A 113,302-nucleotide genomic window follows, 5' to 3' on the forward strand; every position below is an offset into this window, starting at 1 on the left:
ATCAGGGCGTTCCAACACAGGATCAGGTGACTGCTCGCCTTTTTGCGCTTCCTCTGAAGAAATTGGACGCGGAACTTTGTCGCCGGTGTGGGTGTGAGTATCTTTCATAAGCATCTCCAACGTGAACAGGGTGTCTTTATGAGCAGAGCGCAACGCCGGGGAAAAGTTTGATCCGCTTCGCTCAGCCAAGGTAACTGCGCATCGACAACGCATCGCCGACCGCGGCGCCACTGGCGGTGTTGTCAAAGATGCACCAGGGGATCGTCCCTTGGTCATGGGCGCGTTTCAATTGGGCGGCAAGCTCCCGTAGGTATTGATCGGTATAAGCGCTCCGATACACCACAGGTACGCCGTGCAGCCGCCAATACGCTATGCCTGACCAGCCAGAGGGCTGGCCGTCTAGCTCGAATCTGGAGGGGCTTGCCCCCACCTGCCCTACCTGAAAGTCGATCAGCAGCGGTTGCGCTGAGCGCCATGTCTCATGCCGAGGTTCGACGACTACTGGCTTGTCGAACCTGCACCGCAGTGCTTCGAAAAAGCGCCTGACGACAGCTTCGTCAAACCCAAGCGACGGTGGTAACTGGACGAGCAAGCAGCCCAACTTCTCCCCCAACTCCCCGCATTGGGCCAGAAAGCTGTCCAGCGCCGTTTCACACCCTTGCAGACGCATTTCATGGGTGATCGCCTTGGGCACCTTGACCGAGAAGCGAAAGCCCTCAGGCGTCGATGCGGCCCAGCGCGCATAGGTCTGCGGGCGATGGGGCCGGTAGAACGAACTGTTGATTTCCACAGCACCCAGGCGCGCGGCGTAGCGCTCCAGATGGCTGCCCGCTTCGGGAAAAGCCGGAGCACGCTCCTTGGGCAGGCTCCAGCCTGCACAGCCTAGGTAGATCATCTCAGTAGCCCCTTGACCTCACTCGATGGTGGAGTCGCTTGAGTGTCCAGGCGTTCCACTTGGCAGATTCGATGGAACACCCGGCAACGGGCTGGGCACTAACGCAGCACATCCCAAGAGGAATCCACCATGACCGCCCCCACTCAACCAGACCCCTATGTGGACAACGTACCGCACAATCCGGGTGATCCCATTGAAGCACCTGAGCAGGAACCCACCGAACCGGCTCCCGAATGGCCGGAAGGCCAGGTACCACCCGAAGAGCAATCTGACGGCTGACCCTTACACATTTGGCGGCGCCCACTGCGTCGCCTCAAACGCTGCAATCACCAGGAGGGATCCGATGAAGTTCGCGCAGTTCTGTCAGTGGCTATCCAACCAAGCCGGCCGCCCCAGCACGTTCTTGATGGCCATCGTGCTCATCATCATGTGGGCGGTTTCCGGCCCATGGTTCCACTACAACGATACCTGGCAGCTGATCATCAACACCTCGACCACCATCATTACCTTCCTGATGGTGTTTCTGATCCAGAACACCCAGAACCGAGACAACGACATCATTCACGTCAAGCTCGACGAGCTGATCCGCGCCACTCAATCGGCGCAACGTTCGGTGCTGGACCTGGAGGCCATGGACAGCAAGACCCTGCGCGAGCTGCGCAAGGAATACCGTGCACTGGCCGCACGTACCGGCACACCGCTTGAAGACGACGCGCCGCAGCCATGATGTGCCGCATCAGCGCATCGCTGGACCGGGCCCCACTTGATGTCCATCGTGGACCAATCAGTGGCCTCCACGCGCACGGGCCCCTACCCGACCCGCACAGTTCATCTCTGACCGACGTGCACGGATCTGATCGACGTGCACGGATCATCTGATAACCATTCGCAGGGCAATTGTTTTGCTCGACGCCTGACACCTCGAAATCTTTGCTAGAGGAGGCAAGCCTTCATGAGCGATCGCATCATCACACTGTTCACCGATACCACGTTCTTCGGTATCTCCATTCTCAACCTGTTACTCGCAGTCACTGTGGCCGTACTGACGTTCCTGGTCGCCAGGGCAGCCATCAGTTTCGTACAGCGGCGCGTCAAGCACTGGTCCTCGCATTCCGGGGCCTTGAGCCATGTGGTGGAGAAGGTCCTGTCAGGCACCAGCAACTCGCTGCTGTTCCTGGCTTCGCTGCTGGTGGGGTTGAGCATGCTCGACCTGCCGGAGCGTTGGTTGAGCCGGGTCGGCAGCCTTTGGTTCGTCGTCGCAGCGCTGCAGATCGGCCTGTGGGCCAACCGTGCCATCGGCCTGGGCCTGGATCGCTACTTCACCCGCCACAACCCGGACGGTTCCCAGCAGAGCAGTGCCCTGGCCACGTTGTCGGCCTGGGGTGCGCGGGTACTGTTGTGGTCGATCGTGCTACTGGCCATGCTGTCGAACCTGGGCGTGAACATCACCGCCTTCGTCGCTAGCTTGGGTGTGGGCGGTATTGCGGTCGCTCTAGCTGTGCAGAACATTCTGGGTGACCTGTTCGCCTCGCTGTCCATCGCCGTGGACAAACCGTTCGAGGTAGGTGACTTCATCGTCATTGGCCCCCTGGCCGGCACCGTCGAGCATGTTGGCCTGAAAACCACGCGCATCCGCAGCCTGGGCGGCGAGCAGATCGTCATGGCCAATGCCAGCATGATCAGTAGCACCATCCAGAACTACAAGCGCCTGCAAGAACGTCGCATCGTGTTCGAGTTTGGTCTGTCCTACGACACGCCTACCGAGGCGGTGAAGAAGGCGCCCGGGATCGTCGAGGAAGCGATCAAGGCCCAAGCCCAAGCACGCTTCGACCGGGCACACTTGCGTGGCTTCGGCAAGGAGGCGCTGGAGTTCGAGTGCGTCTACATCGTGCAGGACCCAGGCTACAACTTGTACATGGACATCCAGCAGGCCATCAACTTCAAGCTGCTTGAACGGTTCTCGAAAATCGGCGCCAAGTTTGCTGTACCGGTGCGGGCCATCAAGGTCACGGCGCTGCCGCAGGAGGCTAACGTGCATGCGCAAGGGCGAGACAACATGGGTATGCGGGGAGCGTGAACGCGTGACGTGTAACGCTTGAACGTAGCAGCGGACCCGACGGTCCGCTGCCCTGCCGGTTCATATAGGCTCATCACCATTGACCTTGCCCAGTTCGGCACCGGTCATTGGCTGCAGGTCGGGATCGGACTGGGTTCTCAGCTTCATGGCATCCACTGCGTCCGCACTGGCCCCATCGAGCTCCACCGACGCCATACCATCACCGCCATCGACGGCCGGTTGCGGCTGATCCACGTAGACCCAATCCTGGCCTTCGTTCCATGAGCCGCGCACCTCCCCGCCGTGGGACATGTTGAAGTAGGTACGGTTGAACTCGGGATCACCCGGCATTTTGCCTTGCGGGAAGTTGGGCTGGATGGAATGCAGCGCCTTCTCGAAAGACATCTGATGGGCAATTTCTCGGCTCATCAAAAAACCGAGCGCATCCTTGATGCCGGGGTCATCGGTCACGTTGATCAAACGCTCGTACACGATCTTGGCGCGGGCCTCGGCGGCGATGTTCGAACGCAGGTCTGCCGTCGGCTCTCCAATGGTGTCGATGTAGGCAGCGGTCCAGGGAATGCCACCAGAGTTCACCAGCGCGGCGCCACCCCCATACAAAAGGCTGGTGATATGTGAATCGTTACCCGCCCCGGTAAGTGATCGATACAGTTCACCCTCGGCTTCCACCCCTTCGGCCAAACGGCCTTTGGCACCTTTGTTGAGCATCACCACGATCGATCCGATGATCTCGAGGTGGCTGAGCTCTTCGGTGGCGATATCGAACAACATGTCCTTGCGCCCTGGGTCATCCTCGGTCACGGCCTGGGTGAAATAGCGCATTGCGGCGGCAAGCTCACCCTGGGGCCCGCCAAACTGTTCGAGCAACAGGTTCGCAAGGCCAGGGTTGGGCTGGGAGACACGGACGGTGTACTGCAGTCGTTTGTTGTGCATGAACATCGGTAAATCCTCATCATCGTGCCGAGGCAGCGGGCGCTACACCGGTCGGTTCAACGTTGATCAACGATTCTCATCGCTAGGCCGGCCTGCCGTTTGGCGTGGTTGATTGCCCCTCTCGGGGTCACACAAGTAAACCCTGTGTTTACAAGGGACCGGCGCCAAACGGCTTATCGTGCAAGTAATTCACCCAAGGCTGACGAAACGCGCCAAGCAATGGCGTGCAAACAGTTGATGGGGAAAAGCCCATGGCGGCAATAACCAAGGGCGCCTTCAACGGTGCGCCAATGTGCCAGACGCAAGTTGTCCGTGATTTGGCTTAATGGCGAGAGCCGCGGCAGATACCTTACGCATGTGCCGTTACCCCGTGAGCTGCACTGCTCACCGGGCATAGTTCAAAGCGTCTGCGAGGAGCGACAGAGCGATTCAATGGCGCCTACCAGATCGTCGTAGTGCACGGGTTTGGTCAATTGCAGGTCGAAGTGCGCAATCTGACCCTCCCGGCTTGGCGGGCTGACCCCATAGCCACTCAACGCGATTGCAGGCGTTGCCTGATACTGAGATCGTTCACGAACCGCCGTGATGAATGCGTGTCCGTCCATTTCGGGCATGCCGATATCGGTCAGTATCACATCGAACCGATCCCCCATTTTCTCTAGAGCCTCAACCGGATTGAGGAACGATGTCACGTGGGCATCTTCCATTTCCAGCAGCATGCGCATGACGTCGACAACGTCCGCAGAATCGTCTACCAGCAACACATGAACACCCTTGAGCCTGCCTTCGCTGGACGCAGCCTCGGGGTTTGCTCGGCTCTTCTCAGGGGTGCGCTGCGACAGCGGTAGCTGGACACTGAATGTCGAACCATGCCCCAGCCCTGCCGAGTGTGCGCTCACAGTACCGCCATGGGCCTGCACCAGTTGCTTGACCAGTGACAAGCCGATGCCCAGGCCGTCACCCTGATGACGGGTGTGGTGGGACTGGCGGAACAGCTCGAAGATCTCTGCAACATCATCGCCAGACAGACCAGGGCCATTGTCGATGACAGCCAAGCACACGCTTTTTTCGGTGCACGAGAGTTCGACCGTGACCCGTGCCTGCGGGCCGCTGAACTTCAGGGCATTGTTGATCAGGTTCCAGATAATCTGCTCAAGACGCGTTGGATCACCCTCGATCGCCACCGAACCGCCCTGGTCGGGCAGGACAAGAAGGATACGAGCCATGGGGTACTCCTCCATGGCCATGGCATGTATCGATTTGAGAATATCGACCAGATCCAGAAGCTCTTTCTTGAGCATGAGCTTTCCGGTGCGCAGGCGAGCGACGTCCAGCAAATCATCGATGATGCGGGCCTGGCTGGACACTGCGTCGTTGATCACAGCCAGCGCCTTGCCACCCTTGGCCGTATTTTGCACGGCAGGCAGTCGACGCAATATCTCGGCATTGAGTTGAATGAGATTCAGCGGGTGCTTGAGCTCGTGTGACATGACGGCGAAGAACTCGTCCTTGAGCAAACTGCTGGTGCGTGTCTCGGCCAGGCGCTGGCGCTGCTCGTCCTGCAGGCGCTTGTGTCCCGTCACATCACGGGCAATCTTCACGAACCCTGGGGTATCACCGCGCAAGCGCGCCGTTTCACCGCTGCAATAGAAGCGGCTGCCGTCGCGACGCAGGTGCCAACGCTCGTCCTCGGCACGCCCGTTGGCCTGGGCTTTGCGCAATTCGGCTTCAGGTACACCCGCAGCTCGATCCTGGTCTGTGAACAGCACGTCGAAATGGCTGCCGGCTATCTGCTCGGCACTGTGGCCAAAGATATACTCCGCGCCGCGGTTCCACTCACAGATTACCCCGCTGCCATCGAGGATGATGATGGCGAAGTCCTGGGTGCTCTGCGCTACCAATCGCATACGCTCTTGCCCCAGGCGCAGATCCTGTTCGGCTTCACGCCGCTTGGTGATGTCGATGAAAGTCAGCACCGTACCGTCGATGTGGTCCTCGCTAGAGCGATAAGGCAACAGGCGAGCGATATACCAGCGCCGGTCACTGCTACTGACCTCTCGTTCCCTGATGGTCAGCGATTGATGAACCGCAGCAGCGTCCTCGGCCATTTTCGGATAATCGAGCCGATGGGTGATATCCAGCAGCGAACGGCCTGTGTCCGTCTGGCGCATGCTGAAGAGGTCTTGCGCTCGCGGCGTGAACCACCGGATGTGCATGTTGCGATCCACAAACACCGTGGCGATGTCGGTAGAAGCGATCAGGTTGGCCAGGTAGTCGTTGATCTTGTCGGTTTCCTCGACCTTGCTCTTGAGCTCGAAATTGACCGTGAGCAATTCTTCGTTGATTGACTGAAGCTCCTCCTTGCTGGTTTCCAGTTCTTCAGTAGCCGAGCGCAGCTCTTGGTTGATGGCCTGCATTTCTTCATTGGACGCTTTGAGCTCTTCGCTGGAGACTTCCGACTGTTCGATGGTTTCCTGCAAGTGCAGCTTGGTGCGCTGCAGCTCGCTCTCCAGGCTCGTCATCACCTGATTTTCATTTTGCTCGACAGGTAGGCCGGTCGGGTGCGTGGCGTCGTGCGGCTGCACAGTGAATACGATGGCGTAGACCGTTTGCCCGGTGATGTCGTCCTTGAACGGACGCACCGCCACGTCCAGCTCCAGTTCACCGCCCGCCTCTACCAGCCGTACCTTACGCGATGCCATGGCCTGGCCGCTCTGTTGCGCCCGAAAGAGTGTGGTACGTAGCTCGACGCGTAGCTCAGGAAGGATCAGCACCATCACATTACGGCCGACTTCACCGGTCACATAACGCAGGAAACGGCCGGCGCCCTCGTTCATGTGCAGAATGTTGGCCTGCTGGTCGACGATCATGCTCGGGGGCATCTGCTGGGCCATGGCGCGATGATGGAGGTCGGCGTACGAGACCTTGCGTTGGGCTGGAACGGGCGCCGGCATCGCCGTACTTGCCATGTTGAAGCCTCGTTCAGAAATGCCCAGCCCACGGCGACTGATGTTGGCTGCGATATTGGCGCGGAAAATCCGGTTGCGTTTATCGACCGCCGTAAACAGCTCCGGGCACAGGTCGGCAGACTCTGAGGACCCCATGAACAGGTAACCGCCAGGACGCAGCGCGAAATGGAACATCTGCAGCATTTGTTTCTGGATCTCGCGATCCAGATAGATCAGCAGGTTGCGACACACGATCAGGTCCACCTGCGAGAAAGGCGGGTCGCAGAGCAGGCTGTGCTTGGCGAACAGGACCTTCTCACGGATTTCCTTTCTTATCCGGTAATGATCGTTCTCCTTGACGAAATACTGGCGCAGGCGCGTGGGCGGCACATCGGCGACGATCGCTTCGGGGTAGATCCCCACACGACCTACGGCAATCGCACGCTCGTCGATGTCAGTGGCGAATACCTGTAGCTTGAGCGGAGCAGGCTCAAGCTTGCGGTGTTCGGCACACAGTATCGCCAGGCTGTAGGCCTCTTCTCCCGTTGAGCAGCCAGCGGACCAGATTCGCACTTCTTCACGCTTGTCCTCAGGGCCGCCTGCGCTCAAGACATCGCTCAACACCAAACGCTCGAGCGCCTCGAAAGCTTCCCGGTCACGAAAATAGTTCGTCACACCGATTAGCATGTCTTGGAGCAACTTCTTCGCCTCATCAGGGCTCTGCTCAAGATGACGCAGGTAGCTCGGCAGGTCGGACCGGCCAGTGATCTGCAAGCGGCGTTCGATGCGCCGTATGACCGTCGCGCGCTTGTAGTGCTGAAAATCGTGTCCGGTACGTTTGCGCAGGGTCATCAGGATATCCTGCAGCGCCTGCTCGTTACTGTCTGTCCCTTGCGGTGCGTGGGCCTGGGCTCCGGCCTCTGCATCGGCCACACGCATGCTACGCAGGCTTTTCCAGAAGCCGAGCAGGTTTTGCGGTATGTCTGCCACCGGCAGTACCGCATCGACAAGCCCGGTGGCAATGGCGGCCAGCGGCATGCCATCGAATTGGGCATCGGCCGGGCTTTGCACCAAGGTGATGCCGCCTTGCTCCTTGATACGCGACAAGCCCACTGCACCATCACTGCCCGCACCGGACAGCACCACACAGAAGCTTCGCTGCTTGTGCACATCGGCCAGATCACGGAAGAACAAATCGATGGCGACATGCTTTCCCAATGGCCGCGACGAGGGCACGACCTTGAGGTGGTCGTCAGTCATGGTCAGTTGGCAAGCAGGTGAAATGACATAGACGTGATTGGGCTCGATGGGCACGGAGCTGGTGACCTGTACGACCGGCATGGAAGTCGAGGCCTGGATGATCCTGTCCGCCACGCTCTCATGATCGGGCGAGAGGTGCAGCACGATCACGAAGGCCATGCCGTTCTGAGCCGGCATGTGTTCGAAGAAGACCTTGAGCGCGGCGATACCGCCTGCCGAGGCACCAATGCCTACCACCGGGAACCCGAGCTGGCTGAATACGGTTTGATCTGCGCCGGAAACGGTGCTGGACGGGCTGCTCATTTTTGATTCCTGCCTGAAGGCATCCATGAAGTCACGTGGTTTGCCTGTATGACCCACGTGAAGCGCCGGATCACCCGTACAAAACGGCTTGCCCTGCCAGGCGGTCGATTGACACTTCATCGCTCTGGGAAAAACGGCCCGTTCGTCGCCTACAGGGCACGGCATGGTAATGCAACCTGACGAACACTACGAGGACACCTCATAAAAGGAGCTTCATCATGACAATGCTAAAACCTTCCTCCCTGCTGCTTGCGCTCTGCCTGGGCGCATCCGCGCCGGTGGTCATGGCAGCAACCAACATGAATGATCAACACACCCCCAGCATGCAATCGGGTGATCACGGCACCATGAATGGCACCAGCGGCGCCACCGGTTCTGGCACCCCAGGCGATGGCATGGGCACCGGAAGCGGAACTGGGAGCAACGGCACCGACGCTACGGGTGGCGATGGCACTGCACCAGGCTCGGGTACCGGTAATGGGGCGAACACGGGTGCGGGCGGCACAGGCAGCGGCTCTGGCATGGGCGGCACCGGGAGCGGCGACATGGGCGGTAGAGGCGACATGGGCGGCAGCGGCGGTACCGGCATGGGCAGCGGTACCGGCAGCGGCGGTTCAGGTAGCGGTGCCGGCGGCGCGGGCGGTTCGGGTGGTGGTAGTTGACCACCCGGGATACTTGATTAGCGCAACGGCTAATCGAGCCTGACACCTGGAATACAAGGGCTGCATTGCAGCCCTTCCTGTAAACGGCAGCGATAATGGACTCGGGGCTGGCGTGACGACTGAACCTACACACGGCACATCTGCCGGCACATGCGATCAGCGTTTCTACAGCACGGATATCCCTGCGCGCCTTGATCGACTGCCATGGACCCGATTTCACACGTTGCTGGTGGTAGCCCTTGGTATTACCTGGCTACTGGACGGCCTGGAAGTCACCCTTGCCGGGTCATTGGCCGGCGCCCTGAAAGACAGCCCTGCCCTGGCCATGAGCAACCGCGACGTCGGCCTGGCTGGCGCCATCTACATCGCCGGGGCGGTACTCGGCGCACTTTTTTTCGGCTGGCTGACTGATCGCCTGGGTCGGCGCAAGCTATTTTTCATCACCCTGGCGCTCTACATCGGCGCCACCGCTGCCACGGCATTTTCCTGGAACCTGTGGAGCTTCATGGTCTTTCGCTTTCTCACAGGCGCGGGCATTGGGGGGGAATATACCGCCATCAATTCAACCATCCAGGAGTTCACCCCAGCGCGCTACCGTGGCTGGGTCGACCTGACCATCAACGGTACGTTCTGGCTAGGCGCTGCGCTGGGTGCAGTGGGTGCCATCGTGCTGCTGGACCCCTCGATGGCGCACGGCGATCTTGGATGGCGCCTATGCTTTGGCATTGGTGCCGGGTTGGGCCTGCTGATCATGCTGATGCGGCTGTGGGTGCCGGAAAGCCCGCGCTGGCTGATGATCCACAATCAACCCGAGGCGGCTGAACACATTGTGGCCGACATCGAGCGCAGGTGCCGCGATCAAGGCTTGACACTGCCTGCACTTGACAGCCCGCCCCTGCAATTGCGAGCCAGGCACCACACGCCTTTACCCGAGGTATTTCACAGCCTGTTCGTCGTCCACAGGCGCCGGGCCATGGTAGGCCTGACGCTGCTCACGGCGCAGGCTTTTTTCTACAACGCCATCTTCTTCACCTATGCCCTGGTACTGACCGATTTCTACGATGTTCCCTCCTCCAGCGTTGGCTGGTATGTCCTGCCGTTCGCGCTCGGCAACTTCTGTGGCCCCTTGTTGCTCGGGCGGCTGTTCGATGTGTTAGGGCGGCGCATCATGATCAGCACCACCTATGCCCTGTCGGGCGTACTGCTGACCCTGAGCGGCTATCTGTTCGAGCAGGGCATGATCAATGCCGTCGAGCAAACGATCGCGTGGATGGTCATCTTCTTCTTTGCCTCGGCCGCGGCCAGCTCTGCTTACCTCACGGTGGCAGAAACATTCCCGCTGGAGATCCGTGCTCTGGCCATTGCCGTGTTCTATGCATTCGGCACGGGGCTGGGTGGCATGGTGGGGCCGACATTGTTCGGTGCCTTGATCGAATCGGGCGAGCGTACCCAAGTCTGGTATGGGTACCTGCTCGGCGCTGCGCTCATGCTGGCAGCGGCAGTCGTCCAGGCCGTTTACGGGGTAGCCGCAGAGCGCCGGTCGCTGGAGCACGTCGCCCGCCCCCTATCTCAGGTTGAATCCGACGACTAATGGGCCCGCCGTCCGTCCGCCCATCGGCACTTGAGCGTGTGCTGGCCTTCAACCCTAATACCCATCCAATGAGGAGCGACCACCATGGCACGCGGCGACAAGGACAAGTACACCCAAGAGCAAAAGCGCAAAGCCGAGCACATCGAGCAAAGCTATGAGGACAAGGGTTTGCCCAAGGACAAGGCCGAGGCGCGTGCTTGGGCCACGGTGAACAAGCAATCGGGCGGGGGCGACAAGCAAGGTGGCTCTGGCAGCAAGACCAGCAGCACCGACAAGAAAGCCGCACGTTCCGATTCTGCCAAACGGGCTGCCAAGACCCGCGAGGGACACCCGCGCAACAGCTCGGCCTCCCTGGAATCGCAGACCAAGGAGAGCCTGCTCAAGGAGGCGCGCAGCAAGGATATCAAGGGCCGCTCGACCATGACCAAGGCCGAGTTGATCGAAGCGCTGCGCAAGCACGGCTGATGTGCAAGAACGGGCTATCCCGGTCAGCTGAACCGCTTCAAGTCCGTTGAAACTTTAGTCTTCCCTGCCAAGTCCAGAACTTATCCGAGACGCGGCAGGAGAAGACGATGAGCGGCACTGTAGGCGACTTTCTGGTCGAACGGCTGTACCAATGGGGCGTACGCCGCATCTTTGGTTACCCAGGCGACGGAATCAATGGTGTTTTCGGCGCCCTGAACCGCGCGGGCGGCAAGATCCAGTTCATCCAGGCCCGGCACGAAGAGATGGCCGCCTTCATGGCCAGTGCCCACGCCAAGTTCACCGGCGAGTTGGGCGTGTGCATCGCCACATCCGGGCCGGGTGCCTCGCACCTGCTCACCGGCCTGTACGACGCGCGCATGGACCATCAGCCGGTCCTGGCCATCGTGGGCCAGCAAGCGCGTGCCGCCTTAGGCGGTCATTATCAGCAGGAGCTGGACCTGGTCTCGATGTTCAAGGACGTCGCCGGCGCATTTGTGCAGCAGGCATCCACGCCGCAACAGGTACGTCATCTGGTGGACCGCGCCGTGCGCACAGCCGTTGGAGAGCGACGCGTGACGGCCGTAATCCTGCCCAACGACCTGCAGGACCTGCCCTATGAAGACCCGCCCCGTGCCCATGGCACCGTGCACTCGGGCATTGGCTATAGCAAACCCAAGGTAATCCCCTTCGATGCCGACTTGCAGCGCGCCGCCGATGTGCTCAATGCAGGACGCAAGGTCGCCATTCTGGTCGGGGCCGGCGCGCTGGGGGCCAGTGAAGAGGTAGCCGCCGTGGCTGAGCAACTGGGTGCTGGCGTTGCCAAGGCCCTGCTTGGCAAAGGCGTTCTGCCCGATGAAATGCCGTGGGTAACGGGCGCCATCGGCCTGCTGGGGACCGAGCCGAGTTATAAACTGATGGCCGAATGCGACACGCTGCTGATGATTGGTTCTGGCTTCCCGTATTCCGAATTTCTGCCCAAGGAAGGTCAGGCGCGCGGCGTTCAAATCGACCTGCAGCCAGACATGCTCAGCCTGCGCTATCCCATGGAGGTGAACCTGGTCGGTGACGCCGCGCAGACGTTGCAGGCATTACTTCCATTGCTGCACACGCGCCCAGACCACAGCTGGCGCAAGAAAATCGAGAAATGGCGCGCAAGCTGGGACAAGACATTGACCAAACGCGCGCTGGTCAAGGCCGACCCGATCAACCCGCAGCGAGTGGTGCACGAGCTATCCCCGCGCCTGCCAGATCTGGCGATCATATCCAGTGATTCGGGTTCGTGCGCCAACTGGTACGCCCGCGACCTGATGATCCGTGAGGGGATGCAGTGCTCCTTGTCGGGCGGTCTGGCCTGCATGGGCGCGGCCGTACCTTACGCCATTGCTGCCAAGTTCGCCCACCCGACCCGGCCAGTGATCGCCTTGGTGGGCGACGGCGCCATGCAGATGAACAACCTCGCCGAACTGATCACCGTGGCCAAATATTGGCAGCAGTGGGAAAGCCCCACGTGGATCTGCGCGGTGTTCAACAACGAAGACCTCAACCAGGTGACCTGGGAGCAGCGCGTGATGGAGGGCGATCCGAAGTTCGAAGCCTCTCAATCGATACCCGACGTGCCTTATCACTTGTTCGCCATCTCAATCGGTCTTGAGGGCATCTACGTCGAGCGCGAGGAAGATGTCGCCTCCGCCTGGGAGCGTGCACTGGCGGCTGACCGTCCTGTGCTGATCGAGTTCAAGACTGACCCCAACGTCGCGCCACTGCCGCCGCACCTGAAACTCGAGCAGGCCAGGAAGTTTGCGACCACCTTGCTCAAGGGCGACCCGGATGAGGCCGGCGTGATCGTGCAGACCGCCAAGCAGGTGCTGAGCGCGGTACTGCCTGCCAAGAAATGACAAGGGCCTGGCGCTCGGGATGAACGTTCCGGGCGCCTGACCAGTCGCACTCCATAGACACAGCCCACTGTGCGCAATCGAACCGTGAGGACCTACCATGACAGCACTCCCTGAACAGGGCGCTGCACAGCAGACCCTGAACTTCACCCTCAATGGCCAACCCCAGGCCCTGACGGTACAACCCTGGACCACCCTGCTCGACTTGCTGCGTGAGCAGCTGGACCTGGTGGGCACCAAGAAAGGTTGCGACCATGGCCAATGCGGGGCCTGTACCGTGCTGCGCGATGGCCGCCGGGTGAACGCTTGCCTGACCCTGGCGGTGATGTGCGAAGGTGCCGACCTCGTCACCATCGAAGGCTTGGCCGAGGGTGACCAACTGCACCCTATGCAGCAGGCATTCATCAGTCAGGATGCCTTCCAGTGCGGTTACTGCACACCTGGCCAGATCTGCTCGGCCGTAGGCCTGGCCAATGAAGGACACGCCCATACCCGTGCCGACATCCGTGAACAGATGAGCGGCAACCTGTGCCGCTGCGGCGCCTACAGCAACATCGTGGCCGCCGTCGAACAGGCCCTGCCGCTGATCAAGAGGGCGCGCACATGACCCCTTTCAGCTACCACAAGCCGGCCTCGGTGGACGAGGCGCTGCGCCTGACCGATGGGTCCTCGCGCTTCATTGCAGGCGGGACCAACCTGGTCGACTTGATGAAGGAAAATGTCGAGCGGCCCGAGCGACTGATTGACATCACAGGGCTGGAACTCAACCGCATAGAACCCAGCGACACGGGCGGTGTGTTGATCGGCGCATTGGTCAGCAACGCGGACCTGGCGTGGGACCCGCTCATCCGCCAGCGCTACCCATTGCTGTCGCAAGCGATCCTGGCCGGTGCATCGCCGCAGCTGCGCAACATGGCAAGCACCGGCGGCAACCTGTTGCAACGTACGCGCTGCTACTACTTCTATGACACCGGTACGCCTTGCAACAAACGTGAACCCGGCAGCGGTTGCCCAGCACGCAGCGGCTTGAATCGCATTCATGCGATTCTCGGCGCCAGCGAGGCGTGCGTGGCGACTCATCCTTCGGACATGTGCGTGGCACTGGCTGCCCTTAAGGCCGTGGTGCATGTGCAAGGGCCTGCCGCCAAACGCCAGATTCCGTTCGGCGAGTTCCATCGTCTGCCCGGCGATACGCCGCAGCAGGACAACCACCTGGCGCCTGATGAACTGATTACCGCCATCGAGCTGCCCGACCAAGGCTTTGCCGAACATTTCCGCTATGTGAAGGTGCGTGATCGAGCCTCCTACGCCTTCGCGCTGGTCTCGGTTGCCGCTGCCCTGCGCATCGAAAACGGGGTAATTCAAGAGGCCCGCATCGCCCTGGGTGGCGTGGCCCACAAGCCATGGCGCAACGAAGCTGTCGAAGCCATTCTGCAAGGCCAGGCGCCCAGCACCGAGCTGTTCACCCAAGCGGCCACTGCCCTGCTGCAAGGGGCACAGCCCCTGAGCCAGAACGGCTTCAAGGTGCAGCTGGCTCAACAAGCCATCGTTCGGGCATTGACCGAGGCCGCCGCCGGCGGCAGCCTCGAGGGGGACGCACAATGAGCAAGGTAGTAGGAACCCCAGCGAACCGCGTCGACGGCGCGGCCAAGGTCACCGGGCAGGCGCGCTATGCCGCCGATTACCCGGAAGAAGGCCTGCTGCACGGCAGCGTCGTTTCCAGCACCATCGCCCGTGGCCGTGTGGTCAAGGTCAACAGCGAGAAAGCGCTGCAGGTACCAGGCGTGGTGGCGGTGCTGGACCACATCAACCGTCCGCGTATTTCCAGCTACGACGATGACTACAGCGACGATGATGCAGCCGAGGGCTCGCCCTTCAGACCGTTGTTCAACGACCGCGTATTCTACAGCGGCCAGCCCATTGCACTGGTCGTAGCACAGACGCTGGAAATCGCCCGTCATGCAGGTTCGCTGGTCGAGATCCACTACAGCCAGGAAAGCCATGAGTCCGATCTTGAGAAGGTGCTGGGTCAAGCGCACGATGCGCCGGCTGAAACACCTGAGCCCCGTGGTGACTTCCCTGGCCAGTACGCCAGTGCCCCTACCCGCGTGGATGCCACCTACTGGACGGCCAACGAGCACCACAACCCGATGGAGCCCCACGCCTCCACCGTGTGCTACCAACTCGATGGTAGCCTGGTCATCCACGATAAGACCCAGGGCACGCAGAATTGCCAGGAATACGTGCACAACGTCTTTGGCCTGCCCAAGGAAAAAGTGCGCGTCAAGGCAGCCTTCGTCGGTGGCGCCTTCGGTTCGGGCCTGCGTCCGCAGTATCAGCTGCCCCTGGCGGTCATGGCTGCCCTGCACCTGATGCGCTCGGTTCGCGTGACCTTGACCCGCCAGCAGATGTTCACCTTTGGCTACCGCCCACGCACACAGCAGCGCCTGCGCCTGGCGGCCGATGCGCAAGGCCGCCTGTCTGCCATTGGTCATGACGCTATCGGCCAGACGTCCCGGTTTGAAGACTTTGCCGAACACGTGGTCGAGTGGAGCGGCATGCTGTACCAGTGCGATAACGTTGCGCTGAGTTACCGCCTGGCGCCATTGGACGTCTACACCCCATTGGATATGCGCGCGCCGGGTGCAGGTTCAGGCGTGCTGGCGCTGGAGTGCGCCATGGACGAGTTGGCCTGCGCAGCCGGGCTGGACCCGGTCGAGTTGCGCCGACGTAACTTTGCCAGCCACAACGGCAACGAGGGCAAGCCTTATTCGAGCAAAGAACTACTGGCCTGTTACGCGCAAGGGGCCGAGCGTTTCGGTTGGCACAAGCGTCAGGCTACGCCCGGCTCGATGCGTGACGGCAACCAGCGCATAGGCTGGGGCATGGCCGGTGGTGTATGGGAAGCCATGCAAATGCAAGCCAGCGCCAAGGCGCGTCTGGGCTGCGACGGGCACCTGACCGTCAGCAGTGCCACAACCGACATTGGCACTGGCACCTATACCGTCATGACGCAGATCGCTGCCGACGCCGCGGGCCTCGACATGGCCGATGTGACGTTCCTGCTGGGCGATTCCTCCTTGCCCAAGGCGCCTTTGCAAGGCGGGTCATTCACCGTGTCCTCCGTCGGCTCTGCCGTACGCAAAGCCTGCCTGGAGCTGCGCAAGCAGGTTGTCGAGCAGGCCAGGCAACAGCTCCCGAGCCTGGCCAGCCTGGACGATTCCGCGTTCGTGATTGCAGGTGGCCAGGTGAGCGCCGGTGAGCATTCCTTCGCCCTCGCCGACCTACTACCCAGTACCCAGCAGGTCTGCTTCGAGGTACAGGTCGAGGCAGGGCCTGACGACAAGCGCAAGCCCTACTCCACGGCAACCCATTCGGCGGTGTTCGTCGAGGTATCGGTGGACGAAGACCTGGGCACCGTGCGCGTCAACCGTGTGGTCAGTGCGGTGGCGGCAGGCAGGGTCGTCAACCCCAAGACAGCGCGCAGCCAGATTCTGGGGGGCGTGGTGTGGGGCATCGGCATGGCACTACACGAAGAAACCCAGACCGACCACGCACTGGGCCGCATTCTCAACCACAATCTGGCCGAGTACCACGTACCGGTGAACGCCGACATTGGCGATATCGAGGTGGTCTTCGTCGAAGAGCATGATGATGTCGTCAACGAACTGGGTTCCAAAGGGGTAGGCGAGATTGGCGTGGTGGGGGTAGCGGCGGCCGTGGCCAATGCCATTTACCATGCCACGGGCAAGCGGGTACGCGAGTTCCCGATCACCTTGGACAAACTGCTGTAAACGGGCCCAGCCCTCTGGAGTCATTGCATGCCACGCCTGGGTTTCGCCTGCATGTACCGGCACCCCCACCGCAGCTTGTCGGTCAAGGAGCTGGAGACCATCGAGCGGACGTTCAACCCGCGCAGCACGACGCTGCGCTGGGTCTCGGGCGCCTCCCGCGAGGCGGCCCGGAACAAGTTGCTGGAACTGGTTGAACACAATCTCCAGGCCCAGCTGCGCTTGCTCGACTACGTGGCCCAGCTGCCCCAGGCGCTGCGCATGCTGCGCCTGAGCAGCGACCTGCTACCGCTGTACAGCCACCCTAGCGTGGCCCACGTGTACCGCGAGGCGGATTTCCAAGCGCTGATGACTGAACGTTTCTCCGCCATCGGCGCTTTCGCACGCGCCAGGGAGATACGCCTGTCGTTTCACCCTGGGCAGTATTGCGTGCTGGGCTCAGACCGCCCCGATGTGGTGGAGAACAGCTTGGCCGAGTTCGAATACCATGCCGACATGATCCGCATGATGGGCTACGGGCAGGTATTCCAGGACTTCAAATGCAATGTGCACATTGCCGGCCGGCTGGGCGGTGCGGGTATTCGCACCGTATGGCCGCGCCTGTCCGATGTGGCCCGCAACGTGATTACCTTCGAGAACGACGAGAAGACCTATGGGCTCGACGACTGTCTAGCGCTGGCGGACCTGGCGCCGGTGGTGCTGGATATCCACCATTGCTGGATCCATGAGGGTGACTACATCGACCCAAACGATGGGCGAGTGGAGCGGGTGATCGAGAGCTGGCGCGGCGTACGCCCGACCATGCACTATTCTCAGCCCCCGGAACATCTGCAGGCGCTGGGTTTCGACCCTGATCGCAAGCTGGTGATCGATGAGTTGCTGGAACAGGTGAACAAACGCGACCTGTATGCCCACAGCGCTCGCATGTGGAACTGCTGGACGAACCGCTACGCACTGCAGTTTCTGGACAGGTTCGACATCATGTTCGAATGCAAGGACAAGAACCTGGCCACGCTGGAGTTCTTCGACGACTACCTGGCTTGATCGGGCTGGGGTTGCCCTTAGCCGCTTCCGGTCAGGTCATCGGCCACTTCGCAGCCGTTACGACAGCTGCACTCGTATTCTGCTTGTGCGCGAGTAGGCAGGTTTAGACTCAGCCTGACCTTGTCCTGGGTGTCGTACAGGTCGTAGCCCTCCCCCAACGATGATGGAAAGCCGAGTCGCCGTGGCCGCCATTCTTTTGTTTGCGGTACAGCTGGAACCACAACGAAGCGCATCTGCATGATCATCCCTCATCGGCCGTTCCTTAGTATTAGTCATGCTAAGAGAAAGCATCAAGTAGACTCATGCGTGTTTACGTCGTTCATTAAGTCGAACACGCAGATGATGTGATTGCGCCAGCAGGCTAGCAATCTCCTTCTGGGAGCGGACCTTGCGCCGCGACGGGCCGCGTAGCGGCCCCGGCAACGTCAGCGGCGAAGCTGAAATCCTGGGGCCGCTTCGCGCCCCATCGCGGCACAAGGACCGCTCCCACACGGAACCTCATAGCCCAGAGATAGGTACAGCATCCATCTGAATAACTGGCTCAAGCTGACTTGCGGCTACGCCGACTCCCCAGCTCGATCCAGGTAGGGGCATGGTCACTGGCCTTGGGCTCATTGCGCACCCAGGCATCGACACCCGCACGCTTGAGGTATGGCGCCAAATCCCGGTTGAGCAGCAAGTGGTCTATGCGCAGGCCCGCATTACGTGCCCAGTGGTTGCGGAAGTAGTCCCAGAACGTAAATACCTGTTGTTGCGGATGCAGGTGCCGGATGGCGTCGATCCAGCCGCTGGCCAGCAAGCGCTCGAAGCAATCGCGCGATTCGGGTTGCAGCAGTGCATCCTTGCGCCAGGACTTGGGGTCGTAGATATCAAGGTCCGTGGGCACGACATTGAAGTCCCCAGCCAGGACGGTGGGGTGACCACTGTCCTGCAACTGCCGGGCATGCTCGATCAGGCACTCGAACCAACGCAGCTTGTAGTCGAACTTCGGCCCTGGTTGCGGGTTGCCATTGGGCAGGTACAAACACCCGACCAACACACCATGTACCGCGGCCTCCAAGTAGCGGCTCTGGGTGTCGTCCTCCATGCCCGGCAAGCCTCGCCGTACCTCGAGCGGCTCGCTGTCGCGCGCCAGGATCGCTACCCCGTTCCAGGCAGGCTGGCCCAGGTGCAGGCAACCGTAGCCAGCGGCCTCCAGGGCCTCACCCGGGAACTGTTGGTCGGGTGCCTTGAGCTCCTGAAGGCAGACCACATCGGGCTTTTCACGTTCGAGCCAGGCCAGCAGTGCTGGCAGTCGGCTGCGAATGCCGTTGATGTTGAACGTGGCGATCCTCAGCGCTTTCATGTGTCAGGGTCGATCACATGGGCGCGCACGGCATCTTCCAGGGCATGCACATGCGCCTGGTCGGCCAATGCCTTGAGCGCCAGCCAATCGTCCCAATCGATGATGCCATCGTCACGCAACGCTTCAGCGGTACGCACCAGTTCGTGGTGGTAGGCATCGGGTGACTCACGGCGGTAGCTGATGTCGTCGTACTGGGCATACCAGGCCGCAAGTTCAGGGATACTGCGTTCGATACTCATCACACTGCTCCTGAGAAACCCTTTGGGGTTGTGAGCCTGGCTTGAGCGCATCGTTCAACTCAGACGCTTCGCGTCAGGCCGCCGTCGACCCGGATATTCTGCCCGGTGATGTAGGCGGCGCCATCACTGGCCAGAAACGCGACCGTGGCGGCGATTTCGTCGCTGCTGCCATAGCGCTTGAGCGGCACGCTTTCGCGACGCTGCTCGGTGGCCGGCAAGCTGTCGATCCAGCCCGGCAGCACGTTGTTCATGCGCACATTGTCACGTGCGTAAGTGTCCGCGAAGAGTTTGCTGAACGCCGCCAGCCCTGCACGCATCACGGCGGAAGTGGGAAACAAATCGCTGGGTTCGAAGGCCCAGGCACTGGAAATATTCACGATGACCCCGCCGCCCTGGCGCTGCATCACTGGCGTGACCAGGCGTGTGGGCCGGATGACGTTGAGCAGGTAGGTGTCCATGCCGGCATGCCAGTCGGCGTCGCTCAGCTCCAGCACCGGCCCCCGAGGTCCGTGGCCCGCGCTGTTGACCAGCACGTCGATGCGGCCCCACCGCTGCATGACCTCGTCGACCAACCGCTCAAGGTCCTCCGTGCACTGGTTGCTACCCGTCACGCCCAGCCCGCCCAGCGTCTTGGCCAAGGCCTCGCCCTTGCCAGAGGAGGAAAGAATCGCGACCTTGTAGCCATCGGCGGCCAGGCGCTTGGCTGCCGCCGCGCCCATGCCGCTGCCGCCTGCGGTGATGATTGCAACCTTTTCGATTGTCATGCTGCCTCCTGTGATGGTCATCGAGTGGGTACAGGGCTCAGGCTACCAAGGGGCAGAGAAGTGAGGGAGACAGCTGCCAATGCGTCAGCCAGTAGTTTTTCTATCACCGGCATCAGACCTGAGCCAGTCGATGACCTCCTGCAGCAGCTGCGTCTCTCGACCTTTGCGGGGCCATACCAGGTAGAACGCCTTGTCTGGGCGCAGGTGCGACTCGGCGACCTGGACCAGGCGCCCGGCGTCGATGTCCTGCGCAACGAAGGCGCGTTCCGCCAGCGCAATCCCCTGCCCGCCAATGGCCGCGTCGATGGCAAGCGACGTCTGGTTGAACTGGACAGACCTTGCACAGACGACGGGGTGACCGGGATAGACCTGTGCACGGTAAGACGGCCACAAATCATGGGCATCACTCAGGGCCACATAGCGCTCCAGGCTTGCGAAGTCTTCAGGCGGGCCAAGTGCCGCTACCAGGGTGGGGCTCCCCACCGCGATGATTTCCGAGGCCATCAACAGTGCCTGCTCAAGCCCTGGCCCAAAAGGCGGGCGCCCGTAGCGCACGGCAAGGTCGACGCCGTCGGTATGAAAATGCGACAGCCGATCGGTGGCCAGTATCCGCACGTCCAATGTCGGGTAGCGCTCGGCCAGTGCACCGAGTCTGGGTATCAGCCACTTGGCGGCGAAGGTAGGAGTCACGCTGACGGTGATATGGGAAGGTGCAGGTCGCAGCCGGCGCGTCGCCTCATCGAGCATGCCCATCGCAGTGCGCACGGTTTCGCTATACCCCCGGCCAGCGTCGGTCAATGCCAGGCCTCGAGGCAGGCGTTCGAACAAGCGTACCTCCAAGGCGCGCTCCAACCCACGAATCTGCTGAGCCACGGCAGCCTGGGTAACTCCCAGCTCTGCAGCGGCCAGGCGAAAATTGAGGTGCCGTGCCACGACCTCGAATACCCGTAGGGCGGCAAGGGACGGCAAGTCGGAAAAAACGGCAGGCATAGGACGTTGTTCGATCCAGGCTGGGCAGATTGGCACGAGGCTATCCCCATCCATGCAGGAAGTCGATGAGCGTCCAGGCCAGCGTATCCGTTTGGCCGAGCAGGACTAACCGGCAACTCCCTCGCTGCACGCTCAGGCGGGCACGAATACATTCCTTTGCAATTGCCAGAAACAAGCGCTGGTACTATGGCCTCACCGCTTGCCCACACGGACCGTCAGCATGCAGATACGCCCTCTCTCTCGTCATGAACTCGATCAGGCCAGTGCGCTGTGCATGGCTTCGTTTGCACACTCGGTAGCGCCACTTTTGCCTGCGCAGGGGATTACGACATTCGGCGAAGTGGCGAGTGCAAACGCCTTTGCAGAGCGAATGCAAGGCGACAACCTCATGCTGGTCTGCGAGGCAGAAGGAAGGCTTGCGGGGCTGGTCGAACTCAAACAAGGCCGTCATGTGGCGATGCTCTTCGTCAGCCCCGCTTATCAGCGCCAGGGCATCGGCCGCCGCTTGATCGAGGCCGCCCTGAGCCACGCCCGCAGCCAGACGGTCACGGTGAGCGCGTCGCTACCATCGGTGACGGCCTATCAGCGTTATGGCTTCAGCCAAGCAGGTGAAGTCGGTGAGCACGCGGGGCTGATCTATCAGCCAATGGAAAAGGTCTTTAGCCTGTGACGCCTCACGCAGGCCAATGACGCTGAGATTTTTGATCAGATGGACACTCGTTGTGTCTATGTAAAGGCGGGCACTGCTGGTGCAGTACCAGCGCTGCCACGCCATTCGTTTTTCCCGGAGACACTGCATGCTTCGTATCTTTGAGCGTAGGCTCGACCCATTCCCTCCTGATGAGGTACCGCCGCCTCCCGTTGGCCTCGTACCGTTCCTGTGGGCGTGCACCCGTGGGGCGCGCGGATACATTCTGGCGCTGGCCCTGCTCAGTGCCGGCGTGTCCCTGTACGAAGCCTGGTTGTTCAGCTTCCTTGGCCAGGTGGTGGACCTGCTGTCGGCCTGGCAGGCCGGCGACACCGCTGCCGCCCAGGAAAGTCACGTATTGTGGGGAATTGGCATCGTCCTGGTGATCAGCATAGGCCTGGTGGCGCTACGCACCATGGTCCAGCACCAGATACTGGCCATCAACCTGCCGCTGCGCCTGCGCTGGGATTTTCACCGGCTGATGCTGCGCCAGAGCCTGTCTTTCTTCTCCGATGAGTTTTCCGGGCGGGTCACCACCAAGGTGATGCAGACTGCATTGGCCGTGCGCGAGGTGCTGTTCACGGTCATCGAGATCCTGCCTGGCATTGGCGTCTATTTCATCGCCATCATCGCCCTGGCCGGCGGCTTTGCCTTGAAACTGATGCTGCCGTTCATTGCCTGGCTGGTGCTGTTCGGGCTGGCAATGGTCTATTTCGTTCCACGCCTGGGCGCAGTAGGTGAAGAGCAGGCCCATGCGCGCTCGTCGATGACTGGGCGCATTTCCGACGCCTATACCAACATCACCACGGTCAAGTTGTTCTCGCACTCCAAGCGCGAAGCCCATTTTGCCCGGGCGGCCATGGAGGACTTCAAGCAGACCGGTTTCCGGCAGATGCGCCTGGTGAGCCAGTTCGAAATCGTCAACCAGGCGTTGGTGGTAGGGCTGATTCTCGGTGCAGGCGGTTATGCGCTGTGGCTATGGCACCAGGGCCAGGTGGGCACCGGCGCTGTGGCGGCCATCACCGCCATGGCCCTGCGCATCAATGGCATGTCGCACTGGATCATGTGGCAGATGACCTCACTGTTCGAAAACATCGGCACACTCCAGGACGGCATGGCCACCCTGACACGCGGCCCGAAAGTGCAGGACGCCCCGGACGCCACTGCGCTGGTGACCCGTGGTGGCGCGGTGACATTCGACAAGGTCAGTTTCAACTACAACGGTGAACGCCAGGTACTGACCGACCTCAGCCTGGACATCAAGCCGGGTGAAAAAGTGGGTTTAGTCGGCCGTTCCGGTGCAGGCAAGTCCACGCTGATCAACCTGCTGCTGCGCTTTTACGACGTGGACAGTGGCCAGATCCGTATCGATGGTCAGGACGTTGCCAAGGTCACCCAGGACAGCCTGCGCAGCGCCATCGGCATGGTGACCCAGGATACGTCACTGCTGCACCGCACCATTGGCGAGAACATCGCCTATGGACGGCCAGATGCCACAGAGGCGCAAATCCGGGCGGCTGCCCGTGACGCGCAAGCTGACGGGTTCATCAGTCAGCTCAGCGACCAACAGGGCCGCACCGGCTACGACACCATGGTGGGTGAGCGTGGCATCAAGCTGTCCGGTGGGCAGCGCCAGCGCATCGCTATCGCCCGGGTGATGCTCAAGAACGCACCCATCCTGCTGCTCGACGAGGCGACCAGTGCACTGGATTCTGAGGTGGAGGTCGCCATCCAGGAAAGCCTGGACGAGATGATGGAGGGCAAGACCGTGATTGCGATCGCCCATCGCCTGTCCACGATCGCCGCCATGGACCGCCTGATCGTGATGGATGAAGGGCGCATCATCGAGCAAGGCACGCACGCCCAGCTGCTGGAAAAGAATGGCACTTACGCACGGCTGTGGCAGCACCAGAGCGGTGGTTTCCTGGGTGAAGACCAGGGTATGGCCCATGCGCTCAACTGAGTCATGCGCACGCTGAGCCGTTACCTGAACAGATGATGTTCGAGACCCGCCCCATCGCCCCTGTGTCGCTGACCCAGGGGTGACGCTCCAAACACAAAGGCGCCCTCGCCCCTTCCTATGCGCCACTGACACGAATGGCTTGGTTCAGGTCCCCCGAGGCGGTATCCTGCCCGGTAGCTTAAAGCCACCAGTAGGCTTTCATTGTCTGCCCTCAAGGACGAGCCTTTGCCCAGTCAGTCATCGCGTCATACCATCGCCCGCCAGTGGGAACTCCTCAAGCTACTGCCGGGCCGCCATCCCGGCATGAGCTGCACGCAGTTACAGGCGGCGCTATCGAGCGCAGGTCATGCCACGACCAAACGTACGGTCGAGCGTGACCTGGTGGAGCTGGCAGGCCTGTTTCCTTTGCAGTGCAACAGCGCGTGCATGCCCTATAGCTGGCACTGGCAGCCCGGACGCAAGTTGCGCGATAGCCCCTCGCCCGCGCCAGGTGAGGCCCCTGTCCAAGTGGAATTGCACGCCTGGGTCGACGAGTCGCTCTATCATCATCTGGAGATGCATCCGCTGGGTACGGGCATGCGCCTCACAGTCCTGCCCAACGGCGGTGCCATCTTGGTGACGACGGTAGCGGATGATCGAGCGTTGATGGGCTGGCTGCTGTCCCAGGCCGGGGCGATCCGCGTTCAGGGACCGCAATCGGTGCGCCTGGCCTTGCTGGAACACCTGCGTCAGAGCCTGGCATTGCACGACACAGGCGCTTGAGTAACGCCTAGGACGGCCGCCGGCGGGACAGGCAGGCGTAACCCAGCCCCAGCACGCTCAACCCCAGAACAGTCAACAGCACCATCAGCTCTGTGCTGTAGCGGGCAACCCAGGCCGGGAAGCCGGTGACCGACTGATACACCTGAATATCCGCCGTGCCCTCGGCGTAGCTGATACCGACCCCACTCTGGCGTATCTGCGAATAATCAGCATCGAAATACACCCAGACCTTGCTGGCGCCACCGGCCTCTATCGCCGGGATCTCAAGCTGAGCAGTGGCAGCTTCAAGCAAGGTGTCATTGCCGGCCGAATCGCGGATTTGCACCAGGCCTTTGGACGGCAAGCGAATCCTCACCTGGTCCACGGGTGCATTGCCGGTGTTCTGCAACTCGATGAGCAAGCCAGTCCGGTGGTCGACCAGGCCGGCCTCGAAAGGTTTTGCAAACAGCTGGGCATAAGGCGCCTGGGCTATCTCCACCAGCCGGTCGACCTGATCGCGGCTCAGTTGCCCTTGGCCGATCGTGTTTATGCGTGCACTCAACTGCTCGTACTTGAGCTGCTCGCTGGCTTTGCTGATGCGCTCGCTGAACTGCCCTGGATAGGTCAGGTAGGCGTAGGTCAGCGACGCTTCCAGGCGCGGGCTGCCCACCACTGCCTTGTAGACGAACAACAGGGCCGCCAGCCCGATCAGAACGGCTACGAGGAGTTTCCCCACCTTGTCCCAGCTCAATGCACTCTTCCTTTTGTCGAGTTACAGGCGATACGCGCCGCCAAGGGTGCCAAGTTCGCAGCCCCCAGGCAAGCGCCTGACCGCTATCGTTCGACATCGTCCTCACGAACATTGCGCAACGCCTGCAATTGTCCGTCGATAAGGGCCTTGGCCATGGCGGCCAGATAGCAGGTGGCAAGCATCGCGTTCTTGCGGTCTGCAGGCTTGTCGATGGCCTTGCGGGTAAGCTCGGTGATGCAACCCATGATGGAGGATGCTTCCATCAAGGCAGTACGCAAGGGCAACGCTGGCTTCATCTGGACCAGGTCGGAACCGGCGCTTGCGAAACGTCGGGCTGCGTTAACCACGGTGGGGCCTTGGGTTGGTCGGGTGGGGTCGTTGTCCATGCTGTTTGCTCCCTGTCTGGAGACCCGAGACTAGGCAGGTGCTTCCCTGAGCACAACGACCAGCAAGTGCATGCGCGCATTTTCAGAAAGAGCCTACATGATCGCTGCCTCTTGACCGTTTGCCCTCGGTCACCGAGGATCGGTACCCCGCCTACAAGGATGTCAACATGCTGCGCATACTGGGCAAAGCCTCATCGATCAACGTTCGCAAAGTGCTGTGGGCGTGCGCGGAGTTCCAGGTCCCGTTCGTGCGGGAGGACTGGGGATCGGGCTTCCAGGCAACCGACAGCGAAGCGTTTCTTGCGCTCAACCCAAACGCCATGATCCCCGTCATCCAGGACGGCGACTTCACCTTGTGGGAGTCCAACAGCATCATTCGCTACTTGGCCAACTGCTATGGCGCAGCAGCGTTCTACCCAGTGGAGGCCCGCACCCGGGCCAGGATCGACCAGTGGATCGACTGGCAGGCTTCGGACCTGAACGCCTCCTGGCGCTATGCGTTCCTGTCGCTGGTTCGGCATTCACCTGCCCATCAGGACCCGCATGCCCTGGCTAACGGCTGCGCCGAATGGGGGCGTAACATGCTCATTCTCGAGCGCCAGCTGGCCCGCACCGGCGCCTTTGTAGCCGGGCGCGACTTCACACTGGCCGACATTCCCATTGGCCTGTCGGTCAACCGCTGGTTCGAAACGCCGCTCGAACACCCTCAGCTGCCTGCATTACGCGATTATTACGAGCGCCTGAGCGAGCGCCCGGCCTATCACGAACATGGGCGTAACGGCACGCCCTGACCGCTAGCAGAGGCCTTGGCGCAGGCCCATGCCTCAGACCGCGACCTGGGTAACCTGGTGACGACCCCGCCAGGCGAACGTCAGCACCATTATCAAGCCCAGCGCCGCAGTGCCAGCGCCCGCCAACGCGATGGCCGAGTAACCGAGGCCGCCATTGATCACGGCGCCCCCCAAGGCAGCGCCAATGGCGTTGCCCAGGTTGAAAGCACCGATGTTCACAGCCGATGCCAGGTTCGGTGCGTCCTTGGCGGCCTCCATCACGCGCATCTGCAGGGGCGGCACGAGGGCGAAGCTGGCTGCGCCCCAAATCAGGATTGCGCCAGCGGTCAGCAGGGACGAGCCCAGTACAAGTGGAAACACCAGCAGCACTGCGATCAGCACGGCGAGCGAGACGATCAGGGTTCGATCTACGGAACGGTCCGCCGCTTTACCGCCCCACACGTTACCCAGGGTCAGGCCAACACCAAACAGCACCAGCATGGACGTGACGAATGCTGTAGAGGCCCCGGCTTCGTTTTGCAGGATGGGCGCGATGTAGGTGAACACCGTGAACATCGCGCTGGAACCCACCACGGTCAGGAGCAAGGCAGCCAACACGGGTCCACGGGTCAGCACACGTATCTCGGCCAGTGCACCGTCACCCTTGGGCGATGGGACATTGGGCAAGGCATACCACAGCGTAGTCATCGCCACCAGGCCGAGCCCGGCTATGCCCCAGAACGCCGTGCGCCAGCCGAGCAACTCGCCAAACCAGGTCGCCAGGGGGACACCGCCGATGGTGGCCAGCGTCAGGCCCATGAACATTGCAGCCACGGCGCCGGCACGTTTCTCAGCGGGCACCACGCTGGCCGCGACGATGGCACCTATGCCGAAGAAGGCGCCATGGTTGAGCGAGGTCACCACCCGTGCGACCAACAGGCTGGCGTAGTCACTGGCCAGGGCCGACATCAGGTTGCCCAAGGTGAAGATGGCCATCAGGCCGATCAGCAGGTATCGGCGCGGTATGCGTACGGTTGCCAGGGTCATGAGCGGGGCGCCGATCAGTACACCCAGTGCATAGGCGCTGACCAACAGACCAGCGGCCGGAATGGAAACGCCCAGGTCAGTGGCGATGCTGGGCAGCATACCCATGGGGGCGAACTCGGTAACCCCGATACCGAATGCGCCCATGGCGAGCGCTACAAGGGGTGGGTTGATACGCATGGCTAAACTCCTTATCTGTGCCGTAAATGCTACGATCTGTTTCACCGAGGCACTAGATAGCGATTGTGCGAACCACCTTTGCGTACGAGGCACAAATGGATCTGACAGGACGATCAGGCGAGATGGAAGTGTTCACCAAAGTAGCGCAAGCAGGCAGCCTGTCCGCCGCCGCCCGTGCACTGGGCCTGACCCCCTCTGCCGTCAGCCGCATATTGGCGCGTACCGAGCAGCGTCTGGGTACACGGCTGATGCTGCGCACCACCCGCGCGATTACCCTCACGCCCGAAGGCGAGGCCTATCTGCGAGGGGCACGCCGTGTACTGACCGACCTTCAGGAAGTAGAGCAGGCCATTACCGACCAGGGCGTTCCGCGTGGTCGGGTTCGCGTCAGCGCTGCACTTGGGCATGGCCGGCTGCGCATCGTCCCCTTGGTGGCGGCGTTCAGCGTGCAGTATCCGCAGGTACTGGTTGATCTCACCCTCAGTGACGAAGTTGTCGACGTACTCGGTGGGCAGGCCGATGTGGCCGTGCGCTTCGGAGCGCTGCCAGACAGTTCGCTGAATGCTCGGCAAATCGATGAAACGGGCCAAGTGATCGTGGCCTCGCCGGACTATCTGAGCCGGCGGGGCAGCCCTTTGCTGCCCGAAGACTTGGCCAAGCACAACTGCTTGCGGTTCAACTTCAGGCGCGCCACGTCGGACTGGCCGTTCGTACGTGACGGGCGCGAGTTCGCATTGAAAGTAAGCGGCAACATCGAATGCAGCAGCGGCGAGGCTCTGGCCCAGTTGGCCAGGCTGGGCGCAGGCATCGCCCGGATAGGCACCTTCACCGTCGCCGATGACCTGGCCAGCGGGCGCCTAGTGTCACTGCTCGAGGCCTTCAACCCAGGCGACCGTGAACCGATTCACGCCGTCTTTGCCGGTGGACCGAACATGCCCGCACGCGTGCGGGTGTTCGTGGACTTTCTGGTCGCCAACCATCAGGGGATGTGCACACTCCCCTCGTGACCGCTCTCGCGATAACGCGCTTGCAAAACGCCAGCCAGGCACTGCTTGGCCTCAGGCTCTCCGTGTATCAGGCGGATATGCGACGGCCAGGCCTGCATGCGTGTGACGAAACCGACCAGATCTGCCTGATCGGCATGGGCTGAATAGCCCTCCACGCGCTCTATTGCGGCACGGATGTATATGCGCTCGCCGTCCAGCATGACGTAGCCGCCTTCCGGGCCATGGGTCAGGATGTCCCGGCCAGGTGTGCCATGGGCCTGGTAACCGACGAACACCACATCGTGCCGGGCATCACCCAGCATCGCCTTGAGGTAGTTGACGATACGCCCACCCGAGCACATGCCATTGCCCGCGATGACGATGGCCGGCCGGGCCGTCTCGGCCAGGTGCTGAACGATGCGCTGGTGCTCCTCATGGCTGTCGATGGTAATCAGTTGCTTGAAGGACAGGGGCTTGCGTCCCTCCTTGATGCGGTCCTGGGCTGATTCGTCCCAATACCCTTGCAGGCCCCTGTAAACCTGCGTGAAACGGCTGGCCAAAGGTGAATCGAGGATGATCGGCAAATGTGGCCAATCCACCTCGGGGCCGGTGTTGGTCTGGTCCTGCCCCGCCAGTTCATGCTCGTGGAGGATTTCCTCCAGCTCGTAAAGCAAATCCTGGGTGCGGCCAATACAGAAAGACGGGATAAGCACCGTGCCCTGATCTTGCAAGGCGCGCTCGATGACGGCCTGCAAGCGTTCACGCCGGTGCTCCCGATCGGCGTGGCGGCGGTCGCCGTAGGTGCTTTCCAGAATCAGCAGGTCAGCGCGCTCGGGAGGGGTCAGGTCTGGCAAGAGTGGGGAATGCGGCGCCCCCAGGTCACCACTGAAGACCACGCGCTGGGCAGTGGCATCCGGCCCTGTCATTTCGAGTTCCACATACGCCGAACCCAGCACATGGCCGGCCGGTTGCAGCCTGACTTTGCAATGGGCACCCTCGGTTTCGTGGAGCGTGAACCAGTTGCCGTAGGGCAAGGCGATGGTGCGCTGCTCCACCACCTTGAGATAGCGTTCCAGTTGCTCCGGATCGTCGCTGATACCTAGACGGAACGCGTCTTCGAGTACGATGGGCAACAGTTGGGCTGACGGTTCGCTACACAGGATCGGCCCCTCGAAACCCGCAGCCAGCAAATGTGGGATTCGCCCGACGTGATCCAGATGCACATGGGTCACGATCAGGGCCTTGACGCCATCGATGGTGAAGTCGAGGGTCAAGCCCTCCCCGCCTTGCCCCTGATCCTCGCCTTGGAAGGCGCCGCAGTCGATCAGCAAGCTGGCCGTCTGGTCCATCCAGACTTGATGGCAGGAACCGGTCACGCCCTCGCGGGCGCCGTGGTGAATGATTTCAGGGTGATCCATGATGGCTAGCCTGCGTGAGCCTGGAGATACGTTGGGCACTGCCCGCTTGAGGAGGGTTCAGAAAAGCTCGGGCGTCATGCTTGCCAGGGCCGCATTGCTGCCCGCTGCCGGCAAGCCCAGGCGCCGGGTTCAGGCATCCAGAGCCCGAGCCAGTACCTCATAGATTTTGCCGTCGGCTGACTGCGCGACGTTGAAACGCACATAGTCCCCCGCCGTCTGGGACTGGCTGAAAGCGTTCCCAGGCGCCAGCACCACACCATCGTTCAAACACACCTTGGCCAACGCGGCGGCGTCCTTGCCCTGCGGCAGACGGCACCACAGGTACAGCCCTGCCTGTGGCATCAGCCAGGGGATGATGCCGAGCGCTTTGAGCTTTTCAGCCGTCCTGTCCCGTTCGATGGCAAGGCGCATCCTCACGTTCTCCATATGCTTGCGGTAGCCGCTGCCGGTGATCGCATGGTGAATGATGTCCGCTGCCAGGCGACCGCCCCCGAAGGTGGTGGCGATCTTCAGGTCGACCAGGCTCTGGATCCAGTCGTGACGCGTGGCGATATACCCACACCTGACCGAAGCGGAGACGGTCTTGGAAAAACTGCCAATCTGGATGACCCGCGCCAGGCCATCGAAGGCCGCGAGCCTAGGGGCTGGCGTATGCTCGAAATCGGCAAAAACGTCGTCCTCGACGATCAACAAGCCCGCGGCCTCGGCGAGCTTGAGCAGCCGGTGTGCAGTGCCGGGTGACAGGGAGGCACCCGTTGGGTTGTGAATACCGGAATTGGTGATGTAGAGCCGTGGCGAATGCGCCGCCAGGGCAGCACCAAATGCATCGATGTCGGGGCCAGTAGGGGTCTGACGTACACCGACGACGTTGACGCTATGGGCCCTGAGCAAGGCATGGAAGTTGAAATAACAGGGATCGTCGAGCAGTACGGTGTCACCGGGTTGGAGCAGAAAACGGCAGATCAGGTCGATGGCGTGCGTGCCAGACTCGGTGAGCATGATCTGCTCTGCCGACACGTCGATGCCAAAGCCTGCCAGTCGCCGCGACAGAAAATGACGCAGCGGCGGATGGCCCTGCGGCGATGCATACTCGACCACCTGCTCGGCTTGCGAGCGCGCAGTAGCCCTGAGCGCCTGGCGCACCCCCGCCTCGAACATCCATTGCGCAGGAAGCCAGCCGCACCCAGGTTTCAGCGTGGCGCCAGCGGGTTCGAGCGCCTGGCGAGAGATCCACAGCGGGTCGACTTCATGCTCGAGCTTGGGCCCCACCTCGGTCAGCACCAAGGGCGCCGCGACCCCTGCCACATAAAACCCGGCGCCACGGCGCGCATGGACTACGCCTTCGGCCACCAGTCGTTCGTAGGCCTCGACCACAGTCGACACCGAAACCTGCATGCTTTGCGCCATTGCCCGTACTGAAGGTATTCGTGCACCGGGCAAATAGGTACGGGCCGCGATGCGCGCATGGACTTCAGTCATGACTTTTCGAATGCGTGTGCTGTGCTCTTTCACAGAAATCCTCTCACCTGTACTGCCCACCGATACCTAACAGTTCCGCCAAACTGTACTGGATTGTACATGGCATCAAAGCGCACGTTGGTGCTGTACTGGCGTCATCGATGACAAGGAGTGCGAGATGCAGAGAACAGCAAGCGGCTGGATCAACGGTTTCATCGGCGTGGTAATTTTCGCAGGTTCCTTGCCCGCAACACGCGTTGCCGTGACGGCGTTCGAGCCGACGTTCCTGACCTGCGCGAGGGCAACCATTGCCGCGTTGGTGGGTGCTTGTTGCCTGATCTTGCTGCGTCAGCCCCGGCCTGGGCGAGGCGATTGGTCATCCCTGGCCGTGACGGCGCTCGGCGTCGTGGTCGGGTTTCCGCTACTGACTGCGTTGGCCTTGCAGCACGTCAGCTCGGCCCACTCCATTGTGTTTGTGGGGTTGCTGCCGCTGTGCACCGCTGGCTTTGCCGTGCTGCGAGGTGGCGAGCGTCCCAGGCCGTTATTCTGGGCATTTTCGTTGGCAGGTGCCGGGTTGGTGGCGGGGTATGCATCAACTTCCGTAGGGCAGGGTTCGCTACTGGGTGATGGATTGATGGTCGCGGCAGTGGTGGTGTGCGGATTGGGGTACGCAGAAGGTGCACGCCTGTCCCGCACACTGGGCGGCTGGCAAGTGATCAGCTGGTCGTTGCTGCTTGCCCTGCCAGCGATGCTGGTGTTGGCGATCATCACCATGCCCACCCTGGCAAACCTGACGCAAGTCGGCGCCTCTGCCTGGTTCAGCTTCGGTTATGTAGCGTTGTTCAGCATGTTCATTGGATTCGTGTTCTGGTATCGCGGGCTCGTCCAGGGCGGGATTGCAGCGGTAGGCCAATTGCAGTTGGTCCAGCCCTTCATAGGGTTGGGGTTGGCGGCGCTGTTGTTGCATGAGCAGGTGAGCTGGGCCATGGTGTCGGTGACGGTGGGTGCGGTGTTGTGTGTTGCCGGGGCCAAGCGGTTCGCCCATTGACGCGCAATCCTGCTTTGGAACTGGAACCAGGCCACTGATCGCTCGACCAGTGGCCAGCCGCTTTGCTGCAACTTACCGCTGTCAGCGCAGCAGGGTCTGGATCTTGTCGTGCAACGTATCGAGGTCGAACGGCTTGGCCAGGATGGGCGCCTTGCGGGTGATCGGGCTGCCGGACTCCAGGATCTCCGCTGGATAGCCGCTGATGAAGATCACCTTGAGGTCCGGCCGCAACTTGACAGCGGGCTCAGCGATTTCCACCCCCGAAATGCCACCGGGCAAGCGAAAGTCGGTCACCATCAGGTCCAGGTGCGGCTTGCTGGCCAGGATGGCAAACGCCTGCTCGCCATCTTCGGCAACCAGCACGTGGTAGCCCTCCCCGGCCAGGTAGTCCCGCAAAATCATGCGAATGGCCGGCTCGTCCTCGACGACCAACACCACATCTTGTGCATCTTCACTCATATCGAAACCTTGGAAATTCTTGCAGTTTGCCATCAGACCCCGGGCTCACGCAGAGGTTGCCCGCGCCTGATCGTTTTGTTGTTCGCACACGCCAAGCGGCAGTTGCAGGGTGAACGTGGCACCTTGGCCCTCTTCGCTTTCGACCAGAATGCGCCCGCGATGGGCCTGGACGATCTGCTCGGAGATATAAAGCCCAAGCCCCAGGCCACCAGTAGCCTGATGGTTCGACACCCGCTCGAACTGCTGGAAGATGCGCTGCTGGTTGGCCGCACCAATGCCAATGCCGTTGTCTTGCACCTGCACGCATGCCATGCCGTCGAGCTCGAACACCCGCACGTGCACAGGTTTGCGCTCCCCGTAGCGCAGGGCGTTGGACAAAAGGTTGGCCAGCACTTGCTCGATGCGGAACTCGTCCCATTCGCCAGCCAGGCGCCCGTCACAATGCAGGTCGATTCGGGTATCCAGCGCGATCGCTTGCGCCGTGAAGTTCTCCACCAACCCCCGTACCAGCTGAGTGAGGTCAAACAGCTTCGGGCGCAGTGACAGTTTACCGGTGCGGATGCGTGACACGTCGAGCATGTCTTCGATCAGCCGTATCAGGCTGTTGATCTGACGCTCGTCGCGCTCGACCATGGCCTTGAGCTTTTCCTCACTGAAGGCCTCCAGATTGCCCCTGGCCAGGTTCAGCTTGCGCAGCTGCGTTTCCAGGATCAAACCGTTTAGCGGCGTCCTCACCTCATGGGAGACGATGGACATGAAATCATCACGCATCCGCACGGCGTGCTCCAGCTCGCAGCGTGCGCTTTGCAGCTTGTCCAGCAAGGCTTCCTGCTCCTGCCGGCTGCGTTCGAGCGCTTGCAGTTGCTGGTCGAGCACTTTGCGCTGACGGTAGAGATCGACGAAAACCGAGACTTTGCTTTTGACCGCCATGGTATCGAGCGGCTTGTAGAGAAAATCCACGGCACCGCTTTCGTAGCCCTTGAAGGCATAGTTCATCTCGCGCCCGGCCGCGGTCACGAACACGATAGGGATGTTGCGGGTTTTTTCGGTGCCGCGCATCAGCTCAGCCAGCTCGAACCCGTTCATGCCAGGCATCTGCACGTCCAGGATGGCCAAGGCGAATTCGTGCTCAAGCAGCAGGGACAGCGCCGCTTCGGCGGACTGGGCTTGGTGCACCTCGCGATGGTCACCCTGGATGAGGGCATCAAGGGCCAGGAGGTTTTCTGGCAGATCGTCGACGATCAGCAGTTTAGCGATGGTCTGGCTTAACATGCGCTGGATTCCAGAGTACCAAGCAACTGCTCGATACCACTCAAAGGAAGAATATGGTCGGGCCGGTGCAGGGCCAAGGCGGCCTCCGGCATTAGCGCGACCTGTGCATCGCGGGGGTCCTGGACGATGGTCCGGCCGCCGCTGTTCTTGATGTAGGCAAGCCCTTGGGCGCCATCTTCGTTTGCGCCAGTGAGCAATATGCCGAGCAGTGCCTTGCCATAGGCATCGGCTGCCGACATGAACAGGTAGTCGATCGAAGGCCTGGAAAAATGCTGCGGCGGTTCCTGGCTCAAAGACAGGGTGAAGTCGCATTCTACCGAAAGGTGATAACCAGGGCCCGCCACAAAAATGCCGCCGTCTTGCAAAGACTGCTTGTCACGCGCTTCGAGCACCGGCCGGCCCAGGCGACGTTGCAGCACTTCAGCCAGATGGCTATGCCGGTCCTCAGGCAGATGCAACAGGCACACCACCGGAACCCTGCACGTCCCTGGCAACCCGCCGAGCACCTTGAACAGAGCAGTCACACCGCCCGCCGAAGCACCGATCACCACAGCCTGTATGCCCTTCATGACTTGCGGTAGATCCGTTCAGGCTTGACCCAGGGCTCGAAGCGCTGGCTATAAGCCGAGAAATCGACCGACTCCTTGCTGCCCAGCACCAGGAAACCCCGGTGGCAGAGGGACTCGTGGAACAGGCCCAGGGCCCGGTCCTGCAAGACCTTGTCGAAATAGATGAGCACGTTGCGGCACGAGACGAGCTGGGTTTCCGAGAACACGCTGTCGGTGGCCAGGCTGTGGTCGGCGAAGGTCACCTGCTCACGCAAGGTGCTGTCCATGATGGCATTGCCGTAGGCAGCGGTGTAGTACTCCGAAAAGTCACGACGCCCACCGGCCAACCTGTAGTTCTCTTCGTACTCGCGCATGCTCGGCATCGAATAGATGCCTTGCTTGGCCTTTTCCAGAGAGTGCGGGTTGATGTCAGTGGCGTAGATGATGGTGCGCTCCAGCAGACCTTCCTCGCGCAGCAAGATGGCCATCGAATACACCTCTTCGCCTGTACTGCAGCCGGCAATCCAGATCTTTATCGATGGCCATGTGCGCAGCAATGGGACCACTTCATTGCGCAGGGCAAGGAAGTGGCCAGGGTCGCGGAACATCTCGCTGACCGGAATCGTCAGGTACTGCAACAGCTGCATGAACATGCCAGGGTCATGCAGTACCCGCTCCTGAAGCGCAGACACGGTCTGGCAGTCGAACTGGCGCAGGGCATGCAGGATCCGGCGCTTGATCGAGGCGCCGGAGTAATTGCGAAAATCGTAGCTGTACTTGAGGTAGATGGCCTCGATGAGCAAGCGGATCTCGATGTCGGTATTGCGTTCGCTAATCAAATTCGCTCCAGTTGCGGCAACCACACACGTATCAGCGAGAACAGGCGGTCCAGGTCGATGGGCTTTGCCAGGTAATCATTGGCGCCGGCCTGCAGGCAGCGGTGCTGGTCGTCCTTCATCGCCTTGGCGGTCACGGCGATGATCGGCAGCTTGCGCCAGCGAGGCTGCTGGCGGATCAGCCGGGTCGCTTCGAAACCGTCCATTTCCGGCATCATCACGTCCATCAGCACCAGGTCGATATCTTCATGCTGTTCCAGGCGTTCGATGGCTTCGCGGCCATTGCGGCCGATTTCGACGATGGCCCCCTTGTGCTCCAAAGCACTGGTCAGGGCGAAGATGTTGCGCACATCGTCGTCTACCAACAGGATCTTGCGCCCTTCGAATACCTTGTCGCGGCTTCGTGCGGTCTTGAGCATGCGCTGACGTTCGTGGGACAGCTGCGACTCCACCTTGTGCAGGAACAGGGTGACCTCATCGAGCAGACGCTCGGGCGAGCGTGCGCCCTTGATGATGATCGAGCGCGAATACTTGAGCAGGTCGGCCTCCTCTTCGCGCGTCAGGTTACGGCCTGTATAGACGATCACAGGTGGGAAGGCGCGGATGTCTTCGGCCGTCATGCGCTTGAGCAACTCGTTACCGAGCATGTCGGGTAACTTGAGGTCGATGATCATGCAGTCGTAGACGTGCTCGCGCAGCAGTGCCAAGGCCTCCTGGGCCAGGCCCACGGCGGTGATCTCGACGTCCTCGTCGCCAATCAACCGGGCAATGCTCTCGCGCTGCAGGTCATCGTCTTCGACCAGCAGGATGCGCTTGAGCTTCTGGGTCAGCTTGGCTTCCAGGCGCCCGAAGACTTCCTTGAGCTCCTCGCGACTGGTGGGTTTGACCGCGTAACCGACCGCGCCCATGTGCATGGCCGCCTCGACCCGGTCCTCGACCGAAATGATATGCACAGGGATGTGCCGCGTCTCCGCCCGCTCCTTCAGGCGCTGCAGTACGGTCAGGCCGGAATGGTCCGGCAGCCGCATGTCAAGAAGCACGGCATCGGGCAGGAACCGAGCGGCCAGCTCGAAACCTTCGTCCGCGCCATGGGCCACCAGGCAGCTGTAGCCCAGTTCATGGGCCAGATCGAAGAGAATACGGGCAAAGTTAGGCTCGTCCTCAATGACCAGAATGCAGCGGTTGGTAAACGGCGACCGCTCGCGGTCATCGGTGAAAGCCAGGATCGGGGGCTTGGCCGCCGCTGCTGGCGGCTGGATGACCGCTGGCATTGAAGTCACCGCAGGGCGCAGGGTAAGCGGCGCGACGGGCTGTTCGTCGACATCATGGCGCTCTGGCAGTACCAGGCTGAATACGCTGCCTTGGCCCGGCGTGCTCTGTACGGTGATCTGCCCGCCCAACAGGCGGGCCAGGTCGCGCGAGATGGACAGGCCCAGCCCGGTGCCTCCGTAGCGGCGGTTACTGGTGCCATCGACTTGGTGAAAGGCTCCGAAAATGGCTTGCTGCTGATCAGGCGCGATACCAATCCCGGTGTCGTGGACCGCGAACACGATACCGGCCTCGGGCTGGTAGCCGATATTCAGGCTGACCTGGCCACGCTCGGTGAACTTGATGGCGTTGGACAACAGGTTCTTGAGGATCTGTTCAAGGCGCTGGCGATCGGTGAACAGGGTCGCAGGCACGTGGTCCTCAGCTGTGACCTCGAAGCCCAGCCCCTTCTGGGAGGCCAGTGGCGTGAACATGTCGCGCAAGCCCTCGACCAGCCGATCGACATGGGTCGTTTCGGGGCGCACCTCAAGCTTGCCGGCTTCGACCTTGGCGATGTCCAGGATGTCGTTGATGAGGTTGAGCAGGTCATTGCCTGCCGAGTAGATGGACTCGGCGAATTTGACCTGCTCCTGGCTCAGGTTGCCCTCGCCGTTCTCGGCAAGCAGCTTGGCCAGGATCAGCGAGCTGTTGAGCGGCGTGCGCAGCTCGTGGGACATGTTGGCAAGGAATTCGGACTTGTACTTGCTCGAACGCTGCAGCTCATCGGCACGAGCCTGAAGCTCGGCCTGGGCACGGCTGAGCTCTTCGTTCTTGAGGTCCAGTGCATCGGTGCGTTCGGACAGTTGCTCGTTGGTCTGCTCAAGCTCCGCCTGTTGGGTCTCCAGATAAGCCTGGGACTCCTTGAGCACTCGGGACTGCTCTTCGAGTTCTTCGTTGGCGGTCTTGAGCTCTTCCTGCTGGACCTGTAGCTCTTCGTTGAGCTGCTGGGTTTCGGCCAGCACCTCCTGCAGGCGTTGGCGGTAGCGGGCGCTTTCGATCGACATACCCAGGTTGCCCGCCACGCGCTCGAGCATCTCCGCGTCGCGCTCCTGCAAAGGGCGCAGCAACCCCAGCTCGATGACGCCGTTGACCTGGCCGTCCTCGGTGGCCGGCACAATCAGGCCGCTGCGGGGTAAACCCTTGCCCAGGCCCGACGCCAAACGGTAATAGTCCTCCGGCAAGGCATCGAGGCGGATCAGCCGTTCTTCACGCACTGCTTGTGCCAGCAAGCCGTGATGATCACCCAGCACCTGCTCGCGGGCCTGCTCCTGGGCTTCGAGCCCATAACTGGCCACGCGCACCAGGCGGCCATGTTCATCCCGCACATACACGGCGCCCACCACGCTGCCCAGGTAGGCAGCGAAGAAGCGCAGGATCTTGTCACCCAGCATGGGCAGGGACAGTTGACCCAGCACCTGCTGGGCCAGTTGGGTCTGGCCGTTGCGCAGCCAGGCCTGATGCTCCAGGCGCTCAGCAGCGCGCTGCTGGGCCTGCAAGTTCTTGGTGTAGCTGTCGGACAAGGCCAGCAGGTCGCGGCGCCCGAGATAAGCGAGCAATGCGCTGAGCCCGACCAGCAACACAACGAACGTGATGATGCCAGCGACGGTGACACTGCTGACCGTCTCATTACGGGTCATGCGCAGCTGTTGCTCGGCCCCGATCAGGTCCTCGAACTCCTTGCGGATTTCGTCGGTCAGGCGTTTGCCACGGCCATTACCGATCAGCTCGCGGTATCCCCCTTCCACGCGGCGCAGGTCGATCATCTGGCTGCCGAAATCGTTCCACGCGCCCTGCAGCGCGATCAGCCGGTCGATGCGTTCGACCTGCTGGGGATTGTCCTCGACCATGCTGCGCAGGCTTTGCAGGCTGTTGAAGATCCTGGGCTTGGCCACCTCGTAAGGGTCCAGGAAGCGCTCATCGCCCGTGATCAGAAACCCGCGCATGCCCGTTTCCATGTCGATCGAGAGCTTGAGCGTCTCGTTGGCATTGCCAATGACCTGGTCGGTATGTTCCACCCACTGCATGGCAGACAGCAGGTAGTTGATAACGGCGACGAATGCCACGGCACCGAGCAGGCCGAGCCCCAGGGGCAGGCCAATGTTGCGGCTCAGCAGCTTGCGAAAGCTACGTTGATCCATCGAGGCAGCTTGTATCATCTGAAAACGCCCGAGCAAATGAAGTCCATGAACAGCATGGTCAATCTTTCCTTATGGTGAGGTGCAGCCCCTGGCCTGGCGCAAGCCCTGATCAGTTGGCCCGGCATTTAGCCAGCATTTGAAACATACCTGTCCCAATCGTTCCATCGGATCGATCAGATCGGTATCCTTCGGGAACTTCTGGGCCTTGGCGAGGCACAGAGCAAAGACATTCATCAAGACAGGATCTGAACCATGTCCCTTCTGGTAGTCGAGGACGACGACATCGTACGCATGCTCATGGTCGAGGTCCTCGAAGATCTGAGCTACGCCGTGATCGAGGCGCATGACGCTGCGACCGCACTGAAAGTACTCGAAAATCCTGACCAAACGCTCGAACTCATGATAACCGATGTTGGCTTGCCGGACATGGATGGCCATGACCTGGCCATGAGCGCACGCGGGCTGCGCCCTATGCTCCCTGTGCTGTTCGCCAGTGGGTATGGAGAAAACGTCGAAGTGCCGGAAGGCATGTATAGAATTGGCAAGCCTTACTCCATCGATCAGTTGCGAGACACGGTGGCCTCCATCCTTGGCGCCCGCTCGGCGCAGTAGCCGGTCAGGTTGGTCAATCCGTAGTCGCGAACACTTCACGACGCAGCAAGTAGATGTCCATTATCCAACCCTTGCGCCGACGTTGACTTGCCCGGGCCTCCAGGATGCGTGCCTTGACCGCTTCCAGGGGCCCGGCGATCAGCATTTCGTCCGCGGTTCCCAGGTAAGCGCCCCAGAAGATCGTGAGCGCTGGATCCGACAATGCAGCGAAGGCGCAGTGACTGTCGAGCATCACCACAACATTATCGATGCGCTCAAGACTCGCCAGCCGCCGCCCCGGCACCACGATCAACGGCTCACCGACACGCGTGAGCGCGATCTGATGACGGGCGGCCAACAGCTGCATGCTGCTTATTCCGGGTAGCACCTTCAAAGCAAGCGACACCCCCCGTTCACGCACCAGCTCCATCACACGCAGCGTGCTGTCGTACAAGCCAGGTTCACCCCACAGCAAAAATGCGCCGGTCTGCCCTGGCTGCAGTTCCGTTTGCAGCGCGGCGGCATAGGCTGCCGCCCTCTGTTGGTGCCAGACTTCAATGGACGTTGCATACCCTGAGGACTGTCTGGCGCGTGGCGGGTCGGTGATCTGCACGATGCGATAGCTGTCGTCGGGCAGGTAATGTTGCAGAATCGCCTTGCGCAACCCCAGAAGGTCTTGCACCTCGGGACCTTTGTCCATGACAAAAAACACGTCCACACCGCGCAGTGCATCGACCGCCTCGTAGGTCAGCTGACGAGGATCACCAGCGCCGATGCCGATCAGCAGTACCTGTTTCATCTACCCTCCTCGTACGCTTTCGTCCAGTTGCCACAAAGCAACCGGCCAAGAGCTTGATCGCGTCAGCGCCATGATGAAACCTCAACACTGGCTTCACACTTTTTTCACAGCACCGTAGGCACCATGAACACAGCTAACGGACTAGCGACCCCATCACGCGCCCGCACACGCGGGCCTCTAATTCCAGCGCCCTGCCTTGAGCAGGGCGCTTTCATTTGCGCAATCGTTTCACTTCCGTATCATGAGCAGCCTGTCCGTTTCGCCGGGTCCTGGCACCCGGCCCCGTCTCAGGAGTTTCCATGAGCTTGCACGATCTGCAAACCGTTCCGGGTGTCACCGCACAGCCTGACGTTGCCACTGCCCAATTCGTCTTCAACCACACCATGCTGCGGGTCAAGGACATCCAGAAGTCGCTGGATTTCTATACGCGCGTGCTGGGTTTCCGCCTGGTGGACAAGCGTGATTTCCCAGAGGCTGCTTTCAGCCTGTACTTCCTGGCCCTGGTCGACCCCGCCCAGATTCCAGAGGACGACCATGCCCGCCATCAGTGGATGAAGTCGATCCCAGGCGTGCTTGAGCTTACGCACAACCATGGCACCGAACAGGATGCCGACTTCGCCTACCACGATGGCAATACCGATCCACGCGGCTTCGGCCACATCTGTGTATCGGTGCCGGACGTGCGTGAAGCCTGCGCACGTTTCGAAGCCTTGGGCGTGCCGTTCCAGAAACGCCTGCAAGACGGGCGCATGAACCACTTGGCCTTCATCAAGGACCCAGATGGTTACTGGGTCGAGGTCATCCAGCCTGGTGAGCTCAAAGCTTAAGGCTCACAGGCCACGCTCGTCGGGCGTCCGCCTGCATGCCCTTTGCTGTGGTATATGAAGTAAAGGATTCATTGCCACAGCGAGGTACCGATCATGCAATCGCTCCAGTGTGAATACCGCAAGCACCTCATCACCGCCAGCGTGATGCCTCACCCTGACTCGCCTTTACCTTTTGCGGCAGGCTGCCTGATCACGGCGCCCGACGGCCATGTCAGCCGGCGGCTATCGATGCCCATGAAGTTCTTCAGCGACTTGGACAATGCTCAGCATGTGTCGCTGGCGTACGGTCGTGCGCTGGTTGACGAGCAATTGGATAAGGCCAGGCAAGCGTTCTAATCGCTGCAGCGACCAGCTCAACTTGCTGGTCGCCGAATAGTGCAGGATCTGCCCCTGGCTCAACCTTGGCGCGCGTAGGCCACGGCAGCCTGTACCTGCTCAGGGGTTGGCCTGATACCGGTGTACAGGACAAATTGCTCCAACGCCTGCAATGCGATGACCTCAAGCCCGGTGATCACCTGCTTGCCAAGCTTCTCTGCATGCTCGATCAGAGGTGTTTGCACTGGCATGGCCACGACATCGAATACGCGCTCGGACGCAGCAATGGCCATCTCGCTGAACGCGAGCTGCTGCGCCTCTGGCCCACCGGCCATGCCCACCGGGGTGACGTTGATCAGCATCGGCGGGCAAAGGTCGTCAAGCTCAGGCAGCCAGCGGTAGCCGCACACATCGGCCAGCTCCCGCCCGGCCTGCTCGTTACGGGCGACAATGATGCCTTCGCCAAACCCTGCGTCCCGCAACGCGCTGGCCACCGCCTTGGCCATGCCACCGCTGCCACGCAAGGCGAACGCCGTAGCCGGGTCGACCTTGTGCTGCGTCAACAATTGCCGGACTGCCAGGTAGTCCGTGTTATAGGCTTTGAGGTGGCCCTCGGTATTGACCAGGGTGTTGACTGAATCGATGGCCGCAGCCGACGGGTCGATTTCATCGACCAACGCCATGCACGCTTCCTTGTACGGCATCGAGACACCACAACCACGAATCCCAAGCGCCCGGATACCTGCTACGGCTGCCGGCAAGTCATCGGTGCGCATGGCCTTGTAATAGAAATCAAGGCCAAGCTGCTCGTAGAGGTGATTGTGGAAGCGAACACCGAAGGTGCCTGGGCGGCCTGCCAGGGAAATGCACAGCACGGTATCCCTGCTGGGGGTAAGGGGCATACGCGATCCTTCTACGGTGTACAGACGGTATGTGAGCCTAGCAGAGCGGATGGCCCAAGCCTACCGACTCGACACTGCACGCAACGCTGTACTCATCGCCCACTGCACAGTGGCGCCAGCACGTTAGGCAAAACTGATAAGCACTATTGAGCACATTGATTTCAGTCCCGCCTGCAGCGTCGGTACAGTAGCCCCATGTCTTAGCGGAGGGTTGCAGATGGCCACTATCGAGATCATGTCCGTTATCGGCTCGGCAGTACCGGCCAATTTGCGCGATCAGGGCCTGCTGGCTTGCTGGTATCTGGTCAGCAATGGCGAGCCGGTCAGCGGACCAATGCCAAGCCTGGCCAGTGCCCGCGCGCTGATTGAAAAGTTGCAACCCGGCACCCTCCTCGCCTGACACGAATTTAGCGCTGCTCCCTGTTGCCCGCCACTGTGCGGGCTTTTTTTTGTGTTGAATCACTGGCCGGCTGCGAGCATCCACGAAAAGCTGTAACCTTGCCGTTCCAAAAAATCCGAGACACCTCGTCCAAGGAGACATCTTTGCCCCTCCCTGCAAGGCTCCCTGGCTTATGACGGCACTTGTCGACAGCTTTCGGGACGAAGCCATCGAAATAATGGCCAACGGTGAGTCCATCCTCCCGTTGCTGGGCGCCTTCGTAACTGCACTGGCTGGGGAAATGCCTGGCAGTCACGTCGGCATCAATATCCTGGATAACCCAGGCAGAACCTTCAGGCACTCTGTTTTTCCGAGCCTGCCCGAAGCTTTCAGCAGCAAGCTGACTGGCAATCCCATTTCGACAAACCGCGGCTCATGCGGCCTGGCCATTTTCAGCGGCAAGGCCATCGATGTGCCTGACGTGGCCAGCGATCACCGTTTCGCAGCTGGGTGGAAGAGCCTGTTTCGTGAGTATGGGCTCAAAGCGTTGACGTCGTTCCCGGCTCCGGACAAGGACGGCGCCGTACAAGGCACGATCGCCCTGATCTACGACCCGCAACGCCCGCTTACCGAAGCCTTTCGCGCACATATGCCCAGCGCTTTGCGTTTGTGCGCGCAGCTCTGCGCCTACAGCCGCACCCAAGAAGCGACTGAGATACTCGTGACCGAACTTGATCATCGTATGCGTAACCTGTTCAGTACCATTGGCGCTGTCGCAGTCCTGACTGCGAAGCATCATCCAGAAATCACCGAGTTTCGCCGTGTTCTGCAAAACCGCCTAGTGATGATGCAGAAGGCTCATACGCTGGCGCTTGCAAAAGCCCCGACCAGCTTGAATACCTTGGTAACTGAAACGTTGGCACCCTATGTGACGGGCACGCACGACGACAAAGGCGGGCCGCACATACTCCTTGCGCCTGAGGCGGCCTCTGCATTGGCGTTAGTCCTGCATGAGTTGGCGACTAACGCCGCAAAATATGGAGCCCTTTCCCAATGCGGCGGCGTTGTGGCCTTCAGCTGGCAGATTGAAGAGCAAATGGATTCACCTCCCCATTTCACCTTCAATTGGCATGAAAGCGGCGGCCCAGTGGTCACGCCGCCCTTCAGGCGTGGCTATGGCACTCTGATGATGCAAGGCAGCTTACGCAACGCGTTCAACGGCAAGGTGACGTTCAACTATGAGCCTGCTGGGTTCAGCTGCCAGATCAGCGCCCCGTTTACCCAAAAATTGGGCCAATACCTCTGCTGAACGGCAGGGATGAGCAGCTGAAATCGGTGATGGCATACATGCCACTGTTGTACAGCCGTCGAGTATCAAGCCAATAGTTGTACAAACTGCACCGCTTATCCATTCGAAGCAACAGGCTGCTGACCAAGCCCTCGGAAGCACATGATGGAAACAATGGTCTGCGGTCATGAAGGGTAAACGGATTTTAGTGGTCGAGGACGAGCCTGCCCTGAGGGAGTTTTTGGTCACGATCATAGAAGATACAGGCGCGACGGTTGTCTCAGTGGATACCGCCGAGGAGGGTATCCGTCAACTTGATAAGCAGCCTTGGGCGGCAGTGGTAACCGACGTGCGTACACCGGGGCTTTGCGATGGCTGGGATCTTGCCTGGACGGCTTACAACAAATGGCCACGCCTACCCGTGATTGTAACCAGTGGCGGGCACAGCAGGCTCGATGTGCCGTTACCGCCAACCGCAGCGTTCATTGGCAAGCCGTGGTCGATCGAGACAATGATCAGGATGCTAATGGAGTGCACCGGTACGGACCACTCATCCGATAACTAGCCAGCAAGGTGCTGCCAATCGGGCAATTGCCAGTGGGCGGGCAAAGCTTTATCTTTGCGTTTTTAGGTACCGCTGACAGACATTTCTCGGTAAGGCATTCGGTATAAATGCCTGCCCAAGGATTTGTCATGTCGAAAAATACCCTGTGGTCAATTTCGCTTCTGGCTGTCACGGCGGTGTGGGGCTGGAGCTTCGTGGCCAAACACGACACGCTGACCATCATGCCTGCCTCCACATTGAATGCGTGGATGTTCAGCCTGGCGGCAGCGGCCTTGCTCCCCTTCTCGATTCGCTCGTTTCGACTGATGAACCTAGGCACGTTGTTGAATGCGGGCTTGGCCGGGGTCGTGTTGTTCATGGCTTTTTCGCTGCAGACCTCCGGGACCGCGCTGACTACGCCCTCCAATGCTGGTTTCATCACGGGCTTGTGCACTGTTTTCACACCGGTGCTGCTTTACCTCATGGGCAAGGGTCGCCCGAGCCTCAAGCAAGGGATCGGAACGGGGATCGCGGTATTCGGACTTGGCCTGCTGAGCCTGGACGGGTTCACCCTGCACTACGGTGACTTGCTGGTGCTGGGGTGTGCCGTGTGCTTCGCCTTGCATATCGTGATGATATCGACGTTCACCACGCCTGCGCTCGCCATGGCATCGGCTTCGATTCAACTGGGCGTCGTCGGCGCGCTTTCGCTGATATGGAGTGTGGCGAACAACGCGTTCTCCGTGCCCACCACGCTGCCTGTCACCGCCACCCTACTGGCATTGGCGCTGCTGGCAACAGCCTTGGCTTACGCGATCCAGAACCGCGCTCAGGCGGTGTTGGCCCCGGAAAAGGTGGCGTTGATATTGATATGCGAGCCAATTTTCGGTGGCCTGTTCGGCTACTTCCTTGCCGGTGATCGCTTACCTGCCGAGCGCCTGGCCGGCGCAGGCTTGATCCTGGTCGGGCTGGCCGTGACAGAGCTTCGACTCACAGGCATTGCCTGGCTTGCCTGGCGCAGGTCCTAACGCCGTTGCGATGCGCAAGTAACGCCAGGCCCGCGGATGCTGGACCCGCTGCGAGGCATCATCTGCTTCCCATCACTCAGGCTTGGGCGCCTCTTCATCTTCATAGGTGAGGTCTACGACGAGCTTCACTGCATCCTCGTCATCTTCGAGCAATTGCACATCCCCCTGCTGGTCCTCGACCTCGTAGAGCTCATCGAGATCGTCACGCTGGTACCACTCCGGTATGTCGTCTCCGCGATACGTCCTCAACTTCACAACCATGCCTGGATCCTCCGTGTGTTCAAAGGTGACAGGGCTGGTTCCCATGGAGTTCACCTCAAATCAGTAAAACAGCCCAAGCGGCTCCATGAGACGGGCGACCAAGGGCCATGGGGGCGGACAGAGTCGGGGCAGTCAAATGGCTGTAGCCCTACACGCAGGATTAAATTCTCTTCACCTTGCGCCCATTGGTGATAAGGCAATCGACACGGCTTGAGCCATACTCCAGAATGCGCCGGCTTGGGGAAAACCCTCGCAATGCCAACGACATAGCCCCCTTTAGTGAGCCTCAACGTGAAAACGATCCTGTCTACCCTCAGCCTTTTGTTGTTGCTCACAGGTACCGTGACCCCCATCAGCGCCGCTGTCGCTGCACAGCCCGCCGCCCAGTTGCAACGTGACCCTGCCAAGCTGCACCTGGCCTCCGGCAGCGCCCTGTTGATCGACCTCAACAGCAACAAGGAGCTGTACGCCAGTCACCCAGACCGCGTGCTGCCCATCGCGTCGGTGACCAAACTGATGACGGCCATGGTCGTGCTCGACGCCAAGCTGCCCATGGACGAAATGCTGACCATGACCATCGCCAACAACCCGGACATGAAAGGCGTCTACTCCAGGGTTCGGCTCGGCAGCCAGCTGAATAGACGCGAGACGCTGCTGATCACCCTGATGTCCTCGGAAAACCGCGCCGCGACCACCCTGGCCAACCATTACCCTGGCGGTTACCCGGCGTTCATCAAGGCAATGAACGCCAAGGCACGCAGCCTGGGCATGAGCCATACCCGCTACATCGAACCCACCGGTCTTTCGACTCAGAACGTCTCCACTGCACGCGACCTGACCAAACTATTGATGGCGTCGCGCAAGTACCCCCTGTTGAGTACGCTGTCGACAACCCGTGAGAAAACCGTAGCGTTCAGCAAACCCAACTACACACTCGGGTTTCGCAACACCGACCACCTGGTGAACAAGAGCAACTGGGACATCAAGCTGACCAAGACCGGTTTCACCAACGAGGCTGGGCACTGCCTGGTGCTGTTGACCCGCATGGACAACCGGCCGGTCGCCATGGTCATTCTCGATGCATTCGGCAAGTACACCCACTTCGCCGACGCCAGCCGTATGCGCCAGTGGCTGGAAACGGGCGCGACCAAGCCGGCCCCGGCGGTGGCCATGCAGTACAAGGCCGATCGGCACAAGGCGCGACTGGCCGCCGACTGACCCCCAAGGTTTGGTCGGTGCCTGCTAGGCACGGGTGCTGACCAGGCCACCGGCACTGCCGCCACCGCTTTGCTGCAATAGCTCCAGTAACTTTGCCGAGGCCGCGATGATCTGGCTGCTGAGCGTGGCAATGCTGCTCTGCTTGGTGCTGATGGCAGCCATCTTTGCGGTCTCTTCCATGTCGCTGTTCATCAGCGCTGCCAGTTGTTTCTGCTCCTCTGCCAGCTGTTTCTGCAACGCCTTGATCAACTCGCGCAACTGCTTGACCGCCTCTGGCTCGTCGCTGTCCTCGCCCTGTGCCGCCTGTGCCTGGCCTGTAGCCGTGGCTTTGATGCTGTCACCGGCGATGCTCAGCGGACCAGGCGCCTCGCCCGCCTGCACGCGCCGTTCGCGCTCGGCGGCAGCATCAAGGCTCAGCGTCTGGGCTGAGACGCCGTTGATCAACAGATTGCTGGAGGTGATTGCGACCATGATGATTCCCTGCTCCAAAACCGGTCCGTGCCCCTTTTATCGGCTACAACGGCCTGGTCTTGAGCCCTGCTAAATTCCCTCTCGGTTGGCTCGTTCCAGAAGATGTACCAGCGCGGTAGCCGGATCACCGGTGAGCGTCCACATCGACCTTATGGAATCGCGGCCATGACCCAAGCCCCACAGCAGGAAACCATCAAAGATCTGATCGGCGTAGGCTTCGGCCCGTCCAACCTGGCGCTGGCAATCGCCCTGCAAGAGCTGGCCGAAAGCCAAGGGCGTGCCCTGGACGCGCTATTTATCGAAAAGCAGCGAGACTATCGCTGGCACGGTGAAACCCTGGCCACCCAAAGCGAGTTGCAGATCTCCTTCCTCAAGGACCTGGTATCCCTGCGCAACCCCACCAGCCCCTACAGCTTCGTCAATTACCTGCACCAGAAACAGCGCCTGGCCGACTTCATCAACCTGGGCACCTTCTACCCGTGCCGACTGGAATACAACGACTACCTGCGCTGGGCTGCCGAACACTTCGCGACCCAGGCGGTATACGGTGAAGAAGTGCTGCGCATCGAACCTGAACTCACCCAGGGCCGCGTCGAGCATCTGCGCCTGGTGTCCCGTGATGCCGAAGGCCGGGAATACAGCCGCAGGGCCCGTTCGGTCGTAGTGGGTAGCGGCGGTACACCGAAGATTCCGGAAACGTTCGCGGCCTTCAAGAACGACCCGCGCGTGTTCCACCATTCCCGCTACCTCAGCAGCCTCAGCCAGCTGCCCTGCAACGCCGGCAAACCGATGCGCATCGCGGTCATCGGCTCAGGCCAGAGCGCAGCCGAGGCGTTCATCGACCTCAACGACAGCTACCCGTCGGTAAAGGTGGACATGATCCTGCGCGCCTCGGCACTCAAGCCGGCCGACGACAGCCCGTTCGTCAACGAGATCTTCGCACCCGACTACACTGACTTGGTCTATAACGAACCGGCCGATCAACGCAGCAAGTTGCTCGATGAATACCACAACACCAATTACTCGGTGGTCGACCTGAACCTGATCGAGCGCATTTACGCCATTCTCTATCGGCAAAAAGTCGCCCATCAGTTCCGCCACAACGTGCTTTGCCGGCGTCAGGTAGAAGCGGTAGTGGGCAGCGCAGAAGGCATCGAGTTGACGCTCAGCGACTTGGCCACCGGCCAACAACAGACCCACCGCTACGATGCCGTCATCCTGGCCACCGGCTATGAGCGCCGTTCGCACCGGGACTTGCTGGCCCCGCTGGCTGGCTACCTCGAGGATTTCAACGTTGACCGCAACTACCGCGTACTGACCAGCCCCGACCTCAAGGCGTCGGTGTACCTGCAAGGCTTCTGCGAGAACAGCCATGGCCTGAGCGACACCCTGTTGTCAGTTCTGCCCTCGCGGGCCGCCGAGATTGGCCGTGCGCTTTATCAAGACCTGCCTTCGTTGCGCACCCTGCCCCTGCCAGAAGCGGTCCTGTCCCGCGCCTGACAGACGCTTTGCCACCGGCCCCCAGCTTCAGGCGCAGGGGCCGGCTCCCCAGCCTGAAACATTTCCTTGCATTTAAATCGACGGAATTTCGATTCTCATTCGTCCTTATCAATACAGCTCTCCAGGGTTGGGCTTAAGCTCGGCCCCTTATTGTGAAGATCGTCTGATGGCCAAAACTCCAAAGAAATCCAAGTCCAGGCTCTGGTTCCTGGTCCACAGCTGGCTCGCGCTGCCGATCTGGTTCTTTGTTCTCATCGTCTGTTTCACCGGCATGCTCGCGGTGGTCAGCCAGGAGATCGTATGGCTGGCCGACCCTGCGGTGCGCGCCAACAAGCCCGATGCCGACGTGGACCGCCTGAGTTTCCAGCAAGTGCTCGATGCGCTGCACAAGGCTGAGCCCGACATGATCGTGGACATGCTTCGCCAGCCCGACGGTTCTCACTTCGCGGTCGTTGCCAACGTTACCCTGCCCGACGGCACCAGCCCTACGCTGTATGTAAACCCCTACACCGGGGCCATCCAGGGCAAGACCCCCGACTTCGATTTCGAAGCCTTCACCCGTGCCTTGCATGGGTGGTGGCTGGTGCCGTTCACCAACGGTTACAGTTGGGGCTGGTACCTTGTTTCACTACTGGGCCTGCCCATGCTGGCGTCCCTGGTCACGGGGCTTGTGGTGTACAAGAAATTCTGGAGAGGGTTCTTCAAGCCGGTGCGCACCGGTCACGGCTCGCGGATTTTCTGGGGGGACGTGCACCGCCTGGCCGGCGTCTGGTCCATCTGGTTCATTGCCGTCATTTCCATTACCGGTACCTGGTTCCTGATCCAAGCCATTCTGGGCGATAACCACGTCACGATTTCCACACGGCCCATCGTGCCGGTGATTGCACGCGAAGACGTGCCGCAGACCACCGACGGCACCCCCGCACCACGCATCGACCTGGACGAAGCCGTGCGCATTGCCGGGCAGGCGGTGCCAGGCCTTGAGGTCAGCTTCGTGATATTGCCCGCCACGGCCTACAGCCACATCAGCCTTTCAGGGCCGGGTTGGTACCCGCTGATGTTCCAGAATGCCTCGGTCAACCCCTACACGCGCCAGGTCGACAGCCAGTTCCGCATCAGCGACCGCACGCCCCTGGAGTTCGTCACCGAATCCATGCGTCCGCTGCACACCGGCGATTTCGGCGGGCTGCCGATCAAGCTGGTGTGGTTCTTCTTCGGCCTGGTGTTGACCTTGATGGTGTTCAGCGGCCTGCTCATCTGGACCAAGCGCACTGCCCAGGCCACGGCCGCCGCCCTCAAGCGAAGCGAGCGCGCGCCCCGCGTCGCGCAGCGCGAGCCTACCCTGGAGACCCAACCATGAGCCAGGCACACACCCTCGCGCAACGGCCACTGAAGCAGTTCTGGTTGAAGTGGCGGTTTCACCTGAACATTCTGCTGATCCTGATCCCGCTGGGTTTCATGCCCCAGTACTTTGCCGATGCCAAGCTGTTTCGCGGCGAAGCCGGGCTGGGCGCGAACGTCATCCGCGATATCAAGGTAGGGCCATACAGCCTGGACCTGGCTGAAATGCGTGACGAAGTGCCCCAGGCTGATGGCCCGGCCGGCTATTTCAAGGTGTTCAATGCCGCCCTCTGCAAAGGCTGCGCCCAAGAGGTGAAGGCCACCTACCTGCGCATCGGCAAACCGCGCAGCCTGCGCGCCGCCGGCACCATTTTCTTCGGGGCGCCCTACCACATGGGTACCTCCCTTCCGATTGCGCCGCGTACTCGGCCAGATGCCCAGGTGTGGATCACCCTCGAAGGCTGGGACGGCAGCATGCATCAAGCCTCGGTGCCCTTGGCCCAGGCATCGCCAGCCACCGTGGCCTGGCTCAAGAAACAAGGAGGCAACAAATGAAACACCTCATGCGTAGGCTCATGCTCCCTTCACTGCTGTTAACCGCCACGGCTGCCATGGCCCACAACCCCATGTGCGAGTGTGAGGAAGTGCCGGGCAGTCAGATCAAATGCACGGGCGGCTTTTCGGACGGGAGCGGTGCACCCGGGGTCACCCTGGATGTGATCGGCTACGACGAACAGGTGCTGGTCGGCGGTAAGCTCGGGGATGACTCCACCCTCACTTTCAAGCGCCCGGATGGCGAATTCTACGTGTTGTTCGACGCAGGCCCAGGCCATGTGGTCGAAGTCGACTACGCCGACATTTCGCAACCATGAGCCGGGTTCAGGTGATTCGCCCGGCCGGCGCCGGGCATGAAACGCTGTATGTGCTTTTGGTCAGTGCATTGATCGTGGCCCTGGCAGCCAGCGTCGTGCTGGTGCGCGGGGAGCGTGTCGACGATCAGCCGATCGCCAGCCATCAAATCGACGCTCGCCGGGACCTGACCCCAGCTGAGCAAGGCCTCTATACCGACCTGCGGGTGGCTTTCGACGAAATACAGTACCTGCGCGAGGAACAGGGCGCCGTCCCCGAGGTGCAGGCGCTGGCGGCCGAGGGGCTGCCGCCTTTCGTCATTGATGCCGGTAGCCAGGGCCGTGGCGATCACCAATGGTCGTCGCTGGCGGGCGGCGCCTACCTGGGCCGCAGCCAGGCGCCGGAAGTCGCCGGCCACCTGCTGATGATCCTGCCCGAAGGGGGCGCCGAGGCCAACGTCTGGCTCTACCGAGGCAACCCCAGCCCATCGGTCGATGACCTTGCCCCGGCAAGCCTGATCGCCGTCGGCTGGCGCCAGGTCGTCAGCCACTACGACGCCGGTGTCACCCGCGAACACCGTCACTGACTTAAGGAACGCCCCATGCTTCGCTCCGCCCTCGCCCTGCTCCTGGCCTGTGCCCTGCCCGCCTTAGCCCTGGCCGACCCCGGCAAGCCGCTGCGTATCGGCATCACCCTGCACCCTTACTACAGCTACGTGAGCAATATCGTTGGCGACAAGGCCGAGGTGGTGCCGTTGATCCCGGCTGGTTTCAACCCCCATGCGTACGAGCCTCGCGCCGAGGACATCAAGCGCATCGGGACGCTCGATGTGGTCGTGCTCAACGGCGTCGGTCATGACGACTTTGCCGACCGCATGATCGCGGCCAGCGAAAAACCGAACATCGCCACCATCGAATCGAACCAGAACGTGCCTCTGCTCGCGGCAACCGGCATTGCCGCACGCGGTGCTGGCAAGGTCGTCAATCCGCATACCTTCCTGTCCATCAGTACCACCATTGCACAGGTCAACAACATTGCCCGAGAACTGGGCAAGCTGGACCCGGAAAACGCGAAGCTCTACACGCAGAATGCGCGGGCTTATGCCAAGCGTCTGCGCGCCCTGCGTGCCGAGGCCCTGGCCAAGGTGAGTCAAGCGCCTGGCGCCACCTTCCGTGTGGCCACGATCCACGCTGCCTACGATTATCTCGTGCGTGACTTTGGCCTTGAAGTGACCGCCGTGGTGGAGCCTGCCCACGGTATCGAGCCCAGTCCCGCTCAGTTGAAGAAAACCATCGACCAACTCAAAGCGCTGGATGTGCGGGTCATCTTTTCGGAGATGGACTTCCCCTCTGCCTATGTGGAAACGATCCAGCGCGAATCCGGCGTGCGCTTGTACCCGTTGACGCATATTTCCTATGGCGAATACACCAAGGACAAGTATGAAATCGAAATGAAGCGCAACCTCGACACGGTGGTGCGCGCCATCGAGGAGAACCGCGCATGACCGCCGCCACCCAGGTGCTGCCGGTTTGTGGGCCGCGCATCGAGTTCGAGGCGATCAACCTCGAACTGGGCCGTACGCGCATTCTCGAACAGGTCAGTTTCAGCGTCGCGGCCGGCTCGGTGCACGCCATCGTCGGGCCCAATGGGGGCGGCAAGAGCTCGCTGATCAAGACACTGCTGGGGCAGATGCCGCATCAGGGTCGATTGGCCATGCATTGGCCCAGCGAGCGGGAGGTGATCGGCTACGTGCCGCAGGCGCTGGAGTTCGACCGCGGCCTGCCCATGACCGTGGACGACTTCATGGCCGCCATGTGCCAGCGCCAGCCCGCCTTTCTAGGGCTGTCCAAGCGGGTCCAGCCGGCCATCGAGGCAGCCCTGACCCACGTCGGCATGCTCGACAAGCGCAAGCGGCGCATGGGCGCGCTGTCAGGCGGGGAGCGTCAGCGGGTGCTGCTGGCGCAAGGGCTGATTCCCGAGCCGCAACTGCTGGTGCTGGACGAACCCATGTCGGCGCTGGACGAAGCGGGTATTCGCGTGTTCGAGCACCTGCTGGCCAGCTGGCGCCGATCCGGCACCACTGTCTTGTGGATCGAACATGATCTTGAAGCCGTGCTGCGCCTGGCTGACCGGGTCACCGGCCTGAGTCGCCGCGTGCTGTTCGATGCTCCGCCTGCCCAGGCGCTCACCCCTGAGCGCCTGCTCGGCCTGTTCTCCGTCCATCCGCGCAGCGAGAGCCTTGCCTGATGAGTTTCGAATCCTTCCGTGAATTGGTTCAACAATGGGCCGTTCAAGGCTACTTGCCCGAGGCGCTGGCCTACGGCTTCGTGGTCAATGCTCTGCTGGCCGGGTTGATGATCGGGCCGGTGCTCGGTGGCCTTGGAACGCTGGTGGTGGTCAAGCGCTTTGCCTTCTTCTCCGAAGCAGTCGGCCACGCGGCGCTGACCGGCGTGGCCATCGGCATTCTGTTGGGCGAACCCTACACCGGCCCTTACGGCAGCCTGTTCGGCTATTGCCTGTTGTTCGGTATTTTGCTGAATTTCCTGCGCAACCGCACCGGCCTGTCGCCTGACACGCTGATTGGCGTATTCCTGTCGGTGTCCCTGGCGCTGGGGGCCAGCCTGCTGCTGATGCTGGCAGGCAAGATCAACGTGCACATTCTGGAAAACGTGCTGTTCGGTTCGGTGTTGACCGTCAGCGGTCAGGACCTGGTCGTGCTGGGAATCGTCGCTGTGCTGGTGCTGGCCTTGGCGCTGCCGCTTTACAACCGCATCATGCTGGCCAGCTTCAATCCGCAACTGGCTGCTGTACGCGGGGTGGCCGTCAAGACCCTTGACTACTTGTTCGTGGTGCTGGTGACCCTGGTCACGGTGGCTGCGGTCAAGGTGATTGGCGCCATCTTGGTGGGTGCGTTGCTGGTCATCCCCGCCGCTGCCGCGCGCCTGGTCAGCCAGTCATTGAAAGGCTTTTTCTTCATCTCGGTGATCATCGCTACCCTGAGCACCTTGTTCGGCATTCTGCTGCCTATTGTCTTCGACCTGCCTGTACCGTCCGGCGCTGCGATCATTCTGGTCGCCGGCCTCTGCTTCGCCCTGGCCGCCCTGGCCCGTGCGCTTGTCCCACGCCTGCAAGGAAACCCGGCATGAACCTCAAACGCCTGTGTCTGGCCCTCGCCCTTACCAGCCTGCCGTCCCTGGCCTCGGCCACCCAAGTGCTGACCACCCTGCCGGTCACCCACAGCCTGGCCAACACATTGCTCGAAGGCACTTCGGTTGAGCTCAAACGCGCTGCGCCGGCGAATTTGCCTGCCAGCCGCCAGCCGTCGTATTTCAGTGGCCGTGGCGAAGCCAGCCTGCACAAGGCGGCCCAGCAGGCTGACGCGGTGATCGGCGTACGCTCGATCTGGCGAGACGATCCGCTTTACCCGGTGGCGCGCCGCAGCAATATTCGCATCGTCGAAATCGACGCCGCTCGCCCGGTCGATGGTGCATTGCCAGGCATCGCCGTGACGGGGGCTGATGCCTACGCCGGCTACCCATGGCTCAGCCCCACCAATCTGGGACGCATGGCCGATGTGGTGGCTAATGATCTGGAGCGGCTGTCGCCCGCGGACAAGGCACGCATTCAGACCAACCTTGCCGGCTTCAAGCAGCAAGTATTGGCACTGGCCGCCAATAGCCAGACGCGCCTGGCCAAGGTGGAGAACCTGACCACCGTCAGCCTGTCGGAGCGGCTGGGTTATCTGGCCAGCGGATTGAACCTGGACCTGGTGGATCAGCCGCTGCCCACCGAGTGGGATGCGGCTGCGCTCAAAGCCTTGGCCGATAACCTCAAAGGCCAGGATGTGGCCCTGGTCTTGGATCATCGGCAACCAGAGGCTGCGGTGGCGCAGGTAATTAAAGACAGCGGCGCGAAACTCGTTGTCGTGCAGAGCGATAACGAGGACACACTGGCTGGGTTGAAGAGCAGCGTCGATCAGATTGTCGAGGCATTGGGTCAAGGCTGAAGGGGTCTGCGGTCAGGCGAAGGGTAACGGGTGGCCGCGGGGCCTTGCGTGATATGAAGGTGGCTTGGGTTCTGGCTTGACCGCCATGCGGGGTTCTACGAGCACTTCACAAGGGCAAGCGTTAGCGCAGTACCCGTGTAGATACAAGGAGCGGCCTTGCCGGGGCGCCGGACCGGCCGCGATGGGCCGCATAGCGGCCCCAGCAATATGAGGTGCCTAGCTGAAATCCTGGGGCTGCTGCGCAGCCCATCGCGGCCGGTCCGGCGCCCCGGCAAGGCCACTCCTACACGGGTACTGCGTTACAGCTTGGACTTGTGAAGTGCTCGCTATTTAGCTATCGAGCGCGCGCCGCAGTGGGCCACCCACACCCAATCACCGACGCATGCACCGCTCATAACGCCCATCCACCCGCTCGGCAAACCAGGCAGTGGTCAGCTTGCGGGTGATCTTGGGGCTTTTCAGCTCGATGCCCGGCAACACGGCCCGCGGCAATGCACGGCCGGCCTTGGCATCGGCCAGGGCAAACACCTCCCGATATAGCCGGGTATCTTCAAAATCCAGTTCAGTGCCCTGCTCCAGCTGACTGCGAATCTGCGGGTTACGCAGGCCCAGCTGACGACCCAGCTGACGTGCTGTCCTTTCGGTGGTACCGGGCATGATCGACCCAGGCGCAATCAGGTCACCGTCCAGCGCCAGATCTATCCCGGTAACCTGGCTGAGCGCCGCCTGAAACGCCGCATTCCGGCTAGCGTACCAACCGGCGTTGAAGTCGGCGAACCGATAGAGTTGACGCTCGTAGTTGGCGGGATAGCCCAACAAATGCGCAATCCCGAAATACAGGCCACCACGGCGCGTGAACACTTCCTGTCGCACGCTGCCCTCGCGCGTGTAGGGATAGGCTTGCGCATGTTTCTCGGCAAAGTCGATGCTCACCTGCATCGGGCCGCCGGTATGTACCGGGTTGAGGCCCCCCAGCAAGGTACGGCCCAAAGGCACCCGCGCTATCACTTCATCGTACAGTTCGCTCAGCTGCTTCTCGGTGCGCACTGCCTGCAAGCGCTGTGCATAGGTCTTGCCATTGCCTGACGGGGTTTGCAGCGCGCCGTCGACCAGCATCCTGGGCACATGCACACGGGCAGCCCGCCGATTGATTTCCTCCCGGGCGATACGGCCTAGCTGGGGCACCTGGGGGTCGGCGTTGAAGGTGGACTCCTGCTCGGTCACAGCCAGTACCGCGCACAGGTTGCGCCTGGAGGGCTCGATACCCTGTGCCTGGAACGCCTTCTGAATATCAGCGGCCCAGCCAGCGCGATCACCGGCATTGGCGGGCAACAGCCGCATCAGTTCGGCGCGCACCTGCGCAGGGTCAGCTTGGGGTACGGACGCTCGGTGCCCCGTACACCCTTGCAACACGGCCAAGGCCAGAACGCCTGCGGCCAGCATGCGCCGGTTCAGAGGGATGCTCCTGCCAACGTGCTCGCAGAGGAATCGATAAGCATGGTCTGTCCTGAGGGTCGAAAGGCCCTAGCCTCGCCGACCCTGGGCAAGACGTCAATCAACCCGTCAGCCGCAGCGGTTGCAAGGTGCGGGTCAATGCCGCCAGTACGCCTGGCTCATGGTCATGGATGAAGAAGTGACCGCCAGGGAACATTTGCAGCGAAAACGAACCCTGGGTTTCGTGCTGCCAGGCCCGTAGCTGATCGTGGGTGGCCCTATCCTCTTCGCCGCCCAGTACGTGCAACGGGCAGCCAAGCGCGGGCCGCTGACGATACGCATAGGTCCCGCACAGCAAGAAGTCGGCCCGCAGAATCGGCAGTGTCAGGCTCATCAATTCACCATTGGCAAGCACTTGCTCTGGCGTGCCTTGCAGCTCGCGCAACTCATCGATCAGCTCGGTGTCAGACTTCGGCTCCCGCCAGCGCTGGCCGTCGTAGTCTTCCCGGCGAGTAGGCGCGGCAGTGCCGCAGGCGAACAGCGCCAGCGGTGGCGGGCAACCAAGTGCCTGCAGCTCATGGGCCAGTTCAAAAGCCAGCAGCGCGCCCAGGCTATGGCCGAGCAAGGCATAGGGCGTGCTGGTCGCCAGCCGCTGCTCCTGGGCCAGCTGTCGGGCCAGTCCCTGCATGTCGGTGTGCAACGCCTCGGCCATGCGTGCGCCGCGCCCTGGCAATTCCACTGGCCGAACCTGCAACCACGCCGGCAGCGCGCGGCGCCACCGGCTGTACACCATCGCACTGGCCCCCGAATACGGCAGGCACAGAAGATTGATCACCGTCACTGCGCGCCAGCTTCAGCCATTTTCTGACGCAGGCTGAGTGGGCGCATGTCGGTCCACACCTCGTCGATGTAGGCCAGGCAGTCCTTTTTCAGCCCTGCCTTGCCCACCGCCCGCCAGCCCTCGGGAATCGCCTTGTACTCCGGCCAGATCGAATACTGTTCTTCGTGATTGACCACGACCTGGAACTGGATGTCTTCACGGTCGAAAACTGAAGTCATGTTGCCTGCCTCCTTGAGTGGGATTGCCGCTGCGCACGCGGCGCAGGGGAACTTTCAAGTAGACGTGCAGGGCGTGGAAAAAATTAGGCAACTGGGTGAAGCCGGGCCGGCCTGTGAATGTGAGGCCGGTTCGGTCAGGTATCGCGCAACAGGTCGTGGGTATCGAGCAGGCGGAAGGCAACCTGCGGATTTCGTTCGAGCCCCTTGCGAATGGCCGCCGGTATGGCCTGGCGGGTCTTGCGGCACAACCCAGGCTGATCGTCCAGTTCGATGACGATCCCGCGCATGGTGCGCACTTCATGGTGGCCCGGTGCGATATGCAGCCGGATGCCCAGGTTGTCATACAGCCGGCGTTGCAGGCGATAGAGGTCCTCGATGTCCTGAAGGTTTTCCAGGCGTTCGAGCAGGCGCTTTTCTTCCTGCCGGGTGAGCAGCAGGATGCGCCGGGCCGGCTCGCACTCGGTGGCCAGCTGATCGCGACCGCAAATGCAGGCACCGGGCGGGCAAGGTTGGCGCAACGGGACAGGGTTGGTCATTGCCCAAGCATAGCCAGAATTGCGGCGCCTGTTCTATGCCCGGAGCATCAGGGCTCGACGCCCTCGACGATGATCACCTCGGCGCACGCCGCACCTTGGCGCAGGCCGCAGGCTTGCTGGTAAAGGTCGGAGCGATAGCAGGCCACGGCCTGGTCATAGGAGTCGAATTCGATGACCACGCTGCGTTGCGGCGTAGGCCGCCCTTCCATGGCCTCACTGCGCCCGCCCCTGGCCAGAAAGCGCCCGCCGTAGGCCTGGAAGGCCGCCGGAGCACGCTGTGTGTACTGCTGATATTGGACCGGGTCGGTCACGTCCACATGGGCGATCCAGTAGGCTTTCATCCGCTTGTCTCCTGCGCTGGGCATTTGTGTATGATGGTATACCATAAACAATTAATCTCAGCACGAGCACCTGACATGCCTTTCAATACCATCGATGAAATTCTCCAGGATTATCGGCAAGGCAAGATGGTCTTGCTGGTGGACGACGAAGATCGGGAGAACGAAGGCGACCTGCTGATCGCCGCCGAGCACTGCGACGCGCAAGCCATTAATTTCATGGCCAAGCAAGCCCGTGGCCTGATTTGCCTGACGCTGACGGATGAGCACTGCCAGCGCCTGGGCCTGGAACAGATGGTTCCGGCCAACGGCAGCATGTTCAGCACGGCCTTCACCGTCTCGATCGAGGCTGCGACCGGTGTCACCACGGGCATCTCCGCCGCCGATCGCGCACGCACCGTGGCAGCTGCCATGGCCGCTGACGCTTGCCCGGAGGACCTGGTACAGCCTGGGCATATCTTCCCGTTGCGCGCTCGCGAAGGCGGTGTCCTTACCCGTGCAGGGCATACAGAGGCCGGCTGCGACCTGGCCCGCCTGGCAGGCTTGAGCCCGGCGTCGGTCATTGTCGAGGTGCTCAACGACGACGGCACCATGGCACGTCGGCCTGAACTTGAGGCCTTTGCGGCCCGCCACGGCATCAAGATCGGCACCATTGCCGACCTCATCCATTACCGGCTGAGCACCGAGCAGACCATCAAGCGTATCGGAGAGCGTGAGCTGCCCACGGTGCATGGCACCTTCCGCCTGGTCACGTATGAAGACCGTATCGACGGCGGCGTGCACATGGCCATGGTCATGGGCCAATTGCGCCGTGAAACGCCTACGCTGGTGAGGGTGCACGTGATCGATCCGCTACGCGACCTGGTCGGCGCCGAGTGGGCGGGCCCGGCCAACTGGACGTTGTGGGCGGCATTGCAGAAAGTGGCTGAGCAAGGAACAGGCGTGGTCGTGATCCTGGCCAACCACGAGTCCTCCCAGGCGCTGCTCGAGCGTGTGCCGCACTTGACCCAACCCCAGCGCCCCTACCAGCGCGGGCAGTCGAAGGTGTATTCGGAGGTCGGCACCGGTGCGCAGATTCTTCAAGACCTGGGCGTAGGCAAGCTTCGCCACCTGGGTCCGCCCTTGAAATACGCAGGCTTGGCGGGCTACGAACTGGAAGTGGTGCAAAGCATACCCTTCGAGCCAATGGCCGGCTGAGTGCAGCGCCTGCATGGCCATCTACCAAATGATGGCCGGTAGCCTGCTGCTACTTGCGAAAAGTTTGGAATACCATAATATGACATTCCGTAGACCTTGAATGTCTAACCGCTGCTCCCCGAATACTGTTGGCGGGCGCATCACAAGCCCTGCCTCGAATAACAAAAAGCAACGAGGGCGTAATCATGCTGTTGAGCAAACGTGTAACCGCAGTGCTGTCGGCCAGCCTCCTGACACTGGCCTGCCAGGCCACTCAGGCGGCTGAGAGCCTGAACTTCGTAAGCTGGGGCGGAACGACCCAGGATGCTCAGAAGCAAGCGTGGGCAGCCCCGTTCAGCAAGGCCACCGGCATCAAGGTGGTGCAGGACGGCCCGACTGACTACGGCAAGCTCAAGGCCATGGTCGAAAGCGGCAACGTGCAGTGGGACGTGGTCGACGTCGAAGCTGATTTCGCCCTGCGCGCCGCCAGCGAAGGCCTGCTCGAACCCCTGGACTTTTCCCAGATCCAGCGCGACAAGATCGACCCGCGCTTCGTTTCCGATCATGGCGTGGGTTCGTTCTTCTTCTCCTTCGTGCTCGGCTACAACGAAGGCAAGCTCGGTGCCAGCAAGCCAACCGACTGGACCGCGCTGTTCGACACCAAGACCTACCCCGGCAAGCGCGCCCTTTATAAATGGCCAAGCCCAGGCGTGCTGGAACTGGCGCTGCTGGCCGATGGCGTGGCGCCCGACAAGCTCTACCCGCTGGACCTGGATCGCGCCTTCAAGAAGCTCGACACCATCAAACAGGACATCGTCTGGTGGGGCGGCGGCGCGCAGTCGCAACAACTGCTGGCCTCGGGTGAAGCCTCCCTCGGCCAGTTCTGGAATGGCCGCGTCTACGCCCTGCAGCAAGACGGCGCCCCTGTAGGGGTGAGCTGGAAGCAGAACCTGGTCATGGCCGATTTCCTGGTCGTTCCCAAAGGCGCCAAGAACAAGGATGCGGCCATGAAGTTCCTGGCCAACGCCAGCAGCGCCGAAGGCCAAGCCGAATTCGCCAACAAGACGGCCTACGCCCCGGTCAACACCGACAGCGTCGCCAAACTGGACAAGGACCTGGCCCCGAACCTGCCGACCGCCTATGCGCAGGACCAGGTTACCCTGGACTTTGCCTACTGGGCCAAGAACGGCCAGGCTATCGCGGCCCGCTGGAATGAGTGGCTGGTCAAATGAAAGTCGCGATCAATGCCCTGCATAACGCCCAAGGTGCCCCTTCGGGCACCGGTGCTCCCGGAGCCAGGCCACGGCGCGCCTCCCTGAGCCAGCGCTGGAAGGGCAGCCGCAACTTGCTGCCAGCCTTGCTGTTCCTGGGCCTGTTTTTCTTCGCACCGTTGGTTGGCCTGTTACTGCGCGGCGTGCTCGAGCCTACGCCTGGCCTTGGCAACTATGAACAGCTGTTCGCCAACTCGGCTTATGCCCGGGTGTTGTTCAACACCTTTTCGGTGGCAGGGCTGGTCACGCTGATCAGCGTACTGCTGGGCTTTCCGCTGGCCTGGGCGATTACGCTGGTGCCCAAGGGCTGGGGCCGGTGGCTGCTGAACATCGTCCTGCTGTCGATGTGGACCAGCCTGCTGGCGCGCACCTACTCCTGGCTGGTGCTGCTGCAAAGCTCGGGGGTCATCAACAAAATGCTGATGGCCATTGGCATCATCGACAGCCCACTTGAGATGGTGCACAACCTCACAGGCGTGGTGATCGGCATGAGCTACATCATGATCCCGTTCATCGTGCTACCGCTGCAGGCAACCATGCATGCCATCGACCCGATGGTGCTGCAGGCAGGCTCGGTGTGCGGTGCCAGCCCGTGGACCAACTTCTGGAAGGTGTTCCTGCCGCTGTGCCGGTCGGGGCTGTTCTCCGGGGCGTTGATGGTGTTCGTCATGTCGTTGGGGTACTACGTCACCCCGGCGTTGCTGGGCGGGGCGCAGAACATGATGCTGCCTGAATTCATCATCCAGCAGGTGCAGTCGTTCCTCAATTGGGGCCTGGCCAGCGCGGCGGCTGCCTTGTTGGTGGTCATCACCCTGGTGCTGTTCTACCTGTACCTGAAGCTGCAGCCGGAATCTCCGGTTGGCACTGCGAGGTAAACCACATGCTCTTGTCTCCCAATGCCATGGGCCGGCCGCTTCGCACCGGCCTGTACCTGACCACCGGTGTAATTGCCGCCTTCCTCTTGCTGCCGGTGGTCTTCATCGTGCTGCTGTCGTTCGGTTCGTCCCAATGGCTGGTGTTTCCACCGCCCGGCTGGACGTTCAAATGGTACGGGCAGTTCTTTTCCAACCCTGAGTGGATGGACGCAGCCCTGGCCAGCCTCAAGGTCGCCGTGCTCACCACCGTTGCGGCAGTGCTGCTGGGCCTGCCCACGGCCTTCGCCCTGGTGCGCGGGCGCTTCCCGGGGCGCGAGCTGCTGTACGGCCTGTTCACCATGCCCATGATCGTGCCCCTGGTGATCATCGCCGTAGCGGTGTACGCCCTGTTCCTCAAGCTGGGCTACACCGGGACCTTGTTCGCCTTCGTGGTGAGCCACGTGATCGTTGCCCTGCCCTTCACCATCATCTCCATCATCAATTCCCTGAAGCTGTTCGACCAGTCGATCGAGGACGCCGCCGTCATCTGCGGTGCCTCGCGCCTGCAGGCCATCTTCAAGGTGACATTCCCGGCCATCCGGCCTGGGATGATCGCCGGCGGGCTGTTCGCGTTTCTGGTGTCCTGGGATGAAGTGGTGCTGAGCGTGATGATGGCCAGCCCCGACCTGCAGACACTGCCGGTAAAGATGTGGACCACCCTGCGCCAGGACCTCAGCCCGGTGATCGCCGTGGCATCGACCTTGCTGATCGGTCTGTCGCTGCTTGTGATGTTCCTTGCCGCCGCCCTGCGCCGGCGTGCCGAAACCAACGCCTGAGCGCGCGGAGATTAACCCATGAGTGCAGTGATCCAAGACAACGCGCGTGGCAAGGCCCTGGTCAGCCTGCGCGGGCTGAACAAGCATTACGGCGACTTTACCGCCGTGGACAACCTGGACCTGGACATTCAGGAAGGCGAATTTCTGACCTTCCTGGGTTCAAGCGGCTCCGGCAAGTCCACCACCTTGTCGATGCTGGCTGGCTTTGAGACTCCCAGCAGCGGCCAGATACTCGTTGAGGGCCAGTCGCTGGTCAACGTGCCGCCTCACAAGCGCGACATCGGCATGGTGTTTCAGCGCTATTCGCTGTTTCCGCACCTGAACGTGCGCGACAACATTGGCTTCCCCCTGGCCATTCGCAAGCTGGGTACGGTTGAAACCCGCAAGCGTGTCGATGCCATGCTCAAGCTGGTGCAACTGGAGCCTTTCGCGCACCGCAAGCCCTCGCAGATGTCTGGCGGGCAACAGCAACGCGTGGCCATCGCCAGGGCACTGGTCTACGAGCCGCGCATCCTGCTGATGGACGAGCCGCTGGGTGCCCTGGACAAGAAGCTGCGTGAAGACCTGCAGGATGAACTGCGCCAGTTGCACCGGCGTCTTGGCATTACCATCGTCTACGTCACCCATGATCAGGAAGAGGCCATGCGCCTGTCCCAGCGCATCGCGATCTTCAGCCATGGCAAAATCGTGGGCCTTGGCAGTGGCTACGACCTTTACCAGAACCCGCCCAACGCGTTTGTGGCCTCGTTCCTGGGCAACTCCAACTTCCTGCGCATCAAGGCCAACAGCAATGGCGCAGGCAGCTTCGAAGGCCAAAGCGTCGCCATTCGCCTGACCCCAGGTCTGGGCCAGGACCAGGATGCCCTGATCATGGTGCGGCCTGAGAAAGCCCTTGCCCTGACTGCCCAGCAAGCTGCCGAGCAACCGTTGCCTGCCGGCTGGAACGAAGTCAGCGCCAAGGTCGGCGAGGTGTTGTTCCTCGGTGAAAGCCAAACCTGTCATGTGGTCACCGCAGGCGGTACCTCGTTGACGGTCAAGGCTTTGTCGGCGGCAGGCATGCCGATGCAGCCAGGCGACACCGTCAAGGTACGCTGGGCGGTGGCCGATGCGTGTATCTATACCCAGTGGGCAGAAAGTGACCTGAGCAAATCGGCCGGGGCTCACTGATCCAGGCGCCGCCCATCGGCCGTGCGCAAGTGCCTGCGCACGGTCGCCTGGCGGCGTTGCCGCCTTGTCATCACACCATCACGCCACTGCCTTACGCTGCGGCCATTCCCACCGTGAAGGCCCAATCAGCATGGCCCGCCTGCTCGTCTTCCTGTTGACCGTGCTGCCGATGATGGCCTGGGCCGAGCCCGTGCACCTGCGCATCCAGGGCTCCAACACCCTGGGCAGTGCCCTGCTACCGGCGTTGGTACGGGCGCAGCTGCGTGCCGAGCACGCTACCCAGGTGCAAGTCCACAGCGCTAAGGCGGACAACGAGTCAGTGATCACGGCGACCCGCGCTGACGGCGTAGACGTTCAGGTCGATATCGCGGCGCATGGCTCCAGCACAGGCTTTGATGCCTTGGCTCGGGGCGAGGCTGACCTGATCGCCGCCTCTCGCCCGATCAGTGACAGCGAAGCGCGGCAGTTGCAGGCATTTGGCGACTTGCGCTCCCCAGCAGCTGAACATGTCATCGGGCTGGACGGTGTCGCCATCCTCGTCAATCCCGCCAACCCCTTGTCCGAGTTATCCCTGGATCAGCTCGCGCAGGTTTTCAGCGGGCAGGTACGGCGCTGGGAGCAACTCGGGGTGGCCGGTGGCGACATCCACCTGTACGCCAGGGACGAGCGCTCCGGGACGTTCGAGACGTTCAGGTCACGGGTCCTGGCGCCTGGGCAGGTCAACCTGGCGCCGACAGCCAGGCGTTTCGAAGCCGGCGATCGTCTGGCCGCCCAAGTAGCAGTCGATCGCCAGGCCATCGGGTTTACCGGGCTTTCGACCCTCCAAGGGACCAAGGTACTGGCAGTGGCCGATGGCACCGCGGCGGCGCTGCTGCCCGAACGCGCCCTGGTGGCCAGTGAGGTCTACCCGCTGTCACGCCGCCTGTTCCTGTATCTGCCCACTCCCCCAAGCCCTCAGGCCACTGCATTGATCGACTTCATCCAGAGCCCCGCCGGTCAGGCCATCGTGGCCGAGCAAGGCTTTGTGTCACAGCAGATCGTGGCCCAGCGCGTGGCGCCTGTTGCGAACATGCCTACCCGGTATCGGGCGCTGGCAGAGCACGCCCAGCGGTTGAGCGTGAACTTGCGCTTTCAACCGGGCAGTGCCGCCCTGGACAGCAAGGCTACCCAGGATGTGCAGCGGGTCATCGATTACCTGAACCAGACCGGCAAGCCGCACCGCAAGGCCGTACTGGTGGGCTTCGGCGACCCCAAGGACACACCGGGGCGCGCTGCCCTGCTCTCGCGCCTGCGCGGCGAGGCGGTACGCCAGGCACTGGCGCGCGGGGGTATCGAGGTGCTGGAAGTGGCGGGGTTAGGTGACCAGATGCCGGTGGCGGGTAACGAGATCGAGCAAGGCCGCTTGCGTAACCGTCGCGTCGAGGTCTGGGTCTATTGAGGCTTACCGCACTGCATCAAGACCTGCGCCGTCAGCGCATCCCAGGCCCTTCGCAAAAAAATGTAACAGCTGCTCATTCGGCGTGCCCCACAAACGGATCTACGCTCAAGCCTAAGTGATACCGGGCCCCTCTGACGGTTGCCAGCCGCCATGTCGGATCACTGTTGCCACGCAACGTCTACCGACCAGGAGGGGCTCATGACAGCTCTGCACACCTTTCTCACAACACCTTTTCTCGGCACCAGCGCTTGGCTGTGGCTGGTCTTCGTCGCTATCGTCGTCGGCTTGCTGGTGCTCGACCTGGGCGTGCTGCATCGCCATGACCGCGAAATCGAAATGCGCGAAAGCCTGCTGCTGTATTCAGGCTACTTTGGCGTTGGCGTGCTGTTCGGCGTCGGTGTTTGGTACTACCTGGGCGCGCAACCGGCACTGGAGTTCTATACGGGGTTTCTCGTCGAGCAGTCGTTGTCGATGGATAACGTCTTCGTGATGGCGATGATCTTCAGCTATTTCGCCGTTCCCCGCCGGTATCAGCACCGCGTGTTGTTCTGGGGCATTCTCGGCGTGGTGGTGTTGCGCGCGATCATGATTGGCGTCGGCGCGGCCTTGGTGCAGAACTTTGCCTGGGTACTTTATCTCTTCGGCGCTTTCCTGCTTTTTACCGGCGTGAAAATGGCGCTATCCAGGGAAGACAGTCAGCCAGACCTGGCCAACAATCCGATTCTGAAGTTTGTAAGGCGGCACATGCGGGTAACCGATCAAATCCACGGCTCGAAGTTTTTCGTGCACGTTACGCCCAGTGGGGAAAGCAATGCCGTGCGCCACGCTACGCCGCTGTTTCTTGCGCTGGTGTTGATTGAACTGGCTGACCTCGTATTTGCCGTGGACAGCGTCCCGGCGATATTCGCCATCACCCAGGACCCTTTCATCGTCTACACATCCAATATCTTTGCCATCTTGGGCCTGCGTTCACTGTACTTTGCCTTGTCGGCACTGATGCACCGTTTCGTGTACTTGAAGTATGCGCTGGCGCTCGTGCTGATCTTCATCGGCTGCAAGATCTTCTACCACGGCATGGTTGGCAAGGTGCCCGCCCTATTGTCGCTGGGAGTCACGTTCGGGCTGTTGCTGGGCGGTGTGCTGGTGTCGCTGATAAAAACCCGCGGTCAAACCAAGGCCCCGGTTACTGAGCCGGATCAAGCGATTGAAACCACTCGGCATAAGGAGTATTGACCGCCATGCGCCGGTTGAAGTCCGGGCTCCCGTCGCCCCACCAGACGGGGCCACGCTCCCCCAGCGCGACCTTTGCAGCTTGAACCTGGGCACGGGCGCGAGCAAGCTGATCGGGTTCGTCATTGGCCTTTGCGTCCTTTACCGCTCTGCGCGCATCCATCAGGGCATGCACCCAGTGCTGACGCAGAGCGTCGGACAGGGAGGGATCGGTGCAGCGCCACAAACGCCCCCGGACAACGAAATAGCGGCCGTCCGGGGTAGTGGGATAACGTTGGGTGGGCATTACTTGGCCAGCCAGTTTTCCACTTCATCAGCGCCGTGTTCGGCCTTCCATGCCTTGAGCTTGGTGTGATTGCCACCTTTGGTCTCAATGACTTCACCGGTGTGAGGGTTCTTGTACTGCTTGACCTGCCGAGCACGGCGTGGCGCTTTCTGGGCCGCGGCAGGCGCAGCGGGCCGTTGACCGTTTTTCGGGTCGAGCAGGTTGACGATATCGCGCAAACTGTATTCGTACTTGGCCAGCAGATTTCGCAGTTTGGTTTCAAACTCGATTTCTTTTTGCAGCTCAGGGCTACCTTTCATGGCTTCCAGCTCTGCAAGTTGGGCAGCCAATTTCTGTTCCAGTTGACGAAACTCTGCAAGACGAGACATGGGGACGTTTCCTTTTCAGTACGACGGGCAATGAAACTTCAGTAACTTGTTAGTGCAGTCGAACATAGGCTTGGTTCAACCGGCTTGACTAACTAGACAGCATTACCGTCTGTCCGTCAAAGAAAATGTTAGTGCCCGGCAAGCGGTCTGTTGCGCACACCCTGCGGAGACTCAATCATGCCCAACCCTTCCCTCGGCCTTCTTGGCCTATGTTTGGCCAGCGCCCTGCTCGCGGGTTGCTCAGGGGCCAAAACCGCATCGCCCGTGCAAACACCCGGCGCCCCAATAAAACCCGGCACGCAATGGCTTGAAAAAGGCGCGGCGGTGTTACAGGCCAAACCGCCTATTGACGCACTCAATGCCTACCTGGATGGTTTTCACTTCTATAACGGCCATCCGGATATTCAAATGGAAGCGCATCATTACTGTGCGATCCTCAACGAAGACGTCATTCAGTGCGTGATCTACGATGGCAGCACGGCCACGGCCAAGATCATGGGCGTGGAGTACATCATCGATCAGAAGTTGTTCGCCCGGTTACCCGCCAAGGAAAAAGCGCTGTGGCACAGCCACGGGTTTGAAGTGTCCTCTGGCCAGTTGGTGGCGCCCGGTATCCCTGCGCCTGCCGAACATGCCTTGATGAAACGCCTGGCCACCACCTACGGCAAGACGTGGCATACCTGGCATACCGACCAGGACAAGTCCCTGCCGATGGGCGTGCCGCAACTGATGATGGGCTTCACTGCGGACGGTCAGGCAGACCCGGCGATGGTCGAGCAGCGCAACCGTCGCCTGGGCATCGATACCGCCCAGACGCGCAAGCAGCGCGCTGATATCGACATTCCTACGCCCGATACCGGCGCCGACAGTTGGCAGAAAGGCGTCATCATTCAGCTGGATGACCCTACTGGCGCGCATTTGCACAAACCTGCCACCACTACGCCTGCCGATACCAACAGCCGCTCGGCCCGCTGAGCCTGGCGGCTTGACCCCAGCAATCAGCGTTGGGCCGCTGAGCCTGATGCAGGCAGATACTTGCCGATCTCGTACTTGCCGATCGCTGCCCGGTGCACTTCATCGGGCCCGTCGGCCAGGCGCAGGGTGCGCTGCATGGCGTACATGTAGGCCAACGGAAAATCAGCGCTCACCCCCGCACCACCGTGCAACTGGATCGCCCGATCAATCACGCGCAGCGCAACATTCGGTGCTACCACCTTGATCTGGGCGATCTCGCTGCGGGCTACCTTGTTGCCCACGGTGTCCATCATGTAGGCCGCTTTGAGCGTGAGCAGGCGTGCCATGTCGATGTCCATGCGCGAATCGGCAATCTTGTCGACATTCCCGCCCAGCCGCGCCAGTGGCTGTCCGAACGCAGTCCGGGCAACCGCGCGCTTGCACATCAGCTCCAGGGCCCGTTCGGCCATGCCGATGGACCGCATGCAATGGTGTATGCGTCCAGGCCCCAGTCGGCCTTGGGCGATCTCGAACCCCCTGCCCTCTCCAAGCAGCACGTTCTCCAACGGCACCCGCACATTTTCGAACAGCACCTCGGCATGGCCATGAGGCGCGTCGTCGTAGCCAAATACCGGCAGAGGTCTGAGCACCCTCACACCGGTTGTATCCATCGGCACCAGAACCATCGAGTGTTGTTGGTGCCGCGGGCCGTTCGGGTTGGAAAGGCCCATGAAGATCAGGACCTTGCACCGCGGGTCACATGCGCCGGAGGTCCACCACTTGCGGCCGTTGATGACCCACTGGTCCCCTTCGCGCACTGCTGTAGCCGCCATGTTGGTGGCATCCGAAGACGCCACATCGGGCTCGGTCATGGCGAATGCCGAGCGGATTTCACCCCGCAACAAAGGCTCCAGCCACTGCTGCTTCTGCGCGGCCGTACCGTAGCGCACCAGCACTTCCATGTTTCCTGTGTCCGGTGCCGAGCAGTTGAACGGCTCCGGGCCCAACAATGAACGGCCCATGATCTCGGCCAGTGGGGCGTACTCCAGGTTGGTCAGCCCTGCGCCGTATTCGGATTCAGGCAGAAACAGGTTCCACAAGCCCTCCTCGCGTGCCTTGATTTTCAGCGATTCCATGATGGCGGTAGGCTGCCAACGATCGCCTTCGGCAACCTGGCGTTCGAATACCGACTCGGCAGGATAGACGTAGGTATCCATGAAAGCAGTCACGCGCTCGCGCAGCGCTTGCACCTTGGGTGAATAGGCGAAATCCATTGGCGGGTTCCTTCAAGGTCGAATGACATGAAGCAAGCCTAGGGCAGGCACGGGTCATCCACCTAGTCTATTTTCGCCGTGTATTAACATTCATAACCGATATATGATCGGCCGATAATTCCAAGAACGAGCGGCGCTCATGAACCTCAGCAAGGTCGATCTCAACCTGTTCATCGTCTTCGATGCGATCTACACCGAAGCCAACCTCACCCGTGCCGGGCAGATCGTCGGCATCACCCAGCCTGCCGTGTCCAATGCATTGTCCAGGCTGCGTGAAACGTTCAACGACCCGCTGTTCGTACGGACCGCCCAGGGCATGGTGCCAACACCCATGGCGCAGAACATCATCGGCTCGGTCCGCAGCGCGCTGGCATTGCTACGCACCTCGGTGCAGGAAAGCCGGACGTTCAACCCCCTGCAAGCGAGCAAGACGTTTCGCATCAGCATGACCGACCTGACCGAGGCTGTGATCCTGCCGCCGCTGTTCCAACGCCTGCGTCGCCTGGCACCTGGGGTGCTGATCGAGAGTTTCCTGTGCAAGCGCCGGGAGACCACCAAGGAGCTTGCCGCAGGACGACTGGACTTCGCCATCGACGCCCCCCTCAACACCGACCCTCAAGTGCGACACATCAAGTTGATGCAGGACCGCTACGTCTGCGCCCTGCGCCAAGGCCACCCGCTGGCCGACAGGGCATTGAGCCTGGATGGGTACCTTGGCATGCCCCATATCCACATTTCCAGCCGCCGCAACGGGCTGGGTTACGTGGACCTTGCGCTGGGCAAGATGGGCGTGCAGCGCAAGGTGGCCCTGCGCTCACAGCATTACCTGATGGCCTCGCAAGTACTGCAGCAAACCGACATGGTGATGACCGTGCCAGAGCGTTTCGCCCGCCGTCATCAGTTGTGCTACAAGCCTTTGCCTGTAGAGGTGCCGGCGTTGGAGACGCACCTGTACTGGCATGAAAGCACTGACCAGGACCCAGCGAACCGCTGGATGCGCGAGCAGATTACCGAGTTGTGCGAGCGGGTAGTCAGCGAAGAGGAACGGACTCTCAATGGTCAATGAGAAAAGACCGTCTGAGTGTCGAGACAAGGGTAGGGATATTTTTTTCGTTATGCCCGATCCGGAGAATGCTTTTGCAAAATGGTCTTAAAACGCCCTGATTTAGAGCAAAAGTCTCTTCGTGACGCAGTTAATCTTGTTCAGGCATCCTCGCTCTCTTGCCAATGGACCTGCTTATGTCTGACGCTCCTCTCTACTTCGATTACGCTGCCACTACCCCGGTCGACGATCGAGTGATCCAGACCATGCTTGCATGTCTCGGTCGGCATGACCATTTCGGTAACCCGGCCTCGAGCGGGCATGTCTATGGCAAGGCAGCGCGTGATGCAGTCGAACTGGCCCGTGAGCAGGTAGCCGAACGCGTGGGGGCGCCGCCGGCGTCACTGGTATGGACATCCGGGGCGACCGAGTCCAACAACCTGGCGCTCAAAGGCGTCGCGCAGGGGTTGGGCCAGCCTGGGCATCTTCTGACCAGTCAGCTAGAGCACAAAGCCGTTCTGGACACCGCAGCCGAACTGGAGCGTCAAGGCTGGGCGGTGACCCGACTGCAACCTGACCGATCAGGCCTGATCCATCCGGCCATGGTTCAGGACGCGCTGCGCGCCGATACGCGCCTGGTGTCGCTGATGGCGGTGAACAATGAATTGGGCACAGTCACCGACATCGCTGCCATCGGCGAGCGGGTGCGGGCGCACGGCGCCGTGTTCCACGTCGACGCAGCTCAGGCGGTAGGAAAGCTCGCCATCGACCTGGCTAGCCTGCCCGTTGACCTGATGTCCTTTTCCGCCCACAAGGTGTATGGCCCCAAGGGCATCGGTGCGCTGTTCGTCGGCCCGCGCGCGCGCGCCGACATGCGTGCCCAACTGCATGGGGGTGGTCATGAGCAAGGCTTGCGCTCCGGTACCCTGGCCACGCATCAGATCGCGGGCATGGGCAGCGCGTTTGCCCTGGCCGGCCAGCCAGGCGATGGCGAGTACCAGCGCTTGGCGCAGCTGGCCAAGCGCCTGCGCGAGGGCCTATTGGCACTGCCCGGCATCACGCTCAACGGCTGCGCTACGCAGCGCGTGCCGCACACCCTGAACCTGTGTATCGATCAGGCAAGGTTCAACAGCGCGGCGCTCGCCACACAACTGGCGCTGTCGACCACCTCGGCCTGCAATTCAGCGAACAATGCGGCATCCCACGTCCTGCTGGCGCTGGGGTTGGACGAGCGCCGTGCCCGTAACAGCATTCGCCTGAGCGTTGGCAGGTTCACCACCGAAGCGGAAGTCGACAAGGCCATTGCGGTATTGGCCTCGGCACTGACCACGGCCAGCGCTGCACTCTGGTGAACCACGCCAGCCGGGCATGCCTTTACAGGAAGGTGAATACCTTGGATGCCGGGAGCCGCGATTTGCTCAACCCGGCATTGAAGTCGGTTTCACTGCGATAGCCCAGGCTCAGCAGCACTACGCTGGTGAAGCCTTGTTCGCGCAAGCCAAGCTCGGCATCCAGGCGCTTGCTATCGAAGCCTTCGATGGGGGTAGCGTCCAGGCCCAGGGCAGCGGCGCCCAGCAAGGCTGTACCCAGGGCAAGATAGGTTTGCTTTTCCATCCAATGCTGCAGGTCCTTGCGCTCGTAACGATGCAGGTCGGCGTAGTGGCGTCGGCTGTTGTCCTGCGCCGCCTTGGCCTGCTCATCGCGAAAACGCCCGTCGAGTGCCTCCTGGGCGAGCACGGCCTCCAGGTGCGCCTGGGTCATGTCGGTGCGCGTGCAAAAAACGATGACATGGGAGGCATCGCGCAATTTGGGCGAGTTGTAGGCGTAGTCGGTGTCGGTACTCATGGTCAGGCGGGCTTTGGCAGCTTCGCTCTGGGCAACGACGAAATGCCAGGGCTGGGAATTCACCGAAGATGGACTGTGACGCAATTGCTCGAGCAAGGCGTCGACCGTGGCTTGGGGGATTTGACGCGATGCATCGTAGGCTTTGGTGGTGTAGCGGCGCTTGGCCAGCGAGACGGTATCCATGGGCAATTCCGGACGTCGAGAGAAAAGGAGTGCCCATGGTATCTTTCCTGCCACAAATAAAAACCGGCACAATCGAGCAACACTTTCACCCCTGGAGTGACAATGTTGCGTCTTGCCGACCTCGAACTGTTCGTGCGCAGCAGCGTGCTGGGCAGCTTCACCGCAGCTGCCATCGAAGCAAACGTGTTGCCCGGCCAGGTGGCGGCCGCCATCAAGCGGCTGGAGCGTGATCTGGACGTACGTCTGTTCGTTCGCACTACCCGCAGCCTGCGCCTGACTGCCGAGGGCGAGCGCTACCTGCCGACTGCCGTGAACGTGCTGGAAAGCCTGCGCCGCGGGCATGACGATTTGCACGGCAATGCCACTGCCCTGCGCGGCACCTTACAGGTTTCAGCACCCTCGGACTTGGGCCGCAACATGCTGCTGCCCTGGCTCAGCGCGTTTCGCCGGGAGCACCCGGCCTTGCACCTGCGGTTCATGCTGTCCGACCAGATTGCCGACCTGAACCGTGATCCGGTGGACGTTGCCGTGCGTTACGGCCTGAACCAGGACGCCAACTACATCGCCCTCCCCCTGGCCGACTGGAACCAGCGCGTCCTGGTCGCCTCCCCCGATTACCTGGCCCGCCACGGCCGACCGCAGACGCCCGAGGCACTGCATGCCCATGCCTGCTTGTTGTACATGCAGCACGGTCGGGTGTACGACAAGTGGCAACTTGGCCAACGCACGGTGCACGTGAAAGGGCCACTGATCAGTGATGACGCCGATGTGATTCGCCGCCTAGCGGTACTTGGCGAAGGTATCGTCTACAAGTCGTGGCTGGATGTCAGTGACGACCTTGCCTGCGGCAGGCTGGAAATCGTCCTGCCTCAATGGCCGGGCGAGCCGACGCCTGTCACGCTGGTATGCCCGCACCGCAAGCAGCTCACCCCTGCCGTCACGCAACTGCACCAGTGGCTGCGCCAGCGGTTCGATGCACTGCAGCCGGCAGCCAGGCTCGGCAGTTGCACAAATCTTCCAGACACCTGTAGCCGAGGGCGCTAGGCTTCCTGTACAGCCTAAGCATCAGCATGCACATAGCGAGCCCCCATGAGTAACTGGATCGACCTCAAGCAGGACGCCGAGACCGGCATCGAGTCGATCCGCGCCCATTTCGTCGGTCATGCCTACGACCCCCATTGGCACGAGAGCTTTCTGGTAGGCGTCACCGAGCAAGGGGTCCAGCAATTCAATTGCCGGCGGGTCAGGCACCATAGTGTGCCGGGGCAAGTCTTCATGCTTGAACCTGGGGACCTGCACGATGGGCTTGCGCCCACTGAAGAAGGTTTTACCTACTCCACGCTCTACCTGGAGCCGGACTGGCTGGAGCAGCAGTTGCGCCTGCTATTCGAACACGCGCCGCGTGACGCCTTGCCCCGTTTCGCCGACACGCTGACCCAGGACCTGCAGCTTGGCCAAGCCACCGCGTTTGCCTTCAATGCCCTGCATGCACACGAGCTGCTCATCGTAAGGCAGTCAGCCATCGACGCCTTGCTCGCCTGCCTCACACGCCACCTGCACTGGCGCAAGCGAGTCGACCCGGACCCGCGCTTGCCGCTCACGGCGCAACGGGCCCGCGATTATCTGCATGACAACCTCGCACGGGATGTTGGCCTCCAAGAGCTGGCGACTGCCTGTGGCATCGACCGTTACCGCTTGACCAGAGCCTTCAAGGCAGCATTCGGGCTCGCCCCGCATGCGTACCTCATCCAGCTGCGCCTGGCCAGGGCCCGGCGTTTGCTTGCCAGCGGGGCCAGCCCTGCAGACGTAGCTGTCACCTTGGGCTTTGCCGATCAGAGCCACCTGGGCCGGTGGTTTCGGCGGGCCTATCAGCTCACCCCGGCATACTACCGCAAGCGCTGCTCAATCCTTCCAGACTGAGGCGATGCAAATGGCGAGCATGGGGGCTGACACCAAAGGAGCCCCAGCACATGACGCATTCTTTTCTGCCATTCGTTGCATTTGCCCTGGTTGCCAGCATCAGCCCCGGCCCGACCAATCTGCTGATCCTTGCCCAAGGCGCCCGACATGGCCTGCGCAGCACGCTGGTGCCCATCCTGGCGGCCTGCCTGGCCGCTGCGGCCACTGTGTTGCTGGTTGGCATGGGACTGGGCCAATGGTTGACGCGCCACCCACAAGCCCAGCATCTGATGATGTGGGGCGCAGTGTTGTGGTTGAGCTGGCTGGCCTGGCAATTGCTGCGCAGCACCGGCGATACCGGCGCGCCAGCCCAGGCGCGGGTGTTAACGGCAGTGGACGCGGCAACGCTGCAGGTGATCAACCCCAAGGTGTGGCTGATGGCCGTGTCCGTAATCGGCGTGTTTGCCGCGCCAGGCCTGGCGGTGTGGCAACTGGCACTGGTGTTCCTGGTGATCGCACTGCCGTGCATGACGCTGTGGGCGGTGCTGGGCGCAGGCACTGCGGCCTGGCTGCAAACGCCACGCCGCCTGCGCGTGTTCAACCAGGCCCTGGGCGGCCTGCTCTTGCTCTCAGCGTGGGCTGCGGTATTGAGCTGAGCAGCCTTGTTGCCCGCAAAGCCAAACTCAATGGGTCAGCGCGTCGCGAAAGCGGCGGGTACTGCCCACTGCCAGCAACAAGCCGACCACTGCCACGCTGCCCCCGACCAGGCCGATATTGGCCACGCCCAGGTAGCTGCTGACGATACTGCCCAGCAACGCACCACCGCCGATGCCGATGTTGTAGATGCCGGAAAACAACGCCATGGCCACATCCGTGGCGTCGGAGGCCAGCTTCAAGGTGCGTGACTGCAATGACAGGCTGAAGCTCAAGATCGCCACACCCCAGCACATGCTCAGCACGGCGAACGCATGGAAGCTGCCGGACAATGGCAAGAGCACCAGCAAGCAGACTGCCAGCATGCCGATCGAGCCCACCAGAAAACCTTGGGGAAAACGGTCGCTGTAGCGGCTGAACAGGAACGAGCCGACCACGCCAGCGCCGCCAAACAACAGCAAGACCAACGTGGTGCGCTCACCGCTGATCTGCGCGACATGCAGGGCGAACGGCTCGATGTAGCTGTAGGCGGTAAACTGCGCCGTGATCACCAGCGTCACCAGCAAGTAGGTGATGACCAGCGCAGGCCGCTTGAACAGTATCGGCAGGCTGCGCAACGATCCCGAATTCTGGCTCGGCAACAACGGCAGCGACTTCATCAGGCACAGCATGGTCGCCAGCGCCACACCCGCGATGCTCAGGAAGGTAACGCGCCACCCCAGCGCCTCGCCCACCACGCGGCCCAGGGGAATGCCGAGCACCATCGCCAGCGTCGTGCCGGTGGCCAACAGGCCCAGCGCCTTGGCCTGCTGCCCAGGGGGCGCCACGCGTACCGCAAGCGAGGCCGTAATGGCCCAGAACACGGCATGCGCCAAGGCTATGCCGATGCGGCTAAGCAGCAGCATCGCAAAACTCTGCGACAGCCAGGACAGCAGATGGCTGACGATGAACACCAGAAACACGAACAACAGCAGGCGCCGCCGCTCGATGTTGCGTGTCATCAACATCATCGGCAGTGACGCCAATGCCACGACCCAGGCATAGATGGTCAGCATCAGCCCCACTTGCGCGGTGGTCATGTCGAAGCTGCGGCCAATGTCGCTGAGCAGCGCCACCGGCACGAACTCGGTGGTGTTGAAGATGAAGGCAGCCAACGCCAGAGCGATGACGCTCAGCCAGCTGCCGCCGCCTACTGTGGGCGGCAAGTGGTCAGGTAAGGGTCTGTTCATGGCGTGAAACCGGTTCTCCACAGGCAAGGCAAGACCACGCACGTCCGGCCCCGACTAGGAGCGGTATGAGCGTGTGTCTTATTAAAATTGGGGACGCAGGCATGGTACGCGTCATGCTCGGGCCTCACAACCGCCGTACCGAAGGAGTACCATGCGCAATCTCGGATACTGGCGCACCTCAAGGAGTTCCACCCACTCATGGACAAGCAGCATCCCCAGCAGCAATGGCAGCAGGCCGTTATCACCTACGCCCAGGCGGTCAACGACTATGTCGCACAAGGCAGTGCGCACGGCTGGGACCAGCTCGAAGAACCCCGGCACCCTGCCACTGAACACTTGCTGGAAGCCTGGCGCGCCGCCTTGCGCAAGGTCAACCAGCCGACCGTCGAGGAGCACCAGCGCCAGGCATTTCGCCAGGCTTGGCCGCCAGCCCATGCGCCCTTGTTGCCCCTGCTCGACACCCATGGTCAGGGTATCACCACGTTGCTGCTGCTCGATGACGGGAGTCTGCTCGCACGGATCGGCATGCCTCACGAGAAAGGCCAGGTGGTGCGTATCGATGGTTACACCGTGACACCCATCATCGGCGTCGAGCATTTCGGCCGTTGCCCGGCTCGGCGCTTCTTCGCCCTGGCCAACGCCGAGGGTGTGCGCGTGACCGATGGATGGGGCGGCCCACAGGTGCGGCGGCTGGCGTGGCCTACCGGTTTGGAGGGGTTGCCCAAAGGCTATCCGTTCGAGCCTTTCGACCTGCCGCCCATTGCGACTGCATTGATACCCTTTCCCGATGGGCAACAGGTGCTGCTGATCAGCGACGAGGGCATTTTCGTGCTCTCTGAGCAGGGCGCGAGCCGGCTGCTGCCCCGCCAGGAGCAGGTAGAGCAAGCGCTGGCAGAGGGTACGGACCCCGATGACATCATCCTGGGCCTGAGCATGGCCCATGGCGCTGTATCGCCCGACGGGCAGTGGGTCGTGGTAGGCGAGCAAGCCAACCGACACCAGGTGCTGGACCGTCAGTTAACGCCTGTTGCCAGTATCGGACCGGCCAGCGAATACCCGCACTACGCCCTGTTCAACCGTACCGGGGACCAGTTGCTGCTCAATGCCTGTCACTTCTACAGCGGTGCGTCGCTGGCCGTCAGGGTGAGCGACCTGGAGGGCCTGGATACGGATTACTACAGCCAGGACCCGCGCACGCCGGTGGTGCAGGAAGGCGCACGGGTCTACGCAGGCGTGGCGCGCCAGGACGAGTACATCGTCGGTGATGCCTATGGTTATTTACGGGCTTTTGGGGGAGACGGTTGCGAACGCTGGCAGCACTATCTAGGTTCGACCATCAGCGCAATGGACATCAGCAAGGATGGTCGAACCCTCGTTGCCGCAAGCCATGCGGGGTTCATCTCGGTGATAGCGCTCGACAGTGGCCGACCTGATTGGCAGATCGGTACAGGCCCGCATGGCGAGGTCCGCCGCTGGCTGTTCTGGAAAGGTGGGGACAAGCCGCTGGCCTGGTAAGGCCAGCGACAGGACCTGCACCGTTTGATCCCGGTGCAGACCGACGGCCGATCAGGCCTTGAGGGTCGCCATGTCGATCACGAAACGGTACTTCACGTCGCCTGCGATCATGCGCTCATAGGCCTCGTTGATGTGCCGGATATCCAGCATCTCGATGTCGCACCGAATGTCGTGCTTGGCACAGAAGTCCAGCACTTCCTGGGTTTCGGCAATACCGCCGATCAACGAGCCGGCCAGCACGCGGCGCTTCATGACCAGGTTGGCAGCATGCAGCGCAGGCTCGATTGGTTCGATCAGCCCGACGAGGATGTGCACGCCGTCGAACGTCAGGGTTTCCAGGTAGGGATTGAGGTCATGCTGGACCGGAATGGTGTCGAGCAGGAAATCGAAGCGACCGGCTGCCGCTTTCATCTGCTCGGCGTCGGTGGACACGATCACATGGTCGGCCCCCTGGCGGCGCGCTTCAGCGGCCTTGGCCTCGGAACGGGTGAACAGCGTGACTTCGGCACCCAGCGCCTTGGCCAGCTTGATGCCCATGTGGCCCAGGCCACCCATGCCTAGGATGCCCACTTTGTGGCCTGGGCCTACACCGTGGTGCTTGAGCGGCGAATAGGTGGTGATACCGGCGCACAGGATAGGGGCGGCGCTGGGCAGGTCCATGCCCTCGGGGATGCGTACCACGAAATGCTCGCTCACCACGATGCTGCTGGAGTAGCCACCCATGGTGTTGCTGCCATCGACCCGATCGGGCGTGGCATAGGTCATGGTCGGGCCTTCGAGGCAGTACTGCTCAAGGTCTTTCGCACAGGCCGCGCACTGACGGCAGGAATCCACCATGCAGCCGACACCGACCAGGTCACCGACCTTGTGGCCGGTGACCTGGGCGCCTACCGCGGTCACGCGGCCGACGATCTCGTGGCCGGGCATCAAGGGGTAGACCGCAATGCCCCATTCGTTGCGGGCCTGGTGAATGTCCGAGTGGCACACCCCGCAATACAGGATGTCGATGGCCACGTCATCCGGGCGCGGGCTGCGGCGCTCGAAGGTCATGGGTGCCAACGGGCTTGTGGGGGTTTGGGCGGCGTAACCGATAGCGGTATACATGGAGACCTCGCGGTTAAGTGAAACGGTTCATGTGAAGCATTTTGTTCTCAGCTAGCGACATTGCCCACCGCAGATTCTCCGGAAGCCTTGCCTGATTCTCCGAAGCTTCTGGTGCAGCCAACGCGCGGCGGGCATAATCCGTCCACCCATGCTGTCCGATTCTCTGCCCCGGTGCTCCATGCAACTGACCCGTCACGTCGACGCCAATGCCCCGCTTTGCGCACTCATACGCCGTTTGGCAGTTCGCCCAGGGTTCGTGCCCACCCACCTGCCCCAGGTACAAGTGCTGAGCTGGGACCACTACGTGGCCAGCAGTCCCCAGATCTACGAGCCGAGCCTGATGATCCTGGCCCAGGGCAGCAAGCTGGCCCGCCTTGGGCCCCGCACGCTCGAGTACGGCGCGGGGCATTACCTGGTGCAGGCATTGTCGGTACCGTTCATGTGCGAAACCTTCGCCACTCCTGATGTGCCCTTGCTGGGCGTGGCAGTCGCCATCGACCGCGCCACGCTGGGCGAACTGGTGCAGAGCAGCGGCCTTGCCACCGACGGCCCGGTACAGGCTCAGACGCCCCAGTCGATGACCTCGGCCGCCCTGGACGCGCCCATGCGTGAGCGGGTCGAGCGGTTGCTGGAGTGCCTGCAAGACCCTGTGGACGCCAAGGTGCTGGGGCCGGCCCGGGTGCGCGAAGTGCTGTACGCCGCCTTGCGTGGCCCGCAGGCCGGGGTACTCAGAGCGCTGGTCGAGCAACAGGGCCATTTCGCCCGCATCGGCGCCGCCTTGGCCCACCTGCGCGAGCACTACAGCGAGCCGCTGAGCGTCGAGGCCCTGGCTGGGCGAGCGAACATGAGCGTCTCCACCTTCCACGAGCATTTCAAGCGCTGCACCGACATGGCCCCCATGCAGTACCTCAAGCGCCTGCGGCTGCTCAAGGCACAGCAGATGCTGATCGGCGAAGGTATGGGCGTGGCTCAGGTCGCCCATCGGGTGGGCTACCAGAGCACGTCGCAGTTCAGCCGCGAGTACAAACGCCAATTCGAACGCAGCCCCGGCGAAGAACTGCCGTATCAGAGCCTACCGGTGTGAGCCCAGTGGGCTAATGAATGCGCCCCCATTCCCCAATGCCCAGCGTGCCAATGGCTGATAGGCGCCCTTTCGAGACTCGTAAAGTACACATTCCCGGGCGCTGACAAAGAATTCGGGCGGCGTGCCGGCCTCAGGGGGCTGCCCGTGAAAGTCGCGGGACAACGTCAAGTGGGGTCGAAAGGTGCGGTCTGCAACGGCGATACCCAAGGGCAGCAGCGCCTGTTGCAGCCCATAGACCAGTTGAAGAAGGGGGGCAGGCGTATGCTGCGCCTCAAGCACCAGGGCACCGGCCCTGTGCCACACCTGCAAGCGATCAAGCACCAGCCTCGGCGCCTTGTCGGGCAGCAGCAATTGATCGACGGCAGCGCACACCGATGGGACCTGCGCCGCATCGACATTGCCCAGGAATGCCAGGGTGATATGGAAATTGGCGGCTGGCACCGGCCTGCCGCTGCGCAGCGCCAGGCTGCGTCGCCACTGGGAGACATCGCGGCGCTGGGCATCACTGACTGGCAGGGCGAAAAACAGCCGCTTGAACGGGCTGGCCGTGGAGCGAGTGTCCTGAACCATAAAATCTCCTGAAGGTGAAACCAGGGTCGCAGACTGCGCAACGCGACACCGAACCGGCCGGACAGTTTCGTAACAATAGGTACAAACTGCCGCGACGATTGTTTATGCTGGCGGGCTTATGCCATCGCGCATGGCCATTTTTCGACAAGTAAACGTCCATGAAAATTGCACTCGTTCTGCTATTCGTCCTCTCGATCGCCTACGTTCACCTGCGCGGCCGGGTGCGTCACAAACTTACCCGCCAGCTGGGTGACCATTCCAGCTTCCTGGCCCCGGTCAACAGTTTCCTTTACTTGTTCTCGAAACATCCGGCCAAACCTTACCTGCCGGTCGAAGCCTTCCCTGAGCTACAACCGCTGCAGGAACACTGGCAGGAAATCCGTGAAGAAGCCCAGCGCTTACTCCAGGTTGGCGAAATCAAGAAGTCCGATAATTACGACGACGTGGGCTTCAACTCGTTCTTCAAGACCGGCTGGAAGCGGTTTTACCTCAAGTGGTACGGCGAAAGTCATCCGTCGGCCATGACCCTGTGCCCGCGCACCACGCAACTGCTGCAAGGCATTGGCACCGTCAAGGCCGCCATGTTCGCCACCCTGCCCCCTGGGGCCAAGCTGGTTCGGCACCGCGACCCCTATGCTGGCTCCTACCGCTATCACCTGGGCCTGGATACTCCGAACGATGACGGCTGCTACATCGACGTCGATGGCGAGAAATATTCGTGGCGCGATGGCCAGGGCGTTGTGTTCGACGAAACCTACATCCACTACGCGGCCAACACCACCGAGCACAATCGCATCATTCTGTTCTGCGATGTGGAGCGCCCGCTCAAGTACCGCTGGGCCACGGCGTTCAATCGCTGGTTCAGCCGCAACGTCATGGCCGCCGCCGCGGCGCCCAACGATGCAGGGGACAAGACCGGCGCCATCAACCGCCTGTTCACCCGCATCTACCGCATTCGCGAGCGCGGCAAGGCGCTGAAGAAGCGCAACCGCACGCGTTACTACCTCGAGAAATGGGCAGTGGTAGCGGCACTGGTGCTGGTGTTCATCTACATCTGAGGCTGCACATGATCAATATCCGCCCCATGACGCCAGAAGATTTCGAGCGCTTCTGGCCCACGCTGGAGGGCGTGGTCCAGGCGCGCGAAACCTACGCCCTTGACCCCGACATGACCTTTGAGCAGGCCCGCCACATGTGGCTCGAGCTGCCCCGGCACACACTGGTAGCCGAAGCGCAGGGCGTGCTCCTGGGCTCCTACTACCTCAAGGCCAACGCCAGCGGGCCAGGCAGCCACGTGGGCAATTGTGGCTACATGGTGACCGAGCAGGCACGTGGCCGCGGGGTGGCGCGCTTGATGTGCGAGCACTCGCAGAAGCTGGCTCGTCAGGAAGGCTTTCTGGCGCTGCAGTTCAACTCGGTGGTCGCCAGCAATGAAGTGGCGGTGGCCTTGTGGCACAAGCTGGGCTTCGAAACCGTCGGCCGCTTGCCCAAGGCTTATCGCCATGCACACCTGGGGTTGGTGGATTGCCTTGTCATGTATAAATGGCTGGCCGATGAGCCAGTCACGGAAAAGCCTGCGCTGCTCATTGGCCGCAAGAACATCGAAGCGCGTGTATCGCGTCGCAAGGGTCGGTAGTCAGCCACGGCGCTCCAGGGTCTGATGCCCGTGCCCTGGAGCCAGTACCGCCAGATTCTGACGGTTTAAAACAGGCAGTCTTGCTCAGCGCTCTAGTTATAAGATAACGTTTCGTCCGTCGTCTTTAACCGTGATGCCCATGCCCCCTACATCCTTGCCACCTCCCCTCTCACACCACCGCTTGCAGAGCATCGACGCCCTTCGCGGTTTCGTCATGCTGATCATGCTGCTGGACCACGTGCGCGAAACGTTTTTCATGCAGCATCAGGTCAGTGACCCGATGGCCGTGGAAACCACCGAGCCTGCGTTATTCGTCAGTCGCACCCTCGCACACCTGTGCGCGCCGGTCTTTGTGCTGCTCACCGGCCTGTCTGCCTGGCTTTACGGCGAAAAACGGCAGCGTCGCGGCGAAGTCTCGATGTTTTTGTTCAAGCGCGGGCTTTTTCTGGTGGTGCTGGAGTTCACCCTGGTGAACTTCGCCTGGACATTCCAGGTGCCGCCGACTGTGATCTACCTGCAAGTGATCTGGGCCATCGGGATCAGCATGATGGCGCTGTCAGCCCTGATATGGCTGCCCCGATTCGGCCTGCTCGCCGTGGGACTGACCATTATCGCCGGGCACAATCTGCTTGACGGCGTGCACTTCGACGCCGCATCCCCTTGGCATGTGCCCTGGGCCATCGCTCACGACCGTACCTGGCTCGACGTCAGTCCCACACTGCGCTTGCGCACCTCCTACCCGGTACTGCCCTGGGTCGGCGTCATCGCCGTTGGCTACTGGCTTGGCCCTTGGTTGCACAGCGCGTGCACACCGGCACTGCGTCAACGACGGCTGCTACGCGCTGGGTGCGGCGCACTGTTGGGCTTTGTCGCGCTGCGCGCGATCAACGCCTATGGCGAAGCGCACTGGAGCGTTCACCCAGCGCTGGCACAGACGCTGATGAGTTTCTTCAACATCACCAAATACCCGCCGTCACTGGTGTTCCTGACGTTGACCCTGGGCGTTGGGTTGCTGCTGCTGCGTGCATTCGAGCGCGCAGGGCACCCGCGCTGGATCGGCGTGCTGGCGATGTTTGGCGCAGCCCCGATGTTTTTCTATCTGGTGCACCTTTACGTGCTCAAGCTCCTGTACCTGAGCGCACTAGGTGTGTGGGGAGCCAACCAGGGAGCCTACTTTGGTTTCCAGACCATTGCCGCGGTTTGGCTCACGTCGGCCCTGCTACCGCTGATGCTCTACCCGCCTGTACGCTGGTTCGCCCGGCTGAAGGCACGCCGGCGTGATCTGGCGTGGCTGAAGTACTTCTAGGCGGCTCAACCGGGCCCTAAAAGCGTTTCACCCGGCGGCACAATGGTCTACCATGCGTGCCGCCGGTTTCCACCCTCACATCAATAGGGAATCCCGCGTTCGTCTTGCGCGAGCCATCGGGAACTGCCCCACAGGAGATCGTCCTGCATGCTGCCCCGTTTCGCCACCCTGCTCGCTGGCCTTGGCATCGCCGGCCTGGCCCAGGGTGCACCCACCGCCTATCCGCTGACGATCGACAACTGCGGTAAACCCCAGGTGTTCACCCAGGCGCCCCAGCGTGTAGTGACCATCGGCCAGGCGGGCACCGAAATGCTGTACGCGTTGGGCTTGGGTGCCCAGCTCGCCGGTTCATCGCTGTGGTTCAATGACGTACTGCCCGATTACCAGGCGCAAGACGCCAAGGTCCCTCGGCTTGCCGACAACGAGCCCAGCTTCGAGGCGGTGGTGGGCAAGCGCCCGCAACTGGTGACGGCCCAGTTCGAATGGATGGTCGGGGACCAGGGCGCGGTGGGTACGCGCGAGCAATTCGATGAATTGGGCATCGCCACCTATGTGCTGCCGTCGGATTGCGAAGGCAAGGACAACCTGGTAGGCGCCGACGGCACACGGCTGCAAGCCTTCCAGGTCGAAAGCATTTACAAGAGTGTCAGTGAATTGGCCAGCGTCTTCGATGTGCAGGCCCGTGGCGCCGCCCTCAATGACGAACTCAAGGGCCGTTTGGCCAATGCCCAGGCGCAGCTGGCAGACGTGGACCTGTCAAACACCTCGGCGCTGTTCTGGTTCTCCAGCGCTGACCTGGCCACCGACCCGTACGTGGCAGGTCGCCAGGGCGTTGCGGATTTCATGCTGCGTGCCCTTGGCGTGCGCAACGTGGTGAGCTCCACCGAGGAGTGGCCAACCGTGAGTTGGGAGACATTGGCCAAGGCCAACCCAACCTGGCTGATCATTGCACGCATGGACCGCCGTCGTTTTCCGGCCGACGACTACCAGAAGAAACTCGACTTCTTGCGCAATGACCCTGTGACCCAGCACATGGACGCCGTCAAGCATGGGCGCATCATCGTGCTCGATGCCGAGGCGATGCAGGCGGGCATTCGTTTGTTCCGCGGCTTGCAGACGCTAGCCGCAGCCTTTTCCACTGGCGTTACAGCCCAGTGATCAAGCGTCTGACGGTGACCTGCGCCGCATTGGTAGCCCTGGGGGGTGCGCTGCTGGCGGGTACTGCGATCGGTGAAAACCCTCTGTCATTGCGCCTGGTCGGCCAGGTGCTTGCCAACCACGCCTGGCAAGCGGGCTACCCGCTCGACCCCATCGATGCTGGTGTTGTGTGGAACTACCGGCTGACCCGTAGCCTCGTCGCGGCGGCTTGCGGCGCCGGGCTGGCCACCTGCGGCGTGATCCTCCAGGCACTGCTGCGCAATCCGCTGGCCGAGCCCTATCTGCTGGGCCTGTCGGCGGGCGCATCTACAGGAGCGGTGCTGGTGGGGCTGTTGGGCGTGGGCAGCATGACCCTGAGCATGTCTGCTGGGGCCTTCATCGGCGCCTTGGCAGCCTTTGCACTGGTGCTGCTGCTAGCGCGCGCCGCGAGCCCAGGCAGCACGGGGGCTCACGTCATCCTTGCCGGGGTGGCCGGCTCGCAGTTGTTCAATGCTGTGACGGCGCTTCTGATCACCAAGTCGGCGACGGCCGAACAGGCCCGCGGCATCCTGTTCTGGCTGCTGGGCAATCTCAGTGGCGTGCGCTGGCCTTCGGTCTGGCTGACCGTGCCGGTTGCCCTATTGGGCCTTTTGATTTGCCTGTGGCAACGCCGTGCGCTGGATGCGTTCACCTTTGGCGCCGATTCGGCAGCATCCCTGGGAGTGCCGGTACGGCGCACTCAACTGTTACTGATCAGCTGTGCAGCCCTGGTCACCGCCGTCATGGTCTCCATCGTCGGCGCGATCGGTTTCGTGGGCCTGGTCATTCCCCATGCACTGCGCCTGCTGCTCGGGCCCGGTCATAACCGGCTCCTACCGGCCAGTGCCCTGGGCGGGGCGCTGTTCTTGATCACCGCGGATATCCTGTCGCGGACGTTGATCGCCGGACAGGTCATCCCCGTAGGGGTGGTCACGGCCCTGATCGGCGCACCGGTGTTCGCCGTTATCCTGGTAGCCCGAAGGGGGCGCGCGTGACCGCCATGGCGCCCATCCAGCTCGGCCCACTGGATTGCCAGGGCATCAGCCTGCACCTGGGTGGCCGCCCGGTGCTTGACGGGATCGACCTGACGGTGCAAGCCGGCGAGACCCTGGCCATCGTCGGGCCAAACGGCTCGGGAAAGTCGTCGCTGCTCAAGGTGCTGGCAGGCCTGCGCAAGCCCGCCACGGGGACCGTGCAACTTCTGGGCAAGTCGCTCTCGCGCCTGCCTCGCAGAACGGTGGCAAGGGCATTGGCACTGGTCGAGCAGCATGCTGACACGCTCGATGCCATTCGAGTCTTTGACGCCGTGGCGTTGGGCCGCATCCCATGGTTATCGGCTTTGGCGCCGTTCGGTGACGACGACAAGGCCATCGTCGAGCACGCCCTGGCTGATGTGGATGCGCTGCATTTGCGCAGCCGCCTGTGGGGGTCGTTGTCCGGTGGCGAGCGCCAGCGCGTTCACATCGCCCGGGCGCTGGCGCAACGCCCCGCGGTACTGTTGCTGGACGAGCCCACCAACCACCTCGACATCCAGCATCAACTCGGCCTGTTGCAGCAGGTGCAGGGGTTGCCGGTCACAACGCTGGTGGCCTTGCATGATCTCAATCAGGCATTGACGTGCGACCGTGTGGCGGTATTGAACAATGGGCGACTGGTCGCCCTGGGCAAACCGCTGGATGTGCTAACGCCCGCTTGCTTGCTGAGCACCTTCGGCGTTCACGCGCACGTGCTCACCGACCCGCTGGACGGCGCTCAGGTACTGCGTTTTCGCTGCGCGTGAGTGCCTCCATGCCACGCGGCGCATGGTGGACGGCGGGTAAGCTGACGGCCTTGCGTGTTGAATACGGGCGGCGGCAGCGAAGCCACCGCGCGCCCATGTCAGCGGTCAGTGAACCGTGTCGGTCGCCGTGCGGCACCATTGCGCCCGCTCCTGACCGGTGAGTGAGCCCGACAGTTCGATGAAGGTGGCTTCCAGTTCCGGTTCGACGTGACCGGCCACCTTGATGCGACTGAGCAGGTACTGCCTGACCGTCCTGGGCCATCGGCCCTCTCGGTGCGCGGCATTGATGATGCTGGCGGCATCCTGGCGGGTGGCGCCACGCCATATGTCCATCAGGCGGTTCTGGAAATCGTCGAACGACCAACCGTCTGTGCGAACTTCGAATTCATCCAGCAGTTTCAGTTTGTACAGGGCCATGTGCGGCATTGTCACTCTCCCTCTGCGGCTGTGAAAAGTCCGTGCAAGAGGAAGCAAATCATCACCTGCCTTGTAAGAAAATGAACGCGTGGTCCATCACGCCCACGTCAATGTAGGACATGTCCGAGCGCTTAACGCAGCCGCAGGTCCATGTGGGTTGTCTGCCAGACCGGGTCGTCCTCGACCTGCAGCAGGGTGAAGCCCTGCCGCTCCCAGAAGCTGACGGCCCCCGGCAGAAACGGATGGGTATGCAGGTAAAAACGGTCGATTTCTTCGCTTGCCGCTTGCGCTTGCAGAGCCCCGAACAAGCGCGCCGCAACGCCGTGCCGGCGATAGGCAGGCGACACGAACAGACGCACGACCTCGACCACACGCTGGTCACCGTAGTCGAACTGCGCAAAGCGATGGTCATAGGGCAGGTAGCCGATTACGCCCATTAGGTCTGCGCCTGCCCGTGCTTCGATGAACGCGCCGGCGCCTTGCAGATAGACATCATCAAAATGTTCAAGGTCCGCAGGTTTAGGCGCGCTGGCAAGCATCGGGAACAAGTCCCGCCGCGCGGCCTCGACAAAGGCCACGACCTCCTCACGGGTTTCTGGGGTCACGGGGCGCAGGATCAGTTCAGGCATGGGGCAATCATTGCAGTGAAAGGGCCTGGTTCTACCGCAGCCAGCCCGGCAAGGCAAATGCAACGCTCGTCCAGGACGCGTGCGCACCCGTATAATTACCCTACTCCACAGCCCACTCAGGCCAAGCCATGCCTCGCCCTCCGAAGTTGCTGCTCATGTTTGCGCTCATCGCCGCGGTCACGGCGTGCGACCAGAAACCCTCGCGTGAAGAACAGATCGTCGCCCAGCTGCCTTTGCAGGAGGCTTATGACCATAACATTCAGCGCATGGCCGTGCTCCTTGCGGGCAAGCACCCGGACGTGAGCCAAGCCAGCATCGAACAGGTGCTGCGCCAGCACCTGACGGTTGACGACCAGCGCCAGGACCTGTTCCGCCTCTACAGCGAACAGAACTTCACCGATAGCGAATTCGCCAGTATCGTCGGCGCCTTGCAGGACCCCGCCAAGGCCCGCGCTTTGGAAAAAACCCCTGAAGGCAAGCGGTTGAGCGAAAAACTCACGGCACTGATGGAGCAAACCGCCGCAGATGCCAAGGTACAGGCGGTGGCTCAACAGCGTATGCAGGACGTGGAGGCAGAACTCCAGGCTCTGGAAAACCCCGCCCCCTGAGCGTCACGCGCCCTGAGCGTCACGCGCCCTACGCGACGGCTATCGAGAATTGCTTGCCATTCTCCGTATCTGATGATTTCGAGGTCAGGATTGCCAAACACCAAGCATGGATTGCGACTGGACCTGCGCAGGCTCATTCTGGTGCTCTGTGCACTCACTGCGCTGGTGATGCTGTGCGCCAGCTATTTTGCCAGCTACCGCGTCCAGCGCCAGTTACTGATCGATCACGCGCTGGAAGCGAACCGGGTGTACGCCACCAAGCTGGCCAGCATCACCGAAACCTTCATCGGGAACGCCTTGCAGCAATTGCAGTTCAGCGCAGGTGTGCAAGGCCGGCAACTGAGTGACGCCGTGGCCTTGCAGGCTGAAACAGACCGCGTGCTGGCGCAGAGCATGGCGTTCAATTCCACCTTCGTGATCGATGCCGACGGCACGTTGCTGTCGGTCTCCCCTGCGCCGCTGCGGCACCTGGTGGGCGGGCGCATGCACTCCCCAGGGGTCGACGAAGCGCTGCACCTGCGGCGTGCGCTGGTCTCGACCCCGTACGTCTCTGCCGCCAACAACCTGGTGGTCACCCTTTCGCAGCCGATCATCGACGAGCAAGGCCGTTACCTTGGCTACGTAGGGGGCACGCTCTACCTGCGCGAACGCAACATCCTCAACAGTTTGCTGGGCGAGCATTTCTACAAGGACGGCTCATACCTCTATGTAGTCGACTACCAACGACGCCTGCTCTACCACCCTGATAACCAGCGCGTCGGTACCGTCGTGCAGGGCAATGCCTTAATCGACCAGTTGCCAACGCTGCCCAGCGGCACCCTGGCGCTGACCAACAGCCAGAACGTCGAGATGCTAGCAGGCTTCGCCACCGTGCCCAGTGCCCGCTGGGGCGTGGTCGCCCAGCAGCCACTGTCACGCACCGTGGCGCCGCTCAATACCCTGGTCCTCAACGTGATAGGTACATCGGTGCCACTGGCGCTGGTCGGCAGCCTGTTGCTCTGGTGGCTGGCATTGGTCATCGCTCGGCCGCTCTGGCAGCTCGCCGCCAGTGCAAGGAGGATGGACAGCGCCAACACGGCCGAAGACTTGCATCGGGTGCGTGCGTGGTATTTCGAGGCAGCTGAGCTTAAGCGAGCGTTGTTGTTCGGCCTGAACCTGCTGCACGAACGCATTGGCCGGCTGAACCGCGAAGCCCAGACCGACCCCCTGACAGGGCTGGTCAATCGCCGCGGGCTGGAATTCAGCCTGTCGTTGTTGGAGGCTGAAGGCCGGCGTTTTTCAGCCATCGTCATGGACGTGGACCATTTCAAACGGATCAACGACAGCCACGGGCACGACACAGGCGATGCCGTGCTACGACAACTGGCCCACTCGATGCGCCGCTGTTGTCGGGAAGGCGACTTGCTTTGCCGTACTGGCGGCGAGGAGTTTCTGATGCTCTTGCCTGGCGCAGACCTGGCTGTGGCAGCCAGTGTGGCCGAGCGCCTGCGCGCGATCATCGAGGACACCCCGATAGCTCCGGTGGGCGCCCTGACCGTATCGCTTGGGGTGGCGCAGTGGGAAGGTACAGACGAGGTGGCCGGCACGTTGGCCGCGGCTGACAGAGCGCTGTATCTGGCCAAGCAGGGTGGGCGCAATCGCGTTGTCGTGGCCTAGGCCCCCATCGCCGCGGTCGTTTCTGGCATCCGAAGGTCGTCCTCGACAAAGCAACCCATAAGCGAGGCCGATCTACTGACAACCATAACAACTGATGGCGCGGCTCGACCGCACCACGCTCGTCATGGCTGCCAATGGAAAATCGGAGAGCACCCGCATGTCCGCACCTCACGAGGTATCCCCTGCCACCCTGCGCAGGGTGATCGCCGCTTCGGCCATCGGCAACTTTGTCGAATGGTTCGATTTCGCCGTCTACGGCTTTCTTGCAACCCTCATCGCCAGCCAATTCTTCGCCAGTGGTGATCCGAGCGTCGCCTTGCTCAAGACCTTCGCCGTGTTCGCCGTGGCGTTCGCCCTGCGCCCACTGGGTGGCATCGTGTTCGGCGCGCTGGGAGACCGCCTGGGACGCAAGCGCATCCTGTCGCTGACAATTTTGCTGATGGCAGGCTCCACCACCCTTATCGGCCTGCTCCCAACCTATGCCAGCATCGGGTTGGCAGCCCCCGTGCTGTTGACGCTCGCACGCTGCCTGCAAGGCTTCTCGGCCGGAGGTGAATATGCGGGGGCATGCGCTTACCTGATGGAGCATGCACCAAACGACAAGCGCGCGTTCTATGGCAGCTTCGTGCCGGTCTCGACGTTCTCGGCCTTTGCCTGCGCTGCCGTGATCGCCTACGGCCTGGAAGCGAGCCTGAGCACAGAAGCCATGGCCGCCTGGGGCTGGCGTGTACCGTTTCTGATCGCCGCACCCTTGGGCCTGGTGGGTTTGTACCTGCGCTGGCGCATGGAAGAAACGCCAGCCTTCCGTGAAGCACTGGCGCAAGGCAAGGAACATGAGCATTCGCCCCTCAAGCAAACCCTGCGCCACCATGGACGAGCGATACGCAACCTGGGCGCGTTCATTTCCCTCACCGCACTGTCGTTCTATATGTTCACCACCTACTTTGCCACCTACCTGCAATTGGTGGGCGACCTGACTCGCGCCCAGTCATTGCTGGTGACCACTGTTGCACTGCTGTTCGCCGCCGCTGGCTGCCCGATTGCCGGCGCTGTGTCGGATCGCATCGGGCGGCGCAAAACCATTGGCTTTACCTGCTTGTGGGTAATGGTGTGCGTGTTCCCGGCCTACTGGCTGGCCAGCTCGGGGTCGATGCTCGGCGCGCTGCTAGGTGTAGTGCTGCTGGCAGTGGGTGCATTGTCGAGCGGCGTGGTAACGGCGGCCCTGCTATCGGAAAGTTTCCCTACACGTACCCGCTATACCGCATCGGCCATCACCTACAACGTGGCCTACACCCTGTTCGGCGGCACCGCCCCACTGGTCGCGACCTGGCTGATCGGGCAGACAGGCAGCAGTCTGGCGCCAGCTTTCTACCTGGTCGTCATTGCCTTGATAGCGCTAGTGGGCGGGCTGGCATTGCCGGAAACTTCGCGCATATCGCTGCACGACGACCCTACCCTCGTTGCGACTGGGAGCGCCGGGCAACCCACCGCCTGACCCGTGAGGACTGCACCGGCAGCCCTGCATGGCGCCCGACCCTCGCAGACGCTTGCTCGACAAAACGCTCAATCTTCCAGGGGCTTGGGCGGTGCACTGGGCTTGGAGGGCTTGGCCGGTTTTGCATCCTTGGTCTTTTCCTGCGCCGCGGCCGCGACCGGCTCGGATGCCTTGATCGCTTTTTCACTCGCAGGTAGGTCGTCCACCGCTTTGATGATGGCCTGGGGATCGAGGACCTCCCCTGTGTCATCGTCCTTGAGCATGTGCCGCTCACCGTCCTTGCCAACGAGGATGACCTTGGTGCCTTTGCTGGCACCGAGCTTGAGCTCGCGGATCAGTGCCATGGTGGTCTGCTGCTCAAGGTTCTTGTCGCCCTGCTTGCCCATCATCTGGGCGACGCTGTACAGCACCACGTTACGCTCCTTGAAGGCGGCCTGCGTAGCCGGATCCTCCATGGCCTTGGTCACGGCCTTGAGGGTGGGGTCGGCACTGCTGGGTGCGATGATGACCAATGGCCTTGCCTTGCCCAGCTCCTGGGCCAGCGGCCCATTGCTATCAGCCGCAAAAGCCGGGCTCACGGCGGCGAGCAGGGTGGCGAGGGTCAGTGACCGGACGAGCATGCGCATCTCCTTTTTCTCTCGATCAAACAAAGACTACAGACCTTGGAGAAAGGTCCGACGCAGGAGCCTAAACCAACCCACCCGGCAGGGCGCAATTGAAAAGTAACTTGAGGTGTCCATTCTGCCAGGTGGCGCCTTAGATGGCCCGTGCATGCCTACGAGCATAGCTCAACACGCTCACCCTGCGCCGGTACGACGGCCTTCTTCAGCTCAGGGTGAAATGGGCTCGGCCGCGCTGTCCAGCGCCTGACGCGTGATGGCCAGCAGAAGAGCCCGTTCGCCTGCCTGGCGTTGCTGTGATATTTCTTCTGTCTGCTGCAGCACCTGCTGTTCGCTCAGATCTGTAGCCTCTTGCACAGCCTCCAGCCGTGCATGAAAAGGGGCATTCATCTCCTCAAAACGCTGGGCATGCACGTTGCGTACGTGCCTGCACCAGAACTCCCGGTCCAACAGTGAGTTGGCCAGTTGCTCACTGGTTTCTGCCTGCAGCACGCGCCTGCCTGCCCGTTCGATGTGCGTTTCGGTAACTCCGGCTACCTCCCTGAATGACATGCCGCTGGTGAAAATGGGCAGGTCAAGGCGCTCGCGTAGCGCCAAGCGGTAAGCCAGCACCACCTCGATCTCGTCAGGATCGGCACCATCGGCCTGTCGCCAGCGCACATCATCCATGGCCACACGCTCGACCTCATCCAAACGCCATAGCTGCCGCCCCAGGTGCAACAGGGCCTGTTCTTGGTCACCTTGCTGCGCTTGGGCTTCGGCCTGCCAGACCCGCAGGCGCACTTCCAGATCGCTGAAACGCAAGGCCACGCTGTCCTGACAGGTCAGTTGCTCGGCGTCGTTGAACATCGCCACCCTTAGGTCGCTCGAATCACGCATGGCTCTTAACAGGGTCAGTACTCGGCCGGCGAGATAGCGCGCGCCGGTGCGGTGTTGAAAGTCAGCTGTTTCCATGAGGCGTTCGAGCAGACCGAAAAACTCGCCGGCCTCCTCCATGGCCTGCAGGTGTTCCCAGCAGGCGCCCAGTTCGGTGCGCTGGGCCAGGCCGATCGCATCCATCCAGCGCAACCGCACCAGTACCATCGCTCTGTCACGTGCGCGGGTAGCCGCTGTGAGCAACGCTTGCTCCAGTCGTTCGCGCTCAGCAGCAGACAAGGGATTGCCACCCAGATGAACTTCGCCCTCCACCCACAGGCGCGATTCATAGAAGTCTTCAGGCAACGCCGTGAGCAGGTTGTCACGCAAGTCGACCACCCGCAGGGATGTGCTCTCGAGCAGTTGGTAAGGCAAGCTGCGCAGGCCGGCGCCCGCTATACGCAACTCGTGCAGGTGTGTCAGCCCGCCCACCGAAAAGGGCCTACCCAACGGGTTGCGTGAGAGGTCCAGGTAACGCAAGTTGCTGCAACTGGCCAGAATGGTTGCCTGCCCCGCATCAAGCACGATCTGGTTGTGCGCCAGGTCCAGCGTCCACAGGTGTTCCATCTGCAAGAGCGCCTGAGGAACACGCGAGAGCTGGTTATTGGGAAGCTCGAGCGACCGAACACTGGTGAATGCCGCCAGGAAGCTCTCAGGCAGATGGCGGATGCTGGCGTCGCGCAGTGCCAGCGAATAGACATGATCGAATCCTACCTGGGACGGCAGCTCCGGTAGGCTTTCGGTGTGAATGCCGAGCATGTCCCAGCGGTAGGCTTGAATCAGGTTGTCGCCGTGCATACCCTCATCGAGGACGTGCTGCCAGCAATTGCGCAAGGCTCGCCCCAGCGACCGGCGGCGTTGTCGCTCGGCATGACTGGATCCTTGTCTGGCCCACGTACGCACATGTTCGTTGAGGATGCGGTACTGATCCTCCAGACACTGCAGCCGCGCCTCGATCCCCCCTGCTGCCGAGCGCGCATCCTCCAGCCACGCGTCAAGCTGAGCATCGGTATAAGTGGGATACAGATACCTCAGCCTTCGCAGGTAGGGGTTCGGCCTGCGCCCTCCACGTCCACTGAGCAGGTACCCCACGCGACCGTCGGCCAAGCGGGTGGGCAATCGCCAATGGCGGCGAGTCGTGATACCAAGGAGCTCGAGCAACGCTGCCCGGTGGGCCTGGGCAAGCACGGCGACTTCTTGGCGCAAGCATTGGGCAAAAGGCTGATGCAGCCCCATGGACGTCAGTTGTGTCTGATCATAGGCACTTACGATGGCGTCGAACAGGTCGCCGGGAGGACAGAGCTCCTGCGCGAAGGCGTTTCTCACGCTGAAGCCTTGGGTGTCATGGAACAGCTGTAGCTCGGCGTCCCCTTCTCCAGCACTGGCCAGTTGTACGCCATTGGACTGCGCACTCAACAGCCGCCAACGCACATTACCGATGCCTCCAGGTCGATAAGCGAGCAAACCCAGGACCAGCTTGGCCAAATCCGTATCCTGCGAAGTCCGCAAATACAGGCCTTCGAGGGCGCGTTGTACACGAATGTTCGAGCTACGCTCGCGGGCAGCTTCGGCCAGTTGCAATGGCACGCGGCCCGTCCGACGCAGACGTTGCAGGTCGACGCTGCTCGCACTGGCCAGCAGTGTCTGTGCCGCAGTGGGGTACAAGCGTGGAAATACGCACTGTAAGGCTTGGATTTCCTGGCTCGAAGGGGGAGTTTGCTGATCCAACAGGTGCTGCATGACTTCGTACCGTTGTCCATCGAGCTGCGCCGCTAGATCCACATTGGACAGACCTTCGCCATCGGTCAGCTGGACAACCTGCGCCAGCAGGCTCTGATCCTCGGTTACAACGCCAGTGCGCAGCTGCACCAGCAGGTTGTCGACACGCTGAGCAAGATGCGCACGACTGCTGGTGTCGATCAGCGCTGGCAAGGGGTCGGCGCCGCGAATATGCAACCCGCGTAGCTGGTCATCGTCGAGCGCGTGAATGGCCATGACCTGCTCGATGCGCGTGTCATCGAGTTCGGCCATCGGCCCGCCCAGGCGCCCGAACAGGTAATGGCTGGTCGACCAATCCAGGGGGGATTCACTCCACAGCCGCCACGCACCTGCTCCGTTGTGCTGTAAAAGAGGACCCACACCGTCGCGCGGCACCAGTTGCCACTGATCGTCGGTCGCGCGTTGCTGCACCGGGTAAGTGTGACCGTCCATGCGGATCCATGCATCAGTGCCTTGGCGGCTGATTGCCTCGTGATCCGTCACCGCTTGAGCAGGTGGCGAGGCGCTTCGAAACAGCGACAAGTCCTCAGACCACAGGCGCGCGCCGTCATCCTGCACATCGGACTGGACCAGGCCATCAACCCAGGTCGAGCGTTTCCACGCCTTGGCCAAGCCATAACCCGCCCCTGCGGTAGCGCCAATCAGCGTGACTTCAGCGGCCACATGGGTCATATGGTTCATGGCCTGCTCCGTCTCGCCTTCACGCCAGGCGTCCACCCCATGGAACACCTCCTTTAGCAACTCCCAAGCAGTCACGGCAAGCAGTACCAAGCCCAACCCAGGTAGCCAGAAGCTGGCCAATCCCAGCAGCGTCCACCCTTCGGCTGCCAGGCGTTGCTCATGGGCACGCTCGAGCGCCCGATCCAAGGCGTTGACCGGAGGCGCCAGCATCGCGGCATCGTCCATTACGTGTTGAGCGCGAGCGCTGGCGAGGGTTTCGAACACAGGCTCCGACAAGGTGCTCGCCACCGGGTACAGGTCAGCCGTGGCCCAGACCGGCATGTCCTCATAGAACGCCGTTGCGATCTGGCTGAAGAACCGTTGGCTATCACGACGTCGGATGAAACGCGCAAAAAACTGCTGATAGGCAGGCTGACGCAAGCGTTTGTTCAGCACGGCGCGTTCAAAGCGCTCCAGATTATCGGCAGCGCTCCAGGCTCCAAACGGGTCACCCGGGATATACACCAGCACACGCTTGCTCGAGGTGTAGAAAGGTGCGAACGATTCGTCCCGCACATCCAGCACCAGAATCTGCTGCAATGGACAATCCAGGATCTGCAGACGCTTGGGAATCACCCGATTGCCGTGCAGGTGTCCAAGCCTGCCGCTTTGCCACAAGTCGACCAGCAGTTTGAGTTCGCCGGGGGCAAATACGCCCTGGGCGTCAGCCTTGAATGCATCAAGCAACATTTCGTGCCGGTTCAGCTCGCCCAGTAGCGCTTGCATGGAGGCCGACGTCAAATGGGCGGCCAAGTGCTGTTGATAGAGCGCCCCTAAATCCAATTCCCGGACCATTTGGGCAAACCGAGCGGCACTAAGCCCAGGCACCGCGTTACCTGCCGCGTCATACAAGCCAGCCATGGGCGGCAAACCCTGTGGCTGCATCTCTTGAGCGGTAAAATTTCGCAATACGGCTTCGAGCAGCGGTATCTGGTAGTACTCGCGCTTGGTCAAGGGCACACGTACAGGGAAGTACGTGGCCAGCGGCACCTCGTAGGCATTTTGAAACCACAACTGGTCCACGCCCTGGGTGATGCCGAAACGAGCGCTCAGGGACTTCTCCAGCAGGGGCTTGGCGAATGCGTCGATGCCTTTGATCGATCCCCACCGCGCCGCCAGACGGTGGCGGCAGGTCAGGCTGCTGTTGAGGGCTTGGCCTGCCTGGGTGACGAATGCCTTGTCGAGCTTTTTGAGCCAGCCCGGCAAGCGAGCAGCGATCAGGCCGTCCTGGCCGGCCTGCTCTGCCAGCTGAAGATCAGTGAGTGCGGTATCCATCAGTTACTCCCGTGAAATGATTGTGCACGGGAGGTTAGCGAGACCTAAGAACAAACCCGTGGCGACGGGGTACTACCTCATGGTCAAAACAGCAGCATCTGGTCATCGATCAACGCAGAAAAGCTATCACCCACAAAGGGAAGAATCGCATCGGCGACCGGCTGCAGCTGGCGCGAAAGATAATGGTCATAGTCGATGGGGGCACGACGGTTCTCCAGCGGCTGGGGCCCGGCTGTGGTCATGATGTAGCTGATCCAGCCCCCCCGCTGGTACTGGAGCGAGCGACCCAGTTGCCGGTTGTAGTCATCGGCAAGCCGTGCGGCCCGTACGTGCGGTGGCACGTTGCGCTGATACTCAGCCAACGGGCGGCGCAGGCGTTTGCGGTACACAAGCGAAGCGTCGTGCTTCCCGCCAAGCATCTGACTGACGTACTCCCGTACGTATTCGCGGTAAGGCTCACCGCGAAAAATTCGCCGGTAGAGCTGCTGCTGGAAGGTTCTGGCCAGCGCCGACCAGTCGGTGCGTACCGATTCCAACCCTTTGTAGACCATGTCTTCGGTGCCATCGGCACGCTGGACGAGGCCGGCATAGCGCTTTTTGCTGCCCTCCTCGGTGCCGCGTATGGTGGGCATGAGAAAACGTCGGTAATGGGTTTCGAACTGCAGCTCAAGCGCGCTCTCCAGGCCAAGCGTCTGGCGCAGGTGCTCGCGCCACCACCGGTTTACCTCGCTCACCAGTGCATTGCCAATCTGCGCAGCCGCCGCTTCATCGTGGCCGGTCTTGAGCCAGACGAACGTCGAGTCCGTATCGCCGTAGATCACGTCATACCCGCGGGCTTCGACCAGCGCGCGGGTCTGGCGCATGATCTGGTGCCCGCGCAACGTGATCGAGGAGGCCAGACGCGCGTCGAAAAATCGGCAGCCGCTTGAGCCTAATACACCGTAGAAGGCGTTCATGATGATTTTCAGCGCCTGGGACAATGGCGCATTGCAATCCTGCTTGGCCTGGTCCCTGGCACGCCACACCCGCTCGACAATCGCCGGTAGACAGTTACGTGTGCGTGAAAAACGCGCTCCTCTGAAACCCTCGACCGAACGCGCATCATCTGGCTGTTGCAGCCCTTCGGCGAGGCCGACAGGGTCAATCAGAAATGTGCGGATGATCGAGGGGTACAAGCTCTTGTAGTCCAGCACCAGCACCGAATCGTACAGCCCAGGTCGTGAATCCATGACGAACCCGCCGGGGCTGGCTTCTTCGGGGCGGCTGCCCAGGTTGGGCGCGACGTAGCCCTGACGGTGCATGTGCGGCATATACAAGTGGCAGAATGCAGCCACTGAGCCACCGCTGCGGTCTGCCGCCAGGCCCGTGACCGAAGCACGCTCAAGCAGAAACTCCAGCAACCGGGTGTGGGCGAAGATGCGTGTGACCAGTTCACAGTCCTTGAGGTTGTAACGGGCCAGCGCAGGCTTGTCCTCGGCGAACATGCGATTGATTTCATCCATGCGCTGGTAAGGAGTGCTGATGGCCTTGCCCTCACCCAAGAGGGTTTGCGCGACATTCTCAAGGCTGAACGATGGAAAACTCCACGTTGCCGAGCGCAGCGCTTCGACGCCGTCGATCACTAACCTGCCGGGCACATCGATGAAGACATGGCCACCGCTACCTGACGCGCGCAGGGTCATGGGCGCCCCGCCCCTGCCCAAGTCCATGGCCACTTGCAGCTTCTTGCCGTGCTCATGAAGCAGGCGCAGATCGAACTGCACCACGTTCCAGCCGATGATCGCGTCCGGGTCGTGGCGCGCTATCCAGTGGTTCAGGCAGTGCAGCAACGCACTGCGATCGGCGCAGTAGTGCAGGTCGAAGTCAACCTCACGGGCGTCGCCGTTGGCTGGGCCAAGCATGTACACCTGGCGCTGCCCGCAGCCTTCCAGGGCAATGCTGTACAACTCTCCCCGCTCGGTGGTCTCGATGTCCAGCGACACCAGGCGCAGCGAGGGACGGTAGCTGCCGTGCGGCTTGAGCTGGGCATCGCAGAGCACGCCCTGCTCGTCCAGGCGTCCAGCGAACTGCACAGGGGCTGTAATGAAGCGCTCCATCAGGTAGCGCTCCGGTGGCCTGACATCGGCCTCGTAGACGTCGATACCTGCGGTACGCAGCCGTTGTTCCAGCTGCAACAGCTGCCGGTAGTGCCGGCAGTACAGCCCTACCACTGGGCGTTGATCGAACGTCTTCAACCCAAGCGGGCGCAGCTCTGCATCCAGCTCGTCGACCAGCAGCAGTTGCGCGTGCGCTTGTTGCGCCTGAGGGACGAACGCCACGTTGACCTGGGGCGCTAGTCTCACTTGCCGAGGACCCTGATCGGTGGCCAGCCACAGCTCCACGCACGTGCCTGCCTGCGTGTCGTACCAGTGCCGGGTCAGGACGAAGCCCTGCTGCAAATCCACTGCCGCGCCCTCTGCATTCGTTGATGATGACAAGTGTAACGGGTTGCCCCAGGCGCACCGGGCCTGGCCTGTGAGACGACAGGATGCTGCGGCATCCAAACCCACGGCGCCCACCGTCGGTGAAGTGGCTGCGCTTGCCGTGTGCGGTACAGCGGGCTCAGCTGTACAGGTAGTTGATGTCCTTGAGCACCAAGGGAGGCACCTGACCGAGGAGAAAATCTCGCAATTTTTGCATCTGACGGGCCTTGGGGCTGTTTTTCAGCCAGGTCATGTAGTAGCCATCCCCAGTTGCCACGGCCTGCTTGAACGGCGTGACCAGGCGCCCGGCTGCCAGGTCGGCACTGGCCAACACCAGATCGACCACGGAGATGCCCAGGCCCTGCTGAGCGGCAGAGATACCTTGATCGAGCGTATCGAACACCTGGCCCTGGTCGATGCTGACATCGAGGGCATCCATGCGCGCCAACCAGCGCCGCCAGTCGCGCCGATCAGGCGAGGGATGCAGCAATTCACAACGGTTCAGGTCCGACAGCGCAGGTTGCGCCTGTCCCATGTAGTCGGGGTGGCAGACCGGGATGAGCCACTCGTCGAACAGCCGGAAGCTCTCCACATCGGCCGCGAACCGGCCGTTGGCCAGCAAGATGGCGCAATCGTAGGGCTCGGAGTAGAAATCGACGCTGTCGATGTCCATCCACACGCTCGAGAGCTGCACAGTGCAGGTGTCTTCGTGTTTCTTGAAACCGTCCAGTGCCCTTAGCAACCAGCGCACGGTGAGCGTCGAAGGCGCCTTCAAACGCAGGCCATAGCGATCCTGGCGCAGCAGCGCGCAAGCGTTCTCGATGATCTTGAAACCGACCTTGAGCTCTTGAGAGAGCAGGCGTCCGTGCTCGGTCAGGCTCAACTTGGGCCCTCGCCGTTCGAACAAATCGCAGCCGAACATGCCCTCGAGGGTCTTGATATGGTGGCTGACTGCGCCCTGGGTCAGTGCAAGCTCTTCCGCCGCCTTGGTGAACGAACCATAGCGGGACGCGACCTCGAACGCACGCAGTGCATGCAAGGCCTGAATCCTTTCCGACATTGACGCCTCCTGAGTATTAGCAAGACTAATAGTAGGTCATAGTTTCACGCGTTTTACAACCTGCTGATAGTTCTAGAAAATGCATTAAAAAAACATACATAACCTAGATCCTGCCTGAAACTGCGTAGATCGTTCATCAATTAAAAGTTTGGGGAAACCATGTTTACGGGATATGGACAATGCTATCGCCTGGATGCGTTTGAGCAGGCCCTCGAACATGAGTGCATTGAACCACATTGGACCACCGCTGCCCTGCAACACTTTCGCCATACCCTTGCCAATCCGGATTTCCCCTGCCTGTTCGGGCGCAAGGCGGTCAATGCGCAAACTTGCTACGTTCTTTTCGCCAGCGCTGAACAACTGGCTGATGACATCGCTCAAGGGCTGGCCAGCTATGTCGGGTTGATGGATCCGATTGCGCCCAAGCTTCGTATCGGCCACCCGTTGGTGGTGTTTCTAGAAACAGTGACCGACATGCCGCTCGCGCAACAGCAGGCACTTGCCTGGAAGGTGCTGCAAGGCGTTCACGCACGGGATCCGAATCCCTGGCCCCAGACAGTGCCGGCCGACCCCGCACACAGCGGCTGGTCGTTCTGCTTTGCCGGCATGGCGCTGTTCATCAACATGAACTTCCCGGGCCACCAGCAGATGAAAAGCCGCAACCTGGGCAAACACATCACATTCGTCATCAACCCGCGCGAGAACTTCGACGAAGTGGCCAATGTCGCCACCACGAGCGGCCAGCGCATCCGCGAGCGCATTCGCCAGCGGGTCGGCCACTACAACGACGGGGTGATACCTGACAGCCTCGGCTTCTTCGGTGAAGCGGATAACTTTGAGTGGACGCAATATCAATTACAGGAAACCGGTTCGTTGAACCCGGCACGCTGCCCTTTCCATGCCCGGACCGCAGTGCCTGCCACCCCCGACAACATGATCGAGAACTGACGTGAATACCGCCCTGACTGCCACCTACGCCCTTACCGTCCTGCTGCTGATCGCCACTCCAGGTCCGGTCGTGGCATTGATCGTCAATACCGCAGCCGCTTCTGGCTCACGCAAGGCCATTTTCACGGCCTTGGGCACCAACTGGGCCTCGCTGGTACTGATCGGCGCAGCGGCGTGGATCATCCTCACCAGCGCGGCCATCGACAGGGCGTGGCTTAGTGCCATGAGCCTGTTGGGTTGCCTGTTCATCGGCTATATCGCCGTCGGCACGCTCAGGGAGGCGCTCGCAAGCCCGCAGCCAGACCAATGGCCCGAAAGCGCCAAGCCCGCGAGCCGCGGGGGGCTGTGGCAAGGCTTCATGGTGGGGATCTCCAACCCCAAGGACATCATTTTCTTCATCGCCTTCTTCCCGCAGTTCATCCAGATCACCGAGTCGTTCGGCAAAAGCATGGTCGTGCTTTCACTGCTATGGATCGTGATCGACTTCGCCGTGCTGAGTCTTTACATCTTTGCCATCGGCAAGATCGCGTCAGCGCGCAGCCAACGATTCATCAGCCTTGCGTCTGGCGTGGCATTGCTGTTGATCGCCATCGGCGGGCTTTTGTACAACCTCAAGGAGCTAACCGCCTAGCCCCTTGCCTGACGCGCTGTCTTGCCAGGAGACCCGATGTCCAATCCCAGTCGCCAAGGGCTTGCGCCTTTGCAGCTTGAGTACCAACAGCTGCTTGCCCAGGCCACCCAGTGCGCCACCCAACGCGTCCGGGTGCACGAAACCGGGTTTAGCTCGGCCGTCGTCAATACCGACGCCTTGGGCTTTCGCTACAGCCATTTCAACGGCCGGCGGTTTTCGCTGGCTGAACGCGACAGCACCGCGCGGGTCAATCTGCTGGTCGGGGGCTCGGTGGCGATGGGCATCGGCGCCAGTTCCGATGAATACACCGTGGCCTCGCAGCTGTCGGCGCTGACCGGAGAACTCTGGCTGAGCCTGGCCGGCTGCGGGCTGGATGCGAGCCAGGAACTTTTGATGTTCCTCACTCATGAGCACCGCCTGGCACCGCTGGGACATGTGGTCATACTCAGCGGACTCAACAGCCTGGCACACGAAGCGCTCTGGGACATCAGCGCCTGCTCACATGAACCTCAGCAGATCAATGCCCGGCAAACGTCGCTGGGCGGCTCAGAGCAAGCCCAGGCAGCACCACAGCCTGGCCTGACCCTCTGGCAGCGGCTGAGCCAGGTGCTGGCACCTCCGACCGCCGCGCCTCGGCCTCGTCGGCCCTTCGATGCACTTTCCCCGGCTGAAAAACGCACGACCCAGGCAGCCGACCATATTGCTCGGTCAGTGCAGCAATGGGATCGACTGCTAGGCAGCGCTCACACTACCCTCACCTTCATCCTTCAACCCTTGGTGCACTGGTGTCGCGAGAGCCTGCCAGCGGGTGAGCAGGTCATGCTCAGCGCCCTTCAGCAAACGCCAGGGCACATCGACCGCTTGCTCGAAGGCGTTTTCGATCGCAAGGTGCATGCGGCATTCTTTCGCCGCATTCGCGAACAAGCCGCACCGGTGCCCTGCTTCGACATGAACTGCATGCTCGACAGCTCGCCAGCCTTCGGTTCGGACCTGTTCATCGATCGTTTGCACCTCAACGACATGGGGCAGACCGCGCTGGCCAACGTGATCACGGCCAAGCTCGGCCTTGCCCGGGAAAAACCACTGCCCGCAAGCACTCCGTAGTACTCAACTGATTGACAATCGTCGGGTGGTCTTTCGGACGGCCCTGTTGCATGGCTAGAATAGCCCGTCGTTCCGATTGCCTGAGGCGTACGCTTGACTGTCATGAATAGAGAAGCCGTCCATCCTTGCCTGGCAACTGGCGAGGCGAGCCTGTGAGTCGCTTGCCGCAGATGGCGCTAATGCTGGCCGCCCTGCTGCCTGCGGCGGGGTACGCACTGGAAGTGTCCATCGACCCCCATGCCGATCTGCTCTACCGCCAGGCACTGCCCCTTCTGGAACAGGCCGATACCCAAGAGGACGAAAGCGTCTTGCGCACAGCCCTGGGTAGCGACCCAGAGCTGCGGCGCCAGGGGCAGGCCATGGCCCACACGTTGCCGACTGCGGTGGCGCTGCTCAAGAAATCGGTCGCCCTCGGCCACCCAGTCGCGCAGTACCGTCTGGCGCTTTACTACATGACTTACTTGCCCGCCGCGCAGATACCCGACGCCGCCTGCCCTCTGCTCCAGGCAAGCCTCGACCAAGGGTTTGCGCCCTCGGCACCGGCCATTGCCACCTGGTGTCCACCTTACAACGCCAGCGCCCAGTACCGCGCCGCACTGGAGGCCGTACCGAGCATGGCAACCCTCTATGCGCCCTACTATCCCCAGCCTGCCACCCGCATGGCCTGCAGCCGCAGCCAGCCCCAGGGCCTTGAGATGCTATGGGGGCGGCAGCGCGATTATCAGGCCGAGGTCTACCGCCTGCTGAGTGATCTGGACCCGCAACACCGCCACACACTGCTGCAAAAAGCGGTAGAGACCAATGGCTGTGTAACGGCGCAGCAGCACTTGACCAGCCGGCCTTGACCCCATGCCGCCGGGGGTTCAGCGCGCCGTACCAAATGGGTGACAACAGAGCAAGAACGTTCAAGCCATCGCCTGTGGTGGCTTGGCATGCTGGCCTGCCTTGTCCACATGCCCATTTACTATGCCGTCCATCGCACGACACGCCTTTCTGCAGGGCGCCATCGCCATCATGCCGTTGTCGCTTGCCGTCGCGCCCTGGGGGCTGCTGGCCGGCTCCATGGCCATCGAAGCCAACCTCAGCGCCTGGGAAAGCCAAGGGCTCTCGGCGATCGTCTTTGCCGGCGCTGCGCAGCTGGTGGCCATCGGCATGCTCAAAAGCGGTGCCAGCCTGGCCTCCATCCTGCTGACAACCTTGCTACTCACCTCACAGCACCTGCTTTACGGGCTGTCGATGCGCCCAGCGCTCTCCCCTTTGCCGCTGCACTGGCGCCTGGGGCTTGGATTTCTGCTGACCGACGAGTTCTTTGCCCTGACCAGTCGGCACGACCACCAGCATTTCAATCGCTGGTATGCCTTAGGTCTGGGCTTCACATTCTACGTTGCATGGAACCTGTTCACGTGGGCCGGAATCGTGCTCGGGCAAAGCATTCCACACCTTGATCAGCTAGGCCTGGACTTCTCCATCGTCGCCACTTTCGTCGCCCTGATCACGCCCCTGGTACGTAATCTGCCTACGCTCGCGTGTGTCGCCGTTTCACTGGCCGCTTCAGTACTGTTCAGCCATTGGCACTGGGAAACGGCCTTGGTCAGCGCCGGCCTGCTTGGGATGAGCACCGGCTTCGCATGCCAGAAACTTCGGAGGACCGTTTGATGACCTGGCTGCTCATCATCGGCATGGGCATAGTGGTGTTCCTCAATCGCTATGCTTTTCTCGAACCGCGCCTACCGTTGCGCCTGAGCGCCCATGCGCGTCAATTCCTGGGCTTTGCGGTGCCAGGTATGCTCACGGCCATCTGCGGCCCTATCATCTTCTTGCCAGGGCATACGCTTAACCTGCAACCGCTCAACCCGTACGTGCTGGGGGCGGTGGTGGCTGCCGCACTGGTTTGGTTGACCCGTAGCGTGATGCTGAGCATGCTGTTGAGCATGTTGATTTTCTTCGTCCTGCGAAGTGTCCTTTAATGAACACCACTACCCGTGAGCAAACGCATCTATGGCAGGCACCGGCGCTGGGCGATGTGGAAATGCTGCACGCCCGGTATGTGCAACAACGGTTTGCACCACACGTGCATGAAGGCTATGTGTTCACCGTGATCGAATCCGGTGCCCAGCGTTTCTGGCACCGGGGCAGTGAGCATCTTGCGCCGGTTGGCAGCATGGTCCTGATCAATCCGGACGAACTGCATACCGGAGCCAAGGCCCACGAGGCCGGGTGGCGTTATCGCGGGTTCTACCCTGAACATGAGCGCGTTACCGGTGTGCTGGATGAATTGGAACTGGGCCATGGGGGGATGCCGCGCTTTCGCGATAGCGTGATCCATGATGCTGGCCTTGCCAGCGCCTTCAGCCAACTGCATCAGCTGTCCGAAAGCAGCGCCAGCGCACTGCAACAGCAAACCGTATGGCGCCAGGCGGTGTTGGCGCTGGTTCAACGCCACGGACGCCTGGCCGATCTGTCTGCCCCTGGTCATGAGCCTCGCGCTGTTGCACGGGCACGAGAGTTGCTCGAAACCCACTTGGCTGACCCGCCGTCGCTGGAGTTACTGGCGGCTGCCGTCAACCTGTCGCCGTTTCACTTCGCACGGGTGTTTCGCCAGGCAACGGGCATGCCCCCTCACGCCTGGCTCAAGCAGCGACGCCTTGTAAGGGCCAGGGAGCTGCTCAAGGAGGGGCAGCCGCCTGCGACAGTGGCGTTCAGCCTGGGATTTGCCGACCAGAGCCATCTGAACAGACAGTTCAAGCAAGCCTATGGCATCACCCCGGGGGCCTACCGGCTGGCCTGCTTCGCCGCGTGAGCGCGTCAATGCGGCGCAGGCGTTTGGCCATGGCGCTGCTACACTCAAAAGGCTGAAAGGAGGAGCCGTCATGTCCGAAAGAGAGATCACCACCCTTCTGTCACTGATGAACCAGCGGCAAGCGTGCCTTAGCACTGCTTGCAAGGAGATTGCCGACTGGATCGACCGTCAGGGCGACCTGCCGGCGGCCGGCAAGATACGAGCAAGCCTGAGGGCCTTGGAAGCTGACGAAGCACGTGTGCGGCGTGCGCTGACGTCATTGACGCTGGACAGGCCACTGCCGAAGTTTCGCAGTTGACCCAGCTGGGGCCGCAAGGCAGCCCCTCCAGGTGTTACGGGTGGCTCATGTGCATATGTTCATGCTCACCTTGCGCCTGGGCAGTGAGCGCGCGTACCTGGGCTTGCACGGCCACTGTCTCGGTGGTGCCATCGGCGGTTTCTACCGTCAGCGTCAGCGGAACCTGCTGGCCTTCCTTCACCTGATCGTTCAAGCCCATCAGCATCACGTGCAGGCCATTGGGGTCCAGGGTGACAGGCTTACCGGCCGGCAGCGCGACAGCCTTGACCTCACGCATGCCCATGACGTCCCCGTTCATGGTCATTTCATGCACTTGTACAGTCTTGGCCACAGGCGAGGCGACACTGACCAGCTTGCTATCGCTACTGGCGGTAATGGTCATGAAGGCACCGGTCGACTGCTGGTGAGGCACGCTGGCGCGCACCCACGCCTCGCTGACGGTGGTCTGGGCCAGTACCGGCCCAGTGACGCCCAGCAGGATCAACGCAGCCAGGCCGCGCTTAACGGATTGCAATGACATTCAGCAGATCTCCATCAGGGTAACCAGGTCTTCGGCACATTCCTTGGCTGTGAGGGAATGCCCGAGGCTCAGCCGCAGGGTGCCACGGGTGTCGTAAACGTAGCTGGTGGACGAATGTGAAATGGTATAGGTGTCACCGGCCGGGACCTTTTCGTAGAACACCTTGAACTCCCTGGCCACGGCGTCGATTTCTTCAGGCGTACCGGTGAGCGCGACGAAGGTCGGGTCGAACGCCTTGACGTAGGCATCGAGCACTTGCGGCGTATCGCGTTCTGGATCGAGGGTAATGAATACCACCTGGAACAGATCACGGTCTCGACCGCGCAGCAGTTTGCGGATCTGAGCAGCTCGTGCCAGGGTGGTCGGGCAGATGGCCGGGCACTGGGTGAAGCCGAAGAAGACCATCGGCATGCTTCCGTAGAAGCTTGACAGGGTACGGACGTTGCCTTTGGGATCGCGCAGCGAGAACTTGCGCCCAAGGATTTCGTTGCTCATGTTCTTGCCGTACTTGAACTCGAGCCCACGCGCCGGACTGCAACCTGCCAGCAGGCCAAGCCCAAGAACGCCCATGCCGGCGACGACGGCACGCCGGGTCAGAAGATCATTCATGAAACCATCCTTTACAGGGAAGGTGCCGACCCTCGGGGCGGGCCGGGCAGAAAACCGGCGCATTCTGGCATGCCCCCCAAGTACCTTCTACCCACTGGCGGCGATTAACCCCTGCAGGCCGCTGATTACGGGCAGCGGCCGATTGTCGCAGGGCTTGCAAACGTAACAGTTTGTTGCTAGTGCAGTGCGGTAGGTTGCCTTACAGGGCCAGCGCCAAGCCAGATTCCAGCTCGGCGCAACCCCTGATGCCCTAGTAGTAGGCGTTTTCTTTCTGGCTATGGTCCGTCACATCACGCACACCCTTGAGCTCAGGGATGCGCTCTAGGAGCGTGCGCTCGATGCCTTCCTTGAGGGTGACGTCCGCCTGACCGCAACCTTGGCAGCCGCCGCCAAATTGCAGGACTGCGATGCCCTCGTCGACGACATCCACCAGGCTCACCTGACCGCCATGGCTGGCCAGGCCGGGGTTGATTTCGGTCTGCAGATAGTAGTTGATGCGTTCGTTGATCGGGCTGTCTTCATTGACCATCGGCACCTTGGCGTTAGGCGCCTTGATGGTCAACTGGCCACCCATGCGGTCGGTGGCATAGTCCACCAGCGCATCTTCCAGGAACGGCACGCTGACAGCGTCGAGGTAGGCAGTGAAGCTTTTGAGGCCCACAGCAGTGTCATCAGGCTTCTCTTCACCCGGCTTGCAATAGGCGATGCACGTCTCGGCGTACTGGGTACCCGGCTGGGTGATGAAGATACGAATGCCGATACCCGGCGTGTTCTGCTTGGACAGCAGATCAGCCAGGTAGTCATGGGCGGCGTCGGTAATGGTTATAGCGCTCATGTAGGTTCCTCACAGACTTGTGCGCCAGTGTACGCCAACGCAGCCCTCTAACAAAGTCCTAGTATTTGACTCGGGAAAGCACATACGGCTGCGCCCGCACGCTCGGTGCTTGCGTCCAGGCCTGCATGTGACGGTACAGGCCGCGCTCGATCCACTGGTAACTGAGCCACGACAGCAGTGCGATGCAAGGCACGCAGACGGCGAATGTCAGGTACGGGTCCAGCCCCAGTTGCTGGCTGGCAAACCAGCCCAGGTGCAGGACCAGCACATGGATCAGGTACACCGAATACGAGCAGTCGCCCAGCGCCTTGAGTACGCGATTGCCAGTGAACAGCGGCTCCATGGCGATGAAGGCCAGGACGACCATTGCGCTGGGCAGGCCCCAATGCAGCAGCCGTTGAGAGGCGTCTAGCTGATAAATGGCCAGCGCGGCCACTGCCAGAAGCCCCAGCGGGACCCAGACGCCCTGACGGATCAGGCCACGGCGATGCAGCACACCGATACCGATGCCGAGCAGGAATTCATAGACGATGTCATTGTTGTAGAAATGACTGACCACGCCCAGGCGCCCCAGGACCTCGCTCACCACTACCAACAGCCCGGCCACCACCAGCAAGTGCAGGCGCCGGCCAACGAGAAACGCCATCCCGAACAGCAGGTAGAACATCATCTCGAAGTTCAGGGTCCAGCCGACGTTCAGGGTGGGGTACATACCGTAGCCACCTGGGTTCTCTGCCGGTATGAAAAAGAGTGAACGCAATAGGTGCTGCCAGGTGAACATTTGATGCGGCATCCATTGACTGAAGGCCAGCAACATCAAGGCCATCAAGGCCGAGTAGAACCAGTAGGCCGGCACGATACGCAGCACTCGGTTTAGCAGAAACTGATGCGGGACAACCTGCTTGTCGCAGGTTGAAAGGTAGATGACCAACCCGCTGATGACGAAGAAGATATCCACGCCGACCGCACCCCGATCAGTGAACAATTGGCCGACGGGCCCGGACGCGTGAAAGTCGAAAAAAACCTGCATGAAGTGGTGGCAGACGACCACCCAGGCGGCGAAAGCACGAAGTGCCTGAAGCGAATACAGCATGAAGTACCCTGCGTTTGCCGGTGCATTCAGGCACCGGCTGCAGCGCAGCTGCCGGTGCCACTCATGGCTTGGGACCGCAGGAGGGCGCGAAAGGTCAGCGCGCCCCGATCAGAGGTTTTCGTAGCGGTTCATGTCCAGCACGCCGGCCTCCACCGGGTCGGTTTCCAGAATGAACGCACTCAGGTCATGGAAATAACGCCAGAATTGCGGGTGGGTTCGACGTATACCCCACCGCTCGACGATGCGCTCGAAGCGAGCGGTATCATCCTTGGCCTGACTCATCAGGTCGACGAACACCGGCACTTCGGCCGCTGGCACGTTGAACATGAAGTTTGGGTAGCTGGTCATGACCCCGGGCTGCAAGGTCAGGGTATCGAGGCCTGGCTGGTAACGATAAGCCTCGCCCAACAGGAATGCCACGTTGCTGTGCGCCCGGTTGCGCATCAAGGTATAGACCTGCCGCTGCCCACCCTGCCCTTCGATGCGAAGCAGCGTCGCCTCGGGCAATTGATTGATCACTTTCAACCCTGCGGCGGGACGCGAGACCAGCCGGCTGAGGGACTGCTCTGCATTGCGGAACTCTTCAGTCATCTGCGGCCGCGAACAGTACGCCCCCTGGCAGCGGTTGATCGGGTCGGGTGAAGCATTGATGCTGGTGGTCCGCGCGATCAGCTGCAACCCGAAATCGCGTTTGGGATCGTGTGGACTCAGGGCAAGGCCGCTCGGGGTATCGGCGTCGATGTTTTCGTAGTCGAGCCACATCTTTATCTTGCCGCTGTCTTGATACCAGTCGCTCAGGATGTCCTGGCGCGACTCGGCCGGCATCAGGCGCAGGAAGTTGACCTCGGCGCCGTTGCGGATCAGGTCGAAGTACAGGCGCGTCTGCAGCTGGTGCGACAGGTTGCCGAAGACGTCGAAGTTGACCGCCAGCTGGTAGTAGGTGCGCTCGAGCAAGGGGTAGTCGAACAACCACATCGTCAGGGGCACATCCCCCACCAGGCCCTTGGTGACTGTAGCGCTGTCGAAGTGACGGAAGATGCTCAGCAACGCGTTGTCGTTGCCTGTCCACAAGGTCGACCAGCCCGGGGCCGGCATGTCGGCATAGGCCTCACGGCGCAGTTTCTCGTACTCGTTGCGCTTGTCGCGATAGGCGCGCCACAGCGCGAGCACACTGCCCACATCGTCGTTCTGACCCGGCATGGCGAGTAAGGGCGTGGCCTTGCCACGGTAACGGGCATCGGTAACGTAGCGGTCGAAGGCAGGCTCCTGGAACAGCGCCCAGAAGTTGTCACGGATCACGTCCGTGGCGATCTGCCCACGGCACACCGGCCCGCGTATGAAGGTGCGTACGAAGTACTCGGCGTTGTCGAGCATGAACTGGTAGCGGGCCACCGCCGGGATCGCCTCGAAGGTTTCGAAAGGGTTGGCGCGGTGGCGAGGGCCATAGCCTGGCAGCGTGGTCACCTGCCAATCGCCGGCGTAGAAGAGCTGCTTGACCCGCTTGAGTTTTTGCGGACCCAGGGGGTATGTGATGTGTGTCTTGTGCACGATCACGCCCTGGACGGGAATCAGGCGATAGAAGAACTCAGTTCCGGGCGGATCATTGGGCCTGCGCGTGGCAATGATATCGGCAGGCTGCCCGCTGGGCGTGCGCGAGCGCACCCATTGGAAAAAGTGCCCCTGCTCACCCCCGGTAAAGTGGATGTGGGCGAGGAACAGATGCTCGTACAGCCAACGCCCCACCAGGGCTTCTGAAGCCCCAGGACGATTAAGCAGCGCTTCCCATTCGGCGATCTGACGGGCTTCGCTGGCACTGGGCTTGATCGCCTGGTACTCGACTGGCGCACCCGCCGCCAACCAGCCACGCAGTGTCGCGTATTCCTGGTCGGTCAGGCCTGTAACGGCCAGCGGCATGCCTTCCTTGGGATGCGCACCGGCGTAGGCGTCGAACTCATGGGGCAACGGGCACATATTGTTGCGGTTCAGGCCTAGTGCAATCTCATCCGGCACCTTGGCATTTGGCGTGAGCGGCGTCTTGTGCCCCAGTTCGAGCATGCGCGCCATCAGCGCGGCTTGGCTGCCCTGGTTGTCGAGCACCGAATAGAAGCCCTTCTTGCGCCACTCGGCCTCGCTATGGGCGTCGTAGAACAACCGGGTGGGCGCTACGGCCTTGCTACGCTCGCCCTGATACACGGGAACCTTGCTGGCGCCGCGCACGGCACCTTCGGCTGCCTCGAGCTTGAGCTGGCAGGCGGCGTCGTTGCAGGCGTGGCAGGCAACGCATTTCTCGGTGAAGATCGGCTGGACATCACGGGTATAGGAAATGGTGGGAGCGGGTTGGAGGCCTTGCCCGAGCACTGCGCCACTGAGAAAAAGGGCGGCAAGGCCGGCAAGCATACGATGCACCATGTGCGGGATGTCCTGATTAAGTGCAGCCAAGGCAATGGAAAATTGGCAGTGTTTGTATTAATAGACAGTACGGAATCAGGCAACATGAGCATATTTCATGAAAACAGGCCGCACCCCTAAAAACCGTGCAGCTTTGTTATGATTCAACACTTTCTGATTTCCGCCCGACCAGGTAGTTCATATGTCCGACCGTAGCGCTCGTCTTCACGCACTTCAACAAGCACTTAAAGAGCGCATCCTCATTCTCGATGGCGGCATGGGCACCATGATCCAGAGCTACCGGTTGGAGGAAGCCGACTATCGTGGCACGCGCTTTGCCGATTGGCCAAGCGACGTCAAAGGCAACAATGACCTGCTGCTGCTCAGCCGTCCAGATATCATCGCGGCCATCGAGATGGCCTACCTGGACGCGGGCGCCGATATCCTCGAGACCAACACCTTCAATGCCACCCAGATCTCCCAGGCCGACTATGGCATGGAAACGCTGGTGTATGAGTTGAACGTGCAAGGCGCGCGCATCGCCCGCCAGGTGGCCGATGCCAAGACGCTGGAAACACCCGACAAGCCGCGCTTCGTGGCGGGTGTACTCGGCCCGACCAGCCGCACCTGCTCGATCTCCCCCGATGTGAACGACCCGGGCTACCGCAACGTCACGTTCGACGCGCTGGTGGAAAACTACATCGAGGCCACCCGCGGGCTGATCGAGGGCGGTGCCGACCTGATCCTGATCGAAACCATCTTCGACACCCTCAATGCCAAGGCGGCGATCTTCGCCGTGCAGCAGGTGTTCGAGGACGACGGCATCGAGCTGCCGATCATGATTTCCGGCACCATCACCGATGCCTCCGGCCGCACATTGTCCGGGCAGACCACCGAAGCCTTCTGGAACTCGGTGCGGCACGCCAAGCCTATATCCGTCGGCCTGAACTGCGCATTGGGCGCCAAGGACTTGCGCCCTTACCTGGAAGAGTTGTCGGGCAAGGCTGACACTCACGTTTCGGCGCACCCCAATGCGGGCTTGCCCAATGCCTTCGGTGAGTACGACGAAACCCCAGCGGAAATGGCGGCCGTGGTCGAGGAGTTCGCCGCCAGTGGCTTCTTGAACATCATTGGTGGTTGCTGTGGCACCACCCCTGGGCATATCCAGGCAATCGCCCAGGCCGTGGCCAAGTACCCGCCACGGCCACTTCCGGAGATAGCCAAGGCATGCCGCCTCTCGGGCCTGGAGCCCTTTACCATCGATCGCCAGTCGTTGTTCGTCAACGTCGGTGAGCGCACCAACATCACCGGCTCGGCCAAGTTCGCGCGGCTGATTCGCGAGGAAAACTACACCGAGGCCCTGGAAGTGGCGCTGCAGCAGGTAGAGGCCGGCGCCCAGGTCATCGACATCAACATGGACGAAGGGATGCTCGACTCCCAGGCGGCCATGGTCCGTTTCCTCAACCTGATCGCCGGCGAGCCGGACATCTCGCGCGTGCCGATCATGATCGACTCTTCGAAGTGGGAGGTGATCGAGGCTGGACTCAAGTGCATCCAGGGCAAAGGCATCGTCAACTCCATTTCCATGAAAGAAGGCGTTGAGCAGTTCAAGCACCATGCCCGCTTGTGCAAGCGTTATGGCGCAGCCGTGGTGGTCATGGCCTTCGACGAGGTTGGCCAGGCC

General features: G+C 61.6%; 113 protein-coding genes (2 of these 113 cut by a window edge). 67 read left to right on the forward strand and 46 right to left on the reverse strand.

What is annotated here, in order from left to right:
• Both FS767_RS03165 and FS767_RS03170 read right to left on the reverse strand, forming a co-directional pair.
• Positions 1-108: the 5' end (the start) of a hypothetical protein gene (locus FS767_RS03165; protein WP_144964162.1), read on the reverse strand. It extends 117 nt beyond the left edge of the window; the window shows 108 of its 225 coding nt (coding positions 1-108); its start codon is at positions 106-108; its stop codon lies beyond the left edge, outside the window.
• A 73-nt stretch (positions 109-181) separates the two neighbouring features.
• The gene (locus FS767_RS03170) at positions 182-895 is read right to left on the reverse strand and encodes a DUF72 domain-containing protein (protein WP_144964163.1); all 714 of its coding nucleotides are present in this window, start codon (positions 893-895) and stop codon (positions 182-184) included.
• 129 nt (positions 896-1,024) lie between these two features.
• Here FS767_RS03170 and FS767_RS22795 point away from each other — a divergent pair, with 129 nt between their 5' ends.
• The 3 genes from FS767_RS22795 (at position 1,025) to FS767_RS03180 (ending at position 2,972) form a co-directional block, all read left to right on the forward strand.
• Complete coding sequence (locus tag FS767_RS22795; RefSeq protein ID WP_153302510.1) at positions 1,025-1,174, forward strand: hypothetical protein; 150 nt, start codon at positions 1,025-1,027, stop codon at positions 1,172-1,174.
• A 64-nt stretch (positions 1,175-1,238) separates the two neighbouring features.
• Complete coding sequence (locus FS767_RS03175; protein ID WP_100851311.1) at positions 1,239-1,622, forward strand: low affinity iron permease family protein; 384 nt, start codon at positions 1,239-1,241, stop codon at positions 1,620-1,622.
• Positions 1,623-1,847: 225 nt separating this feature from the next.
• A complete protein-coding gene (locus FS767_RS03180) occupies positions 1,848-2,972 on the forward strand; it encodes a mechanosensitive ion channel family protein (RefSeq protein ID WP_058603937.1) in 1,125 nt (374 codons plus the stop codon).
• Between the two features lie 60 nt (positions 2,973-3,032).
• Here the strand turns inward: FS767_RS03180 and FS767_RS03185 are convergent, their stop codons facing one another.
• Positions 3,033-3,911, reverse strand: a complete 879-nt coding sequence (locus tag FS767_RS03185) for a manganese catalase family protein (RefSeq protein WP_144964164.1) — start codon at positions 3,909-3,911, stop codon at positions 3,033-3,035.
• Between the two features lie 392 nt (positions 3,912-4,303).
• Positions 4,304-8,416 (reverse strand): CheR family methyltransferase, encoded by a 4,113-nt coding sequence (locus FS767_RS03190; RefSeq protein WP_144964165.1) that lies wholly within the window; start codon positions 8,414-8,416, stop codon positions 4,304-4,306.
• Positions 8,417-8,634: 218 nt separating this feature from the next.
• Between FS767_RS03190 and FS767_RS03195 the strand changes: the two genes are divergently transcribed.
• From FS767_RS03195 to uvsE, 8 genes are all read left to right on the forward strand, one after another.
• On the forward strand, positions 8,635-9,078 hold the full coding sequence (locus FS767_RS03195) for a hypothetical protein (protein WP_144964166.1): 444 nt from the start codon (positions 8,635-8,637) through the stop codon (positions 9,076-9,078).
• A 112-nt stretch (positions 9,079-9,190) separates the two neighbouring features.
• A complete protein-coding gene (locus FS767_RS03200; protein WP_144964167.1) occupies positions 9,191-10,669 on the forward strand; it encodes an MFS transporter in 1,479 nt (492 codons plus the stop codon).
• 84 nt (positions 10,670-10,753) lie between these two features.
• The gene (locus FS767_RS03205; RefSeq protein WP_144964168.1) at positions 10,754-11,134 is read left to right on the forward strand and encodes a termination factor Rho; all 381 of its coding nucleotides are present in this window, start codon (positions 10,754-10,756) and stop codon (positions 11,132-11,134) included.
• A 107-nt stretch (positions 11,135-11,241) separates the two neighbouring features.
• Positions 11,242-13,029: a thiamine pyrophosphate-requiring protein gene (locus FS767_RS03210; RefSeq protein ID WP_144964169.1), complete on the forward strand. Its 1,788-nt coding sequence runs from the start codon at positions 11,242-11,244 to the stop codon at positions 13,027-13,029.
• 97 nt (positions 13,030-13,126) lie between these two features.
• Complete coding sequence (locus tag FS767_RS03215) at positions 13,127-13,633, forward strand: (2Fe-2S)-binding protein (protein ID WP_023536023.1); 507 nt, start codon at positions 13,127-13,129, stop codon at positions 13,631-13,633.
• Entirely contained in the window at positions 13,630-14,631 is a 1,002-nt protein-coding gene (locus FS767_RS03220; RefSeq protein WP_144964170.1) for a xanthine dehydrogenase family protein subunit M, read from the forward strand. Before FS767_RS03215 ends, FS767_RS03220 begins: the two co-directional genes overlap by 4 nt.
• Positions 14,628-16,820, forward strand: coding sequence for a xanthine dehydrogenase family protein molybdopterin-binding subunit (locus tag FS767_RS03225; RefSeq protein ID WP_144964171.1), 2,193 nt, complete (start codon positions 14,628-14,630; stop codon positions 16,818-16,820). Before FS767_RS03220 ends, FS767_RS03225 begins: the two co-directional genes overlap by 4 nt.
• Before the next feature lie 27 nt (positions 16,821-16,847).
• Positions 16,848-17,861 (forward strand): UV DNA damage repair endonuclease UvsE, encoded by a 1,014-nt coding sequence (gene uvsE, locus FS767_RS03230; protein ID WP_144964172.1) that lies wholly within the window; start codon positions 16,848-16,850, stop codon positions 17,859-17,861.
• 17 nt (positions 17,862-17,878) lie between these two features.
• Here the strand turns inward: uvsE and FS767_RS23140 are convergent, their stop codons facing one another.
• The 5 genes from FS767_RS23140 to FS767_RS03255 form a co-directional block, all read right to left on the reverse strand.
• Positions 17,879-18,106 (reverse strand): hypothetical protein, encoded by a 228-nt coding sequence (locus FS767_RS23140; protein ID WP_144964173.1) that lies wholly within the window; start codon positions 18,104-18,106, stop codon positions 17,879-17,881.
• 296 nt (positions 18,107-18,402) lie between these two features.
• A complete protein-coding gene (xth, locus tag FS767_RS03240) occupies positions 18,403-19,206 on the reverse strand; it encodes an exodeoxyribonuclease III (RefSeq protein ID WP_144964174.1) in 804 nt (267 codons plus the stop codon).
• On the reverse strand, positions 19,203-19,445 hold the full coding sequence (locus tag FS767_RS03245; protein ID WP_023536082.1) for a hypothetical protein: 243 nt from the start codon (positions 19,443-19,445) through the stop codon (positions 19,203-19,205). The genes xth and FS767_RS03245 overlap by 4 nt, the downstream gene beginning before the upstream one ends.
• A 59-nt stretch (positions 19,446-19,504) precedes the next feature.
• On the reverse strand, positions 19,505-20,209 hold the full coding sequence (locus FS767_RS03250; RefSeq protein WP_144964175.1) for an SDR family oxidoreductase: 705 nt from the start codon (positions 20,207-20,209) through the stop codon (positions 19,505-19,507).
• Positions 20,210-20,293: 84 nt separating this feature from the next.
• Positions 20,294-21,199: a LysR substrate-binding domain-containing protein gene (locus tag FS767_RS03255; protein ID WP_144964176.1), complete on the reverse strand. Its 906-nt coding sequence runs from the start codon at positions 21,197-21,199 to the stop codon at positions 20,294-20,296.
• 220 nt (positions 21,200-21,419) lie between these two features.
• On the opposite strand from FS767_RS03255, the gene FS767_RS03260 reads away from it, so the two are divergent.
• The 3 genes from FS767_RS03260 to FS767_RS03270 all read left to right on the forward strand — a co-directional run bounded on the left by FS767_RS03260 (position 21,420) and on the right by FS767_RS03270 (position 24,612).
• Positions 21,420-21,869, forward strand: coding sequence for a GNAT family N-acetyltransferase (locus tag FS767_RS03260; protein ID WP_144964177.1), 450 nt, complete (start codon positions 21,420-21,422; stop codon positions 21,867-21,869).
• Between the two features lie 127 nt (positions 21,870-21,996).
• Positions 21,997-23,850, forward strand: coding sequence for an ABC transporter ATP-binding protein (locus FS767_RS03265; protein ID WP_144964178.1), 1,854 nt, complete (start codon positions 21,997-21,999; stop codon positions 23,848-23,850).
• Between the two features lie 225 nt (positions 23,851-24,075).
• Positions 24,076-24,612 carry a WYL domain-containing protein gene (locus tag FS767_RS03270; RefSeq protein ID WP_144964296.1) on the forward strand — a complete coding sequence of 179 codons (537 nt, stop codon included), beginning with the start codon at positions 24,076-24,078 and terminating at the stop codon, positions 24,610-24,612.
• A 7-nt stretch (positions 24,613-24,619) separates the two neighbouring features.
• On the opposite strand, the gene FS767_RS03275 is transcribed toward FS767_RS03270, so the two are convergent.
• Together FS767_RS03275 and FS767_RS03280 are read right to left on the reverse strand one after the other, a co-directional pair.
• Entirely contained in the window at positions 24,620-25,342 is a 723-nt protein-coding gene (locus FS767_RS03275) for a hypothetical protein (protein ID WP_144964179.1), read from the reverse strand.
• An 83-nt stretch (positions 25,343-25,425) separates the two neighbouring features.
• Positions 25,426-25,728, reverse strand: coding sequence for a DUF3077 domain-containing protein (locus tag FS767_RS03280; protein ID WP_058603920.1), 303 nt, complete (start codon positions 25,726-25,728; stop codon positions 25,426-25,428).
• Between the two features lie 167 nt (positions 25,729-25,895).
• On the opposite strand from FS767_RS03280, the gene FS767_RS03285 reads away from it, so the two are divergent.
• The gene (locus FS767_RS03285) at positions 25,896-26,519 is read left to right on the forward strand and encodes a glutathione S-transferase family protein (RefSeq protein ID WP_058603919.1); all 624 of its coding nucleotides are present in this window, start codon (positions 25,896-25,898) and stop codon (positions 26,517-26,519) included.
• 33 nt (positions 26,520-26,552) lie between these two features.
• Here the strand turns inward: FS767_RS03285 and FS767_RS03290 are convergent, their stop codons facing one another.
• A complete protein-coding gene (locus FS767_RS03290; protein WP_144964180.1) occupies positions 26,553-27,722 on the reverse strand; it encodes an MFS transporter in 1,170 nt (389 codons plus the stop codon).
• Positions 27,723-27,817: 95 nt separating this feature from the next.
• On the opposite strand from FS767_RS03290, the gene FS767_RS03295 reads away from it, so the two are divergent.
• The gene (locus FS767_RS03295) at positions 27,818-28,729 is read left to right on the forward strand and encodes a LysR family transcriptional regulator (protein ID WP_144964181.1); all 912 of its coding nucleotides are present in this window, start codon (positions 27,818-27,820) and stop codon (positions 28,727-28,729) included.
• Here FS767_RS03295 and FS767_RS03300 read toward each other — a convergent pair.
• Positions 28,702-30,126, reverse strand: coding sequence for an MBL fold metallo-hydrolase RNA specificity domain-containing protein (locus FS767_RS03300; protein WP_178102706.1), 1,425 nt, complete (start codon positions 30,124-30,126; stop codon positions 28,702-28,704). The two genes, FS767_RS03295 and FS767_RS03300, sit on opposite strands and share 28 nt — an antisense overlap.
• Before the next feature lie 129 nt (positions 30,127-30,255).
• Complete coding sequence (locus tag FS767_RS03305) at positions 30,256-31,638, reverse strand: PLP-dependent aminotransferase family protein (protein WP_144964182.1); 1,383 nt, start codon at positions 31,636-31,638, stop codon at positions 30,256-30,258.
• A 124-nt stretch (positions 31,639-31,762) separates the two neighbouring features.
• Between FS767_RS03305 and FS767_RS03310 the strand changes: the two genes are divergently transcribed.
• Positions 31,763-32,632: a DMT family transporter gene (locus FS767_RS03310; protein ID WP_058603914.1), complete on the forward strand. Its 870-nt coding sequence runs from the start codon at positions 31,763-31,765 to the stop codon at positions 32,630-32,632.
• 81 nt (positions 32,633-32,713) lie between these two features.
• Here the strand turns inward: FS767_RS03310 and FS767_RS03315 are convergent, their stop codons facing one another.
• From FS767_RS03315 to FS767_RS03335, 5 genes are read right to left on the reverse strand one after another with little or no spacing between them, the layout of a single operon-like run.
• Complete coding sequence (locus FS767_RS03315; RefSeq protein ID WP_027914716.1) at positions 32,714-33,091, reverse strand: response regulator; 378 nt, start codon at positions 33,089-33,091, stop codon at positions 32,714-32,716.
• Positions 33,092-33,136: 45 nt separating this feature from the next.
• Positions 33,137-34,363, reverse strand: a complete 1,227-nt coding sequence (locus FS767_RS03320) for a hybrid sensor histidine kinase/response regulator (protein ID WP_100851295.1) — start codon at positions 34,361-34,363, stop codon at positions 33,137-33,139.
• Complete coding sequence (locus FS767_RS03325; RefSeq protein ID WP_058603912.1) at positions 34,357-34,932, reverse strand: chemotaxis protein CheB; 576 nt, start codon at positions 34,930-34,932, stop codon at positions 34,357-34,359. Before FS767_RS03325 ends, FS767_RS03320 begins: the two co-directional genes overlap by 7 nt.
• Positions 34,929-35,750, reverse strand: coding sequence for a protein-glutamate O-methyltransferase CheR (locus FS767_RS03330; RefSeq protein ID WP_058603911.1), 822 nt, complete (start codon positions 35,748-35,750; stop codon positions 34,929-34,931). The genes FS767_RS03325 and FS767_RS03330 overlap by 4 nt, the downstream gene beginning before the upstream one ends.
• Complete coding sequence (locus tag FS767_RS03335; RefSeq protein ID WP_144964183.1) at positions 35,747-39,211, reverse strand: response regulator; 3,465 nt, start codon at positions 39,209-39,211, stop codon at positions 35,747-35,749. Before FS767_RS03335 ends, FS767_RS03330 begins: the two co-directional genes overlap by 4 nt.
• 234 nt (positions 39,212-39,445) lie before the next feature.
• On the opposite strand from FS767_RS03335, the gene FS767_RS03340 reads away from it, so the two are divergent.
• Complete coding sequence (locus FS767_RS03340) at positions 39,446-39,805, forward strand: response regulator (protein WP_144964184.1); 360 nt, start codon at positions 39,446-39,448, stop codon at positions 39,803-39,805.
• Positions 39,806-39,818: 13 nt separating this feature from the next.
• Here FS767_RS03340 and cobF read toward each other — a convergent pair whose 3' ends face one another.
• A complete protein-coding gene (cobF, locus tag FS767_RS03345) occupies positions 39,819-40,583 on the reverse strand; it encodes a precorrin-6A synthase (deacetylating) (RefSeq protein ID WP_144964185.1) in 765 nt (254 codons plus the stop codon).
• A gap of 299 nt (positions 40,584-40,882) precedes the next feature.
• Between cobF and gloA the strand changes: the two genes are divergently transcribed.
• Both gloA and FS767_RS03355 read left to right on the forward strand, forming a co-directional pair.
• Positions 40,883-41,410, forward strand: coding sequence for a lactoylglutathione lyase (gene gloA, locus FS767_RS03350; RefSeq protein WP_058637309.1), 528 nt, complete (start codon positions 40,883-40,885; stop codon positions 41,408-41,410).
• Between the two features lie 93 nt (positions 41,411-41,503).
• Positions 41,504-41,746 carry a hypothetical protein gene (locus FS767_RS03355; protein ID WP_058637310.1) on the forward strand — a complete coding sequence of 81 codons (243 nt, stop codon included), beginning with the start codon at positions 41,504-41,506 and terminating at the stop codon, positions 41,744-41,746.
• Between the two features lie 59 nt (positions 41,747-41,805).
• Here the strand turns inward: FS767_RS03355 and FS767_RS03360 are convergent, their stop codons facing one another.
• Positions 41,806-42,627, reverse strand: coding sequence for a shikimate 5-dehydrogenase (locus FS767_RS03360; protein ID WP_144964186.1), 822 nt, complete (start codon positions 42,625-42,627; stop codon positions 41,806-41,808).
• Between the two features lie 217 nt (positions 42,628-42,844).
• Between FS767_RS03360 and FS767_RS03365 the strand changes: the two genes are divergently transcribed.
• From FS767_RS03365 to FS767_RS03380, 4 genes are all read left to right on the forward strand, one after another.
• Complete coding sequence (locus FS767_RS03365) at positions 42,845-43,027, forward strand: hypothetical protein (protein ID WP_078478749.1); 183 nt, start codon at positions 42,845-42,847, stop codon at positions 43,025-43,027.
• A 172-nt stretch (positions 43,028-43,199) separates the two neighbouring features.
• Positions 43,200-44,315, forward strand: coding sequence for an HWE histidine kinase domain-containing protein (locus tag FS767_RS03370; protein WP_144964187.1), 1,116 nt, complete (start codon positions 43,200-43,202; stop codon positions 44,313-44,315).
• A 166-nt stretch (positions 44,316-44,481) separates the two neighbouring features.
• Positions 44,482-44,859 (forward strand): response regulator, encoded by a 378-nt coding sequence (locus tag FS767_RS03375; protein ID WP_144964188.1) that lies wholly within the window; start codon positions 44,482-44,484, stop codon positions 44,857-44,859.
• Between the two features lie 128 nt (positions 44,860-44,987).
• Positions 44,988-45,866, forward strand: a complete 879-nt coding sequence (locus FS767_RS03380) for a DMT family transporter (RefSeq protein ID WP_144964189.1) — start codon at positions 44,988-44,990, stop codon at positions 45,864-45,866.
• A 72-nt stretch (positions 45,867-45,938) separates the two neighbouring features.
• On the opposite strand, the gene FS767_RS03385 is transcribed toward FS767_RS03380, so the two are convergent.
• Positions 45,939-46,127 (reverse strand): hypothetical protein, encoded by a 189-nt coding sequence (locus FS767_RS03385; protein ID WP_144964190.1) that lies wholly within the window; start codon positions 46,125-46,127, stop codon positions 45,939-45,941.
• 291 nt (positions 46,128-46,418) lie between these two features.
• Here FS767_RS03385 and pbpG point away from each other — a divergent pair, with 291 nt between their 5' ends.
• A complete protein-coding gene (gene pbpG / locus FS767_RS03390; protein WP_058603901.1) occupies positions 46,419-47,345 on the forward strand; it encodes a D-alanyl-D-alanine endopeptidase in 927 nt (308 codons plus the stop codon).
• A gap of 24 nt (positions 47,346-47,369) precedes the next feature.
• Here the strand turns inward: pbpG and FS767_RS03395 are convergent, their stop codons facing one another.
• Positions 47,370-47,816, reverse strand: a complete 447-nt coding sequence (locus tag FS767_RS03395) for a hypothetical protein (RefSeq protein ID WP_144964191.1) — start codon at positions 47,814-47,816, stop codon at positions 47,370-47,372.
• A 165-nt stretch (positions 47,817-47,981) separates the two neighbouring features.
• On the opposite strand from FS767_RS03395, the gene FS767_RS03400 reads away from it, so the two are divergent.
• The 9 genes from FS767_RS03400 (at position 47,982) to FS767_RS03440 (ending at position 55,512) form a co-directional block, all read left to right on the forward strand.
• Complete coding sequence (locus FS767_RS03400) at positions 47,982-49,316, forward strand: lysine N(6)-hydroxylase/L-ornithine N(5)-oxygenase family protein (RefSeq protein WP_144964192.1); 1,335 nt, start codon at positions 47,982-47,984, stop codon at positions 49,314-49,316.
• Between the two features lie 166 nt (positions 49,317-49,482).
• Positions 49,483-50,676 carry a PepSY domain-containing protein gene (locus FS767_RS03405; RefSeq protein ID WP_144964193.1) on the forward strand — a complete coding sequence of 398 codons (1,194 nt, stop codon included), beginning with the start codon at positions 49,483-49,485 and terminating at the stop codon, positions 50,674-50,676.
• A complete protein-coding gene (locus FS767_RS03410; RefSeq protein WP_144964194.1) occupies positions 50,673-51,212 on the forward strand; it encodes a thiamine pyrophosphate-binding protein in 540 nt (179 codons plus the stop codon). The genes FS767_RS03405 and FS767_RS03410 overlap by 4 nt, the downstream gene beginning before the upstream one ends.
• Complete coding sequence (locus FS767_RS03415; RefSeq protein ID WP_027914698.1) at positions 51,209-51,529, forward strand: hypothetical protein; 321 nt, start codon at positions 51,209-51,211, stop codon at positions 51,527-51,529. The genes FS767_RS03410 and FS767_RS03415 overlap by 4 nt, the downstream gene beginning before the upstream one ends.
• Positions 51,526-52,092, forward strand: a complete 567-nt coding sequence (locus FS767_RS03420) for a DUF6162 family protein (protein WP_144964195.1) — start codon at positions 51,526-51,528, stop codon at positions 52,090-52,092. Before FS767_RS03415 ends, FS767_RS03420 begins: the two co-directional genes overlap by 4 nt.
• A 15-nt stretch (positions 52,093-52,107) precedes the next feature.
• Complete coding sequence (locus tag FS767_RS03425) at positions 52,108-53,010, forward strand: metal ABC transporter substrate-binding protein (RefSeq protein WP_144964196.1); 903 nt, start codon at positions 52,108-52,110, stop codon at positions 53,008-53,010.
• The gene (locus tag FS767_RS03430) at positions 53,007-53,753 is read left to right on the forward strand and encodes a metal ABC transporter ATP-binding protein (protein ID WP_144964197.1); all 747 of its coding nucleotides are present in this window, start codon (positions 53,007-53,009) and stop codon (positions 53,751-53,753) included. Before FS767_RS03425 ends, FS767_RS03430 begins: the two co-directional genes overlap by 4 nt.
• Positions 53,753-54,652, forward strand: coding sequence for a metal ABC transporter permease (locus tag FS767_RS03435; protein ID WP_144964198.1), 900 nt, complete (start codon positions 53,753-53,755; stop codon positions 54,650-54,652). Before FS767_RS03430 ends, FS767_RS03435 begins: the two co-directional genes overlap by 1 nt.
• Complete coding sequence (locus tag FS767_RS03440) at positions 54,649-55,512, forward strand: metal ABC transporter solute-binding protein, Zn/Mn family (protein ID WP_100851284.1); 864 nt, start codon at positions 54,649-54,651, stop codon at positions 55,510-55,512. Before FS767_RS03435 ends, FS767_RS03440 begins: the two co-directional genes overlap by 4 nt.
• Positions 55,513-55,884: 372 nt before the next feature.
• Here the strand turns inward: FS767_RS03440 and FS767_RS03445 are convergent, their stop codons facing one another.
• From FS767_RS03445 to FS767_RS03465, 5 genes are all read right to left on the reverse strand, one after another.
• A complete protein-coding gene (locus FS767_RS03445) occupies positions 55,885-56,955 on the reverse strand; it encodes a DUF1615 domain-containing protein (protein ID WP_178102707.1) in 1,071 nt (356 codons plus the stop codon).
• Between the two features lie 112 nt (positions 56,956-57,067).
• The gene (locus FS767_RS03450; protein WP_144964199.1) at positions 57,068-57,787 is read right to left on the reverse strand and encodes a thioesterase II family protein; all 720 of its coding nucleotides are present in this window, start codon (positions 57,785-57,787) and stop codon (positions 57,068-57,070) included.
• On the reverse strand, positions 57,784-58,005 hold the full coding sequence (locus FS767_RS03455) for an MbtH family protein (protein WP_028686977.1): 222 nt from the start codon (positions 58,003-58,005) through the stop codon (positions 57,784-57,786). Before FS767_RS03455 ends, FS767_RS03450 begins: the two co-directional genes overlap by 4 nt.
• A 134-nt stretch (positions 58,006-58,139) precedes the next feature.
• Positions 58,140-58,541, reverse strand: a complete 402-nt coding sequence (locus tag FS767_RS03460) for a hypothetical protein (protein ID WP_023536132.1) — start codon at positions 58,539-58,541, stop codon at positions 58,140-58,142.
• Between the two features lie 47 nt (positions 58,542-58,588).
• Positions 58,589-58,882, reverse strand: a complete 294-nt coding sequence (locus FS767_RS03465; RefSeq protein WP_144964200.1) for a DUF1330 domain-containing protein — start codon at positions 58,880-58,882, stop codon at positions 58,589-58,591.
• Between the two features lie 75 nt (positions 58,883-58,957).
• On the opposite strand from FS767_RS03465, the gene ribBA reads away from it, so the two are divergent.
• The 7 genes from ribBA (at position 58,958) to FS767_RS03500 (ending at position 66,854) form a co-directional block, all read left to right on the forward strand.
• Positions 58,958-60,076 (forward strand): bifunctional 3,4-dihydroxy-2-butanone-4-phosphate synthase/GTP cyclohydrolase II, encoded by a 1,119-nt coding sequence (gene ribBA / locus FS767_RS03470; RefSeq protein ID WP_144964201.1) that lies wholly within the window; start codon positions 58,958-58,960, stop codon positions 60,074-60,076.
• A gap of 185 nt (positions 60,077-60,261) precedes the next feature.
• Positions 60,262-61,287 carry an ABC transporter substrate-binding protein gene (locus FS767_RS03475; RefSeq protein ID WP_058603885.1) on the forward strand — a complete coding sequence of 342 codons (1,026 nt, stop codon included), beginning with the start codon at positions 60,262-60,264 and terminating at the stop codon, positions 61,285-61,287.
• Complete coding sequence (locus FS767_RS03480) at positions 61,284-62,201, forward strand: ABC transporter permease (protein WP_144964202.1); 918 nt, start codon at positions 61,284-61,286, stop codon at positions 62,199-62,201. Before FS767_RS03475 ends, FS767_RS03480 begins: the two co-directional genes overlap by 4 nt.
• A gap of 5 nt (positions 62,202-62,206) precedes the next feature.
• A complete protein-coding gene (locus tag FS767_RS03485; protein WP_023536057.1) occupies positions 62,207-63,016 on the forward strand; it encodes an ABC transporter permease in 810 nt (269 codons plus the stop codon).
• Between the two features lie 18 nt (positions 63,017-63,034).
• Entirely contained in the window at positions 63,035-64,183 is a 1,149-nt protein-coding gene (locus tag FS767_RS03490) for an ABC transporter ATP-binding protein (RefSeq protein WP_078478758.1), read from the forward strand.
• Between the two features lie 130 nt (positions 64,184-64,313).
• Positions 64,314-65,621: a substrate-binding domain-containing protein gene (locus FS767_RS03495; protein ID WP_144964203.1), complete on the forward strand. Its 1,308-nt coding sequence runs from the start codon at positions 64,314-64,316 to the stop codon at positions 65,619-65,621.
• A gap of 198 nt (positions 65,622-65,819) precedes the next feature.
• Positions 65,820-66,854 carry a TerC family protein gene (locus tag FS767_RS03500; protein WP_144964301.1) on the forward strand — a complete coding sequence of 345 codons (1,035 nt, stop codon included), beginning with the start codon at positions 65,820-65,822 and terminating at the stop codon, positions 66,852-66,854.
• Here the strand turns inward: FS767_RS03500 and FS767_RS03505 are convergent.
• Positions 66,805-67,137 carry a hypothetical protein gene (locus FS767_RS03505; protein ID WP_078478760.1) on the reverse strand — a complete coding sequence of 111 codons (333 nt, stop codon included), beginning with the start codon at positions 67,135-67,137 and terminating at the stop codon, positions 66,805-66,807. The genes FS767_RS03500 and FS767_RS03505 overlap by 50 nt on opposite strands.
• The gene (locus tag FS767_RS03510) at positions 67,137-67,505 is read right to left on the reverse strand and encodes a histone-like nucleoid-structuring protein, MvaT/MvaU family (RefSeq protein WP_058603880.1); all 369 of its coding nucleotides are present in this window, start codon (positions 67,503-67,505) and stop codon (positions 67,137-67,139) included. The genes FS767_RS03505 and FS767_RS03510 overlap by 1 nt, the downstream gene beginning before the upstream one ends.
• Positions 67,506-67,682: 177 nt before the next feature.
• On the opposite strand from FS767_RS03510, the gene FS767_RS03515 reads away from it, so the two are divergent.
• A complete protein-coding gene (locus tag FS767_RS03515; RefSeq protein ID WP_144964204.1) occupies positions 67,683-68,480 on the forward strand; it encodes an OBAP family protein in 798 nt (265 codons plus the stop codon).
• A 23-nt stretch (positions 68,481-68,503) separates the two neighbouring features.
• Here FS767_RS03515 and FS767_RS03520 read toward each other — a convergent pair whose 3' ends face one another.
• Positions 68,504-69,733, reverse strand: a complete 1,230-nt coding sequence (locus FS767_RS03520) for an acyl-CoA dehydrogenase (RefSeq protein WP_144964205.1) — start codon at positions 69,731-69,733, stop codon at positions 68,504-68,506.
• Between the two features lie 139 nt (positions 69,734-69,872).
• On the opposite strand from FS767_RS03520, the gene FS767_RS03525 reads away from it, so the two are divergent.
• Together FS767_RS03525 and FS767_RS03530 are read left to right on the forward strand one after the other, a co-directional pair.
• Complete coding sequence (locus FS767_RS03525) at positions 69,873-70,799, forward strand: LysR family transcriptional regulator (protein WP_144964206.1); 927 nt, start codon at positions 69,873-69,875, stop codon at positions 70,797-70,799.
• Positions 70,800-70,972: 173 nt separating this feature from the next.
• Positions 70,973-72,127 (forward strand): cysteine desulfurase family protein, encoded by a 1,155-nt coding sequence (locus tag FS767_RS03530; RefSeq protein WP_144964207.1) that lies wholly within the window; start codon positions 70,973-70,975, stop codon positions 72,125-72,127.
• 22 nt (positions 72,128-72,149) lie between these two features.
• Here FS767_RS03530 and nfsB read toward each other — a convergent pair whose 3' ends face one another.
• Complete coding sequence (gene nfsB / locus FS767_RS03535) at positions 72,150-72,803, reverse strand: oxygen-insensitive NAD(P)H nitroreductase (protein WP_058603875.1); 654 nt, start codon at positions 72,801-72,803, stop codon at positions 72,150-72,152.
• A gap of 102 nt (positions 72,804-72,905) precedes the next feature.
• Between nfsB and FS767_RS03540 the strand changes: the two genes are divergently transcribed.
• The 3 genes from FS767_RS03540 to FS767_RS03550 are packed head-to-tail and all read left to right on the forward strand — an operon-like array spanning position 72,906 to position 75,358.
• Positions 72,906-73,847 (forward strand): LysR family transcriptional regulator, encoded by a 942-nt coding sequence (locus tag FS767_RS03540; protein WP_144964208.1) that lies wholly within the window; start codon positions 72,906-72,908, stop codon positions 73,845-73,847.
• A gap of 45 nt (positions 73,848-73,892) precedes the next feature.
• Positions 73,893-74,723 carry an AraC family transcriptional regulator gene (locus FS767_RS03545; protein ID WP_058603873.1) on the forward strand — a complete coding sequence of 277 codons (831 nt, stop codon included), beginning with the start codon at positions 73,893-73,895 and terminating at the stop codon, positions 74,721-74,723.
• Positions 74,724-74,773: 50 nt separating this feature from the next.
• Positions 74,774-75,358, forward strand: coding sequence for a LysE family translocator (locus tag FS767_RS03550; protein WP_144964209.1), 585 nt, complete (start codon positions 74,774-74,776; stop codon positions 75,356-75,358).
• A 27-nt stretch (positions 75,359-75,385) separates the two neighbouring features.
• Here FS767_RS03550 and FS767_RS03555 read toward each other — a convergent pair whose 3' ends face one another.
• Positions 75,386-76,585, reverse strand: a complete 1,200-nt coding sequence (locus FS767_RS03555; RefSeq protein WP_144964210.1) for a sugar transporter — start codon at positions 76,583-76,585, stop codon at positions 75,386-75,388.
• Between the two features lie 198 nt (positions 76,586-76,783).
• On the opposite strand from FS767_RS03555, the gene FS767_RS03560 reads away from it, so the two are divergent.
• Positions 76,784-78,100: a hypothetical protein gene (locus FS767_RS03560; protein ID WP_144964211.1), complete on the forward strand. Its 1,317-nt coding sequence runs from the start codon at positions 76,784-76,786 to the stop codon at positions 78,098-78,100.
• Positions 78,101-78,151: 51 nt separating this feature from the next.
• Here the strand turns inward: FS767_RS03560 and calA are convergent, their stop codons facing one another.
• On the reverse strand, positions 78,152-79,204 hold the full coding sequence (gene calA, locus FS767_RS03565; RefSeq protein ID WP_027914670.1) for a vanillin reductase: 1,053 nt from the start codon (positions 79,202-79,204) through the stop codon (positions 78,152-78,154).
• A 178-nt stretch (positions 79,205-79,382) separates the two neighbouring features.
• Here calA and FS767_RS03570 point away from each other — a divergent pair, with 178 nt between their 5' ends.
• Positions 79,383-80,288 carry an AraC family transcriptional regulator gene (locus tag FS767_RS03570; protein WP_144964212.1) on the forward strand — a complete coding sequence of 302 codons (906 nt, stop codon included), beginning with the start codon at positions 79,383-79,385 and terminating at the stop codon, positions 80,286-80,288.
• Here the strand turns inward: FS767_RS03570 and thpR are convergent.
• The gene (gene thpR, locus FS767_RS03575) at positions 80,277-80,858 is read right to left on the reverse strand and encodes an RNA 2',3'-cyclic phosphodiesterase (protein ID WP_144964213.1); all 582 of its coding nucleotides are present in this window, start codon (positions 80,856-80,858) and stop codon (positions 80,277-80,279) included. The two genes, FS767_RS03570 and thpR, sit on opposite strands and share 12 nt — an antisense overlap.
• 158 nt (positions 80,859-81,016) lie before the next feature.
• Between thpR and lpxO the strand changes: the two genes are divergently transcribed.
• The 6 genes from lpxO (at position 81,017) to FS767_RS03605 (ending at position 86,756) form a co-directional block, all read left to right on the forward strand.
• Complete coding sequence (gene lpxO, locus FS767_RS03580) at positions 81,017-81,916, forward strand: lipid A hydroxylase LpxO (RefSeq protein ID WP_023536108.1); 900 nt, start codon at positions 81,017-81,019, stop codon at positions 81,914-81,916.
• 8 nt (positions 81,917-81,924) lie between these two features.
• On the forward strand, positions 81,925-82,494 hold the full coding sequence (locus tag FS767_RS03585; protein WP_144964214.1) for a GNAT family N-acetyltransferase: 570 nt from the start codon (positions 81,925-81,927) through the stop codon (positions 82,492-82,494).
• Positions 82,495-82,633: 139 nt separating this feature from the next.
• The gene (locus FS767_RS03590) at positions 82,634-83,800 is read left to right on the forward strand and encodes a DUF1624 domain-containing protein (RefSeq protein WP_144964215.1); all 1,167 of its coding nucleotides are present in this window, start codon (positions 82,634-82,636) and stop codon (positions 83,798-83,800) included.
• A 147-nt stretch (positions 83,801-83,947) separates the two neighbouring features.
• Positions 83,948-84,958 (forward strand): ABC transporter substrate-binding protein, encoded by a 1,011-nt coding sequence (locus tag FS767_RS03595; RefSeq protein WP_144964216.1) that lies wholly within the window; start codon positions 83,948-83,950, stop codon positions 84,956-84,958.
• Positions 84,955-85,971, forward strand: coding sequence for an iron ABC transporter permease (locus FS767_RS03600; RefSeq protein ID WP_078478765.1), 1,017 nt, complete (start codon positions 84,955-84,957; stop codon positions 85,969-85,971). Before FS767_RS03595 ends, FS767_RS03600 begins: the two co-directional genes overlap by 4 nt.
• Before the next feature lie 5 nt (positions 85,972-85,976).
• Complete coding sequence (locus tag FS767_RS03605; RefSeq protein ID WP_144964302.1) at positions 85,977-86,756, forward strand: ABC transporter ATP-binding protein; 780 nt, start codon at positions 85,977-85,979, stop codon at positions 86,754-86,756.
• Between the two features lie 105 nt (positions 86,757-86,861).
• Here the strand turns inward: FS767_RS03605 and FS767_RS03610 are convergent, their stop codons facing one another.
• Positions 86,862-87,182 (reverse strand): hypothetical protein, encoded by a 321-nt coding sequence (locus tag FS767_RS03610; RefSeq protein ID WP_058603864.1) that lies wholly within the window; start codon positions 87,180-87,182, stop codon positions 86,862-86,864.
• 122 nt (positions 87,183-87,304) lie between these two features.
• The gene (locus tag FS767_RS03615; protein WP_144964217.1) at positions 87,305-87,802 is read right to left on the reverse strand and encodes a GNAT family N-acetyltransferase; all 498 of its coding nucleotides are present in this window, start codon (positions 87,800-87,802) and stop codon (positions 87,305-87,307) included.
• Positions 87,803-87,930: 128 nt separating this feature from the next.
• Here FS767_RS03615 and FS767_RS03620 point away from each other — a divergent pair, with 128 nt between their 5' ends.
• The 3 genes from FS767_RS03620 (at position 87,931) to FS767_RS03630 (ending at position 91,561) form a co-directional block, all read left to right on the forward strand.
• A complete protein-coding gene (locus tag FS767_RS03620; protein ID WP_144964218.1) occupies positions 87,931-88,410 on the forward strand; it encodes a hypothetical protein in 480 nt (159 codons plus the stop codon).
• 90 nt (positions 88,411-88,500) lie between these two features.
• Positions 88,501-90,066: a sensor domain-containing diguanylate cyclase gene (locus FS767_RS03625; RefSeq protein ID WP_144964219.1), complete on the forward strand. Its 1,566-nt coding sequence runs from the start codon at positions 88,501-88,503 to the stop codon at positions 90,064-90,066.
• A gap of 157 nt (positions 90,067-90,223) precedes the next feature.
• Positions 90,224-91,561 carry an MFS transporter gene (locus FS767_RS03630; RefSeq protein ID WP_144964220.1) on the forward strand — a complete coding sequence of 446 codons (1,338 nt, stop codon included), beginning with the start codon at positions 90,224-90,226 and terminating at the stop codon, positions 91,559-91,561.
• A gap of 68 nt (positions 91,562-91,629) precedes the next feature.
• Here the strand turns inward: FS767_RS03630 and FS767_RS03635 are convergent, their stop codons facing one another.
• The 4 genes from FS767_RS03635 to FS767_RS03650 all read right to left on the reverse strand — a co-directional run bounded on the left by FS767_RS03635 (position 91,630) and on the right by FS767_RS03650 (position 100,392).
• Positions 91,630-92,181, reverse strand: coding sequence for a DUF4174 domain-containing protein (locus FS767_RS03635; RefSeq protein ID WP_144964221.1), 552 nt, complete (start codon positions 92,179-92,181; stop codon positions 91,630-91,632).
• 210 nt (positions 92,182-92,391) lie between these two features.
• Positions 92,392-96,870: an NEL-type E3 ubiquitin ligase domain-containing protein gene (locus FS767_RS03640; protein ID WP_144964222.1), complete on the reverse strand. Its 4,479-nt coding sequence runs from the start codon at positions 96,868-96,870 to the stop codon at positions 92,392-92,394.
• A gap of 83 nt (positions 96,871-96,953) precedes the next feature.
• Entirely contained in the window at positions 96,954-99,314 is a 2,361-nt protein-coding gene (locus FS767_RS03645; protein WP_144964223.1) for a DNA polymerase II, read from the reverse strand.
• Positions 99,315-99,471: 157 nt separating this feature from the next.
• A complete protein-coding gene (locus tag FS767_RS03650) occupies positions 99,472-100,392 on the reverse strand; it encodes a LysR substrate-binding domain-containing protein (protein WP_058603856.1) in 921 nt (306 codons plus the stop codon).
• Between the two features lie 159 nt (positions 100,393-100,551).
• On the opposite strand from FS767_RS03650, the gene FS767_RS03655 reads away from it, so the two are divergent.
• From FS767_RS03655 to FS767_RS03690, 8 genes are all read left to right on the forward strand, one after another.
• Complete coding sequence (locus FS767_RS03655) at positions 100,552-101,340, forward strand: YqcI/YcgG family protein (RefSeq protein WP_144964224.1); 789 nt, start codon at positions 100,552-100,554, stop codon at positions 101,338-101,340.
• A gap of 1 nt (position 101,341) precedes the next feature.
• Positions 101,342-101,971 (forward strand): LysE family translocator, encoded by a 630-nt coding sequence (locus FS767_RS03660; RefSeq protein ID WP_144964225.1) that lies wholly within the window; start codon positions 101,342-101,344, stop codon positions 101,969-101,971.
• A 36-nt stretch (positions 101,972-102,007) separates the two neighbouring features.
• The gene (locus FS767_RS03665; protein WP_144964226.1) at positions 102,008-103,075 is read left to right on the forward strand and encodes a hypothetical protein; all 1,068 of its coding nucleotides are present in this window, start codon (positions 102,008-102,010) and stop codon (positions 103,073-103,075) included.
• A 170-nt stretch (positions 103,076-103,245) separates the two neighbouring features.
• Positions 103,246-103,920, forward strand: a complete 675-nt coding sequence (locus FS767_RS03670) for a sel1 repeat family protein (protein WP_205885337.1) — start codon at positions 103,246-103,248, stop codon at positions 103,918-103,920.
• A gap of 121 nt (positions 103,921-104,041) precedes the next feature.
• Positions 104,042-104,731 carry an AzlC family ABC transporter permease gene (locus FS767_RS03675; protein ID WP_144964228.1) on the forward strand — a complete coding sequence of 230 codons (690 nt, stop codon included), beginning with the start codon at positions 104,042-104,044 and terminating at the stop codon, positions 104,729-104,731.
• On the forward strand, positions 104,731-105,042 hold the full coding sequence (locus FS767_RS03680) for an AzlD domain-containing protein (RefSeq protein ID WP_144964229.1): 312 nt from the start codon (positions 104,731-104,733) through the stop codon (positions 105,040-105,042). The genes FS767_RS03675 and FS767_RS03680 overlap by 1 nt, the downstream gene beginning before the upstream one ends.
• Positions 105,042-105,875 carry an AraC family transcriptional regulator gene (locus FS767_RS03685; protein WP_144964230.1) on the forward strand — a complete coding sequence of 278 codons (834 nt, stop codon included), beginning with the start codon at positions 105,042-105,044 and terminating at the stop codon, positions 105,873-105,875. The genes FS767_RS03680 and FS767_RS03685 overlap by 1 nt, the downstream gene beginning before the upstream one ends.
• 70 nt (positions 105,876-105,945) lie before the next feature.
• Complete coding sequence (locus FS767_RS03690; RefSeq protein ID WP_023536222.1) at positions 105,946-106,173, forward strand: hypothetical protein; 228 nt, start codon at positions 105,946-105,948, stop codon at positions 106,171-106,173.
• Positions 106,174-106,207: 34 nt separating this feature from the next.
• On the opposite strand, the gene FS767_RS03695 is transcribed toward FS767_RS03690, so the two are convergent.
• The 5 genes from FS767_RS03695 to FS767_RS03715 all read right to left on the reverse strand — a co-directional run bounded on the left by FS767_RS03695 (position 106,208) and on the right by FS767_RS03715 (position 111,639).
• A complete protein-coding gene (locus FS767_RS03695; RefSeq protein ID WP_144964231.1) occupies positions 106,208-106,693 on the reverse strand; it encodes a copper chaperone PCu(A)C in 486 nt (161 codons plus the stop codon).
• Positions 106,694-107,302: an SCO family protein gene (locus FS767_RS03700; protein WP_144964232.1), complete on the reverse strand. Its 609-nt coding sequence runs from the start codon at positions 107,300-107,302 to the stop codon at positions 106,694-106,696.
• A 250-nt stretch (positions 107,303-107,552) separates the two neighbouring features.
• Positions 107,553-108,137 (reverse strand): Fe-S biogenesis protein NfuA, encoded by a 585-nt coding sequence (gene nfuA, locus FS767_RS03705; RefSeq protein WP_023536208.1) that lies wholly within the window; start codon positions 108,135-108,137, stop codon positions 107,553-107,555.
• Between the two features lie 58 nt (positions 108,138-108,195).
• Positions 108,196-109,230 carry an acyltransferase gene (locus tag FS767_RS03710; protein WP_144964233.1) on the reverse strand — a complete coding sequence of 345 codons (1,035 nt, stop codon included), beginning with the start codon at positions 109,228-109,230 and terminating at the stop codon, positions 108,196-108,198.
• Between the two features lie 108 nt (positions 109,231-109,338).
• Positions 109,339-111,639, reverse strand: coding sequence for a fatty acid cis/trans isomerase (locus tag FS767_RS03715; protein WP_144964234.1), 2,301 nt, complete (start codon positions 111,637-111,639; stop codon positions 109,339-109,341).
• Between the two features lie 181 nt (positions 111,640-111,820).
• Here FS767_RS03715 and metH point away from each other — a divergent pair, with 181 nt between their 5' ends.
• On the forward strand, positions 111,821-113,302 hold the start of the coding sequence (metH, locus tag FS767_RS03720; protein WP_144964235.1) for a methionine synthase. The gene runs 2,226 nt beyond the window's last position; 1,482 of the gene's 3,708 nt are visible here — the first part of the coding sequence; it begins with the start codon at positions 111,821-111,823; the stop codon falls past the right edge of the window.

It is taken from the genome of Pseudomonas sp. DE0010 (genome assembly GCF_007680745.1).
GTDB lineage: Bacteria > Pseudomonadota > Gammaproteobacteria > Pseudomonadales > Pseudomonadaceae > Aquipseudomonas > Aquipseudomonas parafulva_B.

Coding starts and splice junctions, on each gene's coding strand:
- FS767_RS03700 (WP_144964232.1), bottom strand. CDS start 107,302: ATGAATGATCTTCTGACCCGGCGTGCCGTCGTCGCCGGCATGGGCGTT.
- FS767_RS03475 (WP_058603885.1), top strand. CDS start 60,262: ATGCTGTTGAGCAAACGTGTAACCGCAGTGCTGTCGGCCAGCCTCCTG.
- FS767_RS03615 (WP_144964217.1), bottom strand. CDS start 87,802: ATGCCTGAACTGATCCTGCGCCCCGTGACCCCAGAAACCCGTGAGGAG.
- FS767_RS03540 (WP_144964208.1), top strand. CDS start 72,906: ATGTTGCGTCTTGCCGACCTCGAACTGTTCGTGCGCAGCAGCGTGCTG.
- FS767_RS03335 (WP_144964183.1), bottom strand. CDS start 39,211: ATGATACAAGCTGCCTCGATGGATCAACGTAGCTTTCGCAAGCTGCTG.
- FS767_RS03500 (WP_144964301.1), top strand. CDS start 65,820: ATGACAGCTCTGCACACCTTTCTCACAACACCTTTTCTCGGCACCAGC.
- FS767_RS03605 (WP_144964302.1), top strand. CDS start 85,977: ATGGCGCCCATCCAGCTCGGCCCACTGGATTGCCAGGGCATCAGCCTG.
- FS767_RS03655 (WP_144964224.1), top strand. CDS start 100,552: ATGTTTACGGGATATGGACAATGCTATCGCCTGGATGCGTTTGAGCAG.
- FS767_RS03395 (WP_144964191.1), bottom strand. CDS start 47,816: ATGGTCGCAATCACCTCCAGCAATCTGTTGATCAACGGCGTCTCAGCC.
- FS767_RS03585 (WP_144964214.1), top strand. CDS start 81,925: ATGATCAATATCCGCCCCATGACGCCAGAAGATTTCGAGCGCTTCTGG.
- FS767_RS03385 (WP_144964190.1), bottom strand. CDS start 46,127: ATGGTTGTGAAGTTGAGGACGTATCGCGGAGACGACATACCGGAGTGG.
- FS767_RS03380 (WP_144964189.1), top strand. CDS start 44,988: ATGTCGAAAAATACCCTGTGGTCAATTTCGCTTCTGGCTGTCACGGCG.
- FS767_RS03320 (WP_100851295.1), bottom strand. CDS start 34,363: ATGTTAAGCCAGACCATCGCTAAACTGCTGATCGTCGACGATCTGCCA.
- FS767_RS03555 (WP_144964210.1), bottom strand. CDS start 76,585: ATGAACAGACCCTTACCTGACCACTTGCCGCCCACAGTAGGCGGCGGC.
- FS767_RS03680 (WP_144964229.1), top strand. CDS start 104,731: ATGACCTGGCTGCTCATCATCGGCATGGGCATAGTGGTGTTCCTCAAT.
- nfuA (WP_023536208.1), bottom strand. CDS start 108,137: ATGAGCGCTATAACCATTACCGACGCCGCCCATGACTACCTGGCTGAT.
- lpxO (WP_023536108.1), top strand. CDS start 81,017: ATGAAAATTGCACTCGTTCTGCTATTCGTCCTCTCGATCGCCTACGTT.
- FS767_RS03455 (WP_028686977.1), bottom strand. CDS start 58,005: ATGACTTCAGTTTTCGACCGTGAAGACATCCAGTTCCAGGTCGTGGTC.
- FS767_RS03205 (WP_144964168.1), top strand. CDS start 10,754: ATGGCACGCGGCGACAAGGACAAGTACACCCAAGAGCAAAAGCGCAAA.
- FS767_RS03590 (WP_144964215.1), top strand. CDS start 82,634: ATGCCCCCTACATCCTTGCCACCTCCCCTCTCACACCACCGCTTGCAG.
- FS767_RS03250 (WP_144964175.1), bottom strand. CDS start 20,209: ATGACAATCGAAAAGGTTGCAATCATCACCGCAGGCGGCAGCGGCATG.
- FS767_RS03505 (WP_078478760.1), bottom strand. CDS start 67,137: ATGCCCACCCAACGTTATCCCACTACCCCGGACGGCCGCTATTTCGTT.
- FS767_RS03195 (WP_144964166.1), top strand. CDS start 8,635: ATGACAATGCTAAAACCTTCCTCCCTGCTGCTTGCGCTCTGCCTGGGC.
- FS767_RS03610 (WP_058603864.1), bottom strand. CDS start 87,182: ATGCCGCACATGGCCCTGTACAAACTGAAACTGCTGGATGAATTCGAA.
- FS767_RS03290 (WP_144964180.1), bottom strand. CDS start 27,722: ATGCGTATCAACCCACCCCTTGTAGCGCTCGCCATGGGCGCATTCGGT.
- FS767_RS03695 (WP_144964231.1), bottom strand. CDS start 106,693: ATGTCATTGCAATCCGTTAAGCGCGGCCTGGCTGCGTTGATCCTGCTG.
- FS767_RS03190 (WP_144964165.1), bottom strand. CDS start 8,416: ATGAGCAGCCCGTCCAGCACCGTTTCCGGCGCAGATCAAACCGTATTC.
- FS767_RS03325 (WP_058603912.1), bottom strand. CDS start 34,932: ATGAAGGGCATACAGGCTGTGGTGATCGGTGCTTCGGCGGGCGGTGTG.
- thpR (WP_144964213.1), bottom strand. CDS start 80,858: ATGGTTCAGGACACTCGCTCCACGGCCAGCCCGTTCAAGCGGCTGTTT.
- FS767_RS03265 (WP_144964178.1), top strand. CDS start 21,997: ATGCTTCGTATCTTTGAGCGTAGGCTCGACCCATTCCCTCCTGATGAG.
- FS767_RS03425 (WP_144964196.1), top strand. CDS start 52,108: ATGCTTCGCTCCGCCCTCGCCCTGCTCCTGGCCTGTGCCCTGCCCGCC.
- FS767_RS03640 (WP_144964222.1), bottom strand. CDS start 96,870: ATGGATACCGCACTCACTGATCTTCAGCTGGCAGAGCAGGCCGGCCAG.
- FS767_RS03490 (WP_078478758.1), top strand. CDS start 63,035: ATGAGTGCAGTGATCCAAGACAACGCGCGTGGCAAGGCCCTGGTCAGC.
- FS767_RS03420 (WP_144964195.1), top strand. CDS start 51,526: ATGAGCCGGGTTCAGGTGATTCGCCCGGCCGGCGCCGGGCATGAAACG.
- FS767_RS03650 (WP_058603856.1), bottom strand. CDS start 100,392: ATGTCGGAAAGGATTCAGGCCTTGCATGCACTGCGTGCGTTCGAGGTC.
- FS767_RS03510 (WP_058603880.1), bottom strand. CDS start 67,505: ATGTCTCGTCTTGCAGAGTTTCGTCAACTGGAACAGAAATTGGCTGCC.
- FS767_RS03410 (WP_144964194.1), top strand. CDS start 50,673: ATGAGCCAGGCACACACCCTCGCGCAACGGCCACTGAAGCAGTTCTGG.
- FS767_RS03445 (WP_178102707.1), bottom strand. CDS start 56,955: ATGCTGGCCGCAGGCGTTCTGGCCTTGGCCGTGTTGCAAGGGTGTACG.
- calA (WP_027914670.1), bottom strand. CDS start 79,204: ATGTATACCGCTATCGGTTACGCCGCCCAAACCCCCACAAGCCCGTTG.
- FS767_RS03310 (WP_058603914.1), top strand. CDS start 31,763: ATGCAGAGAACAGCAAGCGGCTGGATCAACGGTTTCATCGGCGTGGTA.
- FS767_RS03465 (WP_144964200.1), bottom strand. CDS start 58,882: ATGAAAGCCTACTGGATCGCCCATGTGGACGTGACCGACCCGGTCCAA.
- FS767_RS03460 (WP_023536132.1), bottom strand. CDS start 58,541: ATGACCAACCCTGTCCCGTTGCGCCAACCTTGCCCGCCCGGTGCCTGC.
- FS767_RS03215 (WP_023536023.1), top strand. CDS start 13,127: ATGACAGCACTCCCTGAACAGGGCGCTGCACAGCAGACCCTGAACTTC.
- FS767_RS03340 (WP_144964184.1), top strand. CDS start 39,446: ATGTCCCTTCTGGTAGTCGAGGACGACGACATCGTACGCATGCTCATG.
- FS767_RS03415 (WP_027914698.1), top strand. CDS start 51,209: ATGAAACACCTCATGCGTAGGCTCATGCTCCCTTCACTGCTGTTAACC.
- FS767_RS03170 (WP_144964163.1), bottom strand. CDS start 895: ATGATCTACCTAGGCTGTGCAGGCTGGAGCCTGCCCAAGGAGCGTGCT.
- FS767_RS03710 (WP_144964233.1), bottom strand. CDS start 109,230: ATGCTGTATTCGCTTCAGGCACTTCGTGCTTTCGCCGCCTGGGTGGTC.
- FS767_RS03245 (WP_023536082.1), bottom strand. CDS start 19,445: ATGAGTATCGAACGCAGTATCCCTGAACTTGCGGCCTGGTATGCCCAG.
- FS767_RS03635 (WP_144964221.1), bottom strand. CDS start 92,181: ATGCTCGTCCGGTCACTGACCCTCGCCACCCTGCTCGCCGCCGTGAGC.
- FS767_RS03255 (WP_144964176.1), bottom strand. CDS start 21,199: ATGCCTGCCGTTTTTTCCGACTTGCCGTCCCTTGCCGCCCTACGGGTA.
- FS767_RS03405 (WP_144964193.1), top strand. CDS start 49,483: ATGGCCAAAACTCCAAAGAAATCCAAGTCCAGGCTCTGGTTCCTGGTC.
- FS767_RS03400 (WP_144964192.1), top strand. CDS start 47,982: ATGACCCAAGCCCCACAGCAGGAAACCATCAAAGATCTGATCGGCGTA.
- FS767_RS03260 (WP_144964177.1), top strand. CDS start 21,420: ATGCAGATACGCCCTCTCTCTCGTCATGAACTCGATCAGGCCAGTGCG.
- FS767_RS03315 (WP_027914716.1), bottom strand. CDS start 33,091: ATGAGTGAAGATGCACAAGATGTGGTGTTGGTCGTCGAGGACGAGCCG.
- FS767_RS03365 (WP_078478749.1), top strand. CDS start 42,845: ATGGCCACTATCGAGATCATGTCCGTTATCGGCTCGGCAGTACCGGCC.
- FS767_RS03515 (WP_144964204.1), top strand. CDS start 67,683: ATGCCCAACCCTTCCCTCGGCCTTCTTGGCCTATGTTTGGCCAGCGCC.
- FS767_RS03360 (WP_144964186.1), bottom strand. CDS start 42,627: ATGCCCCTTACCCCCAGCAGGGATACCGTGCTGTGCATTTCCCTGGCA.
- FS767_RS03280 (WP_058603920.1), bottom strand. CDS start 25,728: ATGGACAACGACCCCACCCGACCAACCCAAGGCCCCACCGTGGTTAAC.
- FS767_RS03595 (WP_144964216.1), top strand. CDS start 83,948: ATGCTGCCCCGTTTCGCCACCCTGCTCGCTGGCCTTGGCATCGCCGGC.
- uvsE (WP_144964172.1), top strand. CDS start 16,848: ATGCCACGCCTGGGTTTCGCCTGCATGTACCGGCACCCCCACCGCAGC.
- FS767_RS03665 (WP_144964226.1), top strand. CDS start 102,008: ATGTCCAATCCCAGTCGCCAAGGGCTTGCGCCTTTGCAGCTTGAGTAC.
- FS767_RS03370 (WP_144964187.1), top strand. CDS start 43,200: ATGACGGCACTTGTCGACAGCTTTCGGGACGAAGCCATCGAAATAATG.
- FS767_RS23140 (WP_144964173.1), bottom strand. CDS start 18,106: ATGATCATGCAGATGCGCTTCGTTGTGGTTCCAGCTGTACCGCAAACA.
- FS767_RS03685 (WP_144964230.1), top strand. CDS start 105,042: ATGAACACCACTACCCGTGAGCAAACGCATCTATGGCAGGCACCGGCG.
- FS767_RS03550 (WP_144964209.1), top strand. CDS start 74,774: ATGACGCATTCTTTTCTGCCATTCGTTGCATTTGCCCTGGTTGCCAGC.
- ribBA (WP_144964201.1), top strand. CDS start 58,958: ATGCCTTTCAATACCATCGATGAAATTCTCCAGGATTATCGGCAAGGC.
- FS767_RS03570 (WP_144964212.1), top strand. CDS start 79,383: ATGCAACTGACCCGTCACGTCGACGCCAATGCCCCGCTTTGCGCACTC.
- FS767_RS03485 (WP_023536057.1), top strand. CDS start 62,207: ATGCTCTTGTCTCCCAATGCCATGGGCCGGCCGCTTCGCACCGGCCTG.
- cobF (WP_144964185.1), bottom strand. CDS start 40,583: ATGAAACAGGTACTGCTGATCGGCATCGGCGCTGGTGATCCTCGTCAG.
- FS767_RS03545 (WP_058603873.1), top strand. CDS start 73,893: ATGAGTAACTGGATCGACCTCAAGCAGGACGCCGAGACCGGCATCGAG.
- nfsB (WP_058603875.1), bottom strand. CDS start 72,803: ATGGATACCGTCTCGCTGGCCAAGCGCCGCTACACCACCAAAGCCTAC.
- FS767_RS03525 (WP_144964206.1), top strand. CDS start 69,873: ATGAACCTCAGCAAGGTCGATCTCAACCTGTTCATCGTCTTCGATGCG.
- FS767_RS03480 (WP_144964202.1), top strand. CDS start 61,284: ATGAAAGTCGCGATCAATGCCCTGCATAACGCCCAAGGTGCCCCTTCG.
- FS767_RS03620 (WP_144964218.1), top strand. CDS start 87,931: ATGCCTCGCCCTCCGAAGTTGCTGCTCATGTTTGCGCTCATCGCCGCG.
- FS767_RS03520 (WP_144964205.1), bottom strand. CDS start 69,733: ATGGATTTCGCCTATTCACCCAAGGTGCAAGCGCTGCGCGAGCGCGTG.
- FS767_RS03300 (WP_178102706.1), bottom strand. CDS start 30,126: ATGGATCACCCTGAAATCATTCACCACGGCGCCCGCGAGGGCGTGACC.
- FS767_RS03690 (WP_023536222.1), top strand. CDS start 105,946: ATGTCCGAAAGAGAGATCACCACCCTTCTGTCACTGATGAACCAGCGG.
- FS767_RS03715 (WP_144964234.1), bottom strand. CDS start 111,639: ATGGTGCATCGTATGCTTGCCGGCCTTGCCGCCCTTTTTCTCAGTGGC.
- FS767_RS03295 (WP_144964181.1), top strand. CDS start 27,818: ATGGATCTGACAGGACGATCAGGCGAGATGGAAGTGTTCACCAAAGTA.
- FS767_RS03630 (WP_144964220.1), top strand. CDS start 90,224: ATGTCCGCACCTCACGAGGTATCCCCTGCCACCCTGCGCAGGGTGATC.
- FS767_RS03530 (WP_144964207.1), top strand. CDS start 70,973: ATGTCTGACGCTCCTCTCTACTTCGATTACGCTGCCACTACCCCGGTC.
- xth (WP_144964174.1), bottom strand. CDS start 19,206: ATGAAAGCGCTGAGGATCGCCACGTTCAACATCAACGGCATTCGCAGC.
- FS767_RS03560 (WP_144964211.1), top strand. CDS start 76,784: ATGGACAAGCAGCATCCCCAGCAGCAATGGCAGCAGGCCGTTATCACC.
- FS767_RS03210 (WP_144964169.1), top strand. CDS start 11,242: ATGAGCGGCACTGTAGGCGACTTTCTGGTCGAACGGCTGTACCAATGG.
- FS767_RS03220 (WP_144964170.1), top strand. CDS start 13,630: ATGACCCCTTTCAGCTACCACAAGCCGGCCTCGGTGGACGAGGCGCTG.
- gloA (WP_058637309.1), top strand. CDS start 40,883: ATGAGCTTGCACGATCTGCAAACCGTTCCGGGTGTCACCGCACAGCCT.
- FS767_RS03675 (WP_144964228.1), top strand. CDS start 104,042: ATGCCGTCCATCGCACGACACGCCTTTCTGCAGGGCGCCATCGCCATC.
- FS767_RS03435 (WP_144964198.1), top strand. CDS start 53,753: ATGAGTTTCGAATCCTTCCGTGAATTGGTTCAACAATGGGCCGTTCAA.
- FS767_RS03430 (WP_144964197.1), top strand. CDS start 53,007: ATGACCGCCGCCACCCAGGTGCTGCCGGTTTGTGGGCCGCGCATCGAG.
- FS767_RS22795 (WP_153302510.1), top strand. CDS start 1,025: ATGACCGCCCCCACTCAACCAGACCCCTATGTGGACAACGTACCGCAC.
- FS767_RS03355 (WP_058637310.1), top strand. CDS start 41,504: ATGCAATCGCTCCAGTGTGAATACCGCAAGCACCTCATCACCGCCAGC.
- FS767_RS03440 (WP_100851284.1), top strand. CDS start 54,649: ATGAACCTCAAACGCCTGTGTCTGGCCCTCGCCCTTACCAGCCTGCCG.
- FS767_RS03670 (WP_205885337.1), top strand. CDS start 103,246: ATGGCGCTAATGCTGGCCGCCCTGCTGCCTGCGGCGGGGTACGCACTG.
- FS767_RS03185 (WP_144964164.1), bottom strand. CDS start 3,911: ATGTTCATGCACAACAAACGACTGCAGTACACCGTCCGTGTCTCCCAG.
- FS767_RS03225 (WP_144964171.1), top strand. CDS start 14,628: ATGAGCAAGGTAGTAGGAACCCCAGCGAACCGCGTCGACGGCGCGGCC.
- FS767_RS03180 (WP_058603937.1), top strand. CDS start 1,848: ATGAGCGATCGCATCATCACACTGTTCACCGATACCACGTTCTTCGGT.
- FS767_RS03495 (WP_144964203.1), top strand. CDS start 64,314: ATGGCCCGCCTGCTCGTCTTCCTGTTGACCGTGCTGCCGATGATGGCC.
- FS767_RS03175 (WP_100851311.1), top strand. CDS start 1,239: ATGAAGTTCGCGCAGTTCTGTCAGTGGCTATCCAACCAAGCCGGCCGC.
- FS767_RS03285 (WP_058603919.1), top strand. CDS start 25,896: ATGCTGCGCATACTGGGCAAAGCCTCATCGATCAACGTTCGCAAAGTG.
- FS767_RS03375 (WP_144964188.1), top strand. CDS start 44,482: ATGAAGGGTAAACGGATTTTAGTGGTCGAGGACGAGCCTGCCCTGAGG.